Raw genomic sequence first — 108,190 nt, 5'->3', positions numbered from 1 at the left:
GCGGCGGTGGCGTGGCGCCGTCGTAGGCGTAGTACAGCGGGTAGCCCATCCACTCCACCAGGCTTTCCAGCATCGACACGTCAACGCGGCTGCCGACGCCGGTCTTGCCGCGCAGCATCAATGCCGAGAGCACGCCGGTATAGGCGTACATGCCGGCGGCGATATCGGCGATGGAGCAGCCGGCCTTGGCCATCTCCTCCTCGCCCGGCCCGCCGGTGACGGAGAGAAAGCCGCCCTCGCTCTGGATCAGCAGGTCGTAGGCCTTCTTCTGCTCGTACGGGCCGCCCTCGCCGTAGCCGGAGATGTCGCAGACGATCAGCTGGGGAAAGCGCTCGTGCAGCGCCTCGAACGCCAGGCCCATGCGCGCCGCGGCGCCGGGGGCGAGGTTCTGCACCAGCACGTCGGCGCCGGCCAGCAGGCTGTCCAACACCTGCATGGCGTCGTCCTGCTTGAGGTCGAGGGTCAGGCTTTCCTTGGAGCGGTTGGTCCAGACGAAGTGCGAGGCCAGGCCGCTGACCCGCTCGTCGTAGCCGCGGGCGAAGTCGCCGCTGCCGGGGCGCTCGACCTTGATCACCCGCGCACCCAGGTCGGCGAGCTGACGGGTGCAGAACGGCGCGGCGATGGCGTGTTCCAGGCTGACCACGGTGATGCCATCCAGTGGCCGGGGTTGTTGTGCGTTGTTCATGTCCATGTCCTCGGTCAGGCCAACTGGCTCAGGTCGTCGGTTTCGCGCAGGCGCCAGACCCGATCGATCAGCACGCCGGCCTCATCGCTGCTGCGCTGGCCGGCGAAGGCCAGCAGGCGGCGGAACTTGTCTTCCAGCTCGCTGCGGCTGAGGCTGTTGCCCGGGTCGCCCTTGGGCTCGTCGATGGCGCCGCGCAGGGTGCGGCCATCCGTGGTGATCACCTCGATGCGGCCCAGCCAGCGTTGCGGGTAGGCCACATCCACCTCCGGGTCCAGGCGCATCTGCACCTTGTCGCGAAATGCCGCGACGTCGGCGTCGGTCAGTGACAGCTTCTCGAACTCGGTGAGCTGCGCCTTGCCATGCACGGCGATCAGACCGAGCACCGTGCCCATGGAGAACTTGGCCTGGTGCACGGTCTGCGGCACCTGCACACGGCCGAGCACGTCGATGGCGCCCTGGTGCACACGGGCGATGACGCGCTGGATCTGCTCGTGGCGCAGGCCTTCGCGCTGCATCAGGTCGAGCAGCGCGTCAGCCGCCGGATGGGTGTGGCGGCAGGAGGCGTGGAACTTGAACGAGGTTTCCACCAGCGCCCAGCGCCGGCCGAGGCGATCCGACAGCCTGCTCGGGTCGGCGTCGCGGGACATGCCGGCGGCCATGCCCTGCTCGCCTTCGAGGATGTTCTGCGCGCCGGTCAGGCCCTGCTCGGTGAAGTAGGCCGCCAGCAGGCCATCGGCCGCCGCCTTGGCGGTGTGCAGCTGCTTGGAATCGGCGGCGTCGCGCAGGAATTCCCACAGCCCGGCGGCCTGGGTACCGGCATTACCGAGCAGATGGACGAACTGCTGCTGGTCGAAGTCCAGCAGCTTGCCGACCGCCACCGCGGCGGCCAAGGTGCCGACGGTGGCCGTGGTGTGGAAGATGCGGTAATGCGAGCGACCGAGGAATTCGCCGATGCGAATGCCCGCCTCGTAGCCGGCCACCGAGGCCAGCAGCAGTTCGCGGCCGGACTTGCCCAGGTCCTGCGCCGCCGCCAAAGCGGCCGGGAACACCACGGTGGCCGGGTGCAGCACCGAGCTGTTGTGCAGGTCGTCCTGCTCCACCAGGTGCGAGGAGGCGCCGTTGACCAGCGCGGCGAAGTACGCCGAGGTGCCCCGGCCATTGACCAGGATGCGCGCCGGGCCATCGGCCGGCCCCATCTGCTGCGCATAGGCCTCGAACAACGGAATGGGCCGGGCGCCCTCGCTGGCCAGGGCCGAACCCAGCCAGTCGAGGAACAGGTCTTCGCTGCGATCCAGCACGTGTGCGGGAATCTGCTCGTAAGAGAGGTCGGCAAGAAAGGCCGCAAGCTTCTGAGTATCTGTGCTCATGACCGGCTCCTCAGAAGCTGCGCGGCAGCTCGAGCAGGTGCTCGGCCACGTACGACAGGATCAGGTTGGTGGAGATCGGTGCCACCTGGTACAGGCGGGTTTCGCGGAACTTGCGCTCGACGTCGTATTCGTTGGCGAAACCGAAGCCGCCGTGGGTCTGCAGGCAGGCGTTGGCCGCCTCCCAGCTGGCCTTGGCCGCCAGGTACTTGGCCATGTTGGCGGCGGCCCCGGCGTTGCGCCCGGCGTCGTATTCCTCGCAGGCGCGCCAGCGCATCAGGTCGGCAGCCTCGATCTCGATATGCGCCTCGGCGATGGGGAACTGCACGCCCTGGTTCTGGCCGATGGGCCGGCCGAACACCACGCGGTCGCGGGCGTACTGCGCGGACTTCTCGATGAACCAGCGGCCATCGCCGATGCACTCGGCGGCGATCAGTGTGCGCTCGGCGTTGAGCCCGTCGAGGATGTAGCGGAAACCCTTGCCCTCCTCGCCGATCAGGCTGCTGGCGGGAATCTCCAGGTTGTCGAAGAACAGCTCGTTGGTCTCGTGGTTGACCATATTGGCGATCGGCTGCACGGTCAGGCCGTTGCCGATGGCTTCACGCAGGTCGACCAGGAAGATCGACATGCCTTCGGACTTGCGCTGCACCTCGGCCAGCGGCGTGGTGCGCGCCAGCAGGATCATCAGATCGGAATGCTGCACGCGCGAGATCCACACCTTCTGCCCGTTGATCACGTACTTGTCGCCCTGGCGCACGGCGGTGGTCTTGATCTTGGTGGTGTCGGTGCCGGTGGTCGGCTCGGTCACGCCCATCGATTGCAGGCGCAGTTCGCCGCTGGCGAGTTTGGGCAGGTAGTGGCGCTTCTGCTCCTCGCTGCCGTTACGCAGCAGGGTGAACATGTTGTACATCTGCCCGTGGATGGTGCCGGAGTTGCCGCCGCAGTGGTTGACCTCCTCGAGGATCACCGAGGCCTCGGCCAGGCCCAGGCCCGAACCGCCGTACTCTTCCGGGATCATCGCCGACAGCCAGCCGGCTTCGGTCATGGCGCTGACGAAGGCCTCGGGAAAGCCCTTCTCCTCGTCGATCTTGCGCCAGTAGTCGGCGGGGAATTGCGCACAGAGGGCGCGTACGCCTTCACGGATGGCGTTGAGTTCTTCGTTGTGGTTGGGGTTCATCTCAGGTCCTCGGTCAGCCATGGCCCGCTTCGCATTCGGGCCAGACGAAATCAGTCGAATTGCACTTCCGCGCGCTGCGCCAGGCCGGCCTGGTCACCCGCCCACAGCTCGGCCTGGCCGGCCGCGCCGATACGCCCACCGACCTCGAACGGCTGCGGCGAAATCAGCGGGCGCAGGCCGCGGTAGGCGAAGCGGCGCAGACGCGCCTGCGGGTTGGCACGGCAGAAGGCGCGCAGGTTGAGCGTGGCGATCAGCGGGCCGTGCACCACCAGGCCGCCGTAGCCTTCGGTCTCGGTGACATAGGGCCAGTCGTAGTGGATGCGGTGGCCGTTGAAGGTCACCGCGCTGTAACGAAACAGCAGGGTGCTGCTGGGGGTCACCGCCTCGCGCCAATCGCCGGCCACCAGCGGCTCGCCACTGCTGGCCTTGGGCGGGCTGGGCTCGCGGTAGACGATGTCCTGCTCCTCGCGGATGGCCAGCTCACCGTCCTGCAGGTAGTCGTGCTGCACAGTGACGAACAGCAGCGCGCCGGTACGGCCGTGCTTTTCCTCGATGTGCTTGATGGTCGACACCCGGCTGGCTTCGCCACCGACGCGCAGCGGCTGGATGAACTCGACGCGGCCGCCGGCCCACATACGATTGCGGTTGTCGGCCGGCGGCAGAAAGCCGCCGCGCGCCGGATGACCGTCCTCGCCCAGGCCGCTCTCGGCAATGGGCTCCTGGAAGAAGGCCCAGTGCCACAGCGGCGGCAGCGCCTCGCCATGGGCCGGCGTGGCCTCGCCGAGGGTGGCGGCAATGCGCTTGACTAGGTTGCGGCTGAGTTGATCGTGGGCCTCTTCGCTACGGCCGATCCAGGCAGAGAAAGCAGAGTCACTCATGGGGCAGGTTCCAGCTCGGTTCTTGTGTGAGCTGGAGCATGCGACGCCGCCTACGTTCAGAGAATCCGCATTTATTTAAACCAGCGTTCGGATATGCTTAACGCCAATCCTGTAGGAGCCCGCTTGCGGGCGATGCTTTACAGATCGCCAGTGATCGCCCGCAAGCAGGCTCCTACGAATGACCTCAGGAAATGGCCACCATGCATTTCGATCTGCCCGACCTGCGCCTATTCATCCACATCGCCGAGTCGCCCAGCCTGACCCAGGGCGCGCGCAAGGCCTTCCTCTCGCCGGCGGCGGCCAGCGCGCGGATCAAGGCGCTGGAAAGCCAGCTCGGCAGCCGCCTGCTCTATCGTGACAGCCGCGGCGTCGAGCTGACCCCGGCCGGCCAGCGCCTGCTGCAGCATGCACGGCTGATCATGCGCCAGGTGGACTACCTGAAAAGCGAGTTCACCGAATACGGCACCGACGCCGCCGGGCATATCCGCATCTTCGCCAACACCACGGCGGTGACCGAATTCCTCCCCGAGGTACTGGCCGGTTTTCTCGCCGAGCGCCCCGGCGTCACCGTCGACCTGCAGGAGCGCCTGAGCCGCGACATCGTGCGTGGCGTGCTGGATGGCGCGGCGGATCTCGGCATCATCGCCGGCCCCGTGCAGGCGCCGGGGTTGCAGGTGCTGCACTTCAGCACCGACCGCCTGGTGCTGGCGGTGCCGCTGGGCCACCCGCTGGCCGAGCGGCAGACGGTCAACCTCGGCGACACCCTCGCCTACCAGCATATCGGCCTGCACGAGGGCAGCACCCTGTTGAGCTTCCTGCGTGAACAGGTGGAAAGACTCGGCGGCACGCTGGCGCTGCGTATCCAGGTATCGAGCTTCGAGGCGATCTGCCGAATGATCGAGGGCGGCGTCGGCATCGGCATCATCCCCGAGTCGGCAGCGCGGAGGCACAGCCGCACCATGCAACTGGCCATCCTGCAACTGGACGAAGCCTGGGCGGTGCGCGAGCGCAGCATGCTGGTACGCGAGCTGGATGCCCTGCCAGGCAGCGTGCGGGCACTGATCGATCGCCTGAATCAGGGCGTCTAGAACCTGATCAGCGAGCGGATCTGGGATAAAAAAAGGGCGACCCTGAGGTCGCCCGCCCATTCAAGGCATCCCTCGAAAGGAATGCGGAAACGCTTGCACCCAAATCACGCAGGATGATCGGGACGAGCGCAGTGTCGCCGCAGCGGGCAGTGGCGCCTATTGCACCAAGGTCGTAGGGCAGCAGCGACCTTGGGGGCAGCCATAATGTCCGTCGAATTGCGAGGAAAAGCCCCATGAAGCCAGAGCATCTCGCCCTGCTGCAACAGGCGCCAGCCGCTACCCGTGCCGACGATACCTGGGCCAGGCTGTGCTGCGAGCAGGCGCTGCTGGCATTGGAAGAAGGCTGTTACGCGGTCGGCGCAGTGCTGGTCGATGACGCCGGTGAACTGCTGTGCAGCGGCCGCAATCAGGTGTTCGCCGGGCATTACGCCAGCGCCGCGCATGCCGAGATGCAGGTGCTCGATCAGCTCGAAGCCGAGCACCCGCAGCTCGACCGCAGCGGCCTGACCCTCTACGTCAGCCTCGAGCCCTGCCTGATGTGCCATGGCCGCATCCTGCTGGCTGGCATCCGCCGCGTGCGCTACCTGGCGCGCGACCGTGACGGCGGCTTCGCCGCCCATCCACCGCGCCTGCCGCCGGCCTGGGCCAATCTGGCCTCGCGCCTGTCGGCGGCCCAAGCCGAGGTCGATCCCTACTGGAGCGAGCTGGCCAAGCGGGCGGTCGAGCAGTTGCAGGACCGGCAGGCGTTGCGGAATCGAGTGGTCGCGGCCTGGCGCGGCGGCCAGATGGATTGACGCGCCGCGCTGTCGCGACGCAGGGCGCGCGGCACCCCTACGATTAACCCCGCAGACGCTTGACCAGCCGTGCCTGCAGCGCTTCCAGCTCAGCCGGATCGGCCTTGTTCGCCGCATGGATGCCCAGTTGCTCGCCGGGGAAGCGCGGGATCACGTGCATATGGATATGGAACACCGTCTGCCCGGCCGGCGCGCCGTTGAACTGCGCCACCTGCACCCCGGCCGGCTCCAGCTCCTCGACCAGGGCGCGGGTGAGCTTCTGCACCACGGCCATCACCTTGGCCAGGCTGGCCTCGTCGATCTCGAGGATATTGCGCGCGGCGGCGCGCTTGGGAATCACCAGGCTGTGGCCGTAGGACTGCGGGAACAGGTCGAGGAAGGCCAGCACCTCGTCGTCTTCGTAGAGCTTGTAGCAGGGCGCTTCGCCGCGAATGATCTGGGCGAAGATGTTCTGGGGATCGTAGGTACCGTGCAGACTCATGCCGATGGGCTCCGTGCCGGGTGGAGGAAAGCTCGCACCATACCGCCTAGCCCGCTCCCAGGAAACCGGCGCTTCACCGCCGTATGGCTCGCGTCCCCATGTCCCGCCTCGCCGGCGCTTAGGAAACCGGCGGTTGACCGGCGCAACGCTGGCGCCCATACCCGGCCCGAGCATCGGGAACCTGCCGGCATCGCCCGGGTCGATGGGCATTAGCAGCAGGATCGATTTCCCTCGCCCGCACCCTGCGTGTTCTGATCGCCCGCATCCCGTCGCCGTCCCATCCGCCATGGAGTTCACATGACCGACCTCGCCCAGTTCCCCATCACCCGCAAATGGCCCGCCCAGCACCCCGAGCGCCTGCAGCTCTACTCGCTGCCCACGCCCAACGGGGTCAAGGTGTCGATCATGCTGGAGGAAACCGGCCTGGCCTATGAGCCGCATCTGGTCAGCTTCGACAGCAACGACCAGTTCAGCGAAGCGTTTCTCTCGCTCAACCCGAACAACAAGATTCCCGCCATCCTCGACCCCGTTGGCCCGAACGGCGAGCCGCTGGCATTGTTCGAGTCCGGCGCCATCCTGCTCTACCTGGCGGAGAAGACCGGCCAGCTGCTGCCGCAGGCTGCCGGTGCGCGCTATCAGGCGATCCAGTGGCTGATGTGGCAGATGGGCGGCGTCGGCCCGATGTTCGGCCAGCTCGGCTTCTTCCACCGCTTCGCCGGCCGCGACTACGAGGACAAGCGTCCGCGCGACCGCTACGTGGCGGAGAGCAAGCGCCTGCTCGGCGTGCTCGACCAGCACCTCGAAGGCCGCGACTGGATCATGGGCAGCGAATACAGCATCGCCGATATCGCCACCTTTCCCTGGATACGCAACCTGGTGGGCTTCTACGAGGCCGGCGAGCTGGTCGAGTTCGAGCGCTTCGCCAACGTGCGCCGCGTGCTCGAGGCCTTCCTCGCCCGCCCCGCCGTACAGCGCGGCCTGAACATCCCCGCGCGCGGCTGACGCCCCCCGAGTTCGACGAAAGCGCCGATCTAGAGCCATTGCCAATCCCCCGACGCGCTGTCGGGGGCCTATAATGCGCCGGCCGTTTGCCCTCCCCGCCCAAGGTTATTCATGAACGACCACGCCGCCACCGCCGCGACCAACCTGTCGCCTGGCGCGATCCTTCTCATTCAACTCGCCCTGGCCCTCGGCGGCTTCGCCATCGGCACCGGCGAATTCGCCATCATGGGCCTGATGCCCAACGTCGCCGCCGACCTGGGCATCAGCGAGCCGCAGGTCGGCCACGTGATCAGCGCCTACGCCCTCGGTGTGGTGGTCGGCGCGCCGATCCTCGCACTGCTCGGTGCGCGCCTGCCCAGGCGCATCCTGCTGTTGCTGCTGATGGGCTGCTTCGCCCTCGGCAACTTCGCCAGCGCCCTGGCCCCGGACTACCTGTCGCTGATGCTGTTCCGCTTCGTCGCCGGCCTGCCGCATGGCGCCTACTTCGGCATCGCCATGCTGGTGGCGGCGAACATGGCACCGCCGCACAAGCGGGCCAAGGCGGTGAGCCGGGTGCTGGCCGGTCTCACCGTCGCCATCCTGATCGGCAACCCGCTGGCCACCTGGCTCGGCCAGGGCCTGAGCTGGCGTTATGCCTTCGCACTGGTCGGGGTGATCGCCATCACCACCATCGCCATGGTGGCGATCTTCCTGCCGACCGATCGCAACGAGCAACGCTCCAGCCCGATCGGCGAGCTGCGTGCCTTCAACCGCGCGCCGATCTGGCTGGCCATGGCCATCGGTTCGATCGGCTTCGCCGGGATGTTCTGCGTGTTCGCCTACATGGCGCCCACCCTGCTGCAGGTGACCGGCGTGCAACCGGGCTGGATTCCGCTGGCGATGGCGCTCTTCGGCGCCGGCTGCATCGTCGGCAACAGCGCCGGCGGCTGGCTGTTCGACCGCCTGCGCTTCAAGGCGGTGGCCTGGATCCTGCTGTGGAGCGCGCTGGTGCTGCTGTTGATGCCGCTGGCAGCGCAATCGGTGTGGAGCGTGGCCCCGGCGATCTTCGCCCTGGGCACCATGATCGCCCTCGGCCCGGCGCTGCAGACCCACCTGATGGACGTGGCCACCGGCGCGCAGACCCTGGCCGCGGCCTCCAACCACGCCGCCTTCAACATCGCCAACGCCCTCGGCCCCTGGCTCGGCGGCCTGGCCATCGGCGCCGGCCTGGGCTGGACGGTCACCGGCTATATCGGCGCGGCCACCGCCGTGCTCGGCCTCGGCCTGTTCGCCTGGGCCTGGCAAGTGCAGCGGGTCGCGACGGCGCCCGCCGAGCCGGCGGCGAGCTAGCACGGCGCGCCAGCGGCAGGTATCTTCTGTCGCCAACGCCAACCGCCCTTGCCCATCGAGTCGCCCATGAATCCGCGCCTGCTTCGCCCCCTCCTCCTCTGCAGCCTCGCCCTCGCCGCGCTCGGCGCGCAGGCCCGGGTCGAGGTCGCGGCGCGGGACGGCCTGCTGGCGGCGAAGATTTCCGAAGAGATCGCCCCCGGCGACTACGAGAAACTGCTGCAGGGCCTGCGTGCCCATCCGGGCAGCTACAGCCGCAAGATCGTCCTGCTCGACAGCATCGGCGGCAGCGCCCCGGAGGCGATGCGCATGGGCCGCCTGCTGCGCGAGACCGGCTTCGAGGCGCTGGTGCCGTCCGGTGGGGTCTGCCAGGGCAGTTGCGTCTACCTGCTGGCGGCCGGCAAGCGCAAGATCGTCAAGGGTCACGTCGCCCTGCGTCGCCCGCCCTTCGCCGCCGGCGACTCGGCCCAGGCGCAGGCCGCCCACGGCAGTCAGCCGTTCAGCCCGGCCGCTTACTTGCGCGAAATGGGCGTCGATATCGGCCTGGCCGAAGACATCTACCGCGCCGCCCCCGGCCAGTTGCGCCTGCTGAGCAGGGACGACCTGGCGCGCTACAGGTTGCACTGAGGCGCCCAAAACCACTGCCGCCCAGGCAGGGAGACCACTCGCCCCGCTCCAGCAGCGACGGGACAGGCGAGGCGCACTGCCGCATATCGCCACGCCGGGAGCAACGCGCGGACAGCGACTAGGCTGCATGACGGGCCCATGCCCTGTCTCCGTTCCCCCTACAAGGAGGTACCCGCGATGGTTTCAGCCCTGATTCAGAACGTCGCCCTCAACAACCATTCGCCGGCCGGCGGCATGCTGCCCTACCACCAGAACTGCGTGGCCATGGCCTTCTCCCGCACCCTCGGCATCGGCGTCAACGCGGCGGTCAACCTGTTCATCGCCAGGGGTTGGGTGGGCAGCGCCAGCGCACTGCAGTACGACAACGCCATCGCCACCATCGTCGCGCAGCTGCCGCTGGCCAACGTCGCCCTGGACGAGTCCTGGCTGTCGCTCAAGCCACGCCTCAGCACGCTGGCGGATGGCCGCTACTTCGCCGTCAACTCGGGAGCCAACAACTTCGGCGGCACCGGCATCGGCCATGCCTTCGCCATCGTCAAGCACGGCAGCTGGGGCACCGCTGCCAACAACTCGGAGAAAACCGACAGCAACTACGGCAGCAGCATCGCCGGCTCGAGCAAGATCAGCCTGTGGGGGCCGGCCTAGGCTGGACCCGCTACGCCCAGGCCCTGCGCGCCGGGGTCATGGCTGCGACGCAGCGCAGACAACGCACTAGCGTGCTTTCTTCCTACCGGTCTTGCGCGCATGGGCGCCGGCGGCGGCAGCCTTGAGCAGGCGCTGGAAGGTCGGGCACTCGGCGTGGCTCGGCGCCGGGCAGGCCGCGGCATGCCGCAGCCCCCGGCTCATGGCGCGCAGACGCTTGATGCTGGCGTCTATCTCGTCGGCCTTGGCCAGTAGCGCCTGGCGATCGATTTGCGGCTCGCCATGGCTGGTCAGCATGTTGCGGATCTCGTCCAGGCTGAACCCGGCGGACTGGCCGAGGGAGATCAGCGCCAGCTGATCCAATACCTGCGCGGCGAAACGGCGCCGCTCGCCCTGCCGGTTGAGCACCCGCAGCAAGCCCTTTTCCTCGTAGAAACGCAGCGTCGATGCTGGCAGACCGGAACGCCTGGCGACTTCGGCGATATCCATGCACACCCCTTGACTTCAAGTTCACTTGAACTTGTAGCCTCACATCGAAGCCAGCAATGGTCAACCCGAGTGAGGCCCCAAAATGAACCCGTTACTGCACGATCTCTTGCCGATATTCGCCATAGGCGCCGGCGCCACCCTGGTGATGGACGCCTGGTTGCTGCTCCTGCGGCGCCTGGGCATCGCCACCCTGAGTTTCGCCCTGGTCGGTCGCTGGGTCGGCCACCTGCTGCGCGGCCGGGTCCGCCACGCCGCCATCGCCAAGACGGCGCCGGTTCGCGGCGAACTGGCGCTGGGCTGGCTCGTCCACTACGCCACCGGCATCGTCTTCGCCGTCCTGCTGCTGGTTCTCACCGGTCCGGGCTGGGCTGCGCGTCCCTCACTACTGCCGGCCCTGGCGCTGGGCCTGGTCACCGTGGCCGTGCCGCTGCTGCTGATCCAGCCGGCGATGGGCGCCGGCATCGTTTCGCGCCACACGCCGACGCCGCTGAAGAACTGCCTGAAAAGCCTGGCCACCCATGGCGTGTTCGGCCTCGGCCTGTACCTGAGCGCCAGTCTGCTGGCCGCGCTACCGGCCTGAGCCACACCTTCGCCCCAACCCCGCCGAGCCTGCGTGCCGGCACCACCACTGGAGAACGTTCGATGATTTCGCCGAAATACGCCCCCCTGCTGTTCGCCCTGATCCTTTCCGGCCTGATGTCGCTGCTGGTCTCGGGCATCGCCACCCTGCGCGCCACAGGACTGGCGCCGCAGTTCGCAACACTCTGGCTGAGCGCCTGGCTGACGGCCTGGCTGTTCGCCTTCCCTACCGTGCTGCTGGTGGCGCCGCTGACCCAGAGGCTGGTCAGGGTGCTGGTGACCAGCAAATAGCCGGTTGCGCCCGGGAGGGTCGGCGCCAGATGTCGTGATCGCCCTTATCGGGCCATGCCCGACAGGGCAGCGCCGATGGCCGCGCGCACTCAGGGGCCCAGGTAGCGCTGTTCGATGCGGGTGTAGCTGCCGTCCTCCACCAGCCTGCGCAGGACGGCGGCGTAGTTCTGCACGAACTCGGGCTGCACGCTCTTCCTGCTGAAGGCCACCTCCGCCGCGTCGCTGGACACCACCACGGCGGTCGGGCGGATATGCTCGCTCAGCCCCAGGCTCTGCAGTTCGAAACGGCCAGAATGTTCGTCGGCGATCAGGCCGTCGATGCGTCGCCGGGCGACCATCTGCCAGAGGTTCAGACGAGTGGCGTTGAGCACCACGCGGCTGGCGAAGGCCTCGTCGGCCATCAGCGTCTGGTAGTCCGCCCCGTAGGACACGCCGATCTGCGCGCCGAGGCGCAGCGGCGTGTCGCGCAGTTGCAGCAGGTTATCCAGCGGCCAGCGCTGCGCCGCATCGCGGCGCAGGAAGAGGATATTGCGCGACGGCTCGAGAATGACGCCGGAGAAGTGCGCGTAGGCCTCGCGTTCCGGCTTGCGGAAGGCGCCGGGCAGGACGTCGAGGCGGCCCTGCTCCAGCTCCAGCAGCGCCCTGGCCCAGGGCAGGCGTACCAAGCGCGCCTGGCAGCCCAGGCGGGCGAACACCGCGCGATTGAGGTCGATATAGATGCCGCCGACCGAGCCGTCCTCCAGCTCCATGCTGAAGGGCGGGTCGTGATCCCAGCGCAGCGACAGTTCGCAGTTCGCCCCGGCCAGCCCCGGCAACAGCGTAAGCAGCAACAGGAAGCGGCGCAGGGCACCTGGGCGAGCCAGCGGGGGACGAACTGCAGATAGCGTCAAAGGCGACTCTCGGGACTACAGGGGACCGATGCGCCCGAGTCTAGGGAAAGCGCGGGTGGATGGCAAAGCGCCACGGCCACCGCGTGCGGCGACGCCGACGAGACGTCGTCGCGTCAGGCTAGGCCTAGGTTGCGTTCGGCTGACGCCGCTGAAGCCCGCAGCGGCCTCAGCGCGTGGCCGCAAAGCCCTTTACCCGCTCCAGCCAGGCCGGGTCGAGGCGGTTCTGCTCCAGTTCCAGCCCCTGCGCCTGCATGGCTTCGCGGTGCGCGTCGATCTCGCGCACCATCTGGCTCAGCTCGCTGGAGTTGCCGTCGAGCTGGTGCATCTGGGTCAGACCCAGGTGATAGAAGCGCAGCAGCTTCATCGCGCTGGCGTCGCCCTGGGCCACGCCGGCTTTTACATGGTGCATGACATTGGTCACGCGCATCAGGCTGCGCTTGAGCCGCCAGCCGTACACCGCCGCCGCCATCAAGGGCCGCGACCACAGCTGCAGGCGCACCAAGGCGACGGTCAGGCCCAGGCCGGCCAGCACCCCGAGCAGGTTCCAGCGGAAATTGTCGCCGCCGGGCGTGCCGAACAGCTGGGTGCTGGCGGTGGCGCAGAGCATGGCCAGCGTCAGGAAGATGACCGCGATCAGCAGCGTGCTGCGGCGGGTCTGCTGGCGGTAGTGCTCGGGATTGATGGGGGTGATTTCGAACATGACAGACAATTCTCGACTGTGATTGGGCGGGCTCTGCCCTCTCGGCATCAGGCCTCGACCTGACTCCACTGCTTGCTCAGGCGCTTGTCCGACACCGCCATCTTGGTGCCCAGCTGCTGGGCGAACAGCGACACGCGGTATTCCTCCAGCATCCAGCGATACAGCGTCAGCTCGGGGTCGCGCTTGCCTTCCTGGGCGTGCTTGGCCGCACGCGCCTGGTACTGCTGCCAGTAGCCGCTCAGCTCGCCGGTCCATACGCGGTCGCGCTGCACCTGGGCGCCGACCTTGTCCAGGCGCTGTTCGATGGCCTTGAGGTAACGCGGGATTTCCTTGAGCCACTCGCCCGGCGTCTCGCGCACGAAACCGGCATAGACCAGGTTCGCCAGCTGCTGCTTGATGTCGTTGAGCGCCATGGCCTGGGCCAGGTCGATCTTGCCCTTGAAGCGCTTCTGCAGGCCATGGTGCAACTTGAGGATCTCCAGCACCTGGCGGGCGATGCGTTCGGCGTGGGCGGTCCAGTCGCCGCGCTTGCGCTCGGCCAGTTGCGCCAGGGCGGCGCCGTCGCGCGGCAACGTCGCTTCGCCATCGAGGATGCAGGCGTCCAGGCTGGCCAGCAGGATGTCTTCGACCAGCGCCTCGACGCGGCCGATCTCGCGGTAGAGCAGGCCCAGCTCGGTCAGCCCCGGCAGCTTGCCGCGCAGAAACTTGGCCTGCTCGGCCAGTTGCTGCAGCAGCAGGCGTTGCAGGGCGCGGCGATGCTGAAAATCCGCCTCGGCCTGGGTCGGGAAGCGCCCTTCCTTGACCACGCCCGCCTCCTCCACCAGCGCCGGGTAGACGGTCATGGAGAGGCCGGCGATCTTCTGCTGGGCCTTCTCGGCGACCTCGGCGAAGGCCTTGGCCTCCACCGTTTTCGGCTTGTCGCTCTGCTGCGGGATGGCCAGCGCGGCCTGGCTGGCCTCGGCGAAACGTGCGGTCAGCTCGGCCAGGTCGCGGCCTTCGCCGAGGAACTTGCCATGGGCGTCGACCACCTCGATGTTCATCTTCAGGTGGTTTTCCAGCCCGGCGGCGGCCTCCGCCCAGGCCTCATCGGAGACCCGCACGCCGGTCATGCGCAGCAGTTCCTGACCCAGCGCCTGCGGCAGCGAGCCCTGGCCGAACACCAGCTTGTCCAGCGCCGCGCCGACGAAGTCCGGCACCGGCACGAAGTTCTTGCGCAGCGCCTTGGGCAGGCCGCGCACCAGGGCGATGCACTTGGCTTCCAGCAGCCCCGGCACCAGCCATTCGAGGCGCTCGGGTTGCAGTTGCGGCAGCAGCGGCGCCGGCACGCGCAGGGTCACGCCGTCGCGCGGATGGTTGGGCTCGAAGTGGTAGCTCAGCGGCAGTTGCAGCTCGCCGATGCGCAAATTGTCCGGGTACTGCGCGGCGGTGACGTCCTTGGCGTCGCGGGCCAGGGCGTCCTCCTCGCGCATGATCAGCAGCCCGGCGTCGGCGGCGCTGCCCTTCTTGTACCAGGCCTCGAAACTGGCGGTCTGGTAGATGTCCTGTGGGATGCGCGCGTCGTAGTAGCCGAACAAGGTCTCTTCATCGGCGAGGATGTCGCGGCGGCGCGACTTGGCCTCCAGCTCGTCGAGGCGTTCGAGCAACTGGCGGTTGGCGGTCAGGCAGCGCACCCGGCTGTTGATCTCGCCGCGCACCAGGCCCTCGCGGATAAACAGCTCGCGCGAAACCACCGGGTCGATGGGGCCGTAGTGCACCGGGCGGCGAGCGACCACGATCATGCCGTACAAAGTGACCTGCTCGAAGGCCACCACCTGGCCGCGCTTCTTCTCCCAGTGCGGCTCCAGATAGTTCTTCTTCACCAGATGGCCAGCCAGCGGCTCGATCCAGTCCGGCTCGATCCTGGCCACCATGCGGGCGAACAGCTTGGTGGTTTCCACCAGCTCGGCGGCCATCACCCAGTTGGGCTTCTTGCGCCCGATCACGCTGGACGGGTGAATCCAGAAGCGCCGCTGGCGCGCGCCGAGGTAGTCGCCGTCCTCGGTCTTCTGGCCGATCTGGCTGAGCAGGCCGGCGAGAATGGCCTTGTGCACGGCGGCGTAGTTCTTCGCCCGCACCGCCGCCTCGCTGACCTCGGCCTGCTGGCGGGCGATGGCGTTGACGCGGGTGTCCTTGGTCGGTTGCGGGGCCTTGCTGTCCGCCGGCTGTGGTTCGCGGCTGAGGCCGCTCCGACCGATTCCGCGTTCGCCTTCGAGCTTCAGCTCGCGGACGATCAGCACCAGCTGGCGGTGCGCATCGCGCCATTCGCGCAGGCGCATGTAGTTGAGGAAGTTCTTCTTGCACCAGCTGCGCAGCGGGTTGGCCCCCAGCGCCTGGCGCTGCTCCTCGAAGCCGCGCCAGAGGTTAATCAGCGCGGCGAAATCCGAGTCCACGTCCTTCCACTGCGCGTGCGCCTGGTCGGCGGCCTGCTGGCGGTCCATCGGCCGCTCGCGCGGATCCTGCACCGATAGAGCGCTTGCGACTATGAGGATCTCCTCCAGGCTGCCCTGCCTGGCGCCTTCGAGCACCATGCGGCCCAGGCGCGGGTCGATGGGCAGGCGCGCCAGCTGGCGGCCGATGGGCGTCAGCTGGCTTTCGCGATTGACCGCCGACAGCTCCTGCAAGAGGTTGAAGCCGTCGCTGATGGCCTTGCCGTCTGGCGGCTCGATAAAGGGGAAGTCCTCGATGCTGCCCAGGCGCAGGTGCAGCATCTGCAGGATCACCGCCGCCAGGTTGGTGCGGAGGATTTCCGGGTCGGTGAATTCCGGGCGGCCGAGAAAATCCTCCTCGCTGTACAGACGGATGCAGATGCCCGGCTCGACCCGCCCGCAACGGCCCTTGCGCTGGTTGGCGCTGGCCTGCGACACCGGCTCGATGGGCAGGCGCTGCACCTTGGCGCGGTAGCTGTAGCGGCTGATACGCGCGGTGCCGCTGTCGATCACGTAGCGGATGCCCGGCACGGTCAGCGAGGTCTCGGCGACGTTGGTGGCCAGCACTATCTTGCGCCCCGGCATCGGCGCGAAGATCTTCTGCTGCTCGGCCGGGGTCAGCCGCGCGTAGAGCGGCAGCACCTCGGTGTGGCGCAGGTTGGCCTTGCGCAGCACTTCGGCGGCCTCGCGGATCTCGCGCTCGCCGGGCAGGAACACCAGCACGTCGCCGGGACGCTTGCCGACCTCGCGTTCATGGGCGGCGATCTCGTCCAGCGCGGCGAGGATACCCTGGTCGATGGAGAGGTCGTCGAGCAGGCGCTCACCCTCCTCGTCCACCTCGGCGGCCAGCGGCCGGTACCAGGTGTCCACCGGGTAGGTGCGGCCGGACACCTCGATGATCGGCGCGTCGTTGAAATGCTTGGAGAAGCGCTCCAGGTCGATGGTCGCCGAGGTGATGATCAGCTTGAGGTCGGGCCGACGCGGCAGCAGGGTCTTCAGATAGCCGAGGAGGAAGTCGATGTTGAGGCTGCGCTCGTGGGCCTCGTCGACGATGATGGTGTCGTACTTTTCCAGGAAGCGGTCGTGCTGGGTCTCGGCCAGCAGGATGCCGTCGGTCATCAGCTTGATCAGCGTGCTGTCGGTGCTCTGATCCTCGAAGCGCACCTGGTAGCCGACCAGCTCGCCCAGCTTGGTGCCGATCTCCTCGGCCACCCGCGTGGCGACGCTGCGCGCGGCCAGGCGCCGCGGCTGGGTGTGACCGATCAGGCCGTGCACGCCGCGGCCGAGCTCCAGGCAGATCTTCGGCAACTGGGTGGTCTTGCCCGAGCCGGTCTCGCCGGCGATCACCACCACCTGGCTCTTTTCCAGCGCGGCCTTGATCTCGTCGCGCTTGGCGGCAATCGGCAGCGCGTCGTCGTAGCGCATCGGCGGCACGCTCCGCTGGCGCGCCAGCACCTTGGCGCAGGACGCCTGGAAGCGCTCCAGCCACTGCGCTAGCTTGGCCTCGTCCGGTTTTTTCTGCAGCTCGTGCAGTTGCCGGCGCAGGCGATGGCGGTCGGCCTGCAGGGCCTGGTCGAGGTTCTTGTGCAGTTGGTCGAAGCTGGGGCTGGCGTCGGTCATGGGGGCCGTGCTGGGCGAGTCGTCTGGGAGGCAGCCGCGGATTGTCGCAGATTTGCCCCGACCAAGACGACCGCCGTCGACGCCAACGGCAGCCTGGCCAGTCCGACTAGCAAGAGCGGTCGTCCGTGTCGCCAGTTCGATCCTGTGGCTTCGGCTCTTGATCGCGCCGTTCGACGGCCTTGGCCACAAGGTGCCCGGCCAGGTTACAGCTGCAGCGTCTAGCCCCCGTGCGGGATAAAGCTCTTCGCCGCCGAGCAGAGTCCAAAGCACCTTGGCCTGACCGAACCGGCCGACCGGCAGCGCGAAGATCTCGCGTTCCAGCACCAGCAGGTCGGCCTGCTTGCCCTCCGCCAGCGAGCCACTGAGATCTTCCTGGCGCAAGGTGCGGGCCGCCTCCAGGGTGGTAGGCGCGGATCGCCGCATCCAGACTGTGCAGGCCGCCCGCTCCCAGGTTCAGGGCGTTGTGCATGATGCCCAGCGGCGCCAGCAGATTCACGTCCCAGTCCAAACTAAGGAGGGGCTGATCGTCCCTATCGACGGGGGCAAGTCCAGACAGAAGGCTGGATCACTAGCGCGGCATGTTCTTGGTCACGCAGTGGATGCCCCCGCCTCCGATGATCGGGTCGATATTGACCTAGACGATGGCGCGGCCCGAACACAGCCGGGTGAGCAGGTCCTTGCTGTACTTGTCCGCCACCGCGTCGCCGAATTGCGGGGCGATCACCGCGCCGTTGATCGGCAGGTAGTTGATATAGCCGGGAGCAAAACACGGATTGTTGCGTAGGCCGCGGCCGCCCTGGCCGTCGACCACGAAGCAGCCGACATAGTCGCGCACCTAGACGTCGTCCAGCGGCATGGTCAGAAACTGGATGTTGCTGGTGGCGCACTTGCTCCTGGCCTGGGCCAGCTGGGCCGGCCGGCACAGCACGCTGACCGGTTGATACCTGGCGATGGTTCGGCCCAGTCCTGCCAGACCGCTGTGGAGGCGGAGAAGGCGAGCCCCTCTCCTGCACCTCGTTTTCGTCCGGCATTTACCAGCTGCCGGCCAGGGCCGCGCGCGCCCTGGTCAGCGAGCTGCGGCCTCCTCCGCCTGCACCCGGGAGCTGCTGCAGCCCTTGCGCGCGCAGCGGGTACGCGGCCCGCACTGCCTGGCTGGTGCACTGTGACAGCGAGGGCGACCCACTGACCCGGAGCTTCTGCCGCTATTATGGAGCAGCGCCAGCCTAGGGTGCGCCGTATGCACACCGACTCCGGCGAGAACTGCAGGCATTGGAACCGGGTCAGGGGGCGCTACTAAGCCCCTCCCAAGCATCCCCGCCATTGATCGTGAGGTGGTGCGCACGGCCTAGGCGGCCCCGCGACACCCTACGAAAGACGCTGCAACTCGCGACGCACCATATTGGCGAACTCCGGCGGGCTGAGCTGGTACAGCTCCTGCGCCACCCAGGGCAGCCAGCGCCCTTGCAGTTCGGCCTTGCGCGCCAGCAGGCGCTGGGCCTCGGCTTCGGCGCGTCCCTGGTGCTTACGGTGGTAGTCGGCACGGCTCGGTTTTTCTGTGCTCACGGTGTTGCCCTTTTCCTCATGCCGGGCGGAGCAGGCATAATCGCCGCCTGTTCGCCCATTTCGACCGTCATCAATGCGCATCCACGTCAGCTTTATCGACCGCGTCGGCATTACCCAGGAAGTCCTGGCGCTGCTCGGCGGGCGCAATCTGAACCTCGATGCGGTGGAGATGGTACCGCCAAACGTCTATATCGACGCACCGACCCTGAGCGCCGCCGTGCTCGACGAGCTGCGCGACGCGCTGTTGCAGGTGCATGGCGTGCAGAGCGTGCAGGTGGTCGATATCCTCCCCGGCCAGCGCCGCCGCCTGCAGCTCGACGCCCTGCTCGCCGCCATGCCCGACCCGGTGCTGGCGGTGGATGATCGCGCCACCGTGCTGCTGGCCAACCCGGCACTGGTCGAGCTGTGCGGCAGCGCCCCGGCCGGCCAGAGCATCGCCGCGCTGTTCGCCGACGACGAACTGCAGCGGGCGCTGCTCGCCGCCGAGTTCCGTCTGCCGCTGCGCGAAGTCACCCTCGGCGGCCAGCCGCTGCTGCTCGATGCCCAGCCGATCACCGAGGAGCGGCGTCTGGCCGGCGGCCTGCTGACGCTCTATGCGCCGAGCCGGATCGGCGAGCGCCTGGCGGCGCTGCACCACGATCACACCGATGGCTTCGATTCGCTGCTCGGCGACTCGACACCGATTCGCACCCTCAAGGCGCGCGCCCTGCGCGTGGCGGCGCTGGATGCGCCGCTGCTGATCCAGGGCGAGACCGGCACCGGCAAGGAGCTGGTGGCGCGCGCCTGCCACGCGGTCAGCGCGCGACGCAGCGCGCCGTTCCTGGCGCTGAACTGCGCGGCGCTGCCGGAAAACCTGGCCGAGAGCGAGCTGTTCGGCTATGCCCCCGGCGCCTTTACCGGCGCCCAGCGCGGCGGCAAGCCGGGGCTGCTGGAGCTGGCCAACCAGGGCACGGTATTTCTCGACGAGATCGGCGAGATGTCGCCCTACCTGCAGGCCAAGCTGCTGCGCTTTTTGAGCGATGGCAGCTTCCGCCGGGTCGGCGGCGAGCGCGAGGTCAGGGTCAACGTGCGCATCCTCAGCGCCACTCATCGCGACCTGGAACAGATGGTCGCCCAGGGCAGCTTCCGCGAAGACCTGTTCTACCGCCTCAACGTGCTCAATCTGGAAGTGCCGCCGTTGCGCGAGCGCGGCCAGGACATCCTGCTGCTGGCCCAGCACTTCATGGCCCAGGCCTGCGCGCAGATCCAGCGCCTGCCCTGCCGCCTGGCACCGGCCACTTTTCCGGCGCTGCTGGCCAATCGCTGGCCGGGCAACGTGCGCCAGCTGCAGAACGTGATCTTCCGCGCCGCCGCCATCTGCGACAGCAACTGGGTGGAGATCGACGATCTGGATATCGCCGGCACCGAGGTGGCGCCACGCCTGAATGGCGAGATCGGCAGCCTGGAACAGGCCATGGACGACTACGAGAAGGCGCTGCTGGAAAAGCTCTACGCCAGCCATCCTTCCAGCCGCCAGCTGGCCGCGCGCCTGGGCACCTCGCATACCGCCATCGCCAAACGCCTGCGCAAGTACGGAATACCGGACAAGCACTGAGACCAGGGTCAATAAGCGAACCGCGCACCCTGTAGGGTGGCTTAGGCGCCTGTCTTCGTACTGATGCCCCCGCAATTTCTGCCGCGCCGTAACCCACCACTGGCGCCACGCCGAAAGATCGCCTGGAGGGTTACGCGGCGCGCCACGAGCGAGGTGTCAGAACGCTCGGAGCTTGGCGCCGCTAACCTGCGCGGCCCGCCCCCGTTCCCCCGATACCTCGGGCTGCCGCGATAGGCCGCGGCGGGTTATATCGGCTCGGAACTGGTCGGTACCTTGATCACCCCGCAGGCGACCCGCGCACCGCCACCCCCCAGGGACTGCGGATGGTCGGAATGGTTGTCGGCGCCGGCGTGGATCATCAGGGCGCGGTTGTGCAGTTCATCCAGGCGCTTCAAGCGTGGCGCCAATGCCGGTTGACTGGCGCTGCCGTCGGCCGCCACGTGGAGCGCGGGCAGATCGCCGAGGTGGGCGTCGTCCTCCCAGGGGAAACCGTGGCGGCCGGTATTTTTCGGGTCCCAGTGACCACCGGCCGCCGCGGCCGGGGTCAGCTTGCCATCCACCTCGACCGCGTTGCAGTTGGCCAGCATATGCACGTGAAAACCATGGATGCCCGGCTCCAGCCCCTTGAGCTGCGGGGTGAACACCAGGCCGTAGGCGGACTGCCTGATGGCCACGGTGCCCAGCGAGGCGCCGGGGCCCGTCTCGGTCGCCTGCTCCATGACTACGGTGACGGTGTCGCTGGCCTGCGCGGCGACTGCGCCGCCCAGGGCCAATACCAGTGGAATCAGGGGTTTCATGGCAGTTGCTCTCCTTTGCCTTAAGTAGCCCTGTAACCGACCGCTGGTCCGTACGACTGGTTCCACCAACGCACCGTATCGATATCGTTCCTCCGTAACGGTTCAGCAACAGCCCGCCGAACGCCGCGCCGCGACTGGTGCGACCTCGACTTTTCCAGAAACGACACGCACATTCGTAGCGATATCGTTCCACTGGACTGTATACAAGCCTCATAAATACACTTAAGTATTTGTTTTTATTGAATATTTTTATATTGGCACCAGCATTGCTAAGGGTTTACCCAATCTTGCCCGCCAGAGCGTGGGCGCCCCTTATGCCCGCCGCCTAGAAGCGGGCACCCTTGCCCCTTGAGGAGTTGACATGAGCGAGTTGCGTTTCACCGCCGATCACGAATGGCTGCGTCTGGACAACGATGGTCTGGTGACCGTCGGCATCACCCATTACGCCCAGGACGCGCTCGGCGACGTGGTGTACGTACAGCTGCCGGAAGTGAAGGCCTACGCCCAGGGCGAAGAGGTGGCGGTGCTGGAGTCGGTCAAGGCTGCCAGCAACATCGTCATGCCGCTGGACGGCGAGATCGTCGAAATCAACGCCGACCTGGAAGGCAGCCCGGAGCTGGTCAACGAGTCGCCGCTGGACAAGGCCTGGTTCTTCCGCATGCGCCTGGCCGACAACGCCGTGCTCGCCGACCTGCTGGACAAGGCCGGCTATGATCGTCTGTTGAACGCCAATGCCGACGCCTGAGTGACCGCCATGACCAAGCTCGATACCCAGAACGAATTCATCGCCCGCCACATCGGCCCGCGCGATGCCGACACCGCCGCCATGCTCGAACTGCTCGGCTACGACTCGGTGGACGCACTGACCGGTGCCGTGATCCCCGAGAGCATCAAGGGCACCAGCATCCTCGGCGAGCAGCCGGGCCTGTCGGAAGCCGACGCCCTGGCCAAGATCAAGGCCATCGCCGCGAAGAACCAGCAGTTCAAGAACTACATCGGCCAGGGCTACTACGGCACCCACACGCCGAGCCCGATCCTGCGCAACCTGCTGGAAAACCCGGCCTGGTACACCGCCTACACCCCGTACCAGCCGGAGATTTCCCAGGGCCGCCTGGAAGCGCTGCTGAACTTCCAGACCCTGATCAGCGACCTCACCGGCATGCAGATCGCCAACGCCTCCTTGCTCGACGAGGCCACCGCCGCCGCCGAGGCCATGACCTTCTGCAAGCGTCTGTCGAAGAACAAGGCTAGCAACACCTTCTTCGCCTCCCAGCACTGCCACCCGCAGACCCTCGACGTGCTGCGCACCCGTGCCGAGCCGCTGGGCATCGAAGTTGAAGTCGGCGACGAAGCCGCCATCACCGATGCCAGCGCCTACTTCGGCGCGCTGCTGCAGTACCCGGCGAGCAATGGCGACATCTTCGACTACCGCGCCCTGGTCGAGCGCTTCCACGCTGCGGGCGCCCTGGTGGCCGTGGCCGCCGACCTGCTGGCCCTGACCCTGCTCACCCCGCCGGGCGAGTTCGGCGCCGACGTCGCCCTGGGCAGCGCCCAGCGCTTCGGTGTGCCGCTGGGCTTCGGTGGCCCGCACGCTGCCTACTTCGCCACCCGCGACGCGTTCAAGCGCGACATGCCGGGCCGCCTGGTCGGCATGTCGGTGGACCGCTTCGGCAAGCCGGCCCTGCGCCTGGCCATGCAGACCCGCGAGCAGCACATCCGCCGCGAGAAGGCCACCAGTAACATCTGTACCGCCCAGGTGCTGCTGGCCAACATCGCCAGCATGTACGCCGTGTACCACGGCCCGAAAGGCCTGAGCGAGATCGCTCAGCGCGTACACAGCTTCACCGCCATCCTCGCCCTGGGCCTGACCAAGCTGGGCCACGGCGTCGAGCAGCAGCACTTCTTCGACACCCTGAGCATCAAGACCGGCGCCAAGACCGCTGAGCTGCATGCCAAGGCCCGTGCCGCCGGCATCAACCTGCGCGAGATCGACGCCGAGCGTCTGGGTCTGTCGCTGGACGAAACCACCGACCAGGCCGCCGTCGAGGCGCTGCTGGCACTGTTCGCCGGCGATCAGGCCACCCCTGCTGTCGCCGACCTGGCCGCACAGATCGCCAGCCGCCTGCCAGAAGGCCTGCTGCGCCAATCGGCCATCCTGCAGCACGAGGTGTTCAACCGCTACCACAGCGAAACCGAGCTGATGCGCTACCTGCGCAAGCTGGCTGACAAGGACCTGGCCCTGGATCGCAGCATGATCCCGCTGGGCTCCTGCACCATGAAGCTCAACGCCGCCAGCGAGATGATCCCGGTGACCTGGCCGGAGTTCGGCAACCTGCACCCCTTCGCTCCGGTCGAGCAGGCCGCCGGCTATACCCAGCTGACCAACGAACTGGAAGCCATGCTCTGCGCCGCTACCGGCTACGACGCCGTGTCGCTGCAGCCCAACGCCGGCTCCCAGGGCGAGTACGCGGGTCTCTTGGCCATCCGCGCCTACCACCTCAGCCGTGGCGACGATCAGCGCGACATCTGCCTGATCCCGCAATCGGCCCACGGCACCAACCCGGCGACCGCCTCCATGGCCGGCATGCGCGTGGTGGTGACCGCCTGTGATGCGCGCGGCAACGTCGACATCGCCGATCTGAAGGCCAAGGCCGAAGAGCACAAGGATCGCCTGGCGGCGATCATGATCACCTACCCGTCCACCCACGGTGTGTTCGAGGAAGGCATCCGCGAGATCTGCCAGATCATCCACGACAACGGCGGCCAGGTTTACATCGACGGCGCCAACATGAACGCCATGGTCGGCCTTTGCGCCCCGGGCCAGTTCGGCGGCGACGTCTCGCACCTGAACCTGCACAAGACCTTCTGCATCCCGCACGGCGGCGGCGGCCCGGGCGTCGGCCCGATTGGCGTCAAGTCGCACCTGGCGCCGTTCCTGCCGGGCCATGGCCACATGGCACGCAAGGAAGGTGCAGTGAGCGCCGCGCCGTTCGGCAGCGCCAGCATCCTGCCGATCACCTGGATGTACATCACCATGATGGGCGGCAACGGCCTCAAGCGCGCGTCGCAGATGGCCATTCTCAACGCCAACTACATTGCCCGTCGTCTGGAAGAGCACTACCCGGTGCTGTACTCCGGCGAAGGCGGCCTGGTGGCGCACGAGTGCATCCTCGACATCCGTCCGCTCAAGGACAGCAGCGGCATCAGCGTCGACGACGTGGCCAAGCGCCTGATCGACTTCGGCTTCCACGCCCCGACCATGTCCTTCCCGGTGGCCGGCACCCTGATGATCGAGCCGACCGAGAGCGAGTCCAAGGAAGAGCTGGATCGCTTCTGCGACGCCATGATCGCCATCCGCGAGGAAATTCGCGCGGTCGAGCAGGGCCGTCTGGACAAGGACGACAACCCGCTGAAGAACGCCCCGCACACCGCCCTGGAACTGGTCGGCGACTGGCACCACGCCTACAGCCGCGAGCAGGCCGTGTACCCGCTGGCGAGCCTGATCGAGGCCAAGTACTGGCCGCCGGTTGGCCGCGTGGACAACGTCTACGGCGACCGCAACCTGGTCTGCGCCTGCCCGTCCATCGAGGCGTATCAGGACGCGTAAGCGCCCATAACCTTCCCTCTCCCGCCTGCGGGAGAGGGAAGGTTCATCGCTCTACCCAGTTTCTATTCGGCTCCCCTCACCGGGGCGGGCCGACTGCATCCCGAGAAAAACGATAAAGAGGGCCTCACCATGTTCAGCAAGCACGACCAACTGCAGGGCTATGACGATGCCCTGCTCGCGGCGATCCAGGCCGAAGAACAGCGCCAGGAAGACCATATCGAGCTGATCGCCTCGGAGAACTACTGCAGCCAGCGCGTGATGCAGGCGCAAGGCAGCGGCCTGACCAACAAGTACGCCGAAGGCTATCCGGGCAAGCGCTACTACGGTGGCTGCGAGCATGTGGACAAGGTCGAGGCACTGGCCATCGAGCGCGCCAAGCAGCTGTTCGGCGCCGACTACGCCAACGTGCAGCCGCACTCGGGCTCCTCGGCCAACAGCGCCGTGTACCTGGCGCTGCTCAATGCCGGCGATACCATTCTCGGCATGAGCCTGGCCCATGGCGGCCACCTGACCCACGGCGCCAAGGTGTCGTCCTCGGGCAAGCTGTACAACGCGGTGCAGTACGGCATCGACGAGAACGGCCTGATCGATTACGACGAAGTCGAGCGCCTGGCCATCGAGCACAAGCCGAAGATGATCGTCGCCGGTTTCTCGGCCTACTCGCGCGTGCTGGACTTCCCGCGTTTCCGCGCCATCGCCGACAAGGTGGGCGCTCTGCTGTTCGTCGATATGGCCCATGTGGCGGGACTCGTGGCCGCCGGTCTGTACCCCAACCCGGTGCCGTTCGCCGACGTGGTCACCACCACCACGCACAAGACCCTGCGCGGTCCGCGTGGCGGCCTGATCCTGGCGCGGGGCAACGAAGAGATCGAGAAGAAGCTCAACTCCGCCGTGTTCCCCGGTGCCCAGGGCGGCCCGCTGATGCACGTCATCGCGGCCAAGGCGGTGTGCTTCAAGGAGGCGCTGGAGCCGGGCTTCAAGGCCTACCAGCAGCAGGTGATCGACAACGCCCGCGCCATGGCCGAAGTGTTCGTCGAGCGCGGCTATGACGTGGTTTCCGGCGGTACCGACAACCACCTGATGCTGATCAGCCTGGTCAAGCAGGGCCTGACCGGCAAGGCGGCCGACGCGGCGCTGGGCGCAGCCCACATCACGGTGAACAAGAATGCCGTGCCGAACGACCCGCAGAGCCCCTTCGTCACCTCGGGCATCCGTATCGGCACCCCGGCGGTGACCACCCGCGGCTTCAAGGAAGGCGAATGCCGCACCCTGGCCGGCTGGATCTGCGACATCCTCGACGAGCTGGACAACCCGGCGGTGATCGCGCGTGTCCGTGGTCAGGTCGCCGACCTCTGCGCCACCTTCCCGGTCTACGCTGACTGATAAGGCGGACGCCGGCCCTCCCCTCTCTCTGGGGAGGGGCCAACCGGCGCCGCCAGGAGTACGACATGTCACTGAGCGTTTTCGATCTGTTCAAGATAGGTATCGGGCCGTCCAGCTCGCATACCGTCGGCCCCATGCGCGCCGCCGCGCGCTTCGTCGAGGGGCTCAAGCGCGACGGCCTGCTGGCCGCCACCGACTCGGTCAAGGTGGAGCTGTACGGCTCGCTCGGCGCCACCGGCAAGGGCCACGGCAGCGACAAGGCGGTGCTGCTCGGCCTGGAGGGCGAGCAGCCCGACACGGTCGACACCAGCCGCATCGCCGAGCGCCTGGCCGCCATCCGCAGCGCCGGGCAGATCAACCTACTCGGCGAAAAGACCATCGCCTTCGTCGAGAAGCAGCACCTGGCGATGATCCGCAAGCCGCTGGACTTCCACCCCAACGGCATGATCTTCCGCGCCTTCGACGCCGCCGGCCTGCAGCTGCGCGCCCGCGAGTACTACTCGGTGGGCGGCGGCTTCGTGGTCGACGAACAGGCCGCCGGCGCCGACCGCATCGTCGAGGACAGCACCGCCCTGCAGTATCCCTTTACCACCGGCAAGCAGCTGCTGGCGCTGTGCGCCGAACACAAGCTGTCGATCAGCCAGCTGATGCTGGCCAACGAGGCGGCCTGGCGCCCGGAGGCGGAGACCCGCGCCGGCCTGCTGAATATCTGGCAGGTGATGCAGGACTGCGTCACCGCCGGCTGCCGCAACGAGGGCATCATGCCCGGTGGGCTCAAGGTCAAGCGTCGCGCCGCCGCGCTGCACCGCCAGCTCAGCGAACACCCCGAAGCCTGTCTGCGCGACACCCTCAGCGTGCTCGACTGGGTCAACCTCTACGCCCTGGCGGTGAACGAGGAAAACGCCAGCGGCGGCCGCGTGGTCACCGCCCCCACCAACGGCGCGGCCGGCATAGTGCCGGCGGTGCTGCACTACTACGCCCGCTTCGTGCCCGGCGCCAACGAGGACGGCGTGGTGCGCTTCCTGCTCACCGCCGCCGCCATCGGCATCCTCTACAAGGAAAACGCCTCGATTTCCGGCGCCGAAGTCGGCTGCCAGGGCGAGGTCGGCGTGGCCTGCTCGATGGCCGCCGGCGCCCTGTGCGAAGTGCTCGGCGGCAGCGTCAACCAGGTGGAGAACGCCGCCGAGATCGGCATGGAGCACAACCTCGGCCTGACCTGCGATCCCATCGGCGGCCTGGTCCAGGTGCCCTGCATCGAGCGCAACGCCATGGGCTCGGTCAAGGCGATCAACGCCGCGCGCATGGCCCTGCGCGGCGACGGCCAGCACTTCGTCTCGCTGGACAAGGTGATCCGCACCATGCGCCAGACCGGCGCCGACATGAAGAGCAAGTACAAGGAAACCGCTCGCGGCGGTCTGGCCGTCAATATCATCGAATGCTGATTCGTCGGGTGTGCGGGGCCACCCAGGCTGCGCGCAGCAATGATCCCATCCGACACACGCATTGCTCACGACCCGGTGCGCGCGGCGCACCTTACAGGAAATCGAAATGACCTCTGAGACCCTCGCCAAAACCCCGCTACATGCCCTGCACCTGGAACTCGGCGCGCGCATGGTGCCCTTCGCCGGCTTTGAAATGCCCGTGCAGTACCCGCTGGGCGTGATGAAGGAACACCTGCACTGCCGCGACGCCGCCGGCCTGTTCGACGTCTCGCACATGGGCCAGATCCTCCTGCGCGGCGAGCACGCCGCGCGCGCCCTGGAATCCCTGGTGCCGGTGGACATCATCGACCTGCCGGTGGGCCTGCAGCGCTACGCCATGTTCACCGACGAGAACGGCGGCATCCTCGACGACCTGATGGTCGCCAACCTCGGCGACGACACCCTGTACCTGGTGGTCAACGCCGCCTGCAAGGAGCAGGACCTGGCCCACCTCAAGCAGCACATCGGCGAGCAGTGCCAGATCGAGTGCCTGTTCGAGGAACGCGCCCTGCTCGCCCTGCAAGGCCCCAAGGCCGTCGAGGTGCTGGCCCGTCTGGCGCCCGAAGTGAGCAAGATGACCTTCATGCAGGTCGCCCGCGTGCGCCTGCTGGGCAGCGAATGCATCGTCAGCCGCAGCGGCTACACCGGCGAAGACGGTTTCGAGATCTCGGTGCCGGTGGAGCAGGCCGAAGCCCTGGCGCGCAGCCTGCTGGCCGAAGCGGAAGTCGAGGCCATCGGCCTCGGCGCGCGTGACTCGCTGCGCCTGGAAGCCGGCCTGTGCCTGTACGGCCACGACATGAGCAGCGCCACCACGCCGATCGAAGCCAGCCTGCTGTGGGCCATCTCCAAGGTGCGCCGCGAAGGCGGCGAGCGCGCCGGCAACTTCCCCGGCGCCGGACGCATCTTCCAACAGCAGCGCGACGGCGTGGCGGAAAAGCGCGTCGGCCTGCTGCCGCAGGAGCGCGTGCCGGTGCGCGAAGGCGCCGAGATCGTCGACGGCGACGGCCAGGTGATCGGCCGGGTGTGCAGCGGCGGCTTCGGCCCGAGCCTCGGCGCGCCGGTGGCCATGGGCTACCTCAAGGCCAGCCACGCCGCCGCGGACAGCGAAGTCTGGGCCGTCGTGCGCGGCAAGCGCGTGGCGATGAAGGTGGCCAAGACGCCGTTCGTGCCGCAGCGCTACTACCGCGGTTAAGCGTCAGGCGCAGGGTGGATGAGGATGACGCTGTGTTCATCCACCCTGCGCCAGCTCTCGTCGCCCGGCTGCATTGCGGGCTACCTCGTTGTTGCCATCGATCCCGCGCTGCCGGCTGCCGGCTGCCGGCTGCCGTTAGGAGCATCGCCGCCAGCCGGCTCCTACGCAGCGTTCTCAGCTCGGCTCGGTAAAGATCAGGCGATTGCCGAACGGATCGCTCAGCGCCAGATCACGTCCCCAGGGCTGCGCGACGATGGCAGGTCGGGCGAAGTCGTAGTCCTTGCCGCGCAGTTCGTTCAGCAGCCCATCCAGATCGTCGCAGGCGATACGCAGCGCCGCGCCAGGGCAGCAGTCACCATGGTGCTCGGACAGATGCAGCACGCAACGCCCGCGCGACAGCTGCAGGTACAGCGGCAGCTGCGGTTCGAAACGGTGCGCCCAATCCTCGGCAAAACCCAGGTAATCGATATAGAAGGCCCGTGCGCGCAACTCGTCGAAGCTGCGCAGAATGGGAATGGGGGCAGCCAGCTGCATGTTCTTCTCCGGTCAATGGCAACCTGCGCAGCTTCAGCAAATCGCCGCCTGCCCGCAAGCCTCGGTACCTGGCAGGAGCCCCTACCCCCTGACCCGTTCATAGGCCACCCGCTCGCGCCCGGCGCGCAAGGTCTGCGCCCACCAGTTCAGCTGCACCAGCAGGTGCGCCATGGCCGAGTTGGCGTGGCGCGGCTCGCGCAGCCGGCCGCGCTCGTCGAACTGCTCCCAGGCATTGGCGAAACTCACCGAACTGCGCACCGTCATGCCGTGCATTTCCACCAGCACCTGGCGCAGCTGCTCCACCGCGCGCAGGCCGCCGGACACCCCGCCATAGCTGACGAAGCCCACCGGGCGCGCCTCCCAGGAGGCCGGCACCTCGTCGATGAACTGCTTGAGCGCCGCCGGATAGCCATGGTTGTACTCCGGGGTGACGATCAGGAAGGCATCGGCGCGCAGCAACTGCTGCAACGCCTGATGCCGCGCCTCGCCCGCCCCGGGCGCCTCGCCGGGCTGGCGGAACATCGCAGCCGGGTCGACCAGGCTCAGTTCGAACTCGCTGCGCTGGGCGATCTGCTCGCACGCCCAGGCCACCACGCGGTCGCAGAAGCGACCCTCGCGCACGCTGCCGTAGATCAGTACCAGTCGAACTCTGTCCTGCATGGAAATGCCCTCGGGGTTGTCAATCGAGGTGGCCGAGGGTAAAACCTCAACTTAACTTTAGGTCAAGAGGGATTTTTCATGTCGCCCTGCAACCCGCGTTTCGAGCGCCCCCTGAGCGTCGGCCAGGTGGCCGAACGCAGCGGAGTGGCGATCTCCACCCTGCACTTCTACGAGGCCAAGGGCCTGATCCACAGCCAGCGCAATGCCGGCAATCAGCGCCGCTACCCGCGCGAGGTGTTGCGCCGGGTGGCGATCATCAAGGTGGCGCAGCGCCTGGGCATTCCCCTGGCCGACATCGGCGCCGCGCTGGCCAGCCTGCCTGCCGACCACACGCCCACGGCGGCCGACTGGCAGCGCCTGTCCGCGCAGTGGCAACGCGACCTGGACGCGCGCATCGAACAATTGACCCGCTTGCGCGACCTGCTCACCGGCTGCATCGGCTGCGGCTGCCTGTCGATGCAGGACTGCCCGCTGCGCAACCCCCAGGATCAGCTCGGCGAGCAGGGGGCAGGGCCGCGCCTGCTCGAACCCGGCTAATCGTCCAGGCAATTGCGCCGGTTGCCGAAGCTTTCCCGCCGAATGTCGCGCAACCGCCAGCACCAGCGGCGGCGCCCTGGTCAACGACGGCTTCACCAACAGCTACGGCGCCCCCGAAGAGCGTTCCTGGCAGATCCGCCACGACTACAACTTCGCCGGCCTCGGCATCCCCGCCCTGACCCTGATGAACCGCTACGTCAGCGGCTCCAACATCCACGCCGGCGGCCGCACCGACGCCGAGGAGTGGGGCCGCGAGTCCGAACAGGCCTACACCATCCAGGAAGGCAGCCTGAAGAACCTCAGCGTGCGCTGGCGCAACTCCGACGTGCGCCGCGACGTCGGCATGGACCTGCAGGAGAACCGCCTGATCATCAACTACCCGCTGTCGATCCTGTAACGCCCGACGCGCCAGCGCGTCCGCTTGTCTCCATGTGTTTACGGCACTTTGCGCCCGTCCTCGCGACGGGCTTTTTTTGCCTGCAGATCCAACGGCTTGCCGCTGGCCCCTACTCCCCCTTCAGCGCAGCTGGCCCACCATCTGCGCCAGCACCGTCAACACGTCCCGCCCCAGCTGCTTCGAGCGGGCGCCGTTCCAGCCGGTGCGTGGCTGCGGGTTGTCGTCATGGTCCTTGAACGGCATCTCGATGGTGAACGACAGGCAGTCGAAGGCCTGGCCCACGGCGTTGCACGCCAGGGTCAGGTTGGCCTGGCCGGGTTCGTCGCGCGGGTAGCCGAAGCGGGTCTGGAACTCGGCGCCGATGCCCACCAGGCGCCGGCGGAAGTCCTCCTCCAGCGCGGCCAGGCGCGGCGTGTAACCGGGGTTGCCCTCGCAGCCGGCGGTGAACACGTGGGGAATTTCCTCGTCGCCGTGGATATCCAGGAACAGGTCGACGCCGATGCGCTGCATCTGTTGCAGCACGAACAGCACTTCCGGGCTGCGCTCGGCGCTGGCCGACTGCCAGGCGCGGTTGAGGTCCTGCCCCGCATGGTTGGTGCGCAGGTGGCCGCGAAAGGCGCCGTCGGGGTTCATGTTCGGCACCAGGTACAGCTCGGCCCGGGCCAGCAGCGCATTCAACTCGGCATCCTGCGGGTCCTGCAGGCGCTCGATCAGCCCTTCCATGAACCACTCGGCCATGTGCTCGCCGGGATGCTGCTGGGCGATGATCCACAGCTTGCGCGGCGTCTGCGCCTGGCGCGCGATACGCAGCAGCTGGATATCGCGCCCTTCCAGGCTCTTGCCGCAGGCCAGCAGCTCGGCGCCGGCCTGGCTCAGCGCCTGCTCGATCAGCGCATCGTGGCGCGCCCGGCTATAGGGTTCGAAATAGGCGAACCAGGCCTGCGCGCGCTCGGCCTGCAGCTCGAAATGCAACTGGCCGTCCGCGAAGCGGGTGGGCACACGAAACCAGTCTTGCCGGTCGTAGCTGGCCACGGCCTGGTAGCCGTCCCAGGCATTGTTGTAGGCCGACTGTCCGGCATTGGTCAGGCTGAAGGCGTGGCGCTGCCCCGGCTGCAGGCCGTCCACCTGAAAGTGAAACCACTGGAAATGATGACTGTTGAGGTCCGGGCGCATGGCCAGCAGCACCCGCTGCGGGTCGCTGGCGTCGATGACCTGGATATTGCCGCTGTCGAAATCCGCGCTGATCTTCATGAATGCCTCGTGAGCCGAAATCAGCCGTCAGGATTGCAGCTCGCCGCGTCGCTGTGAAGGCAGACAGGTCGCTCCTGGCGAACTAAGGTTGGCAAGGTCGGCCTAACGGCCTGAGCCGACTCAACCAGAGAATACCGCCATGCCCAGCCCCATCCTCCTGCGCCACAGCCTCACCGCCCTGCTCGCCCTGACGCTGCTGGCCGGCTGCGCCGCCCGCGAGCCCAGCCCGGCGAGCCCGCCGGCGCGGCCGCAACCCCAGCAACAGACGCCGCAGGACCCATTGCGCGATCTGCGCCAGCAGGCCCAGCGCGGCGATCTGGAGAGCCAGTTCCAGCTCGGCAGCAGCTACTTCGTCGGCCAGCCGGAGAAGAACCTCAAGCAGGCCGAATACTGGTGGAAGCAGGCCGCCGACAAGGGCCACGCCATGGCCGCGGTGAGCCTGGCCTACCTCTACACCGGGCGCGACGCACCGGAATTCGCCAACCAGCGGGGCATGCTCAAGTACCTCAACCAGTCGGCGGCCGCCGGCAACCCCATGGCCCAGCACATTCTCGGCAACCTCTACCGCCGCGGCGAAGGCGGCGTGCCGCGCGACCCGGACCAGGCGCGGCGCCTGTACCAGAGCGCCTGCCAGCAGCGCTACGAAGCCTCCTGCGCGGCGCTGGGCCAGCAGTAAGCGGGCCGTCAGGCGTCACAGATCACCTCGACGCTGTAGCCGTCCGGGTCGAGCACGCAGGCGGCGTAGCAGCCGGATTCGGCGCGCAGTCCGGGTCGGCCGTCGTCATCGCCGCCGGCCTGCAGCGCCGCGGCATGGAAAGCTCGCACCGCCTCGCGGTTGCCTGCCCGCAGGCGAAAAGGCGGGCACGCCTCGCCGACGGCGCGCCCCGGTACGGCGCTGAGCAGGTAGAGCAAGGCCGGCGCGTCGTCCCGCGGGCCGAAGCCGGCAGCCAGCCCCGCACCGTGCTCGCCCTCGTGTTTCAGCTCGTAGCCCAGGGGCGCCAGGGCCGCCCGATACCAGGCACGGCTGCGGCGGAAGTTGGCCACGGTGATGCACGGACGATCGATCAGCGAATCCTCGAACACCTCTCAGGCCGCCTCCAGACGTTCGCGCACTTGCTGCAGCTCGACATGACCGAGAAAGCCGCCGCTGTGGGCCGTTTCGCCGCGCTCGATGGCGCGGGCGAAGCACGCCGCCGGATCGGCGGCGAGCCGGGCCAGGTGTCGGGCCAGATGCGGATACTCCCGCTGCAGATCGAACAGCTGGTGGTAGTCGACCCAACGGCCGATGCCGGCGAGGTAGGCGTCCGCCAGGCTGCGCCGTTCGCCCAGCAGCCAGTCGCGCTCGCTCAGCAGCCGCTCGAGGTAGCGACAACCCGCCGCCACCTGTTCGGCCCCCAGGCTGCGCAACAGCGCGCGTTGCGACTCGTCCAGCTCGGCCTTCTCGTAGGCCAGCCACAAGGGACTGAAGGCGGCGAAGAAATCGCTCACCAGGTAGGCCAGCATCTGGTTGAGCGCATCGAACTCGGCGCTGCCCTGGCGCGGCGCCAGCGGCGAGCCCTCTGCCCGCGCCGCCAGGTGCAGCAGAATCGCCAGGCTCTCGCTCAGCGACTCGCCGCTTTCCAGCAATAGCGTGGGTGTCTGGTACAGCGGGTTGAGCCGCTCGAACAGCGGGTCCCAGGGTTGCTCGAGCATCTCCACGCGACACAGCCGGTATGGCTGGCCGAGCCACTCGAGGGCGACGATGGCACCGAACGAACAACCTTGCGGCACGCCGTAGAACAGTATCGGTTGCATGAGAAGAACTCCTTGTCTGCCAGCGGTCGACGCGCCCTTCGCGTCACCTGCCGCCAGGCTAAGGGCGAATTAGGCTATATTCGGCCCTAATAAAATCGTTCCCCTGATGTTTATCCCGACGCCCCGCGCGCCCCCGGAGTCCGTCCCCCGTGAACAGTCCCACCACCCGCGTGCTGGCCCTGCTGGAACTGCTGCAGAGCCACGGCCAGCTCAGCGGCCGCGAACTGGCCGAACGCCTGGAAGTGGACGGGCGCACCCTGCGCCGCTATATCCGCCACCTGGAAGACCTGGGCATTCCGCTGACCAGCGAGCGCGGCCGCTACGGTGGCTACCGCCTGGTGGCCGGCTTCAAGCTGCCGCCCCTGATGTTCAACCTCGAGGAAGCCCAGGCCGTGGCCCTGGGCCTCCTGGCCACGACCAAGCTCGGCCTGGCCGAGACCGCGGCGGCGGTGGCCAGCGCCCAGGCCAAGCTGGAACGGGTGATGCCGGCCAAGCTGCAACAGCGGGTGCGCGCCCTGAGCCAGAGCGCCACCCTGGATCTGCCGCGCAGCCACGGCACCGGCGATCAGCTGCTGCTGGCCGAACTCGCCGCCGCCGCCCAGGAGCGTCAGCGCGTGCGCCTGGTTTATTGCAGCGAACAGGGCCAGTGCAGCGAGCGCGAGGTCGATCCCTACGGCCTGGTGTTCCGTCAGGGCCTCTGGTACCTGAGCGGCTACTGCCACCTGCGTCAGGCGCTGCGCTCGTTCCGCCTGGAGCGCCTGCGCGAGGTACGGACGCTGGACAGCCGCTTCGAGCGCCCGCACGACTTCGACGCCGCCACACACCTCAATGCCAGCATCGCCAACCTGCCGCGTGCCTACCCGGTGCGCATCCTGCTGCACACCGACCTGGCCGGCGCCGTCGCCGAACTCGGCGTCAACGCCGGCCTGCTGACGCCCGAGGGCGACGGCGTGCGCCTGAGCACCAGCACCGACAGCCCGACCTGGTTCGCCCGCCTGCTGCTGCGCCTGTCCTTCGATTTCCACATCGAACAGCCGGCGCAGCTGCGTGAAGCCCTGCGGCAGCAGGCGCAGCGCATGTTGCGCCTGGCCGCAGGCTAGTTCGCACGATTTCGCCGGCACTGCTTGCAGGCCTCGCCAACAGCGACGCAGCGACTAGGCTTCTGCCTGCCACGACACAACGAAAGGAGGCACGCCATGTCACAGGCAGAAGCGAATATCCTCGTCATCTGGGGCCGTCATTGGTTCGCCAACATGTGGGTCGGCAACCAGCAGGACAAACGCGACGAACTCATCGCCCACGTCAACAGCGAGCTGGGCGGCCTGGGCTTCAAGCTGGGGCGCGGCTGGCAGAACTACGATCCGGTGATTCGCCGCGCCGGTAGCCGCCCCAGCAGCTATGCACAAATCGCCGCCTGGGCGGCGCGGCAACCGAACCAGGGCCGCGCCGTCGCCCAGCAATTTCTCGACTGGGCGACCGGCGAGACCGTCGGGTTGATGCAACTGCCGGTGGAGTTGCAGGACCTGGCCATCATCACCCACCTGGCCGAGGTCGGACGCGGCTATGTGTCGGCCCTGGAAGGATCGCTCTATCCGCTGATGCAGGACATCGCCAACGGCCAGCGCAACTGGAGCGACTACCGGGACTACGCGCCCGCGCTCAAGTACGCCGAAGACAGCGCCATGGACTGGGCGTCCTGACCGGCGTCAGGGCTGCAGATCGAACAGCGCCTTGCCGCTTTCCATGTCGCTGGGCGCGGAGAAGTGCTCGTGGAAGATCAGCCAGCGCCCGCCCTGGCGACGCAGGCACTGGGTCACGCGCATCCAGCAGGTCTGCAGCTCGCCCTTTTCATTGGTGCCACCGCAGTGCAGCAGGTAGTGGGTCACGCCGAGATCGCCGGCGGCGGTGAAGGTCGGCTCGTGCGGTTCGAACATCCCCGGGCCGCTGCACATCTCCATGCAGGCCTGCCAGTGCGCCTGGTACGTCGGGCGCCCCTGGAAACGCAGCGGGCCGATGGCATCGTAGGCCACCACGTCTTCGGCGTAGTGGCTCATGATGCGCGCCACGTCCTTGCTGCGGCAGGCTTCGGTCCAGCTGTTCAGGGCGTCTTGCAGTTCGTGCTGACTCATGTCGAATCTCCTTGTTGATATTCAGGCCTTGTGGCCACAGCAGTCGTGGGCGGGCGCCGCCTGTTCGTACTCGTCGTGCAGGCGCGTCCAGTTGAGTCCCTTGCCGTCCAGATCGGGCATACCGTCCCAGCCCTCGCTGCGGCCGAAGGGGGTGAGGTCGAGGTAGTGGAAGCTGCTCATCAGCATTTCCAGGCCACGCGCATAGCAGGAGTAGGTGTGGAACACCTGCTCGCCGTCGCGCAGGAACACGCTGACGCCGGGCTGTTCGCCCTGCAGGTGGTAGTCCAGACCCAGGCGCTGCAGCTCGGCCTGGTCGCGGTAGTTGTACTGCACCGGGGCCACCGTCTCGTCGCAGGTGGCCTGGTAGTCGTAGTTGAAACGGCTGCCGTAGGAGCTGTACCAGGGCAGCGTCCAGCCCATGCGTCGCTTGAAGGCGTCGAGATCGGCCAGCGGCGCGCGCGAGACCAGCACCAGGGTGGTGTCGCGCGCGTGCAGGTGGGACTGATGGCCGATGTTGTCGACCAGGCAGGAACAGCCGTCGCAGCCCTCGCCGCGATCCATGTGGTACATGAAGTGGTAGACGATCAATTGGCTGCGCCCCTCGAACAGGTCGAGCAGACGCACCTCGCCCTGCGGGCCCTGGAAGCGGTAATCCTCCTCCACCGCCACCATGGGCAAGGCGCGGCGCGCGCGGTTGAGCGCATCGCGCTGGCGGGTCAGGGCCTTCTCCTGCTCCAGCAGCGCCTTGCGGGCGGCCAGCCACTGCTCGCGCGTGGCGACCTCGGGAATATAGCTGCGGTCCAAAGCGGTTCTCCTGCCGATGGCGGCTCAGTGCCGGCCGGCCTGCAACTGCGCCGGCTGGACATCCAGTTCGCGCACCGGGCGCACCTCCACGCAGCCGACACGGGCGGCGGGGATGTGCCCGGCGAGCTGGATCGCCTCGTTGAGGTCGCGCGCCTCCACCAGATAGAAGCCGGCCAGCTGCTCCTTGGTTTCGGCGAAGGGGCCGTCGGTGATCGCCAGCTTGCCGCCGCGCATGCGCACGGTTGTAGCGCTCTGCACCGACTGCAGCGCCTCGGCGGCGAGCATGCGCCCGCTCTCCTGCACGGCGTTGGCGTAGGCGAGGCACTCGCTGTCATGCGGGCTGTCGGGGGAGCTGTGCAGCTCCTGTTCGTTGGCGTAGACGAGGCAGAGGTATTTCATGACGCGCTCCAGTTCCTTGGCGGGTGGGTACTGGATAGTCGAACGCGCCGGGGACGTTTCGACATTGGTCGGAAAAACATCGCAGAAACCGATGAACGGTAGGGTGCGCCGCGCGCCTCGTTAAACAAGCCGGCGCACGCGGCGCCCCCTACTCCGGCACCTCGACACTGACGTGGATGGCGTCGTGGCGCCAGAACTCCAGGTCGCAGTCGATGATGCGCCCGTGCTGGTCGCGGTTGACCCGGGTGATGCGCAGCGCCGGGCTGCCCGGCGTCACCTTGAGGCTGGCCGCGGCTTCAGCGTGCAGCGCGGTGGGCACCATGTCGAAGCGTACCCGGCCGTAGTGGATGCCGTACTCGCTGGCATAGAGGTCGGTGAGCGAGCGGGTCAGGTCGAACTCGAGAATGCCGGGAAAATAGGCCGGGTTCAGGTAGTGCTCGACGTACAGCACCAGACGCCCGTCGATGCGCCGCGCGCGGCACACCTGGTAGACGCTGGACAGCGCCGGCAGCTCCAGCACCTGGCAGATCTGCGCGCTGGCCGGCATCAGCCGTGCGCTGAGCACTTCGGTGGCCGGCACTCGCCCCTGTTCGGCGACCATGGCGTGGAAGTGCGTCCGCACCAGCGGGTTGTAGGCCACCCGCGCCGGCGAGACGAACCAGCCGCGGCGCTCCTCGCGGTAGACCAGGCCCTGCGCCTCCAACTGGCCGAGCGCCTCGCGCAGGGTGATGCGGGTGGTGTCGAACAGCTCGCTGAGCTTGCGTTCGGCCGGCAGCTTGCTACCCGAGGGCAGCAGGCCGCGGTCGATCTGTTCCTGCAACGCGCGGCAGATGACGGTGACGGCCCGCGGCGCTTCTTCGCGCATCAATTGTTCCCCTTATGGACTAGTCCAGCCCCATCGCAGGGCGAAAGTCGTGTGCTCGGACGGCTTACCAGCCTAGGCATTCTAGATGACCGGCAGATGACAACCCTGCTACAAGCACGCCGCATGCCACCGCCGCCAAGGTCCACAGACCGCGAAATCAGTTACTTACCCATGGTCTACGCTTGTTGAGCGCGCCAGCCGGTCAAGCCTAGACATCTACCCCCGGCGACTCGACATAAAGCTGTCATCGAAGGCGCCTAGATTGGCTCAGGTCTTGCTGATCTAGACCAACACTCTCACTGCAAAGGAGTTTCCGATGAAACAACTGCTGCTGGCTTCATTGATGGGCTCGGCCATCGCCCTGGCGACCTCCGCCATGGCCGAAAGCACCGACTTGCAGGCACTGGAACAGGCTGCACGCGCCGAGGGCGCGGTGAACAGCGTGGGCATGCCGGACAGCTGGGCCAACTGGAAAGACACCTGGGCGGACCTGGCCAGGCTCTACGGCCTCAAGCACCAGGACACCGACATGAGCTCGGCGCAGGAAATCGCCAAGTTCGCCGCCGAGAAGGAAAACGCCACCGCCGATATCGGCGACGTCGGCGCCGCCTTCGGCCCCATCGCCGTGCAGCAGGGCGTGACCCAGCCGTACAAGCCGAGCACCTGGGAGCAGATCCCGACCTGGGCCAAGGACCAGGACGGCCACTGGATGCTGGCCTACACCGGCTCCATCGCCTTTATCGTCAACAAGCAGCTGGTCAAGGACATTCCGCGCTCCTGGGCCGACCTCAAGACCGGCACCTACAAGGTCTCCGCCGGCGACGTCAGCACCGCCGCGCAAGCGGTCAACGGCGTGCTGGCCGCCGCCATCGCCATGGGCGGCAACGAGAGCAACGTGCAGCCGGCGCTGGACTTCTACGGCGAACTGGCCAAGCAGGGCCGCCTGTCGCTGGCCAACCCGACCATCCAGACCCTGGAAAAGGGCGAAGTGGAAGTCGGCATCGTCTGGGACTTCAACGGCCTGTCCTACCGCGACCAGATCGACCCCGAGCGCTTCGAGGTGCTGATCCCGTCCGACGGTTCGGTGATCTCCGGCTACACCACCATCATCAACAAATGGGCGAAGAACCCCAACGCCGCCAAGCTGACCCGCGAGTACATCTTGAGCGATGCCGGGCAGATCAACCTGGCCAAGGGCAACGCCCGGCCGATCCGCGCCGAGCACATCGAGCTGCCGGCCGAGGTGCAGGCCAAGCTGCTGCCGCAAGAGCAGTACGCCAAGGTCCAGCCGATCAAGGATGCCGCTGCCTGGGAAGCCACCTCCAAGGCCCTGCCGCGCCTGTGGCAGGAGCACGTGATCATCAATATGAACTGATGCCGTCGCGCCACCTTTGATACGTAGCCCGGATGCAATCCGGGGCAGGCGTCGAATGCTCCCCGGCTTGCATCCGGGCTACGACCGAACGAGAGAACCCCATGAAGCACAACGTCATCCTGGTAGTACTGGATGGCCTGAGCTATCAGGTGGCCCAGCATGCGCTGGGCCACCTGCTGGCTTACTGCCAGGCCGGGCGCGCTGCGCTGTACAAGCTCGACTGCGCACTGCCGGCACTGTCCCGTCCGCTCTACGAATGCATCCTCACCGGCGTGGCGCCCATCGACAGCGGCATCGTGCACAACGATGTGGTGCGTCTGTCGAATCAGCGCTGCATCTTCCACTACGCCCGTGACGCCGGCCTGAGCACCGCCGCCGCGGCCTATCACTGGGTCAGCGAGCTGTACAACCGTGCGCCCTTCGTCGCCGCCAGAGACCGCCACACCAGCGATGAGTCGCTGCCGATCCAGCACGGCCACTTCTACTACGCCGACCATTACCCGGATTCGCACCTGCTGGCCGATGCCGAAAGCCTGCGCCAGCGCCATAGCCCCAACCTGCTGCTGGTGCACCCGATGAACATCGACGACGCCGGCCACAAACACGGCCTCGACAGCCCGCAGTACCGCAACGCCGCGCGCATGGCCGACGTGCTGCTGGCCGAATACATCCAGACCTGGCTCGACGCCGGCTACCAGATCCTGGTGACCGCCGACCACGGAATGAACGCCGACCGCAGCCACAACGGCCTGCTGGCGGAGGAGCGCGAAGTGCCGCTGATCGTGCTTGGCAGCGCCTTTAGCCTCGACCCTGCAGCCCGCCCGCAGCAGACCGAGCTGTGCGGCACCGTCTGCCAGCTGCTCGGCGCAGCCCACGACAAAGCCTGGTGCAGGGAGCTGCTCGAATGAAGTCACCCATTGCCGGCAAGGGTTGGGCACTGCTGTGCCTGCTGCCCTTCGCCCTGTTCTTCTTCGCCTTCCAGATCGCGCCGCTGGCCTGGGTGGCGAGCAACAGCCTGAACACCGCCGAAGGCTGGGGCCTGGGTAATTTCCAGCAGGCCTTCTCCTCGGCCTTCTACCGCCAGGCCATGCGCCACAGCCTGGAAGTCGCCTTCTGGTCGAGCCTGTTCGGCATCGTCATCGCGATCATCGGCAGCTACTCGCTGCGCCAGGTCAGCAGCCGCCTGCGCGATTTCGTCATGGCGTTTTCCAACATGACCAGCAACTTCTCCGGGGTGCCGCTGGCCTTCGCCTTCATCATCCTCCTCGGTTTCAACGGCGCGCTGACCATCCTGCTCAAGCAGATGGGCCTGATCGAAGACTTCAATCTCTATTCCAAGACCGGCCTGATCGTGCTCTACACCTACTTCCAGATTCCCCTCGGCGTGCTGCTGCTCTACCCGGCCTTCGACGCCCTGCGCGAGGACTGGCGCGAGTCGGCCGAGCTGCTCGGCGCCAGCACCTGGCAGTTCTGGCGGCATATCGGCCTGCCGGTGCTGACCCCGGCGCTGCTCGGCACCTTCGTCATCCTCCTGGCCAATGCCCTCGGCGCCTATGCCACGGTGTATGCGCTGACCACCGGCAACTTCAACATCCTGCCGATCCGTATCGCGGCGATGGTCTCCGGCGACATCTTCCTCGACCCGAACATGGCCAGCGCCCTGGCCATGGTGCTGGTCGGCCTGATGACCCTGATCACCGTCGTCCACCAATGGCTGCTGCGCCGGAGCTACCATGTCGCCCGCTGAAAAACGCTCGCCGCTGTTCCACCAGCTGGTGGTCTACCTGCTGTTTCTGATCCTGCTGCTGCCGCTGCTCGGCACCCTGGTCTATTCGCTGTCCACCAGCTGGTCGGCGACCATCCTGCCCAGCGGTTTCACCTTCAAGTGGTACCTGACGCTGTGGAGCGATGCACGCTTTCTCGCCGCCTTCGGCCGCTCGCTGCTGGTGTGCATCGCTGCCCTGGCACTGGCGCTGCTGCTGATCCTGCCGCTGCTGTTCGTGGTCAACTACCACTTCCCCAAGCTGGACGCCGTGATGAACGTGCTGATCCTGCTGCCCTTCGCTATCCCCCCGGTGGTGTCCTCGGTGGGCCTGATGCAGCTGTTCGCCGCCGGCCCGCTGCCGATTCTTGGCACGCCGTGGATCCTGATCGGCTGCTTCTTCACCATCGCCCTGCCCTTCATGTACCGGGCCATCACCAACAACCTGCAGGCGATCAACCTGCGCGACCTGATGGACGCCGCCCACCTGCTCGGCGCCAGTACCTGGCGCGCGGCCTTCATGGTGGTGCTGCCCAATCTGCGCAAGGGCCTGATGGTCTCGGTGTTTTTGTCCTTCAGCTTCCTGTTCGGCGAATTCGTCTTCGCCAACCTGCTGGTGGGCAGCCGCTACGAAACGCTGCAGGTGTACCTGTACAACATGCGCAACGACAGCGGCCATTTCACCAGCGCCCTGGTGATTTCCTACTTCCTGTTCGTGCTGCTGATGACCTGGGCGGCCAACCGTCTGAACAAGGACAAATCCTAGGCTGGGTTGAGCTTGCGAAACCCAGATAGATTGATAAGGAACGACCGATGAGTTTTCTGAATATCCGCGGCCTGCATAAAAGCTACGGCGCCACGTCCATCTTCACCGACATCAACATCGAGATCGGCCAGGGCCAGTTCATCACCCTGCTCGGCCCGTCCGGCTGCGGCAAGTCCACCCTGCTGCGCTGCATCGCCGGCCTGACCGATGTCGATGGCGGGCAGATCCTGCTGGGCGGCGAGGACCTGGTACCCGTTGCGCCGCAGAAACGCGGCATCGGCATGGTGTTCCAGAGCTACGCCTTGTTCCCCAATATGACCGCGGCGCAGAACGTCGCCTTCGGCCTGCGCATGCAGAAAGTCCAAGCCGCCGAGGCCAGCAAGCGCGTCGCCGAGGTGCTGGAGCTGGTGGAACTCAGCGACTACGCCGGGCGCTACCCGCAGCAGCTGTCCGGCGGCCAGTGCCAGCGCGTGGCCCTGGCCCGCTCGCTGGTCACCCGCCCGCGCCTGCTGCTGCTCGACGAGCCGCTGTCGGCGCTGGACGCGCGCATCCGCAAGCACCTGCGCGAGCAGATCCGCGCCATCCAGCGCGAGCTGGGCCTGACCACCATCTTCGTCACCCACGATCAGGAAGAGGCGCTGGTCCTGTCGGATCGCATCGTGCTGATGAACGGCGGCCAGATCGTCCAGAGCGGCGACGCCGAAACCCTCTACACCGCACCGGCCGATGCCTTCGCCGCCGGTTTTATCGGCAACTACAACCTGCTCGACGCCGACGCCGCCAGCCGCCTGCTCGGCCAGCCGATCGGCAGCCGCGTGGCGATCCGTCCGGAAGCCATCCACTTCGCCGACGGCGGCATCGAGGCGCGGATTCGCAGCCACAGCCTGCTCGGCAACGTCATCCGCTACCGCGTCGAGGCCCGTGGCGTGGAGCTGCTGGTGGACGTGCTCAATCGCTCCGCCGCCGACCTGCACCACGACGGCCAGAGCGTCAGCCTGGCCATAGGCGCCGATGCGATCCGGGAGGTGGCGTGATGGCCCTGGCAATCTTCGATCTCGACGAAACCCTGATCCACGGCGATTGCGCCAGCCTGTGGGCAGTGGAAATGACCAAGCTGGGCTGGGCGGATGGCGAGGCCTTCATCGCCCGCGAACAGGAGCTGATGCACCTGTACGCGGCAGGCAAGCTGGCCATGGAGGACTACATGGCCTTCACCCTGGCGCCGCTGGTAGGGCGCACGGCCGAGGAGGTCGCCCATGTGGTCGAGCCCTTCGTCGAGGACGTGATCGAGCCGATCTTCTACAGCGACGCCAGCCGCACCCTGGCCGCCCACCGCGAGGCCGGCGACCGCCTGCTGGTGATCTCCGCCTCGGCGCACTTTCTGGTCAGCGCCATTGCCGAGCGCTTCGGCATCGACGAGGTGCTGGCCATCGACCTGGAACAGCAGCACGGCTTCTACAGCGGCCGCACCCAGGGCGTGCTGACCTACCGCGAAGGCAAGGTGACACGGCTACACGCCTGGCTCGCCGAGCAGAACGAGAACCTGGCCGGCGCCAGCTTCTACTCCGACTCGCGCAACGACCTGCCGCTGCTGCAACTGGTGGACAGGCCTTTCGCGGTCAACCCCGATCCGACCCTGCGCGCCCATGCCGAGCAGGCCGGCTGGCCGATTCTCAGCTGGCGCTAGGGTGTCGCGCCCCCTAGCGGCTCATGATGCCTTCGCAGGCCTCGATCAACGCCGCCGCCAGCTCCCGCGCATAGCCGGGCAGCTGGTTGCGCGCGTGCAGGGCCACCTCCACCGGCGCCACCGGGGCGAAACCTTCGGCCTCGCCCAGTTCGCGGTGCGCGGCAGTGATCAACCGGCGCGGCAACAGGGTCAGCCCCAGCCCGCCTTCGGCCGCGGCGCTGACCCCGGGCAGGCTGCTGCTGACATAGGCGATGCGCCAGGGTTTGCCCATGGCGTCCAGCGCGTGGGTCATTTCCAGGCGATACAGGCCGTTGGGCGGGAACACCGCCAGCGGCACCGGGTTGCGCGCCAGCACCGGCCGCGCGCGGCTGTCGAGCCAGGCCAGCGGCTCGGCCCAGCTGGCCAGGCCCTTGGCGCTGCCGGCGCGCTGCTTGATCAGCGCCAGATCCAGTTCGCCGGCATTGAACGCGCGCCACACGTCGTGGCTGAGGCCGCTGGTGATCTCCAGGCGGATACCCGGATGGGCATCGGCGAAATCCGCCAGATAAGGCGTCAGGCTGTTGGCGGCGAAATCGTCCGGCACGCCGAGGCGCACCTCGCCCTCCACCGCGCTCTGCCCCAGCGCCAGCATGGCTTCATCCATCAGCGCGACGATGCGGTTGGCGTAACCGAGCAGGCGCTCGCCCTCGGTGGTGGTCACCACGTAGCGGCCGCTGCGGTCAAGCAGCTCGGCGCCGAGCTGCTCCTCCAGGCGCCGCACCTGCTGGCTGACGGTGGACTGGGTCAGGTGCAGGCTGGCGGCCGCGCGGGTGAAACCGCCGGTCTGCACCACGGCGAGAAAACTGCGTAACAGTACGGGATCGAGCATGTCGCCACCCATCATGAAAGCCACTGGCAGGCATTCTACTATTTAATTTCCGAATCCAGCCGCGAATTCCTATAGTGCATGGGAGCCAATTTTCCGCTCGGGGATCGAACCCCGCGCCATTCACCCGCCGAGGCAATCTCTCGATGAGCAAATCGCCCTACTACTACGCACCGCATGGCGGTCACCCAGGTCAGGAGCAACTGCTGACCGACCGCGCCATGTTCACCGAAGCCTACGCCGTGATCCCCAAAGGCGTGATGCGTGACATCGTCACCAGCCACCTGCCGTTCTGGGACAACATGCGCATGTGGGTCATTGCCCGCCCGCTGACCGGCTTCGCCGAGACCTTCTCGCAGTACATAGTCGAAGTCGGCCCGAACGGCGGCAGCAACAAGCCGGAGCTGGACGCCACTGCCGAAGGCGTGATCTTCGTCGTCGAAGGCGAATTCAGCCTGACCCTCAATGGCACCCAGCACGCCATGCGGCCGGGCAGCTACGCCTTCATCCCGCCGCAGAGCGATTGGTCGCTGCGCAACAACAGCAGCCAAGCCGTGCGCTTCCACTGGTTGCGCAAGGCCTATCAACCGGTCGAAGGCGTGCCTTACCCGGAAGCCTTCGTCACCAACGAGCAGGACATCGAGCCGATCGTCATGCCCGGCACCGAAGGCCGCTGGAGCACCACGCGCTTCGTCGAGATCAGCGACATGCGCCATGACATGCACGTCAACATCGTCAACTTCGAGCCGGGCGGCGTGATCCCCTTCGCCGAAACCCACGTCATGGAACACGGCCTGTACGTGCTGGAAGGCAAGGCGGTGTACCGCCTGAACCAGGACTGGGTCGAGGTCGAGGCCGGTGACTTCATGTGGCTGCGCGCCTTCTGCCCGCAGGCCTGCTACGCCGGCGGCCCGAGCCGCTTCCGCTACCTGCTGTACAAGGATGTGAACCGTCAGATGCCGCTGACCCTGGGCGGTCTGAAGCGCTGAGCGATGCCATCCCTGTAGGATGCGCCGTGCGCACCGATGAATAAGGGTCACGCACGGCGTACTACGAAAAAGGCCACCCCTAGGGGTGGCCTTTTTCATTCATGCAACAACCGATCAGCTATGGCGGATCAGGTGATCGAAGGCAGACAACGATGCCTTCGAGCCTTCGCCCATGGCGATGACGATCTGCTTGTACGGCACGGTGGTCACGTCACCGGCGGCGAATACGCCGGGGATATTGGTCGCGCCCTTGCTATCGACGATGATCTCGCCGAAGCGGTTGAGCTCCACGGTGCCCTTGAGCCAGTCGCTGTTGGGCAGCAGGCCGATCTGCACGAAGATGCCTTCCAGCTCGACGCTGTGCAGCTCCTCGGTGGTGCGATCCTTGTACACCAGGCCGGTGACCTTCTGACCGTCGCCCTTGACCTCTGTGGTCTGCGCGCTCTTGATCACGGTCACGTTGGGCAGGCTGCCCAGCTTCTTCTGCAGCACGGCGTCGGCACGCAGGCTGTCGGCGAATTCCAGCAGGGTGACGTGGGCGACGATGCCGGCCAGGTCGATGGCCGCTTCGACGCCGGAGTTACCGCCGCCGATCACCGCCACACGCTTGCCCTTGAACAGCGGGCCGTCGCAGTGCGGGCAGAAGCACACGCCCTTGGCCTTGTATTGCTGCTCGCCGGGCACACCCATCTCGCGCCAGCGTGCGCCGGTCGACAGAATCACGGTCTTGGCTTTGAGCGAAGCGCCGTTCTCGAATTTGACTTCGTGCAGGCCGCCTTCGCTGCTGGCCGGTACCAGAGCCGAAGCACGCTGCAGGTTCATCACGTCGACTTCATATTCCTTGACGTGCTCTTCCAGGGCGCGCACCAGTTTCGGCCCTTCGGTTTCCTTGACCGAGATAAAGTTCTCGATGGACATGGTGTCCAGCACCTGACCGCCGAAACGCTCGGCGGCAATGGCAGTGCGAATGCCCTTGCGCGCCGCATAGATAGCCGCCGCAGCACCGGCCGGGCCACCGCCGATCACCAGCACGTCAAAGGCCTCTTTGGCGCTCATCTTCTCGGCATCGCGATTGGCGGCGCCGGTGTCGATCTTGGCGAGGATTTCCTTCACCTCCATGCGGCCGGAAGCGAACACCTCACCGTTCAGGTAGATGCTCGGCACGGCCATAACCTGGCGGCGCTCGACCTCTTCCTGGAACAGCGCGCCGTCAATCGACACGTTACGGATATTGGGGTTAAGCACGGCCATCAGGTTCAGCGCCTGGACCACATCCGGGCAGTTCTGGCAGGAGAGCGAGAAATAGGTCTCGAACTCGAACTTGCCTTCGATGCTCTTGATCTGCGCGATGGTGTCGGCATCCAGCTTCGATGGATGACCACCCACTTGCAGCAGCGCCAGCACCAGCGAGGTGAACTCGTGGCCCATGGGGATACCGGCGAAGGCCACGCCGGTGTCTTCGCCCGGACGATTCAGGGCGAAAGACGGACGGCGGGCATCGCTGCCGTCGGTCTTCAGGGTGATCTTGTCGGTCAGGCCGACGATGTCCTGGAGCAGGCCCAGCAGCTCCTGGGATTTCGCGCTGTCATCGAGGGACGCGACGATCTCGAACGGCTGGGTGACCTTTTCCAGATAGGCCTTCAACTGGGTTTTCAGATTGGCGTCCAACATGGTGGAGAGTCCTCAATGACAAGAATTCGGGGCGATTAAAAGATTGTCGGGAACAATTTTTAACGTCGCGCTGCGACAGCCCGCTGGGTGGCCTGCCCTGAATGGCAGGCAATAAAATGCCCGGACGGATCGCGCCCGGGCATCGGGCACCACAAGGGCCGGTTGATGGCCCAAACAGCGCAGAGTTGGTCCTTTCCGGCCTGTGACAGACCGGAAAGGGAGCTGGCAGATTTAGATCTTGCCAACCAGGTCCAGCGATGGCGCCAGAGTGGCTTCGCCTTCTTTCCACTTCGCCGGGCAAACCTGGCCCGGGTTGGCGGCGGTGTACTGAGCGGCCTTCAGCTTGCGCAGGGTCTCGGAGACGTCGCGAGCGATTTCGTTGGAGTGGATCTCAACGGTCTTGATAACGCCTTCCGGGTTGATCACGAAGGTGCCGCGCAGGGCCAGACCTTCTTCGGCGATGTGCACGCCGAAAGCGTTGGTCAGGGCGTGGGTCGGGTCGCCGATCAGCGGGAACTGCGCCTTGCCAACGGCCGGCGAGGTTTCGTGCCAGACCTTGTGCGAGAAGTGGGTGTCGGTGGTCACGATGTAGACCTCGGCACCGGCCTTCTGGAACTCGGCGTAGTTGTTGGCGGCGTCTTCGATCTCGGTCGGGCAGTTGAAGGTGAAGGCGGCCGGCATGAAGATCAGCACGGACCACTTGCCCTTCAGGCTCTGCTCGGTGACTTCGACGAACTCGCCAGCGTGGAAAGCGTTGGCCTTGAACGGCTGTACCTGAGTGTTGATGAGGGACATCTCTGACTCCTTCTGAGGTTTCTGTGAGGGTTGAAAATTTACAGGGCGTATCTTAGCGGCCTAACGAAAAAAAGCTTATTGATTACGGCCATGATATTGATTGAATCAGCCAATCGCTGGCCGAGCCCGCGCCAGACGCGGGCTAGAGCTCTTGCTCAGACAAGATCGGGATCGATAAGCAGCGCGATTTTACCTGCAACCTGATTACCGGCGAGTGTCTCGAACGCCGCTTCGCTGTCTTTGAGCGCAAAACTGCGCTCCAGTTGCGGCTTCAACCGGCCCTCGACGAACAGCGGCCAGACCTGCTGCTGCAGGTCGCGCAACAGGTCGGCCTTGAACTGGTCGTCGCGGTTGCGCAGGGTCGAGCCGATCAGCTGAATGCGTTTGCCCAGCACCTGTGCCAGGTCCAGCTTGGCTTCGCGCCCGCCCATCAGGCCGATGTTGATCCAGCGCCCGTCGCGCGCCAGCAGTTCCAGGTTGAGCGTCGCGTACTGACCGCCGACCGGGTCGAGAATCACATCGAAGGGGCCGAAATCGCGCAGGCCCTGCAGGTCGTCGCCGCGCAGCACGCCCCCCTGGGCGCCGAGCCCCTCGCAATAGGCCAGCCGCTCGGGCGAACCGACGCTGACCCAGCAGGGGCTGCCGAATGCCTTGCACAGCTGGATGGCTGCCGACCCCACGCCGCTGGCGCCGGCATGCAGCAGCACCTTCTCGCCCGGCTTCAGGGCGCCGAGCTGGAACAGGTTGAGCCAGGCCGTGGCATAGACCTCCGGCAACACCGCCGCCTCGACCAGACTCAGCCCCTCGGGCACCGGCAGGGCGTGACGGGCATCGACCACCACCTCCTCGGCCATGCCGCCGCCGGCCAGCAGGCAGCAGACGCGGTCGCCCACCTGCCAGGCGCTACCCGGCCCCACCTCGCTGATGACCCCGGCGCATTCCAGGCCCAGCGCCTCGCTGGCGCCGGGCGGCGGCGGATAGAGACCGGCGCGCTGCAGCAGGTCGGCGCGGTTGAGACCGGCGGCGGCCACCCTGACCCGAATCTGCCCCGCGTCGCACGCCTGCGCCGGCTGTTCCAGCCACTGTGCCCGCCCCTCGACGCCTTGCAATGCCTTCATGCTGCCCCCATAGTGGAAGTGAAATCGGGCCCGACGTCGACCGTCGGCCTCCCGCCTGGCGCCAACGGAACCTGGCGCGCTCAATTACGGCCTAATATGCGTTATCACCTGCCACTACGTCGAATCAGCATGAAGCGCTCTCTCGCAAGCACCGCCCTCGCCCTCGTCCTCGGCCTCAGTGCCCTGCCGTTGGCGGCCAAGACCACCAGTGCCGCCGACTGGGACTACCTGCAGCCGGATCGCGAGCAGGTGATTGCCAGCCTCAACGTGGTGGAACTGCTCAGGCGCCATCACTACAACAAGCCGCCGCTGAACGACGAGCGTTCGCTGCAGATCTACGACAACTACCTCAAGTTGCTCGACCCGGCGCGCAGCTACTTCACCGCCGCCGATATCGCCGAGTTCAACCAGTGGCGCACCAAGTTCGACGACCTGCTGAAAAGCGGCGACCTCGAACCCGGCTTCGTCATCTACCGCCGCCACCTGGTGCGCCTGCAGGAGCGCCTGGAATTCGCCCTGGCCGAGCTGGCCAAGGGCGTCGACAAGATCGACTTCGGCGTCGACGAGAGCCTCGAAGTGGACCGCGAGAAGGCGCCCTGGGCGGCGAACCGCGCCGAGCTCGACGAGCTGTGGCGCAAGCGGGTCAAGGACGAGGTGCTGCGCCTGAAGATCGCCGGCAAGGACACCAAGGACATCCAGGAACTGCTGACCAAGCGCTACAACAACCAGTTGGCGCGGCTCAAGCAGACCCGCGGCGAGGACGTGTTCCAGGCCTATATCAATGCCTTCGCCACCACCTACGACCCGCACACCACCTACCTGTCGCCGGACAACGCGGAAAACTTCGACATCAACATGAGCCTGTCGCTGGAAGGCATCGGTGCGGTGCTGCAGAGCGACAACGAGCACGTCAAGGTGGTGCGCCTGGTGCCGGCCGGCCCGGCGGAGAAGAGCAAGCAGATCGCCCCGGCGGACAAGATCGTTGGCGTAGCCCAGGGCAACGGCGAGATGGTCGACGTGATCGGCTGGCGCCTGGACGAAGTGGTCAAGCTGATCCGCGGGCCGAAGGGCTCCACCGTACGTCTGGAGGTGATCCCGGCGAGCAACGCGCCCAGCGACCAGACCAGCAAGGTGGTCACCATCACTCGCGAGGCGGTCAAGCTCGAGGAGCAGGCGGCGAAGAAGAAGGTCCTTGAACTGGCCCACGAGGGGCGCAACTACAAGCTCGGGGTCATCGAGATTCCGGCCTTCTACCTGGACTTCAAGGCCTTCCGCGCCGGAGACCCGAACTACAAGAGCACCACCCGCGACGTCAAACGCCTGCTCAGCGAGCTGAAGGCGGAGAAGGTCGACGGCGTGGTCATCGACCTGCGCAACAACGGCGGCGGCTCGCTGCAGGAAGCCACCGAACTGACCGGCCTGTTCATCGAACAGGGCCCCACCGTGCTGGTACGCAACGCCGACGGCCGCGTCGATGTGCTCGCCGACGAGAACACCGGCACCTACTACACCGGCCCGCTGGCCGTGCTGGTCAACCGCCTGTCCGCCTCGGCCTCGGAAATCTTCGCCGGCGCCATGCAGGACTACCACCGCGCGCTGATCCTCGGTGGCCAGACCTTCGGCAAGGGCACGGTGCAGACCATCCAGCCGCTCAACCACGGCGAGCTGAAGCTGACCCTGGCCAAGTTCTACCGCGTCTCCGGGCAGAGCACCCAGCACCAGGGGGTGATTCCCGACATCCTCTACCCGGACGTGATGGACACCAAGGACATCGGCGAGAGCGCCCTGCCCGCCGCCCTGCCGTGGGACAGCATCCGCCCGGCGATCAAACCCGAGCTGGATCCGATCAAGCCCTTCCTCGCCGAGCTGACCACCCGGCATGACCGGCGCACCGCCAACGACCCGGACTTCGTCTTTACCCGCGACCGCCTGACCCTGGCCAAGCAGCTGATGGCCGAGACCCGCGTCAGCCTCAACGAACACACCCGTCGCGCGCGCCAGGCCGAAGTCGAGGCCAAGCAGTTGAAGCTGGAGAACAACCGCCGCCAGGCCAAGGGCGAGGAACTGCTCAAGGAACTGCAGAAGGAAGACGAGGACGCCCTGCCGCCGGAAGACGACAAGAGCACCCCGGAAGACGACGCCTACCTGGCCGAGTCCGGGCGCATCCTGCTCGACTACCTGGGGCTGAATCCCTCCCTGGCGCTGCACTGAGAACCTGCTTTACGATCTCGCGAGCTAGAGCCATGCAAGGCAAAAACAGGCGAGGAAGCGGAGTTTACGAGCTGTAAATGAGCATCCGAGCCTGTTTTTAACGCAGCTGGGACGAAGCGCAGCAGATCGTAAACAGGTTCTGAGACAAATCGTCGGACGTCATCATAACGTCACCGAACTGTCGTGAAATGCGAGGGTCGGCCACAAGCCGGCCCTTTCGTTTTTTCGCCAGATCGAGACCACCATGACCGTCACCGAGCAGTTGAGCGCACTGGGGATCATCCTCGCTCACGGCGACCTCAACAGCCTGTTCCAGCCCATCGTCTCGCTGTCCGAGCAGCGCATCCTCGGCTACGAGGCGCTGACCCGCGGCCCCTCCAACAGCCCGCTGCACTCGCCGCTGACGCTGTTCGCCGTGGCCCGCCACGCCGGCCGCCTGAGCGAGCTGGAGATGGCCTGCCGCAAGAGCGCCTGCCGGCGCTTCAGCGCCCAGGGCCTGGAGGGCAAGCTGTTTCTCAACGTCTCGCCAGAATCGCTGCTCGATCCCAGTCACCAGCCGGGGCGTACCCTGCAACTGCTGCAGGCGTTCGGCATTCCGCCGAGCCAGGTGGTGATCGAACTCACCGAACAGTCACCCACCGAAGACTTCGCCCTGCTCGACAACGCCCTGCACCACTACCGCGCCATGGGCTTTTCCATCGCCCTCGACGACCTCGGCGCCGGCTACTCCAGCCTGCGCCTGTGGTCGGAACTGCGCCCGGACTACGTGAAGATCGACCGCCATTTCATCGACGGCATCCACCTGGACACGGTCAAGCGCGAGTTCGTCGGCTCCATCCTGAAAATGGCCGAAGCCTCGCGCGCCCAGGTGATCGCCGAAGGCATCGAACTGGCCGAGGAACTGGCCGTGCTAGCCGAGATGGGCGTCGACCTGGTGCAGGGCTACCTGCTCAGCCGCCCGCAGGAAAAGCCGCCGCGCGATGTCCGCCAGCTGCTGCCGCGCCTGCAGGGCGGCCAGGTCGGCCTGGGCGACGAAGGTCGCGACCTCGGCGCACTGCTGAACGAACAGCCGGCGGTCGACCAGCACACCGCCATCGCCGAAGTGCTGGAAGCCTTCCGCGCCCAGGCCAACCTCAACTCCCTGGCAGTGCTCGACGAGCAGCGCCAACCGGTCGGCATCGTCCATCGCCATTCGCTCTCCGAAGCGCTGCTCAAGCCCTTCGCCACCGACCTGTTCGCGCGCAAGCCGATCAGTCGGCTGATGAGCCAGGACTTTCTCGCCGTGGAACTGGCGCAATCGCTGCAGAAGGTCAGCCGCCTGCTCACCAGCCGCGCGCGCCAGCGCATCGAGGAAGACTTCATCATCACCCAGAACGGCCGCTACCTCGGCCTGGGCCGGGTGATCGACGTGCTCAAGCTGATCACCGAACAGAAGCTGCAGCAGGCGCGCCACGCCAACCCGCTGACCCTGCTGCCGGGCAACGTGCCGATCCAGCAGTGCCTGACCCGCCTGCTGCAACAAGGGCGCACGGCGGCGATCTGCTACGTCGATATCGACAGCTTCAAGCCCTTCAACGACCTCTACGGCTACGCCAGGGGCGACGAGGTGCTGCTGTGCCTGGCGCAGTGCCTGAGCGAGCGGGTCGACCCGGCGCGCGACTTCGTCGGCCACATCGGCGGCGACGACTTTCTCCTGGTGCTCGGCTCGGCCGACTGGCGCGACAGGCTCGGCCGCCTGATCGAGGATTTCCAGAGCCAGTGCCGGCGCTTCTACCGCGAAGAACACCTGCAGGCCGGCTGCTTCAGCGCGCACAATCGCCAGGGCCAACGCCAGGAATTCGCCCTGCTGTCGCTCTCCATCGGCGTGGTATGCCTGCAGGCCGAGGACTGCCCGAACCTGGACGCCGCGCAGTTGGCCGAACTGGCCTCGGAGGCCAAACGCCAGGCCAAGGCGGTGCCCGGCTACAGCCTGCATATCCTCGAGCGGCTATCGGCCTGAGTCGCTCGCCTCGTCGGGCGCCGCATAGCGCTCGGCCAGCTCGGGATCGGCCGCCAACCCGGGCGCGCCGTCGCGGTACAGGCGGTGCAGACGAGCGGCAGCCAGCGGATGGCCGGCGGCGAATGCCAGCTCCCACCAGTGGGCCGCGGCCTGGCCGTCCGGAGCCTGGCGGGCATCGCCCTGCAGCGCCTGCACGCCCAACTGGTAAGCGGCCTTGCCGTCGCCGCCTTCGGCCGCCAGGCGCAGCAGGCGTAGCCCCTCCTCGCGCGCGCCGAGGCCCTGACCGCGAAACAGCAGGATATGCCCGTAGAAACTCTGCGCCGGCACGTCGCCCAGCTTGGCCTGGCGCGCGTACTGCCCCTGCAGCCACTGCCAGGCCCGCGGCTGGCGCAGCAGCCAGGGCCAGTGGAACAGGCGCCGGGCCAGCCAGTAGCCCAGGCCTGCACGCAACCGCCAGAGCAGCCTAGACATCCGCGGGATAATCGAACTCGAACACCCGCACCACTTCGGCGGCATGCCAGGAAGCCGCGGCGACGCCGTCGGGGGCACCGCTGAAGCGCCCCAGGCGGGTGACGCAGTCGAAGAAACCGGTACGCGGCAGGCGACTGGCGCCCTGGCTGATCACCAGGGCGCTGCGCAGCGGGCGCTCGGCGCGGGCATCCAGCGCGGCCAGATGCTCCAGCGCGGCGGTGAGGGTCTGCATGGCCGGCGTGGGCAGCTCCAGGCGCTCGATCAGCGCCCGGTAGGTCAGCAGGTGGCGCTGACGGCGGGCGTCGTCCAGTTCGTCGAGCAGGGCCTGCCAGTGCTGGCGGCTGATGCGTACGCTCAAGACCAGCCCTCCAGCTCCAGCGCCCAGGCCAGCGCGCGCAGGATGGCGGCGTCGGGCTGACGCTCGCCGCGCTCGATCATGGCCAGGTAATGCGTGCTGATGCCCACGCTGCGCGCCAGCGCCTCGGCGCTCAGGCCCTTGGCCTCGCGCAGGGCCTGCAACTGCGCCAGCGCCGGCCGCGCGCCCTGGCTCGGCGCGACCACCTGAACCGGCTCGGCCTCGCCCTGACGCCCGGCCGCCTGCAGCAGCGCCTGATAGTCGGCCCAGGGCAGCACGGCGTACTCCGGCTCGCCGTCGCGGGCAATGATTTGCACTGTCATGACTCTCTCCGTTGGAAAGCAGCACCGACGACCTCGGCGCCTTCCTTGCGAGCGGCCATCTTAACAGGCGGCCGCCGCCAGGGGCGTGATCTATACTGCTTTGGCATTAGAGCCCACTGGGCGGGGGAGTTTCTTTTGCGCAGACTCTACGCATTGCTTTGCGGCCTGCTGGCCCTGCCCTGCGCTGCCGACAACCTGCGCTGGGGTTATGGCCCGGCCGACGCCATGCCCTATGTGGGCGTGGAGCAGCAGCGCCTGCAGCGTGGCCTGGCCCACCGCCTCGGCCTGGAACTGGCGCTGCGCCTGGATCTGCCGGTGGAATTCATCGAGACGCCGAACAACCGCCTGGAAACCTACCTGCAGCAGGGCCGCCTGCACCTGATCTGCAACGCGAACCCCGAGTGGGTCGGCGAGCCGCAACGCCTGCACTGGTCGCCGCCGCTGTACGAGGAGGAAGACGTGCTGTTGCAGCACCGCGACACGGCGCCCTTGACCAGCCTGCAAAGCCTGCATGGCAAGGTGCTCGGCACCAGCCTCGGCTACATCTACAGCGCGCCACTGATGGCAGCCTTCGCCGACCAGCGCATCCTGCGTCAGGACGTGCGCGACCTCGACACCAGCCTGCAGATGCTCGACAAGCAGCGCCTGGATGCGGTGATCGACATGCGCCGCAACCTGGCCTACAAGCTCGCCCAGCACCCGCAACTGCGCCTGGATTTCAGTCCCTGGGTGGTACAGCGCTATCAGGTGCACTGCGCCTACGGGCCGCACCTGCCGGTGGCGGCCGAACGCCTGGACGCGCTGCTGGTGGAGCTGCGCGACCAGGGCCGGATCGAGCAATGGCTGGAGGAGGCGCTCAGGAGCGCTGCGGACTCGCCGGAGGTAAGCGCTCGATAAGCGCCAGCTGCTCGGGCGTCTGCGCTGCCCGCCAGGCCTTGAAGGCGTCCAGCTCGCCGCGCCAGGTACGCAGCACCCAGGCCAACACGGCCAGGTCGTCGATGAAACCCAGCCCCACCAGCCAATCGGGTATGGCATCCAGCGGGGAGAGGAAATACAGCAAGGCAGCCACCACCATCAGCAGCGCCTGGCTGCTGATCTGCCGGTAATCGCCCTTCAGCCAGGCCAGGCACAGCGCGCGCAACAGCCGCAGATCCTCGCGCAGCCCGGCGAAGCGGGCACCCTGCGGCGTGCGCTTGTCGCCCAGGGCGCGGAGCAGTTCCGGCAGGCGTCCCTCGCGCAGGAAACGCGCCGCCATGGGCAGGTAACGCGCCAGTTTCCACGGAGTTTTCATCGGTCCTCCTCGTAACCCAGGCGCCGCCTGGGCTTGCTCGGCTTATCCACCGAAGCTGTGGATAAACCTGTTAACAGGCGTTCGACAAGCTTATCAAAGCCCCGTGGCATGCGGCCTGCGGACAGATCGGGTATTTTTTGCCCACCCCACAAAATCCAATAAAATCAATCACTTGAAAATTGACTTGATGAGCCTGTCGGTGTAACGGGGTCTTGTTAGGAATGCTTCCCATAATGTGCATAAGCGTAACACCTGCGACCGAACACAAGCCCCACAGGTCAATTTCTCGACCGTCAGAAACGGCAACGCCCCGTCGAGACGGGGCGCTGCGTCGAACTGCCGGGTGTTACTCCGCGGCAGCCTGTTCCTTGATGCCGATCAGCTCCAGATCGAACACCAGCACCGAGTTGGCCGGGATCGCCGGCGACGGGCTCTGCTCGCCGTAAGCCAGTTCGCTGGGGATGTACAGCTTGTATTTCTCGCCGACGTGCATCAGCTGCAGGCCTTCGACCCAACCCGGAATCACCCCGCCCACCGGCAGGTCGATGGGGCTGCCGCGCGCGACCGAGCTGTCGAACACGCTGCCGTCGGTCAGCTTGCCTTCGTAGTGCACGGTCACCACGTCGGTTGCCTTGGGCTGGGCACCGTCGGTCTTCTTCACCACTTCGTACTGCAGACCGGATTCGGTGGTGACCACGCCTTCGCGCTTGCCATTTTCCTCGAGGAACTTCTTGCCGGCTTCGGCCGCTTCCTTGTTCAGCGCCGCCATGCGCTCTTCGGCACGGGTCTGCAGGAAGGAGAAGGCCTCGATCATGTCCTCGTCCTTGATGCGCGGCTCTTTCTTCGCCAGCGCATCCTCGATGCCCTGGGCGACGGCGTTGGAGTCCAGATCGTCCATGCCTTCCTCGGACAGGCTGCGGCCCATGTTCAGGCCGATGCCGTAGGAAGCTTTCTGCGCCGGGGTCTTGAGTTCGACTTCGCTGGTTTGCGAATCGCAACCGGCGAGCACCAGGCCCACCAGGGCTACCGCCGCCGCCAAACGATGCTGTTTCATGCTTGTTCCTTGTAGATGCGCCCAAAGGCCGTCGTGTGAAAGCGCGAGCTTAGCAGTCCGCCGCGATCACTGGCTACGGCATAGGAGCCGAGCGATGCGCATAAGTTCAAGCAAACAAAGGAATTTTCTGAGGTTTTCGGCGAATGCCGAAGAGGCGTCACAGGAGGGGATGGAGCGAGGAGAAGAATGGCGCAGCGGACGGGACTCGAACCCGCGACCCCCGGCGTGACAGGCCGGTATTCTAACCGACTGAACTACCGCTGCGCGTAACTGCGAGATTGGTGGGTGATGACGGGATCGAACCGCCGACCCTCTGCTTGTAAGGCAGATGCTCTCCCGGCTGAGCTAATCACCCTTCACTCTCGAAGTGGGGCGCATTCTAGAGAGCGATCTGCACCTTGGCAAGCCCCGATGCAAAAAATTTCTATCGCTCCAGCAAGAACTTAGGCGAGACCCAGGAATTTTCCCGCTGGCCCGATGCCAGGGTTGGCCTGAGCCCGCGAGGGGAGAATAATGCGCGCTTTGCGCTGGCGGCCAGGCCGCGATCTCGCGACCACCCGCCCCCCTTCCCGTCGCGGCGCGCCACCTGCAGCCCGAGCGCCGCCCCGCGACCATCACGCCAATGGAGAGTCACCCGCTCATGTGGTTTCGTAACCTGCTGGTCTATCGCCTCACCCAGGACATCCCCTTCGATGCCGACGCGCTGGAAAGCGCGCTGGCGAGCAAGCCGGCGCGTCCCTGCGCCAGCCAGGAGCTGACCACCTACGGCTTCAGCGCGCCCTTCGGCAAGGGCGCCGACGCGCCGCTGGTGCATGTCAGCGGCGACTTCCTGCTGATCGGCACGCGCAAGGAAGAACGCATCCTGCCCGGTTCGGTGGTGCGCGACGCGCTGAAGGAGAAGGTCGACGAGATCGAGAACAGCCAGATGCGCAAGGTGTACAAGAAGGAGCGCGATCAGTTGAAAGACGAGATCGTCCAGACCTTCCTGCCGCGCGCCTTTATCCGCAAGTCCGGCACCTTCGCCGCCATCGCGCCGAAGCAGGGCCTGATCCTGGTCGACAGCGCCAGCGCCAAGAAGGCCGAAGACCTGCTCTCCACCCTGCGTGAGGCCATCGGCTCGCTGCCGGTGCGCCCGCTGTCGGTGAAGGTCGCGCCCACCGCCACCCTCACCGACTGGCTGAAGACGCAGAAGGCAGCCGAAGGCTTCTACGTGCTCGACGAGTGCGAGCTGCGCGACACCCACGAGGACGGCGGCGTAGTGCGCTGCAAGCGCCAGGACCTGACCAGCGAGGAAATCCAGCTGCACCTGTCCACCGGCAAGCAGGTCACCCAGCTGTCGCTGGCCTGGCAGGACAAGCTGTCGTTCGTGCTCGACGACAAGCTGGTGATCAAGCGCCTGCGCTTCGAGGACATCCTCCAGGAGCAGGCCGAACAGGACGGCGGCGAAGACGCCCTGGCGCAGCAGGACGCCAGCTTTACCCTGATGATGATGACCCTGGTGGAGTTCCTCCCCGAGCTGTTCAGCGCCCTCGGCGGCGAAGAGATTCCCCAGGGGATCTGAGCCGCGGCGTCTGCGGCTGAAGCCGCTCCCACAGGGCGGATCGCGGGGCGCACCCTACCTGGGCAAACTCAGGGTCACTCGCAGGCCGCCCTCGCGCAGGTTGCGCAGGCTCAGCTCACCGCCGTGGCTGTGGGCGATATTGCGCGCGATGCCCAGGCCCAGGCCGTAGCCCTGCTGCTGCCCGGCCAGACGGAAATGCGGCTCGAACACCTGCTCCAGGCGCTGTTCCGGCACCCCCGGGCCTTCGTCGTCGACGTGCAGGACGAAGGCCTGGCCGTCGTCCTCGATCTGCAGGTGGGCGCGCTCGCCGTATTTCAGTGCGTTGTCCACCAGGTTGCCAATGCAGCGCTTGAGCGCCAGCGGCTTGCCCGGATAGGGCGCCAGCGCACTGCCGGCGAGCGTGACCCGACCGTTACCCAGGTAGGGCTCGACCACCCCGTGCAGCAGGTGATTGAGGTCGACCGGCTCGATGTTCTCGTGGATGTCGGTGTCCTTGACGCACTGCAGCGCGCCCTTGACCAGCATCTCCAGCTCGTCCAGGTCGCGGCCGAACTTGGCCTGCAGCACCTCGTCGTCGAGCAGCTCGACGCGCAGGCGCAGGCGGGTGATCGGCGTGCGCAAATCGTGGGAGATGGCGCTGAACAGCTGGCTGCGCTCGTTGAGGTAACGGCCGATGCGCTCGCGCATGGCGTTGAAGGCGCGGCTGACCTCGACCACCTCGCTGCCGCCAGCCTCGGCCAGCGGCTCGACCTCGCTGCCCAGCGACATTTCCCGCGCCGCCCGCGCCAGGCGTTTGAGCGGACGGCTCTGCCAGTGCACCAGGATGCCGATGAACAGCAGCAAAAAACTGCTGGTGAGGATGATGAACCACAGCTGCTGCGCCGGCAGGCCCTGCTGCTCCAGGCCGACATAGGGCTCGGGCAGCAAGGACGCCAGGTACAGCCATTCGCCCTCGGCGATCCGGATCTGCGTCACCAGTACCGGCGGATTGAGCGGCTCCAGGCTCAGCGCGTAGTGCGCCCAGGAACGCGGCAGCTCGTCGAGTTTCAGGCCGCTGTTGAAGATACGCAGGTCCTCCGGGCTGACGAACTGCAGGGAGATGTCCAGGCCGCTGCCCAGACGCTCGCGCAGGGTGGCCTCGACCGCCTCGAGTACCGCGCGCTTGCGCGGCGTCGGCGGCAGCACCTGCATCTGCAGCGGCTTGTCGTTGAGCGAGACGAAGAAGCGCGTGCCGCCCATGTTGCGCAACTGGTCGAGCACCAGCGGCCGGTAGCCGATCGGCAGCGAGCGGAAGTAGCTGACGCTGGCAGCCATCGACTGCGCCAGGCTGCGCGCGCTGGTGAGCAGGCCCTCCATCTGGCTGGCGCGCAGCTGCGAGACCCAGATGAAACTGGACAGCGCCTGCGCCAGCAGCACCACCAGCAGGGTCAGCAGCAGCATGCGCCCGAGCAGCGAGCGCGGCACCGGCAACCAGCGCCGCCAGCTAGCCATGCTGCGCCGTCACCTGGGCCGCCAGCAGGTAGCCGCTGCCGCGCACGGTGCGGATCAGCCGCGGCGGCTTGTCGGTGTCGCGCAGGCGCTGGCGCAGACGGCTGACCGCCATGTCGACGATGCGCTCGAGCGGCATCACCTCGCGGCCGCGGGTGGCGTTGCCGATGGTGTCGCGATCGAGGATCTGCTGCGGGTGATCGAGAAACAGCTTGAGCAGGGCGAAGTCGGCGCCAGAGAGGATCACCTCCTCGCCATCGGCATGGAACAGGCGGTGGCTGACCATGTCCAGGCGCCACTGGTCGAAGGCCAGCACCTCGCCGCCCGCCACCTGGCTGAACTGCGCGCGACGCAGCAGCGCCTTGATCCGCGCCTGCAGCTCGCGCGGGCTGAACGGCTTGCCCAGGTAGTCGTCGGCGCCCAGCTCCAGGCCGATCACCCGGTCGGCCTCGTCGGAGCTGGCGGTGAGCATGATGATCGGCACCAGGGCGAAGCGCTGGTGTTCGCGCACCCAGCGGCACAGGCTGAAGCCGTCCTCGTCGGGCAGCATCACGTCGAGAATCACCAGGTCGGCCGGTTCGGCGCACAGCGCCTGGCGAAAGCCGGCACCGTCGCAGGCGGCGCGCACGGCGAAGCCGGCGCGGCTCAGGTAGGTCTGTAGCAGGTCGCGAATCTCCGCGTCGTCATCGACCAGGAGAATGGATTTTCCGGGCTGGCTCATGGTCCGCCACCTTTCTTGTTATGCCTCTATAGCGCGGATGAAATCCGGGCTACGGGACTGGCTCATCTCGCCACTTTGGTTGTTCTGCACGGATCTTGGTAAGCATGGCCTAGGCGGCCCCGCACACCCTACCCCGCTGCCTGCTGCAGCGCCACGCCGGCGCCCATCAGGCCGGGGTATTCGGCGGTCACCAGCCAGGCCGGGATGCCGTCGAAGTAATGGCTCATGCAGCCCTTGTCGCGTAGCGCCGCGGCGAAGCCGCTGGCCAGAAACAGCTCGGCGAAACGCGGCACCACGCCGCCGACCACATAGACCCCGCCGCGCGCGCCGAGGCTGAGCACCAGATTGCCGGCGGCGCGACCGAGCCAGACGCTGAACTGCTCGATCACCGCGCCGGCCAGCGCATCGCCGGCCAGCGCCGCCGCCGTCACCTCGGCCGGCGAGGCCAGGCGCGGCTCGGCGCCGTCCAGCTGGCATAGCGCCCGGTACAGCAGCAGCAGACCGCCGCCGCTGAGCACGTCTTCGGCGCGCACATGGCCGAGCTGGCGATACAGCAGCTGCCACAGCTCGGCCTCGCGCGGCGTGGCGATGGGCAGGTCGACGTGCCCACCCTCCCCCGGCAGCGCCTGCCAGCCGCCGCCGGCCGTGGCCAGCAGGGTGCCGACGCCGAGGCCGGTGCCGGGGCCGATCACCACGCAGGGGCGCCCGGCCTGCGCCTGGCCGGGGCAGATCGGCCGACGCTCGTCCTCGCGCAGGCGGGTCATGCCCAGGGCCATGGCGGAGAAGTCGTTGATCAGCAGCAGCTCGCGCACCTGCAAGTCGCGGCAGAACGCGCTGCGGCTGAGGCGCCAGTGGTTGTTGGTGAAGCGGAACTCGTCGCCGCCGACCGGCCCGGCGCAGGCCAGGCACACCGAGTCCACCGCGCCCAGCGGCAGCTCCAGGCCCTGCAGGTAGGCGCGAATGGCCGCCTCGGGGGTCGGATAATCGGCGGTGGCCAGCACCCGCACGCTATCGAGCTGCGCGTCGCGCCACAGGGCGAAGCGCGCGTTGGTGCCGCCGATATCGCCTACCAGCGCCAGCTTCACGTCAGCGACTCCAGGCTGGCGGTGAAGGCGCTGGCGCCCTGCTCGGCGCTGCTGAAGTTGTGCCGCATAAAGGCGAACAGCTCGCGCCCGCAGCCCGCTGCCGGCGCCGGCGCAGCGGCCAGTTCGCGCGCCGCCAGCTCGGCCGCGTCGACCTTCAGCAGCAGCTCGCCGCTGTGGCCGTCGAGGCGAATGAGGTCGCCGTCGCGCACCCGCGCCAGCGGGCCGCCGTCGAAGGCCTCGGGACAGACATGGATGGCCGCCGGGATCTTGCCCGAGGCGCCGGACATTCGCCCGTCGGTGACCAGCGCCACCTTGAAGCCGCGGTCCTGCAGCACGCCGAGATAGGGGGTCATCTTGTGCAGCTCGGGCATGCCGTTGCTGCGCGGGCCCTGGAAACGCACCACGGCGACGAAATCGCGTTCCAGCTGGCCGGCCTTGAACGCCTCGACCAGCTCCAGCTGATCCTCGAACACCAGCGCCGGCGCCTCCACCAGCTGATGCTCGGGGGCCACCGCGGAGACCTTCATCACCCCGCGGCCGAGGTTGCCCTGCATCAGGCGCAAGCCGCCCTCCGGCGAGAAGGGCCGCGCCACCGGGCGCAGCACGCTCTCCTCCAGGCTCTTGCTGGGGCCGTCGCGCCAGACCAGCTGGCCGTCGTCGAGGAAGGGCTCGCGGGTGTAGCGCGACAGGCCGCGGCCGGCCACGGTGTTGACCTCCTCGTGCAGCAGGCCGGCCGCGAGCAGCTCGCGAATCAGCAGGGCCATGCCGCCAGCGGCCTGGAAGTGGTTGATGTCGGCCTTGCCGTTGGGATAGACGTGGGCCAGGGTCGGCACCACCTCGGAGAGCTCGGCCATGTCCTGCCAGGTCAGCAGGATGCCGGCGGCGCGGGCGATGGCCGGCATATGCAAGGTATGGTTGGTCGAACCGCCGGTGGCGTGCAGGGCGACGATGGAGTTGACCAGGCAGCGCTCGTCGACGATCTCGCCGATGGGCATGAACTGGCCGCTCTGCTTGGTCAGGCGGGTGACCTGGCGCGCCGCCTCGCGGGTCAGCGCCTCGCGCAGCGGCGTACCGGGGTTGATGAAGGAGGCGCCCGGCAGGTGCAGGCCCATCACCTCCATCAGCAGCTGGTTGGTGTTGGCGGTGCCGTAGAAGGTGCAGGTGCCCGGGCCGTGGTAGGCGGCCATCTCCGCCGCCAGCAGCTCGTCGCGGCTGGCCTTGCCCTCGGCGTAGCGCTGGCGCACGTCGGCCTTTTCCTTGTTGGACAGGCCCGAAGTCATGGGGCCGGCCGGCACGAACAGCGACGGCAGGTGGCCGAAGCGCAGCGCCCCCATCAGCAGGCCGGGGACGATCTTGTCGCACACGCCCAGGTACAGCGCGGCGTCGAACATGTTGTGCGACAGCGCCACGGCGGTGGACATGGCGATCACCTCGCGGCTGGCGATGCCCAGCTCCATGCCCGGCTCGCCCTGGGTGACGCCGTCGCACATGGCCGGCACGCCGCCGGCGAACTGGCCCACCGAGCCGAGCTCGCGCAGGGCCTGCTTGATTTGCTCGGGGAACTGCTCGTAGGGCTGGTGCGCCGAAAGCATGTCGTTGTAAGCAGAAACTATGGCCACGTTGGCCGCGTCCATCAGGCGCAGGGTCTGCTTGTCGTGGCCGCTGCAACCGGCCACGCCATGGGCGAAATTGGCGCACTGCAGCTTGCCGCGCTGCGGCCCTTCGCTGGCAGCCGCGCGGATCATCGCCAGGTAACGCTGGCGGGTGGCGCGGCTGCGCTCGATCAGGCGGTCGGTGACTTCAACAACGCGGGGATGCATGGGGTTCTCCAGGCTAGCAGCTAGCGTCTGTTTGTAGTTTTAACAAAATACTGCCACTAAAAAGGCTTGATTTCTAGTCTCACGCGAATAATCTTGTAATTCCAACAACAAAATTACGAGAACCCTCACCATGACCCTGCGAATCGCCATCAATGGTTTTGGCCGTATCGGCCGCAACGTACTGCGCGCACTCTATACCCAGGATTATCGCCAGCATTTGCAGGTGGTGGCGATCAACGATCTGGGCGACAGCGCCATGAACGCCCACCTGCTGCGCCACGACAGCGTACACGGCCCCTTCGCCGGCGAGGTGGTGGCCGATGGCGAAAGCCTGTGGGTCAACGGCGACCGCATCGCCGTCAGCGCCATCCGCAACCCGGCCGAACTGCCCTGGAAAGCCCACCAGGTGGACGTGGTGTTCGAGTGCACCGGACTGTTCACCGAGCGCGACAAGGCCGCCGCCCATCTCGCCGCCGGTGCGCGCAAGGTGCTGATCTCGGCGCCGGCCAAGGGCGCCGATGCCACCCTGGTGTACGGGGTCAACGAAGGCGTGCTGACGCCGGCCATGCAGATCCTCTCCAACGCCTCCTGCACCACCAACTGCCTGGCGCCGGTGGCCCAGGTGCTGCACCGCGAGCTGGGCATCGAGCAGGGGCTGATGACCACCATCCACGCCTACACCAACGACCAGAACCTCTCCGACGTCTACCACAGCGACCCCTACCGCGCCCGCTCGGCCACCCAGTCGATGATCCCGACCAAGACTGGCGCCGCCGAAGCGGTCGGCCTGGTGCTGCCGGAGCTGGCCGGCAAGCTCACCGGCATGGCCGTCAGGGTGCCGGTGATCAACGTGTCGCTGGTCGACCTGACTCTGCAGCTCAAGCGCGAGACCAGCGCCGAGGAGGTCAACGCCCTGCTCAAGGCCGCCAGCGAACAGTCGCCGGTCTTGGGCTACAACAGCCTGCCGCTGGTGTCCTGCGACTTCAACCACAACCCGCTGTCGTCGATCTTCGACGCCAACCACACCAAGGCCAGCGGCAAGCTGCTCAAGGTGATGGCCTGGTACGACAACGAATGGGGCTTCTCCAACCGCATGCTGGACAACTGCCGGGCCCTGGCGCGGCTGATGTGACCGAGGAATGCCGATGAGCCGTATCAGCTTCACCAGCGCCAGCCTGCCGGCGCGCAAACGCATCGCTCTGGTGGCCCACGACCACTGCAAGGGCTTTCTCCTCGACTGGTGCGAACGCCAGCGCGACAAGCTGGCGCATCACGAGCTGCTCGCCACCGGCACCACCGGCCTGCTGCTGAGCAAGCGCCTGGGGCTGCCGGTGGAAAGCATGATCAGCGGCCCGCTGGGCGGCGACCAGCAGCTCGGCGCGCGCATCGCCGAGCAGCGCGTGGACATCCTGGTGTTCTTCTGGGACCCCTTCGAGCCGCAGCCGCACGACCCGGACATCAAGGCGCTGCTGCGGGTCGCCGCGGTGTGGAACATCCCGGTGGCGTGCAACGAGAGCAGCGCCGACTACCTGCTCAGCAGCAGCCTGCTAGAGCAGCAGCACGAGTACCGCATTCCCGACTACCAGGCCTATCTGGCCGGGCGCGGTTGAAGCAAGCGCGCACCACGACGGACTAGAAATCCACCCGCCCCCGCCCCGCCTTGATCGCCCCGCGCTTGCTCTTGCCGTCCAGGCGGCGCTGCTTCGAGCCCAGGGTCGGCTTGGTCGGGCGGCGCTTCTTCTCGGTCTTGCCGGCGCTGCGGATCAGCTCAGCCAGGCGCTCGAGGGCATCGGCGCGGTTCTGCTCCTGGGTGCGGTACTGCTGCGCCTTGATGATCACCACCCCGTCCGCGGTGATGCGGCTGTCGGCCAGCGCCATCAGGCGCTCCTTGTAGAACGGCGGCAAGGACGAGGCCTGGCTGTCGAAGCGCAGGTGCACGGCGCTGGACACCTTGTTGACGTTCTGCCCGCCGGCGCCCTGGGCGCGAATGGCGCTCAGCTCGATTTCCTCGAGCGGCAGGTGGACGGCGTTGGAGACGATGAGCATGGCTTGGATCCGCGAGATTCAGGCCGTCAGGATAGCCGCTGACGCTGTAACCTTTGCTTGAAATTTCTCCGCGGCATTCGGCCACGGCCTCGGCTAACGTAGCGACCTGCCCTCACGCGAGCTCAACTGATGGATTCGATCACCCAAGCCGTACTCGGCGCCAGCATCCAGGGCGCCCTGCTCGGCCGCTGGCAGGGGCGCAAGGCGCTGCTGTACGGCGCCATGCTCGGCACCCTGCCAGATCTCGACGTGGTCATCGACTACGGCGATGCGGTGGCCAACATGACCTACCACCGCGGTTTCAGCCATTCGCTGTTCGTCCTCAGCGGCCTGGCCCTGCTGTTGACCTGGCTGGTCAGACGTTTTCGGCCTCACCCCGGCTATTCGGGGCGGCGCCTGCTGCTCACCGTTTGGCTGATTCTGTTCACCCACCCCGTGCTGGACGCCTTCACCAGCTACGGCACCCAGCTGTTCTGGCCGCTGATGCCGATTCCCACCGCCTGGTCCAGCCTGTTCATCATCGACCCGCTGTATACCCTGCCACTGCTGGTTGCGGTCGTGGTCGGCCTGTTCAACGGCTTGCGCGAACAGGCCTGGCGGGTGCCGGCCGTGGCCCTGGCGCTGTCCACGCTCTATATCGGGTTCAGCCTGGCCGGCAAATACATGGCCGAGCAGCGGGTGGAGGCCGAACTGGCGCGCCAGGGCATCGTCGCCGAGCAGCTGTTCATCACCCCGACGCCGCTCAACAGCCTGCTGTGGCGGGTCATAGTGCTGGACGGCGAGCACTACCACGAAGCCCTGGTCGGCTGGTTCGACGACGCTCCGCCGCAGCTGCAGCGCCTGCCGCGCGGCACACAGCTGCGCGAGCAGTTGCTCGACTCGCCCGCGCACCGGCGCCTGGCCTGGTTCACCGACGGCGTGCTGCGCTACGACCAGATCGGCGACCGCCTGATCGTCACCGACCTGCGCCTGGGCATGACCGGCTTCCACCCCTTCCGCTTCGACTTCGCCCGCCTGCAGGACGGCCAGTGGCAGGTGCACCGGCACATCGAGCGGCTGCCCTTCGAGCGCGGCGAACCCGAGCACCTGCTGGTGCTGCTCAAGCGCATCTGGCAGCCGCAGCTGCCCGTTCCGCTACTGGCCTGGGCCGGCGAACTGGAGAAACCCCTGCTAAGTGAGACGGGCTCGCGCTAACATCGAGCCCTCTTCATCAAGGCGGGATGCCTGCGATGCTGTTCCGCCGTTTCGAGTCGCTGATCGACGCCTTCAGACCCAGCCCGGACGTGCAGCCGCCCGCCGGGCTGCTGCGCTTCTACCTGCACTACCTGCGCCAGGTCTGGCCGCTGATGCTGGCCCTGCTGGTGATGGGCTTCTTCGCCGCGGTGATCGAGGTGGCGCTGTTCGAGTTCCTCGGCCGCCTGATCGACATGGCACAGCGCACGCCGAGCGCCGAGTTCTTCCAGCAGTACCGCGGCGAGCCGCTGTGGATGCTGCTGGTGGCGCTGCTCCTGCGCCCGCTGGTGTTCGGCCTGCACGATCTGCTGGCCAACCAGGCGGTCAATCCGGGACTGACCAACCTGATCCGCTGGCAGAACCACCGCTACGTGCTCAAGCAGAGCCTGAGCTTCTTCCAGAACGACTTCGCCGGGCGCATCGCCCAACGCATCATGCAGACCGGGCCGAGCCTGCGCGAGTCGGCCATGCAGCTGGTCGACGCGCTGTGGTTCGTGGTGGTCTACGCCGGCAGCGCGCTGTACCTGTTCGCCGCCGCGGATGTGCGTCTGATCCTGCCGCTGCTGGCCTGGATCGTCGGCTACTGCCTGCTGCTGCGCCATTTCGTGCCGCGCATCAAGCAGCGCTCGGCAGCCGCCTCGGCGGCGCGCTCGAAGGTCATGGGCCGGGTGGTGGACGGCTACAGCAACGTGATGACGCTCAAGCTGTTCGCCCACACCCGCGAGGAGGAAGGCTACGCCCGCGAGGCCATGCAGGAGCTGCTGGACAAGGTGCACCAGCAGACCCGCACCGTGACCCTGCTCGACGTCAGCATCACCAGCCTCAACGGCGTGCTGATCGTCGCCACCGGCGCCCTGGCGCTGTGGCTGTGGAGCCTGGGGTCGATCAGCACCGGCGCCATCGCCCTGGCGCTGGGCCTGGTGCTGCGCATCAACAACATGGCCGAGTGGGTGATGTGGGTGGTCAACGGCATCTTCGAGAACGTCGGCACGGTGCAGGACGGCATGCACACCATCGTCCAGCCGCGCCAGGTGCTCGACCGGGAGGGCGCCCAGCCGCTGCGGGTGGAGCGCGGCGAGGTGCGTTTCGAGGACATCCACTTCCACTACGGCAAGGCCGGCGGGGTGATCGCCGGGCTCAGCCTGAACGTGCGCGCCGGCGAAAAGATCGGCCTGGTCGGGCCGTCCGGCGCCGGCAAGTCGACCCTGGTCAACCTGCTGCTGCGCCTGTACGACCTGGAGAGCGGACGCATCCTGGTCGATGGCCAGGACATCGCCCAGGTCAGCCAGGAGAGCCTGCGCGCGCAGATCGGCATGGTCACCCAGGACACCGCCCTGCTGCACCGCTCGATCCGCGACAACCTGCGCTACGGTCGCCCGGACGCCAGCGAGGCGCAGTTGCTGGAGGCGGCGCGCAAGGCCCGCGCCGACGCCTTCATTCCGCTGCTGGACGACGGCCAGGGCGGCCGCGGCATGGACGCCCAGGTCGGCGAGCGCGGGGTCAAGCTGTCCGGCGGTCAGCGCCAGCGCATCGCCATCGCCCGCGTGCTGCTCAAGGACGCGCCGATCCTGGTGCTGGACGAAGCCACCTCGGCGCTGGATTCGGAAGTCGAGGCGGCGATCCAGGACAGCCTGGACGAGCTGATGCAGGGCAAGACGGTGATCGCCATCGCCCATCGCCTGTCGACCATCGCGCGCATGGATCGCCTGGTGGTGATCGACCAGGGGCGCATCGTCGAGAGCGGCAGCCACGCCGAGCTGGTCGCCCGCGGCGGCCTGTATGCGCGCCTGTGGCAGCACCAGACCGGCGGCTTCGTCGGGGTGGATTGACCCCGTGGGAGGGGCTTGAGCCGCGACTCGCCGCTAAAGCGCAGCCCACAGCATGGCATTCCTGCCCGGTTACTCCGCCGCCGGCTTCTTGCGCTTGAGCGGCGCCAGGCCGTCCTCGCTGACCAGCGCCGAGGGCTTGCCGGCCGGGCGCGGGCCGGACTTGCGCTTGGGCGCGGCCTTCTTGGCGTCCTTGTCGGTCTTTTTCTTCTTGCTGCCGGCGGCCTTGCCCGAGGCCTTGAGGTTCTTCGGCCCCTGGTAGCTGCCCTTGAGCTCCTTGACGGTGCGCCGCTCGAAACGCTGCTTGAGGTAGCGCTCGATGCTCGACATCAGGTTCCAGTCGCCGTGGCAGATCAGCGAAATCGCCAGCCCTTCGCCGCCGGCGCGGCCGGTGCGGCCGATGCGGTGCACGTACTCGTCGCCGGAGCGCGGCATGTCGAAGTTGATCACCAGGTCCAGGCCGTCGACGTCCAGGCCGCGGGCGGCCACGTCGGTGGCCACCAGCACCTTGACCGCGCCCTGGCGCAGGCGGTCGATGGCCAGCTTGCGGTCCTTCTGGTCCTTCTCGCCGTGCAGCACGAAGGCCTTGACCCCGGCCGCCACCAGCTTGCCGTAGAGGCGGTCGGCCTGCACCCGGGTGTTGGTGAAGACGATGGCCTTGTCATAGGTCTCGTTGGCCAGCAGCCAGTCGACCAGCTGTTCCTTGTGATGGTTGTGGTCGGCGGTGATGATCTGCTGGCGGGTGCCCTCGTTGAGCTGACTGACGCTGTTGAGCATCAGGTGCTGCGGCGCCTTGAGCACCTTGGCGACCATCTCGCGCAGGCCGTTGCCGCCGGTGGTGGCGGAAAACAGCAGGGTCTGGTGCGGCCCGCAGGCTTCGGCCAGGCGCTGGGCGTCCTCGGCGAAGCCCATGTCGAGCATGCGGTCGGCCTCGTCGAACACCAGCACCTCGACCTCGTTCAGCGGCAGGTTGCCGGCGTTGGCGTGTTCGATCAGGCGCCCCGGCGTGCCGATCAGGATGTCGATCTTGCGCATCATCGCGGCTTGCACCTTGAAGTCCTCGCCGCCGGTCACCAGGCCGGCCTTGAGGAAGGTGAACTGGGCGAAGCGCTCGACTTCCTTCAGCGTCTGCTGGGCCAGCTCGCGGGTCGGCAGCAGGATCAGCGCCCGGATGCTCACGCGCTGCTGCGAGTTGCCATCACCGAGCAGGCGGTTGAGCAACGGCAGGACGAAGGCGGCGGTCTTGCCGCTGCCGGTCTGGGCGATCACCCGCAGGTCCTTGCCCTCCAGCGCAGGCGGAATCGCTGCCGCCTGCACCGGGGTGGGCTCGACGAAATTAAGCTCGGCCACGGCTTTCAGCAGGCGTTCATGCAGGGCGAATTGGGCAAACACGGGGGCACTACCTCGAAGAATCGACAAAACGGTGCATAGCCTAACGGTTTCCGCCGCCGCGGCCGAATTTCTTTGCAACGCGGCGCCGCCGAGGTTGCGAACCCATGCCATGGGGATGGTCTAATTGGCCCCTTCCCGAGCATCGACAGGTAGTTTTCGCCCATGGATACGGATCAGCTGCTGAGCCAGGCCGAGCAACTCTGGAACCACTTCGACCAGTACCCCTGGCTGGGCGCCATCACCGGCCTGCTGGTGCTGCTGCTGGTGGCGCTGCTGGCCGGACGCCTGGCGCGCTTTCTGATCCTGCATGCGAGCAAGCTGCTGGCACGCCAGCCGGCGCTGTTCTGGCTGGAGGACCTGCGCCACAACAAGGTGTTCAACCGCCTGGCGCAGATGGTGCCGTCGCTGCTGGTGCAGTTCGGCCTGGTGCTGGTGCCGGAGCTGAGCGACAAGGCCGAGCACTTCCTGCGCAACCTGGCCCTGGCCTTCACCCTGCTGTCGCTGACCCTGGCCCTCAGCGCCCTGCTCAACGCCCTGCTCGACCTCTACGCACGCACCCCGCACGCGCGCACCCGCTCGATCAAGGGTTACGTGCAGCTGGCCAAGATGCTGCTGTACGTGTTCGCCGCCATCGTCATAGTCGCCACCCTGATCGACCGCTCGCCGCTGCTGCTGCTGTCCGGCCTCGGCGCGATGTCGGCGGTGATCCTGCTGGTGTACAAGGACACCCTGCTGTCCTTCGTCGCTGGCGTGCAGCTGACCAGCAACGACTCGCTGCGCGTCGGCGACTGGATCGAGATGCCCCAGGTCGGCGCCGACGGCGACGTGGTGGACATCAGCCTGCACACGGTCAAGGTGCAGAACTTCGACAAGACCATCGTCTCCATCCCCACCTGGCGGCTGATGGCCGAGTCGTTCAAGAACTGGCGCGGCATGACCCAGGCCGGCGGCCGACGGATCAAGCGCAGCCTGCACCTGGACGCCGGCCTGGTGCGCTTTCTCGACGCCGCCGAGGAGCAGCGCCTGGCCGGCGTGCGCCTGCTCACCGATTATCTCGGCCACAAGCAGGCCGAGCTGCGCCAGTGGAACGCCGAGCACAAGGCCGAGAACGGCCCCTCGGCCAACCGCCGGCGCATGACCAATATCGGTACCTTCCGCGCCTACGCCGAGGCCTACCTGAAGAGTCACCCGCAGATCCGCCAGGACATGACCTGCATGGTGCGCCAGCTGCAACCCGGCGCCGAAGGCATCCCGCTGGAGATCTACTGCTTCACCGGCACCACCAACTGGCTGGAATACGAACGCATCCAGAGCGACATCTTCGACTACCTGCTGGCCCTGCTGCCGGAGTTCGACCTGGCGCTGTACCAGCAGCCGGCCGGCAACGACCTGCGCCAGGGCCTGCAGGCGCTGAGTCAAAGACTGCCGTCACAATCGCCGGCGGCGCCGACGCCGGAGGCTTGAACCGCCCCGGCCGCGGCGTTCTAATCGGCACACCCCTTCGCTGGAGCTCTGCCCATGCCTGCCATAACCCGAACTCCCCTCGCGCTCGGCCTCAGTCTGCTGCTGTTCGCCTCGCCACTGCTGGCCAGCCCGCCGCCGGGCAAGGGCAAGCATGGCGGCGGCCACGACGAGGTGCAGATCGACCTGCGCGGTCCGACCGTGGATATCGGCCAGGTGCGCATCGTGCTCGGCGACAACCGCCAGCTGATCGGCCCGACCTCCGCTCTGCCGCCCGGCATCGCCAAGAACCTGGCCCGCGGCAAGCCGCTGCCGCCGGGCATCGCCAAGAACTTCGACAGCCGTCTGTCGGCGCGCCTGCCCTATTACGAGGGTTACGAGTGGAAACAGGTGGGCCGCGACGTGGTGCTGGTGGCAATCGCCACCGGGATCGTCTATGAGGTATTGAGGAACGTGCTGGACTAAACCAGAGCCCCGGGCGCCGCCGACCAGCGGTCGCGGCGCCCGCCGAACTTGTCGCCTACGCATCGCTCCAACGCTAAGACGCTTTGTTGCGGAGGCATGATGAACCCCTCGCTGATCTACCACGTCACCTCAAGCCTCGATGGCTATATCGCCCGCCCCGATGGTCGCCTCGACTGGTTCGAAGCCCAGCGCCAACCGGACGAGGAATACAGCTTTCAGTACTTCTACTCCAGCATCGACGCCCTGCTGATGGGCCGCGGCACCTACGAGGCGCTGCTCAAGCGCGGTGGGCCCTGGCCCTATCCGGGCAAGCCCTGCGTGGTGCTCACCCGCTCCCAGTTGCCGCGCGCGGCGACCGAGGTGCAGCTGACCCACTGCACGCCGGGGCAGGCCGTGGCGGCGCTGAAGGAAGCCAAGTTCCAGCGCATCTGGCTGGTCGGCGGCAGCTCCCTGGCGGGCACCTGCTACACCGCCGGCCTGCTCGACGAGGTGGTGATCAACCTGGTACCGCACCTGCTCGGCGCCGGCATTCCGCTGCTGGCCAGCGGCATGGAGCGCAGCCTGGTGCTGAGCGACCAGCGGCGCTTCAACAGCGGCACGGTGCAGCTGCACTACCAGGTGAAGAAGCAGGCCAGCCAGCCGACGCAGATTCCCATGCCGCGCAGCAGCGCCGCCTGATCAGTGCCCGCGCTGCTGCTTGCGCAGCAGCCGGGCGCTGTCCCAACCAACCAGCAGCACCGCCAGCCAGATCGGCAGGTAGGTCAGCCATTGCCCGGCATCGAAGGACTCGCCGAGCACCAGCAGGGCCACGCCGAACAGCAGCACCGGCTCGACGTAATTGAGAATGCCGAACAGCCCCAGCGGCAGCAGGCGGCTGGAAGCCATCATCGCGGCGAAGGCCAGGGTGCCGATCAGCGCCATGCCGGGCACCAGCAGCCAGAGCGCGGCCCGCTCCTCGAAGGCGCCCACCGGGGCGTAAGCGACGATCAGCCAGATCGCCAAGGGCGCCAGCATCAGCATCTCCAGCACGAAGCCCGACAATGCGTCCAGGCGCATCCAGCGGCGCAGCATGAAATACGGCGGGTAACCCAGCGCGGTGACCAGGGTCAGCCAGGAGAACGCCTGGCTGCGCCACAGTTCGTGCAGCACGCCGAGCACGGCGCAGGCCACCGCCAGTTGCTGCAGCGGGCGCAGGCGTTCGTCGTAGAACAGCCGCCCGGCCAGGACCATGGCCAACGGCAGGAGGAAGTAGCCCAGCGACACCTCAAGCATGCGCCCGGCCAATGGCGCCCAGAGAAACAGCCCCCACTGCACGCCGATCAGCACCGCCGCCAGCGGCCAGGCGGCCAGCAGCAACGGCTCGCGGCGCAGGCGGGCGAAGGTCTCGCGCAGCAGCGCCCCCTGGCGGGTCAGCAGCACCAGCAACAGCACCAGCGGAATCGACCAGAGCACGCGCTGGGCGAAGATCTGGATGCCGTCCAGCGGCGCCAGCAGTTGCACGTAGCCGGGCAGCACGGCGAACAGCAGCGAGGCGCCCACCGACAGCGCCACCCCACGCCCGGACAGGTGCATCAGGCCACCCTGCCCTGCAGTAGCCGCGCCCGGCCGAGGCCGGCCAGCGGCAGCGAGGCGACGATCACCGCACCGCCCAGGGCCAGGCGCAGCAGATCGGCGTCATGGTTCCAGATCAGCAGATTGACCAGCAAGCCGGCCGGCACCAGCGCATTGTTCATCACCGCCAGGGTGCCGCCGTCGACCAGGCTGGCGCCCTGGTTCCACCAGTACAGCCCCAGGCCCGAGGCCACCACGCCGAGCCAGGCGAGCACACTCCACTGCAGCAGCGTGCTCGGCAGGCGCTCGGCATTGCCCAGCAGCAGGAAGGCCGGCAACGCCACCAGCAGCGCACCCAGGTAGAAGAAGCCGAAACGCCGGTACTGCGGCTCGCTCGAGGGGTGACGCAACAGCAGGTGCTTGTACAGCACCTGGCCGGCAGCGAAGGTGAAGTTGGCCAGTTGCAGCAGCAGGAAGCCGAGCAGGAACCCCTGGCTGACGCCGTCGTAGCGGATGATCCCGGCGCCCAGCACCGCCACCAGCGCGGCGAGCAGTGCCCAGGGGTTGAAGCGGCGATTAAGGGCGTCCTCGATCAGGGTCACGTGCAGCGGCGTGAGGATGGTGAACAGCAGCACCTCGGGCACCGTCAGCAGGTTGAAGCTCAGGTACAGGCAGACATAGGTGACGCCGAACTGCAACGCGCCGATCAGCAGCATGCCGCGCACGAAGGCCGGCGCCTGGCCGCGCCAGCGGGTCAGCGGCACGAACAGCAGCCCGGCGATGAGGATGCGGCTGAGCACGGCGAAGTAGCTGTCGACCGCCCCGGCCAGGTACTCGCCGATCAGGCTGAAGGAGAAGGCCCACAGCAGGGTCACAATCAGCAGGTAGCGCACGGCGAGCTCCAGACAACTAAGGCGGCGACCTTAGCGCGTTCGCCCGTGCCGGACAATCCGTCGCAGCGGCCTGGGCCGCGAACAGGGTGGACTGCGGTCGCAATCCGGGAGGATCCGCGTGAATGTCTCCGGTTTTGCCCCGGATCAGACGAAAAAGCCGGCCCGCACCCTCGGGCACCGGCCGGCGAACGCGCCCGGATGCGGGCGCTCAGGAGAGTGGAGTCGCGATCAGGCCACGGCCGCCAGCTTGGCCTTGGCCTGGGCCAGCCCCTTGGCACTGAACTCGCTGCCCAGGTTCAGGCCTTCGGCATGGATGAACTGCACCTCGTGGATGCCGATGAAGGCCAGCGCCTGGCGCAGGTAGGGTTCCTGGTGATCCAGGCCGCTGCCGGCGTAGATGCCGCCGCGGGCGGTGAGGACGAAGGCGCGCTTGCCACTGAGCAGGCCCTGCGGGCCGGTTTCGCTGTACTTGAAGGTGACCCCGGCGCGCAGCACGTGGTCCAGCCAGGCTTTCAGGGTGCTGGGGATGGCGAAGTTGTACATGGGCGCGGCCAGCACCAGCACGTCGGCGGCCAGCAGCTCGTCGGTGAGCTGGTTGGAGCGTGCCAGCGCGGCCTTCTCCGCCTCGCTCTGCTGCTCGGTCGGGGTCATCCAGCCGCCCAGTAGGGTGGCATCCAGGTGCGGCACCGGCTCGGCGGCCAGGTCGCGTACCTGGATCTGGTCGGCGGGATGGGCGGCCTGCCAGTTGGCGATGAACTGCTGGGTCAGCTCGCGGGACACCGAGCCTTGTTGACGGGCGCTGCTTTCGATAACCAGAACACGGGACATGTTTGAGACTCCATCGAGGTGGGTAGAGATCGATGGAGCAGAGATTAGAGTCGCAACTATCGATTAAAAAGCGCAAATATCCGCTTACATATATCGACAAAGTTGATTTATCTATGCCCCGGCACTAGGCTCTGCTTACTTGAGGCCACAGGTCAGGCTGACCCGCAGGCGAATCACGCTGCGGGTGAACTTGACCGTCAGATTGGTGTTCGCCCCCGGCGCCAGCGCGGCCCGACGGGTCCGCGGCGCTTCGGGGCCGTTGCGGAACACCGCGGTGCATTCGGCCTCGCTCTGACCATAGTTGTAGAGCATCAGCGCCGCCATGTTGTGGTCGATCTCCTGGGTGCTGGCGGACACCTCGGCACCGTTGAGCTGCTTGTCCAGCTCGATGGGGTAGGCATGGGCGCCCAGCGGCAACAGGACGAACAGCAGGCAGCAGAGTTTTTTCATCGACGCTCTCCAACGGGGAAGCGCCAGTGTAGGTGGATATCGCCGGCGATAGAACCCGTTTGCCGGCACAGACAGGATGATGCAATGAAGGCTCCCCGTGTAACCCTGGATCAATGGCGCACCCTGCAGGCGGTGGTCGACCAGGGCGGCTTCGCCCAGGCCGCCGAGGTGCTGCACCGCTCGCAATCCTCGGTCAGCTACACCGTGGCGCGCATGCAGGAGCAGCTCGGCGTGCCGCTGCTGCGCATCGACGGGCGCAAGGCGGTGCTCACCGAGGCCGGCGACGTGCTGCTGCGCCGTTCGCGGCAACTGGTCAAGCAGGCCAGCCAGCTGGAAGACCTGGCCCACCATATGGAGCAGGGCTGGGAAGCCGAGGTGCGCCTGGTGGTGGACGCCGCCTACCCCACCGCCAATATCGTCCGCGCGCTGTCGGCCTTCATGCCGCAGAGCCGCGGCTGCCGCGTGCGCCTGCGCGAGGAGGTGCTGTCCGGTGTCGAGGAGGTGCTGCTCGAAGGCTCCGCCGACCTGGCCATCAGCGCCCTCAACATCACCGGCTACCTGCCGCAGGAACTGGGCGAGGTGGAATTTATCGCCGTGGCCCATCCGGAACATGCCCTGCACCGCCTGCAACGCGAGCTGAGCTTCCAGGACCTGGAAACCCAGATGCAGGTAGTGGTCCGCGACAGCGGCCGGGTGCAGCCGCGCGACAGCGGCTGGCTCGGTGCCGAACAACGCTGGACCGTCGGCAGCCTGCCCACCGCGCGCACCTTCGTCGGCAGCGGCCTGGGCTTCGCCTGGCTGCCGCGCCACCTGATCGCCCGCGAGCTGGACGAGGGCCTGCTCAAGCCGCTGCCGCTGGCCCAGGGCGGCACGCGCAAGCCGCGCTTCTTCCTCTATAGCAACAAGGAACGGGTGCTCGGCCCGGCCACGCAGATTCTCATCGAGCTGATCAAGAACTTCGACGCCGCCCCCTTGGATGCCGCCTTCGCCGCCCCACAGTCGCCCAACTGAGACCCCGGCCATGCCCTACTTCGACAACGACGGTTGCCAGCTGCACTACGAGGACTACGGCCACGGCGCGCCGCTGCTGCTGGTGCACGGCCTGGGCTCGAGCACCCGCGACTGGGAGTACCAGATTCCCGTGCTCAGCCAGCACTACCGCGTGCTGGCGCTCGACGTGCGCGGCCATGGCCGCTCGGACAAACCGCGCGAGGCCTATCGCATCGCCGATTTCGCCGATGACGTGGCCGCGCTGATCGAGCACCTGCAACTGCCGCCGGTGCACCTGGTGGGCATTTCCATGGGCGGCATGATCGGCTTCCAGCTCGGCGTCGACCGCCCGGAGCTGCTGCGCAGCCTGACCATAGTCAACAGCGGCCCGGAGGTGAAGGCGAAAAGCCCGCGCGACTGGCTGGAAATCGGCAAGCGCTGGACGCTGTCGCGCCTGCTCAGCCTGGAGACCATCGCCAAGGCCCTGGGCAAGCTGCTGTTCCCCAGGCCGGAGCAGGCCGAACTGCGACGCAAGATCGAAGAGCGCTGGCCGCAGAACGACAAGCGCGCCTACCTGGCCAGCCTCGACGCCATCATCGGCTGGGGCGTGCGGGAACGCCTGAGCCGCATCACCTGTCCTACCCTGGTGATCAGCGCCGACCGCGACTACACCCCGGTCGAACGCAAGCGCGAGTACGTCGCCGAACTGCCCGACGCGCGCCTGCTGGTGATCGAAAATTCGCGCCACGCCACCCCGCTGGATCAACCCGAACGCTTCAACAGCGCCCTGCTCGCCTTTCTCGAAGAAACCGCCAACAAGGAAAACTGACCATCATGCTCAAGCAACTCGCCTTCGCCGCCTGTTCCCTGCTGCTCTCCACCAGCCTGCTGGCGGCGGACAATCCCAAGGTGCTGCTGACCACCAGCCTCGGTGAGATCGAGGTGGAGCTGGCCGCCGACAAGGCGCCGATCAGCACCGCCAACTTCCTCAAGTACGTCGACAGTGGCTTCTACGCCGGCACCCAGTTCCACCGGGTGATCCCCGGCTTCATGGTCCAGGGCGGCGGCTTCGATGCGCAGATGCAGCAGAAGGACACCGACACGCCGATCAAGAACGAAGCCGACAACGGCCTGCACAACGTGCGCGGCACCCTGGCCATGGCCCGTACCCAGGTACGCGACTCGGCCACCAGCCAGTTCTTCATCAACCACAAGGACAACGCCTTCCTCGACCACGGCTCGCGCGACTTCGGCTACGCGGTGTTCGGCAAGGTGACCCGCGGCATGGAAGTGGTGGACAAGATCGCCCAGGTGCCCACCGCCAACCGCGGCATGCACCAGAACGTGCCGCGCGAGCCGGTGCTGATCCTCGAGGCCAAGCGTCTGTAACGCCGCCGGGGGCCATCCCCGGGCTTCCATGAAGGGTTGGTGCGCACGACGCACCCTACGGCCCTACAACGACAAAGCCGCCCAGTGGGCGGCTTTGTCGTTTTCGCTGCGGTCTTACTTCTCGACGAAGGCGCGCTCGATCAGGTAGTCGCCCGGCTCACCCATGCGCGGGGAGATCTTCAGGCCGAAGCCGTCGAGCACTTCGCTGGTCTCGTCGAGCATGCTCGGGCTGCCGCAGATCATCGCGCGGTCGTCCTGCGGGTTGATCGGCGGCAGGCCGATGTCGGCGAACAGCTTGCCGCTGCGCATCAGGTCGGTCAGGCGGCCCTGGTTCTCGAACGGCTCGCGGGTCACGGTCGGGTAGTAGATCAGCTTGCCCTTGAGCGCCTCGCCGAAGAACTCGTTCTGCGGCAGGTGCTCGGTGATGAACTCGCGGTAGGCCACCTCGTTCACGTAACGCACGCCGTGCACCAGGATCACCTTGTCGAAACGCTCGTAGGTTTCCGGGTCCTGGATCACGCTCATGAACGGCGCCAGGCCGGTGCCGGTGGACAGCAGGTAGAGGTGCTTGCCCGGCAGCAGGTCGTCGAGCACCAGGGTGCCGGTGGGCTTCTTGCTGATGACGATCTCGTCGCCTTCCTTGAGGTGCTGCAGCTGCGAGGTCAGCGGGCCGTCCGGCACCTTGATGCTGAAGAACTCCAGGTGCTCCTCGTAGTTCGGGCTGGCGATGGAGTAGGCGCGCATCAGCGGACGACCGTTGGGCTGCTGCAGGCCGATCATGACGAACTGGCCGTTCTCGAAGCGCAGGCCCGGGTCTCGGGTGCACTTGAAGCTGAACAGGGTGTCGTTCCAGTGGTGGACGCTGAGCACACGCTCGACGTTCATATTGCTCATGCGGACTTCCTCGCGCGGACGGGAACCAAAAAAGACGAATTGCGCGGCATTCTAGGCGGGCGCAGAATATCTGTTAAGTGGATTATCAAGATATAGGTTATCGGTTATATCGATATGCGATTTACTCTCAGACAACTCCAGGTCTTCGTCGCCGTGGCCCAGCAGGAAAGCGTCTCGCGCGCGGCCGAGTCGCTGGCGCTGTCGCAATCGGCCACCAGCACCTCGCTGACCGAGCTGGAGCGCCACTCCGACTGCCAGCTGTTCGACCGCGCCGGCAAGCGCCTAGCGCTCAACGCCCTGGGTCGCCAGTTGCTGCCGCAGGCGGTGGCGCTGCTCGACCAGGCGCGCGAGATCGAACGCCTGCTCGGCGGCAAGAGCGGCTTCGGCTCGCTCAACGTCGGCGCCACCCTCACCGTGGGCAACTACCTGGCCACCCTGCTGATCGGCAGTTTCATGCAGCGCCACCCCGAATGCCGGGTGAAACTGCAGGTGCACAACACCGCCCACGTGGTGCAGCAGATCGCCCACTACGAGCTGGACCTGGGCCTGATCGAAGGCGACTGCCAACACCCGGACATCGAGGTGCAGCCCTGGGTGGAGGACGAACTGGTGGTGTTCTGCGCGCCGCAGCATGCCCTCGCCGCGCGCGGCACGGCGACGCTGGAGGAGCTCACGCACGAGGCCTGGATTCTCCGCGAGCAGGGCTCGGGCACCCGCCTGACGTTCGACCAGGCCATGCGCCATCACCCGCGCAGCCTGAATATCCGCCTGGAGCTGGAACACACCGAGGCGATCAAACGCGCGGTGGAGTCGGGCCTGGGCATAGGCTGCATCTCGCGCCTGGCGCTGCGCGACGCCTTCCGTCGCGGCAGCCTGGTGCCGGTGGAGACGCCGCAGCTGGACCTGCGCCGGCAGTTCTACTTCATCTGGCACAAGCAGAAGTACCAGACCGCGGCCATGCGCGAGTTTCTCGAACAGTGCCGCGCGCTCACCGTCGGGGTGGCGCGCAGCGATCAGATCGTCCTGCCGTCGATTGCCTAGGGTGGACATGCCGCAGGCTTGTCCACCGTCTTACACGGCGAACGCTTGCGTCCGCCCGGGCCATTAACCCGGAATCGACTCCATCTGCTGCAGCAGCAGCGCCGCCTGGGTGCGGGTGCGCACCCCGAGCTTGCGGAAGATGGCGGTGACGTGGGCCTTGACCGTGGCCTCGGAGACGCTCAGCTCGTAGGCGATCTGCTTGTTCAGCAGGCCTTCGCAGACCATGGTCAGCACGCGGAACTGCTGCGGCGTCAGGCTGGCCAGGCCGGCGCTGGCGGCCTTGGCCTCGGCCGACACCGGCGCGCCCTCCTCGGCCAGCGGCGGCCACCAGGTATCGCCGTCGAGCACCTGGCGCACGGCCTGCTGGATGGTTTCCAGCGGGCTGGACTTGGGGATGAAGCCGCTGGCGCCGAACTCGCGGGAGCGGTTGACCACCGAGGCCTCCTCCTGCGCGGAGATCATCACCACGGGAATCTGCGGGTATTGCCCGCGCAGCAGCACCAGACCGGAGAAGCCGTAGGCACCGGGCATGTTGAGGTCGAGCAGAACCAGGTCCCAGTCGCTCTTGGCGGCCAGGTGGCCTTCCAGCTCGGCGATGCTGGCGGCTTCCACCAGCCGCACCTCGGGCCCCAGGCCCAGGGTCAGGGCTTGCTGCAGGGCGCTGCGAAACAACGGATGGTCGTCGGCAATCAGGATTTCGTAGGCGGCCATTGGCAGGTCCTGTTCTTGTTATGAGTGCACTGCATTGATTATGGCAGCGCCTGGCGCCGGACGACCCGCTCAAGCCTGCGCACTCGACGCGGCAGGCTCCCCACACGGAGCGACGGCGGCGCCCAGCATGCCGAGCCGTGACGGGGTGGTCAAGCGCCGCGCTTTGCGGCACGATTCGCCGCTTTGCCCGCCGAGACACCGCCATGCCAAGCCAAGCCCTGCGCGCCGACCTGTTGATGCTGATCACCGCGATGATCTGGGGCAGCGCCTTCGTCGCCCAGCGCCTGGGCATGGACAGCATCGGCCCCTTCCTCTACACCGGCCTGCGTTTCGCCCTGGCCTGCCTGGTGCTGCTGCCGCTGCTGGCCCTGCTGCAACGGCGCAGCCGACGCCCGGCGGCGCCGCTGAGCCGCGGCCTGCTGCTCGGCGGCGTGGTGATGGGCCTGGCGCTGTCGCTGGGGATCAACCTGCAGCAGGTCGGCCTGCTGTTCACCACGGTGACCAACTCCGGCTTCATCACCGGGCTGTACGTCATAGTCGTGCCGATCCTCGGCCTGCTGATCGGCCAGCGCAGCGGCCTGGGCATCTGGCTGGGCGCCAGCCTGGCGGTGCTCGGCATGTTCCTGCTCAGCGTCGGCGAAGGCTTTACCGTCGCCTCCGGCGACTGGCTGCAGCTGGCCGGCGCCTTCGTCTGGGGCGTGCACGTGCTGCTGGTGGGCTTCTTCGCCAGCCGCCACGACCCGCTGCGCCTGGCATTCATCCAGTTCGCCACCTGCGCCGCGATCAGCCTGCTGCTGGCGCTGGTCTTCGAGACGGCAACCCTGGACGGCATTATCAAAGCCGGCCCGGCGATCCTCTATGGCGGCCTGTTCGGCGTGGCCGTCGGTTTTACCCTGCAGGTGGTGGCGCAGCAGCACGCCATCGCCTCGCACGCGGCGATCATCCTCTCGCTGGAGGCGGTGTTCGCCGCCATCGCCGGCGCCCTGCTGCTCGGCGAAGTGCTGGCGCTGCGTGGCTACCTGGGCTGCGCGCTGATGTTCGCCGGCATGCTGCTGGCCCAGCTGTGGCCCAAGCCGCTGCCGGCCGCGCTCAGCGAAAACGCGCCAGGCGCTGATGCAGCTCGTCGTCCAGATCCAGCGGCAGGCGCCGCTTTGCCGCCAGGTAATGCTGACTGAAGGCATCCAGGTAGCAGTCCAGCGCCTCGCTGGCCTGCGCGTCGCCGGCCAGTTCCAGGCACATGGCCGCCACCTCGGCGGTGCACAGGTGCTCGCCGCGGGTGGAGCGGCGCAGGCGGTAGCGCGACAGCTGCGCCGGGGTCAGGCTGAGCACCGGCAGCGCGTCCAGATAGGGGCTCTTGCGAAACATCTTGCGCGCCTCGGTCCAGGTCGCATCCAGCAGCACGAACAGCGGCCGCTTGCCCGGCGCCAGATGCACCTCGTCCACCACCCGCTCGGGAGCGGCGTACTCGCCGGGAAACACCAGGTAGGGCTGCCACTGCGGCTCGGCGAGCAGCGCCGGCAGCGCCGGATCGACCGCGGTGCGCGTCCAGCCGAAGGCGTGGGTGTCAGCCACCACGTCGGCGATCAGCCAGCCGGTGTTGCTCGGCTTGAGCGCCTCGATGTCGTGCATCACCAGGCACATGCCGGCATGCGCCTCCACCCGCGGGCGCCAGGCGCACAGGCAGTAATCCGGCTGCACCCGGCAAGCCGGGCAGCGCTCGGCTCGCGAGCCACGGGCGACGAAGGGTTTCACGCTGCGCGCCAGGCGCTCGGCGCGTAGCCGGGCGACGGCATGCGGGGGATGGGACTGGTCCACGAACAGGGCTCGACAGAAAAAACGCGGCAGTTTAACAAAGCCGGGCAGGCTATGATGCGCCAGGTGCTGAACCCGGCCGCGCCTGGCGGGTCAAAACCCGCACTCGTTCAGGAGAATCCGCATGTCCCGCGTTACCGCCCTCGTCCTCGCCCTGGCCCTGCCCGTCGCCGCCCAGGCCGCCTCGCTCAAGGAGCTCGAACTGACCCGCGCCCTCGAGCAGGTCGCCCGGCAAAGCAGCGAGGGCACGCCGCGGGCGATCAACGAGGACATCCTCGATCAGGGCTACACGGTCGAAGGCCACACCCTGATCAACCACCTCAGCGTCCGGCCGGCCCACGCCGCGCAGATGCGCGGCAATCCGGACACGGTGCGCGCCCAGCTGGCCGCCAGCGTGTGCCGCAACCCGGGCTATCGCCAGCTGCTGGCCCAGGGCGCGCAGTTGCGCTACCAGTTCAGCGAATACCGCAGCAACCGCCCGGTAACCACCGAGCAGTTCGACAGGGCCGACTGCGGCCTGTAAGCCTTCAGCCCTTCTCGGCCCGACGCTGCGCGTCGTCGGCGCGCAGTTCGGCGAGCAGCGCCTCCATATAGCGCGAGCGGCGCACACCACCCTCCAAGCGACGCAGGCATTCGTCTTCCAGGCTCAACTGATTGGTGCGCGCCGCCTGCTGCAGCAGGCGGTACAAATCCACATCTATCTCCAGGATCAACTTGGGCATGCCTGCCCCTCCCTTTCCTCGCCGTGCATCTGCGCCAGACGACGCGCCCTCACCTCTCCAGTAAATCAGACGACGCGCCATGGCCGGCTCGCCCGGACGAACGGCGCGCCAGCGACCATACTGACCTGCATCAACGGCATCGTCCGCGCGGCTCGGCAAGATGGGCCGTCGCCTACTGGAGATGAGGATCATGGCATTACTGAGCTTTCTCGGCGCCATTCGCCAAGTCACCGGCTCCTGCTACCTGGTGGAGAGCCGCGACGGCGCCAAGGTGCTGCTCGAATGCGGCATGCACCAGGGCCGCCGCGAGGAGGAGGACCGCAACCGCAGCGCCTTCCCTTTCGACCCGCGCGGCCTGGATGCGGTGGTGGTGTCCCACGCCCACCTCGACCACAGCGGCCTGCTGCCGCGCCTGGTGGCCGAGGGTTACCGCGGCGCCATCCATGTCACCGAGGCCAGCGGCGAGCTGCTCGAACTGATGCTGCTGGATGCCGCCTTTCTCCAGGAGAAGGACGCCGAGTGGGAGAACCGCTGGCGGGCGCGCCAGGGCAAGCCGGCGATCGTGCCGCTGTACACCCTGGCCAACGCCGAGCAGGCGCTCGGCCAGCGCCGCACCCACGCCTTCGGCACGCCGGTGGAGGTGGCCAAAGGGGTGCAGGTGACCTTCCATAACGCCGGGCATATCCTCGGCGCGGCGATAGTCGAGATGAAGATCGAGGACCACCACCTGCACCGCCATCTGGTGTTTTCCGGCGACCTGGGCAATACCTGCTCGCCGCTGATGCAGGCGCCGACCACGCTGAGCGAGGCCGACGTGCTGCTGATGGAGTCGACCTACGGCGACCGCGACCACCGCCGTAGCGAGGACACCCTGGAGGAGCTGGCGGCGATCCTGCAGCAGGCCCACCGCGAGGGCGGCAACGTGCTGATTCCCTCCTTCGCCGTCGGCCGCACCCAGGACCTGATCTACTACCTGGGGCGCTTCTACCAGGAGGGCCGCCTGCCGCAACAGGCGGTGTTCCTCGACAGCCCCATGGCGATCCACGCCAACGCCATCTACAGCCGCTTCCACGACCAGTTCGCCGCCGAGGATCGTGCCGCGCTGGCCGGGTCAAGCGAGTCGAGGACTGGCTGCCGATCCTGCGCTGTACGCCCAGCGCCGAGGAGTCGATGGCGATCAACCGGATCAACAGCGGCGCGATCATCATCGCCGGCGCCGGCATGTGCAACGGCGGGCGCATCGTCCATCACTTCAAGCACAACCTCTGGCGCGAGAACTGCCACCTGGTGTTCCCCGGCTTCCAGGCCAAGGGCACCCTCGGCCGCCTGATAGTCGACGGCGCCAGTACGGTGAAGGTGCTGCACCAGCGCATCGCGGTGAAGGCCAAGGTGCATACCCTGGGCGGCTTCTCGGCGCATGCCGGGCAATCGCAGCTGCTCGACTGGGCCAGCCATTTCGAGCACCACCCCGAACTGTACCTGGTGCATGGCGAGCTGGAGAAGATGCAGGCGCTGCAGCAGGCCCTGCACCAGCGGCTGAACTGGATCGCCAACATCCCCGAACCGGGCGAGCAGATCGCCATCTGACCGGCGCCGCCAGCGGCGCTCGCGCCCGATGCGCCTTCCGCCATCGTCCGCAGACGTCCATACTCTGAAAAGGCTCGGGCTTTCAGGGACTTGGAGGTGCCGAGCGGATTCGATCAAGGAGACGCTGCATGCCCTACGAACCGGACGATTACCTGTCACGCCACTTCCAGACCAGTGGCATCGACCTGGCCAGCAAAGTGGACGAGCTGCTCGCCCTCTCCGCCCCCGGCAACAGCCCGAACCTGCCGCTGTACCGCGACATGCTCACCACCGTGATCCGCATGGCCCAGGCCGACCGCAACCGCTGGGACGCCAAGATCATGCTGCAGACTCTGCGCGAGATGGAGCACGCCTTCAGCACCCTGGAACAGTTCAAGCGCCGGCGCAAGGTCACGGTCTTCGGCTCGGCGCGCACGCCGGCCGAGCACCCGGTCTACACCCTGGCCCGCGAGCTGGGCGCGACCCTGGCGCGCTACGACCTGATGGTGATCACCGGCGCCGGCGGCGGCATCATGGCTGCCGCCCACGAGGGCGCCGGGCGCGAGAACAGCCTGGGCTTCAACATCACCCTGCCGTTCGAGCAGAACGCCAACGCCACCATGCAGGGCAGCGAGCATCTGCTGTCGTTTCACTTCTTCTTCCTGCGCAAGCTGTTCTTCGTCAAGGAGGCCGACGCCCTGGTGCTCTGCCCCGGCGGTTTCGGCACCCTGGACGAGGCGCTGGAAGTGCTCACCCTGATCCAGACCGGCAAGAGCCCACTGGTGCCGGTGGTGCTGCTGGATCAGCCGGGCGGCAGCTACTGGCAGCGCGCCATCGAATTTCTCCAGCAGGAACTGGCGGACAAGGGCTATATCCTGCCCAGCGACCTCAACCTAATGCGCCTGGTGCACAGCGCCGAAGACGCCGCCGAGGAAATCGCCCAGTTCTACCGCAACTTCCACTCCAGCCGCTGGCTCAAGGACAGCTTCGTCCTGCGCCTCAACCACCCGCTCAGCGACGCCGCGCTCAAGCAGTTGCAGGGGGAATTCGCCGGCCTATGCAAACAGGGCGGTTTCAGCCAGCAGCCCTACTGCGAGCAGGAACGCGACGAACCCGAACTGTGCCACCTGACCCGCCTGGCCTTCGCCTTCAACGGCCGCGACCACGGCCGGCTGCGCGAACTGCTGAATTTCGTCAACCTGCCGGGCAACTGGGCGGCCTGAGCGTAGACCCGGATTGCATCCAGGCTACTGAAAACACAAAGCCCGGCATGTGCCGGGCCTTGTGGGGTTGCGCGGGCGTATCAGGCGTTGCCCGCCACCTTCAGCCTGGCGGCCTGGGTGAAATCGAGCATGCGCTTGAGCGGCTTGACCGCCTTGGGAATCAGCGCCGGGTCGACATGAATCTCGCCACTGCCTTCGCGCAGGCCGGTGAGCACCCGCTCCAGGGTGTTCATCGCCATCCACGGGCAGTGCGCGCAGCTGCGGCAGGCCGCGCCGTTGCCGGCAGTGGGCGCCTCGATAAAGGTCTTGTCCGGGCACAGCTGCTGCATCTTGTAGAAGATGCCGCGGTCGGTGGCGACGATAAAGGTGGAATTGGGCAGGGTCTGCGCCGCCTTGATCAACTGGCTGGTGGAGCCCACCGCATCGGCCAGCTCGACCACGTTCTGCGGCGACTCCGGGTGCACCAGGATGGCGGCGTCGGGGTAGAGCGCCTTCATGTCCAGCAGCTGCTTGGACTTGAACTCCTCGTGCACGATGCAGGCGCCGTCCCACAGCAGCATGTCGGCGCCGGTCTCGCGCTGGATGTAGTTGCCCAGGTGCTTGTCCGGCGCCCAGATGATGGTTTCGCCGTTGTCCATCAGGCTCTCGACGATTTCCAGGGCGCAGCTGGAGGTCACCACCCAGTCAGCACGCGCCTTGACCGCCGCCGAGGTGTTGGCGTAGACCACCACGGTGCGCTCGGGATGCTGGTCGCAGAAGGCCGAGAACTCGTCCACCGGGCAACCCAGATCGAGCGAACAGGTCGCCTCCAGAGTCGGCATCAGCACGCGCTTTTCCGGGTTGAGGATCTTCGCCGTCTCGCCCATGAACTTGACCCCGGCCACCACCACGGTCTGCGCCGGGTGCTGGTTGCCGAAACGGGCCATTTCCAGGGAGTCGGAAACGCAGCCGCCGGTTTCCTCGGCCAGCGCCTGGATCACCGGGTCGCAGTAATAGTGCGCCACCAGCACCGCGTTCTGCTTCTTCAGCTCGGCGGCGATTTCACGGCGATAGAAGGCCTCTTCCTCGGCGGTCAGCGGCTTGGGCTGTTTGGCATCGAGGTGGGCTTGAACCAGAAGGCGTTCGGAAATCTGCGTCATATCATCGAACCTGCGGCGCTCTTGAGCGAGCTGCGAGTATACCCCCTGGCTGCCCATCGCCACAGGCGGGGCAGCATCGGCCAAGGGGCTTTTCCGAGAGCAAAAAAAAGCCAGTCTTGCGACTGGCTTTTGCGATCTGGTGGGTCGTGTAGGATTCGAACCTACGACCAATTGGTTAAAAGCCAACTGCTCTACCAACTGAGCTAACGACCCAACGCGAGGCGCATGATACTGATTTAATTCAGGAAATCAACACTTCGCGAAAACTTTTTCAAACGTAGCGGGTAGCATCGGGTACGCCAGCGGCGACGAAACCGGCGGCGCGCAGGCGGCAGCTGTCGCACTTGCCACAGGCGCGACCGTCGTCGTCGGCCTGGTAGCAGGACACGGTCAGCGTGTAATCCACGCCCAGGCGCATGCCGGCCTGGATGATTTCGCCCTTGCTCAGCTGCTGCAGCGGCGCGCGAATGCGAAAGCCCTGCCCTTCCACCCCGGCCTTGGTCGCCAGGTTGGCCATGCGCTCGAAGGCCTCGATAAATTCCGGCCGGCAGTCGGGATAGCCCGAATAGTCCACCGCGTTGACCCCGATAAAGATATCGCGTGCGCCCAGCACTTCCGCCCAGCCCAGGGCCAGCGACAGGAACACCGTGTTGCGCGCCGGCACGTAGGTCACCGGAATGCCCTCGCCGGGGGTTTCCGGCACGGCGATGGATGCATCGGTCAACGCCGAGCCGCCGATGCCGTTGAGGTTGAGACCGATCACCTTATGCTCGACCACCCCCAGTTGCCGGGCAACGCGCTCGGCGGCCTGCAACTCGGCGCGATGACGCTGACCGTAGTCGAAGCTCATGCTGAAGCAGGCGTAGCCCTCGGCCTTGGCCATGGCCACCACGGTGGCCGAGTCCAGGCCGCCGGAGAGAAGAATCAGCGCTTTCTTGTCGTTCATCCTCAGTGTCCCGGCTCGTCGTTCCAGAGAATCTTGTGCAGCTGCAGTTGCAGGCGTACCGGCAGGTTGTCCGCCACTATCCAGTCGGCCAGCGCGCGCGCGTCCAGCTGCTGGTGGCTGGGCGAGAACAGCACCTCGCCGGCGCGCGCCTCGAGGCGATACTGGATCAGCTTGGACACCGCCCAGTCGTAGTCCTCGCGCGAGCAGATGACGAACTTGACCTGATCCTTGGCGGTCAGCCAGTCGATGTTCTCGTAGCGATTGCGCTGCACCTCGGCCGAGCCCGGGGTCTTCAGGTCGAGCACCTTGCTCACCCGCGGATCGACGGCCGATACGTCGAGCGCGCCACTGGTCTCCAGCGACACCTCGTAGCCGGCGTCGCACAAGCGCTCGAGCAGCGCAATGCAATTGGGCTGGGCCAGCGGCTCGCCGCCGGTGATGCAGACGTAGCGCGGCTTGTAGGCCGCCACTTGGTCGAGGATGGCGTCCAGCGCAACGAGCTCGCCGCCGCTAAAGGCGTAAGCAGTGTCGCAGTACTGGCAGCGCAGGGGGCAGCCGGTCAGGCGCACGAATACCGTCGGCAAGCCGGCGGTACGCGTCTCGCCCTGCAGCGAGTAGAAGATCTCGGTGATGCGCAGGGTTGTTTGCATAGTGGCCACGGGCGTGATGACGAAACAGGCCATCCGCCTCCGTTGCGTTGAATCGGGATGCTTGCCGCACGTAGCGGCAGCGATCAGTTACCCCGCACGGCGAAGGCATCAGCCGAGCTGAAACTTCGCAGCCGTTGCGGGGCTGGCGATTCTAAACGAAAAACGCCGCGGCCGATATTTCACCCCGCCATCGCCCATTGGAGTGCGCCGGCACAGCCTACAGCACGACAGCCGAGCATAAAAAAACCCGCGCCTGGCGCGGGTTCTTGAAAGGTCGTGGCCGTTACGGCAGGCGCTGCAGATCGCGCTGGGCCAGCTGCGCGGCCGAGCTGCCGGGAAACTGGGCGATGACCTGCTGGAGAATGCCGCGGGCCTTGTCGTTGTTGCCCAGGCGCTTCTCCACGTCGGCCAGCTTGAACAGCGAATCCGGCACCTTGGCATGGCTCGGGTACGCCTGGCTGACCTTGGCGAAGGCCTGACCGGCGCCCTGCAGGTCGCCCTTGGCCAGATTGACCTCGCCCAGCCAGTACTGTGCATTGCCGGCGTACTGGCTGTTGGGATAGCGGTTGAGGAAGGCGGTGAAAGCTTGCGACGCCTTGTCGAAATCCTTGGCCTTGATCAGGTCGAAGGCGGCGTCGTAATAGAGCTTTTCCTTGGCCGGATCACCCGGCTCGGCGCTGGCCTGCTGCTGGGTGGCAGGCGGCGTCGGGGTACCGTTGGCGTTGATCGCGCCAGCGGCGGAATTCTGTGCGGGAGCAGCGGAGCCAGCACCGGAAGACAGGCGTTGGTCCAGATCCTGATAGCGCTCGAGGCTCTCCTGCTTGAGGCGCTGGATTTCGTTCTGCTGTTCTTCGAGCATGCCGCGCAGCTGGGCAATTTCTTGCTGCATCTGCTCGAGCTGGTTGAACAGCATACCCTGCGCCGAGGCCGGGGCTTGCGCCCCGCCCCCGGCGTAGGAGCCGGCCGTACCATAACCCGCCGGTGGATAGCTGCTGCCTTGCGGCATGGAGCTGCTTTCCAGTACGGGAACTTCCGCCATCGCCGCAAGCGGCAGGGCGAGCGTCAGAAGGGTCAGGATACGGCGGCAATTACGCATGGCAGCTTACTTGCGCAGCTCTACGCGACGGTTCTGAGCCCAGGACTGCTCGTCGTTGCCAGTGGCAACCGGACGCTCTTCGCCGTAGGAAACCAGTTCCAGCTGAGCCGGGGAAACGCCCTGCAGTACCAGGTAGCGCTGAACGGCCTTGGCACGACGCTCGCCCAGAGCCATGTTGTACTCACGGGTACCGCGCTCGTCGGCGTGGCCTTCCAGAACGACGCGAGCGCCGTTGCCTTTCAGGTCCTTGGCGTGTACGTCCAGAGCGCGCATGGCTTCGGCCTTCAGGTCGGAGCTGTCGTACTCGAAGTAGAAGGTGGTGATAGCGCGCAGGGCGGCTTCTTCGCTCAGGCTGCCGTCGACGGCACCGGTGTTGGCACCGTAACCGGCGTTCGGGTCGACTGCGCCTTCACCAGCAGCGTCACCGCCTTTGGAAGAGCAACCAACAGCGACGGCGAGAGCCAGGGACAGTGCAGCAAACTTACCGAATTTCAGCATTTCCATCATGTAACTCCTAATGAACCCCAGTTGTGTTAAGCAATAAAGGTGTAGCGCCGCATCAGTTCAGGTAAGGGGACCAAGAAGGCTCTCGAACTTCGCCTTGAGCGGTAGGAAGAGGGAGCCTCACGCGTCCATTGGTGGACGCCAACATCAAGACTCCCCGGCCCTGCTGGCGGGTGGCGTAGATTAGCATGGCGCCATTGGGCGCAACAGTGGGCGACTCGTCCAAACTTGTGTCGGAAAGTATGCGCAGGCGCTTGGTTTCCAGGTCCTGCGCGGCCACCTTGAACACGGTGAAACCATCCTGGCGATGGATCATCACCAGGGTCTTCTCGTCGGCCGACAACTTCGGGTTGGCGTTGTAGTTACCGACGAAGGTTACCCGCTCCACCGCCCCGTTGTTGATGTTGGTCTTGTAGATCTGCGGTTTGCCGGCACGATCCGAGGTGAAGTACAGGGTCTGCCCGTCCTTGCCCCAGAACGGCTCGGTGTCGATGGCGTAATGGTTGGTGATGCGGCGCATCTGCCGGCTGCCCATGTCCATCACGTAGATTTCCGGGTTGCCGTCGCGCGACAGCACGAAGGCCAGGCGATTGCCATCCGGCGACCAGGCCGGTGCGCCGTTGAGACCTTCGAAGTTGGTGATCTGCTCGCGGCGGCCGGTGTCGATATGCTGGACGAAGATGCGCGGGCGGCGCTGCTCGAACGACACGTAGGCGATACGCCGGCCATCGGGCGCGAAGGACGGCGACAGGATCGGCTCGCGCGACTGCAGCAGGGTCACCGCGCGGGCACCGTCGTAGTCGGAACGCTGCAGGGTGTAACGGGTGTTGTTGGCACCGAAGCGCTCGGCGGTGACGTACAGCAGGCGGGTGGAGAACGCGCCCTTGACCCCGGTGAGCTTCTCGAACGACTGATCGGCGATATGGTGGGCCATGTCGCGCAGCTGGTCGGTACCGCCGCCGACGCTGCCGGTCATCACCTGCTGTTCGGTGCTGACGTTGAACAGCGCGTACTGCACCTGCAGGCGACCGGCGTTCGGCACCAGGCTGCCGACCAGCACGTACTGGGCGCCGAGGGCCTTCCAGTCGCGGTAGATGACTTCGCTGGCCTGGGTCGGCAGGCTGATCATGTTCTGCCGCGGAATCGGCTCGAAGTAGCCGGAGTTGCGCAGGTCGTTGCCGATGATCTCGGCCATGTCCTCGGGCAGCACCGAGCCCCCCTGCCAGCCGAAGGGCACCACGGCGATCGGCGTGGCACGGTCGGCGCCATGGGAGATCACCAGCGGATCGGCCGCCTGCACGCTGCCGACCAGCATGATCAGACCCAACAGGGCCATACGAATCAGGGTATTCACAGCGCTCAATCCTCCGGTTTGAAAATAACGCGACGCTGCCTGTACAGGGAGTCAAAGGTAGCGCGATCCAATTGTTGCATTTCGGGAATACGGCCGACGTTACGCACCGCAGCCACGGCGGAGCTGTCGAACGGCGCATCGCCGCTGGAGCGCGACACGCTGGCGTTGGCGATGGTGCCATCGGGCAGCATCTGAATCAGCAGTTCGACGCTCATGCCGCGGCGCGCCGACATCGGCCGCTGCCAGTTCTCGGTGATCAGTTTGATGATCAGGTCGTCGAGGTTGCCCGCCACCTGGTCGCCATGGGTCTCGGCCAGCGCCTGCTGGTTCTGCACGTTGTCCGACAGCAGCTCGGCCAGTGCCGCCGCTTTCTGATCCTCGGCCGCCTTGCGCCGCGCCTCTTCGGCCTTGCGCTTGGCGTCCTCGGCCGCTTTCTTCTTGGCCGCCTCGGCGGCTGCCTTCTTCTTCGCTTCTTCGGCCGCGGCCTTCTTCTTGGCCTCTTCGGCGGCTTTCTTCTTCGCCTCTTCCTCGGCGCGTTTCTTGGCGATGTCGGCCTGGCGTTTCTGCTCGGCGGCCTTCTTCTCGGCTTCGGCCTTCTTCGCCGCCTCGGCTTTGGCTGCCTCGGCCTTTCGAGCCTCTTCGGCTTTCTTTTGTTCCGCTGCCTTGGCCTGGACCAGCTTCTGCTCTTCGGCCTTCTTCTGCTCCAGACGCTCGGTCTCGAACTGCGGCGCCGAGGTCTTCTGCGCCTCGCCCGCCACCTTCTGGGTGGTCTGGGTGGTGGCCTGGCTCTGCGATTTCAATTGATACAGGGTGGCCTGCACCACCGGGCGTGCCGGCGGCAGCTCGGGGCTGAAGGCGAAGCTGACGAACAGCATGGCAAACATCAGGACGTGCAGACCCACGGCCCAGACCACGGGCCAGAAGTAGCTTTCCGAGGGCGAACGCTCGCTGTGCTGCATCAGGGCGCCTCGGTAATCAATCCGACGTTGCCCACGTCGGCCTGCTGCAGACCGCCCATGGCGGCCATCACCGTGCCGTAGTCGACCGACTTGTCGCCGCGCACGAACACCTGAACCGGCTTACCCTGACGACGGTTCTCGGCAATGATCGCCGACACCGCCTGGGTCATCTGTTCCAGGGTCGAGGCACGCTCCTGCTCGGTGTCGACGTCCACCTCGCTACCCATGTTCCAGTAGTAGGTCTTGTCGGCCTTGATGGAAATGGTCAGCACCTGGGCGTTGTTGTCCTGCGGCAGCGCCTCGCTGCTGACCTTGGGCAGATCGACCTTGACCCCCTGGTTGAGCATGGGCGCGGTGACCATGAAGATGACCAGCAGCACCAGCATCACGTCGATGTAGGGCACCACGTTCATCTCGGCGACCGGTTTGCGTCTGTTGCGAATTCTCGCCATGGCTAACACCTATCCTATGCGCGCGTCTTAGTCGTCCGAGGTGTGCACCTTGCGGTGCAGGATGGCCTGGAACTCGTCGGCGAAGGTGTAGTAACGACCGATCAGCATTTCGCCGCGGGCGGCGAAGCGGTTGTAGGCGATCACCGCGGGAATCGCGGCGAACAGGCCGATGGCGGTGGCGATCAGCGCCTCGGCGATGCCCGGGGCGACGGTGGCCAGGGTGGCCTGCTGCACCTGGGCCAGGCCGCGGAAGGAGTTCATGATGCCCCATACGGTGCCGAACAGGCCGATGTAGGGGCTGGTGGAGCCGACGGTGGCGAGGAACGGCAGCGCGGTTTCCAGCTTCTCTTCTTCGCGCGAGATGGCCACGCGCATGGCACGCGACACCCCATCCATCACCGCATCCGGGTCGACGCCCTGCTGCTGGCGCAGGCGGGAAAATTCCTTGAAGCCGGCGCGGAAGATCTGCTCCAGACCGGAATCCGGGTCGGGGTTGCTGCCGGCCTGGCGATACAGCTTGGACAGGTCGATACCGGACCAGAAGCGATCCTCGAAGGCATCCAGCGCGCGCTTGGCGGCGCGAATGGCATTGCTGCGCTGGAAGATCATCACCCAGGAAATGACCGAGGCGGCCACCAGGGTGAGCATCACCAACTGCACCACCAGACTGGCGTTACTGATCAGACTCCACATCGACATATGGTCAACGGCGTTGGCGTTGGCTTCCACGCTTACTCTCCTGCTGCAATTAGGCCCGGCGCCTGCACCCCGGCGAACGCATGGCGCAGGGATTCGGGGATGGCCCGGGGTTTCAAGTTGTCGGCGCGCACACAGGCCACCAGGAACTGCCCTTCGCAGAGCAGCACAGCATCCGCGGCCCGCCTGACCTGTTGACGAAAACGCAGGCTGGCACGGTTCAATTCGATTACCTCGGCGCTGATGGTCAGCTCGTCGTCCAGCCGCGCCGGCGCGTGATAGCGCGCCTCGGCCGAATGCACGACGAACAACAGGCCCTCACCGGCCAGCGCCGACTGGGCATAACCCAGTTCACGCAGACGCTCGGTGCGAGCCCGCTCCATGAATTTGAGGTAGTTGACGTAGTAGACGATACCGCCGGCGTCGGTGTCCTCGTAGTAGACCCGGCAACGGTGGCTGAACGGCTGGACTCCGTTTTGCGCGCGCATACTCTAGTCCTCGCCCTGCTGCTTGCCAATCCGGCTTGGTAACAATTTTTTCGTCATTCGTCGCTCACCGCGAAGAGATCCGCGCCCGGCTGCTCACCGAGGCGCTTGGGAAGGTTCAGGCCGAAATGCAGATAGGCATGACGGGTCACCACGCGCCCGCGCGGCGTGCGCATCATGTAGCCCTGCTGGATCAGGTAGGGCTCGAGCACGTCCTCGATGGTGTGGCGCTCCTCGCTGATGGCCGCGGCCAGGCTGTCGACGCCCACCGGGCCGCCGTCGAACTTCTCGATCATGGCCAGCAGCAGACGGCGGTCGGAGTGGTCGAAGCCGCGTTCGTCGACGTCCAGCAGGTTCAGCGCCTGATCGGCGATGTCGCGGGTGATATGGCCACGCCCGCGCACCTCGGCGAAGTCGCGCACTCGGCGCAGCAGGCGATTGGCGATACGCGGCGTACCACGGGCGCGGCGGGCGATTTCGTAGGCGCCCCGCTCTTCGATGGGCAGACCGAGGATGCCGGCCGAACGCGTGACGATGGTCGCCAGGTCGTCGATGCCGTAGAACTCCAGGCGCTGGACGATGCCGAAGCGGTCGCGCAGCGGGTTGGTCAGCATGCCGGCGCGGGTGGTGGCGCCGACCAGGGTGAAGGGCGGCAGGTCCAGCTTGATCGAGCGCGCGGCCGGGCCTTCGCCGATCATGATGTCGAGCTGGAAGTCCTCCATGGCCGGGTACAGCACCTCCTCGACTATGGGCGAGAGGCGGTGGATCTCGTCGACGAACAGCACGTCGCCGGCTTCCAGGTTGGTCAGCAGCGCGGCCAGGTCGCCCGGGCGCTCCAGCACCGGGCCGGAGGTGCTCTTGATCGACACGCCCATTTCCTGGGCGATGATATTGGCCAGGGTGGTCTTGCCCAGGCCCGGCGGACCGAAGATCAGGGTGTGGTCGAGGGATTCGGCCCTGCCCCTGGCGGCCTGGATAAACAGCTCCATCTGCTCGCGCACGCCGGGCTGGCCGATGTATTCGGCCAGCCTCAGCGGACGGATGGCGCGATCCTGCTGCTCGTCGCGCTCGCGCGGGCTGGCGGTAATCAGGCGATCGGCTTCGATCATCGATAGAGTTCCACTAAGCCATGCCGCGCAAGGCGCGACGGATCAAATCTTCGCTGGTCAAACCATCCTCCTTGACGGCCGCCACGGCCCGGCTGGCCTCCTGCGGCTTGTAGCCCAGGGATATCAGGGCACTCACCGCGTCATTCTCCGCGCTTGAGACTGCCCCCCCGGCGCGAGGTTCAACCACCAGGGTGGCGATGGCCGGCATGCTTTCCCAGGCCTTGAAGCGGTCCTTGAGTTCCACCAGCAGGCGCTCGGCGGTCTTCTTGCCGACGCCCGGCACCTTGGTCAGCGCCGCGGTGTCTTGGGCCTGCACGCAGCGTACCAGCTCGTCCACCTCCAGCCCGGACATCAGCGCCAGGGCCAGCTTGGGGCCGACGCCGTTGAGCCGGATCAGCTCGCGGAACAGCTCGCGCTCGCGCTTCTCGAAGAAGCCGTAGAGCAGATGGGCATCCTCGCGCACCACCTGGTGGGTGTGCAGGCACAGCGGCTCGCCCACCGAGGGCAGACGATAAAGGGTGGTCATCGGCACTTCCAGCTCATAACCGACGCCATTTACATCCAGAAGCAAATGCGGCGGCTGCTTTTCCGCCAGGGTGCCGCGCAAACGTCCGATCACCACTGCTGTCCTTTAATCAGATTACAAACGAAGGCGCCCGCCGCGCCGCTTGGCGCCGGCCAGGCCGTGGGGAATCAGGCTCTGCCGATGGTGGGCGTGGCACAGGGCGATGCCGAGGGCGTCGGAGGCGTCGATCTGCGGCTTCTGCGTCAGCTTGAGCAGGTGCATGACCATCATCTGCACCTGCTGCTTGTCCGCCGCGCCGGTGCCGACCACCGCCTGCTTGACCTGGGTGGCGGTGTACTCGGCCACCTCCAGCCCCGCCTCCACCGCCGCGACTATGGCGGCGCCGCGCGCCTGGCCGAGCTTGAGCGCCGAATCGGCGTTGCGCGCCATGAACACCTGTTCGATGCCCATGGTCACCGGCCCATAGCTGCGGATCACCTCGCCGACGCCACGAAAGACGATCTGCAGACGCTCGGCCAGGGGCCCGTCACCGGTGCGAATGCAGCCGCTGGCGACGTATTCGCAGCCGCGGCCGGTATCGCGCACCACGCCGTAGCCGGTGATGCGCGAGCCGGGATCTATCCCCAGAATCAGCGTCATGCCTGTTATCCATCGATGACGCGCCAGGCGTCACACTGTCTATTTATCCAGGGCGCGAGTATAGGGGCGCCGACGGGCCGCCGTCACCCAGTAGCGGATGCCCGGCGGGCAGATATGAAAAAGCCGGAAGTACCCGCGGCGACTTCCGGCTCACGGCCTGCCCTATGGCTCAGCCCAACTGATCCATGATTTCGTCGGGGATTTCCGCGTTGTGGTAGACGTTCTGCACGTCGTCGAGGTCTTCCAGCATGTCGATCAGCTTGATCACCTTCTGCGCGGTTTCCAGATCGGCAATCGGCGCGCTGATCGAGGGGATCATGGCGATTTCCGCCTCGTCGGCCTTGAAGCCGGCGGCCGCCAGCGCCTCGTTGACCGCGTGGAACTCGGTGAAGCTGGTGGACACCAGCGCCGAGCCGTCCTCGCCCATCTCCACGTCGTCGGCGCCGGCGTCCAGCGCCGCTTCCATCAGGGCGTCCTCATCCACGCCGGGAGCGAAGCTGAGCTGACCCTTGCGCTCGAACATGTAGGCCACCGAACCGTCGGTGCCGAGGTTGCCGCCGCACTTGCTGAAGGCATGGCGCACTTCGGCGGCGGTACGGTTGCGGTTGTCGGTCATCACTTCGACGATGATCGCCACGCCGCTAGGCGCGTAGCCTTCGTAGCTGAACTCGACGACGTTGTCGGCTTCGTTGTTGCCGGCGCCGCGGGCGATGGCGCGATCGATCACCTCGCGCGACATGTTGGCGGTCAGCGCCTTGTCCACCGCCAGGCGCAGGCGCGGGTTGTCCGCCGGGATCGGCCCGCCATGCTTGGCCGCCACCGTCAGCTCACGGATCAGCTTGGTGAAGATCTTGCCGCGCTTGGCGTCCTGACGACCCTTGCGGTGCTTGATATTGGCCCATTTGGAATGACCAGCCATAACTCACTCCGTTTCTTTCATTGAACAATTGCCGGGGGCGCCCCCAAAACGAAGAAGCCTGGCAATCCAGGCTTCTTGTACAGGCTTATTCGGCCTTGGCCTGCTCGCGCAGGCGGATATGCAGCTCGCGCAGCGATTTGTTGTCGACGATTCCCGGCGCCTGGGTCATGACGCAGGCGGCGCTCTGGGTTTTCGGGAAGGCGATCACTTCGCGAATCGAGCTGGCGCCGGTCATCAGCATCACCAGGCGGTCCAGACCGAAGGCCAGGCCGCCGTGGGGCGGCGCGCCGTATTTGAGCGCATCGAGGAGGAAGCCGAACTTCTCCTGTTGCTCCTCTTCGCTGATGCCGAGCACGCGGAACACGGTCTGCTGCATGGCCTTGTCGTGGATACGGATCGAACCGCCACCCAGCTCGGTGCCGTTGAGTACCATGTCGTAGGCGCGCGACAGGGCGGCGGCCGGGTTGGCCTCCAGCTCCTCGGGGCTGCAGCTCGGCGAGGTGAAGGGGTGGTGCATGGCGGTCAGGCTGCCGTCGTCGTTTTCCTCGAACATCGGGAAGTCGACGACCCACAGCGGCGCCCACTCGCAGGTCAGCAGATTGAGGTCGTGGCCCAGCTTGATGCGCAGCGCGCCGAGGGCCTCGCTGACGATCTTGGCCTTGTCGGCGCCGAAGAACACGATGTCGCCATCGACTGCACCGACGCGGTCGAGGATGACATTGATGTTGTCCAGCGGGATGTTCTTGACGATCGGCGACTGCAGGCCGTCGACCCCGGCGGCACGCTCGTTGACCTTGATATAGGCCAGACCCTTGGCGCCGTAGATGCCGACGAACTTGGTGTAGTCGTCGATCTGCTTGCGCGGCATGCTCGCCCCGCCCGGTACGCGCAGCGCGGCGACGCGGCACTTGGGATCGTTGGCCGGGCCGGCGAACACCTTGAATTCGACGTCCTTGAGCTGGTCTTCCACGTCCACCAGCTCCAGCGGGATGCGCAGGTCCGGCTTGTCCGAACCGAAGCGGCGCATGGCTTCGGCCAGGGTCATGTGCGGCAGTTCGCCGAACTCGACGTCCAGCACTTCCTTGAACAGGTTGCGCACCATGGTCTCGGTGATGGCCATGATGTCGCTTTCATCGAGGAAGCTGGTCTCGATGTCGATCTGGGTGAATTCCGGCTGACGGTCGGCGCGCAGGTCCTCATCGCGGAAGCACTTGGCGATCTGGTAGTAGCGGTCGAAGCCGGCCACCATCAGCAGCTGCTTGAACAGCTGCGGCGACTGCGGCAGGGCGAAGAAGCTGCCGGGGTGGGTACGGCTCGGCACCAGGTAGTCGCGCGCGCCTTCCGGGGTGGCGCGGGTCAGGATCGGCGTCTCGACGTCAAGGAAACCGTTGTCGTCCAGGTAGCGGCGGATGCTCGAGGTGATGCGCGAACGCAGCTTGAGCTTCTCGGCCATCTCCGGACGGCGCAGGTCGATGAAGCGGTAACGCAGGCGGGTTTCCTCACCGACGTCGGTGTATTCGTTGAGCGGGAACGGCGGGGTCTCGGCCTCGTTCAATACGTCCAGCTCGTAGCCCAGCACCTCGATGGCGCCGCTGGCCATGTTCGGGTTGACCGCACCGGCCGGACGCAGGCGCACCTTGCCGGTGATCTTGACCACGTATTCGCTGCGCACGCGGTCGGCCTTGGCGAAGGTTTCGGCGCGGTCCGGGTCGAACACCACCTGGGCCAGGCCTTCACGATCGCGGATGTCGAGGAAGATCACCCCGCCGTGGTCGCGGCGACGGTGCACCCAGCCGCAAAGGGTGATTTCCTGGCCATCCAGGCTCTCGTTCAGTTGGCCGCAATAGTGGCTGCGCATCATGATCGTGGTTCGCTTCTCTAAAGGTCTTGGATTGGTCAGGCGGCGCCCTGCGCACTGGACAGAGGCCACGCCGCGGCGAGCGTCCAGCCGCGCGCCGCGTCTTGAAAAGAGCGGGATTATATAGGGTAAATCGCCGGGGCGCAGCCGCCCGGCGGATGGCTTCTATAATGAAGGGCGCCTTGGCCGCGGAGAACCGCCATGCCCCTGCCCCGCCTCGCCGACCTCTCCAGCGACCTGCTGGATGACTTTCGCCTGGACGCCGCCGAGCAGTTCCCGCGCTGCGAACAACTGCTGATCGAACTGGAGCGCGCACCCAGCAGCGGCGAGCGGCTGCGCGAGCTGTTTCGCCTGGTGCACACGCTCAAGGGCAACCTCGGCTACGTCGGCCTCAATGCGTTGATGCCGCTGCCGCAGGCCATGGAAGACGTGCTCGGCACCCTGCGCGAGGAACGCCTGGCGTTCGACAGCCTGCTCGGCGACATCCTGCTGCTGACCCTCGACCACCTGCGCGCCCTGATCGACCAGGCCCTCGGCGGCCCGAACGCACGCCTCGGCGCCGCCCAGCTCGACCAGCTGTGCCAGGCCCTGCAGGCATTGGCCATGGCGCCGGCGAGCCAGCAGGGGGGAAATCCGCCGCCAGCTGCTGCAGCGACTGGACCCCAGCACCCACCTGCAAGCCCCGCCCGCGCCGCTGCAGAGCCAGACCGACGCCCTGCTGGCCCACCACGGCATCGCCGCACACCCTGACCTGCAGTTCTTCGCTGCCCTGACCCAGGCCGCCGAGCAGCGCTCGCGCTACTGGCAAGGACGCAACCTGCGCCTGCTCGACCTGAGCCTGAGCATCAACGCCCAGGGCGGCCTGGCCGAGCGCCCGGAACAGCTGGCGGCGGCGGTCTGCCTGCACGATCTGGGCATGGCCTTCCTGTCGCTGCAGCTGCTGCACAAGCAGGCCGACCTGAGCCGCGAGGAACGCCGCCTGATGCAGGGCCATCCGCGCCTGGCCGGCGACCTGCTCAGGCGCATGCCGGACTGGGCGCCGGCCATGGAGATCGTCCTGCAGCACCAGGAGCACGCCGACGGCAGCGGTTATCCCAAGGGCCTGCGCGAGGCGGAGATCAGCCCCGGCGCGCTGATCCTGCACATCGCCGACGCCTTCGACGCGCGCACCCACGAACGCGCCCACCAGACCCTGAGCAAGCGCCCGCTGCTGCGCGCCATCCTGGAGATCAACAACCTCGCCGGCCAGCAGTTCAGCGCGCACTGGGTCGAGGTGTTCAACCGCACCCTGCAGCAGAACCCCAACCTGGCCCACGGCTGAAACGGTTGTGCCGGCCCGCCCCGAGTGGCTAAGCTCCGGCCTCCATGGACAACCATCGCGCGCAAGGAGCCACCATGCACTCTCTCTCCGGCAAGGTCGCCGTGATCACCGGCGCCGCCTCCGGCATCGGCCAGGCCCTGGCCACCCGCCTGGCCGCCGAAGGCTGCCAACTGGCCCTGGCCGACATCGACCTGGCGCAGCTCGAACGCAACGCCGAGGCCCTGCGCGGCAGCGGCGCGCGCGTCAGCTGCCACGCCCTGGACGTCGCCGAGCGCGCGGCGGTCTACGCCTTCGCCGACCGCGTGCTGGCCGAACATGGCGGCGCCGACCTGATCGTCAACAACGCCGGCGTCGCCGTGTCGCAGACCATCGAGGCGCTCGACTACGACGACTTCGAGTGGCTGATGAACATCAACTTCTGGGGCGTGGTGCACGGCAGCAAGGCCTTCCTGCCGCACCTGCTCAAGCAAGGCAGCGGGCATATCGTCAACCTGTCGAGCATCTTCGGCATCATCAGCCTGCCGACCCAGGGCGCCTACAACGCCAGCAAGTTCGCCGTGCGCGGCTTCACCGAGGCCCTGCGCCAGGAGGTCGCCTGCCGCGGCGTGGCGGTCAGTTGCGTGCATCCCGGCGGGATCAAGACCAATATCGCCCGTTCCGCGCGCTTCTACCGTGGCATCGATGGCTCGCAGGACGCCGAGCGCGCCGCCCACAATTTCGACAAGCTCGCGCGCACCAGCGCCGCGCAGGCGGCCGAGGCGATAGTCGCCGGGATCAAGGCCAGCCAGCCGCGCATCCTGATCGGCAGCGATGCGCGCTTTCTCGACCGCGTCCAACGCCTGCTACCGGCGGCCTACCCCAGGCTGCTGGCCAAGCTTCTGCATAAAAAGTGAACCGCAAGTTATCGATAGCTTCTAAACATGGCTTTCATTGACATAAGCCAAGATTGCCCCGAGTGGTCCCGTGTTAGGCTCCGCCCAACACTGAGAACCTATCCACGATCTGCTGCGCGTCGGCCCTACGGCGTTAAAAACAAGCTCGGAATGCTCATGTACAAAAGTACACTCCGCTTCCTCGCCTGTTTTTGCCTTGTAGGGCTCTAGCTCGCTAGATCGTGAACAGGCTCTAAGGGATCGACACCCCGGGCTCACCTGAGAGGAGAAAACCCTATGGAAATCAATATCGGAATCGCCGAACAGGATCGCGCCGCCATCGCCGAAGGCCTGTCGCGCCTGCTGGCCGACACCTACACCCTGTACCTGAAGACCCACAACTTCCACTGGAACGTCACCGGCCCGATGTTCAACACCCTGCACCTGATGTTCGAGGGGCAGTACAACGAGCTGGCCCTGGCGGTCGACGCCATCGCCGAGCGGATCCGTGCCCTGGGTTTCCCGGCGCCGGGCACCTACGCCGCCTACGCCCGCCTGTCGTCGATCAAGGAAGAGGAGGGCGTGCCCAGCGCCGAGGACATGATCAAGCAACTGGTGCAGGGCCAGGAGGCCGTGGTGCGCACCGCACGCGGCATCTTCCCGCTGCTGGACAAGGTCAGCGACGAACCCACCGCCGACCTGCTGACCCAGCGCATGCAGGTGCATGAGAAGACCGCCTGGATGCTGCGCAGCCTGCTCGCCGCATGACTCGCCCCGAGGCCCGGAGATCCGGGCCTTTTCATTAGGCAGTCGCCCCCCGCCTGTTCTATGCTCTGGCCATTCGCCACCGAGTTTCGTGACGCATATGAGTCAGCCGCCCAAATCCCCCAGCATTCTCGAGCTCTACCCGGAAGACACCCGCGAAGCGGCGACCCTGCTGAAACAGGCGGTGCCGCTGATGATGCGCCACGCCATCGCCCCCAACCCGGTGCATTACGCCCTCTGGTACACCTACAGCAAGGGTAGCGAGCCGGAACTCAACCGCCGCCTGGACAAGGCCGTGGAAGATTTCGACGTCTTCCCGCCGGATACCGCGGTCAAGCTGTTTCGCGACTACATCATCCGCGCCGAACTGGACGAGGCGCGCGCCGGTCAGCAACAAGTGATCGAGCTGGTCGACGACATCGAAGGCGACGTCTCGCGCAGCGTGATCGGCAGCCAGAACTACCAGCACAGTCTCAATCACGGACTCAGCGCCCTGCAGGAGCCGATCATCGACGACCTGCCCAGCGTGCTCAGCGAGCTGCAGGAAAGCACCCAGCTGATGCAGGATCAGCAGGAAAAATTCCTCTATCGCCTGCGCGCCGCCCAGGAGGAGATCAAGCACCTGCGCAGCCAGCTGGAGCGCGCGCACCTGGCCGCGACCCTCGACAGCCTGACCCGCGTATTCAACCGCCACGCCTTCACCCGCCTGCTGGAGCAGGCACTGAACGAATCGCACGAGGGCCTGGCCCTGGTGATTCTCGATATCGACCACTTCAAGCAGTTCAACGACCAGTACGGCCACCCTCTGGGCGACCGCGTGCTGCAGCACGTCGGCCAGCTGATGCGCGAGCTGTTGCCGCCGCGCGCCTTCGCCGCCCGCTACGGTGGCGAGGAGTTCTGCGTGGTGCTGCGCGGCTGCACCGACCTCGCCGGCGTGCGCAACTTCGCCGAGCAGCTGCGCCACAAGATCCAGGCCCTGCGGGTCAAGGTGCGCCGCACCGACCAGGTGCTCGACAGCATCACCGCCTCCTTCGGTTTCGCCCTGGCCGAAGCCGGCGACACCCTCGAGGCCCTGCTCACCCGCGCCGACGACGCGCTCTATCAGGCCAAGCGCAGTGGCCGCAACCAGGTTCACCCCGCCGCCGGCGAAAGCATGCTAAGCGCTTGATTTGAGAAGCCCCTGCCTTTGCTGTTAAATACGCCCCGCGCGCCGCGCTCTTGTCCTGCGGCGCGCGCGACGCAATACATCGGCGCGCGCCCTGGCCGTCCAGCTGGCCACGGCGAACTTGCCGCCTCCGCAGCACCCTAAGTCGTCATTCAATCAGTGAGTTCATCGAAGATGTTGAAGATTGCCCATCTTGTGACAGGGTTTGCCGCCCTGCTGCTGTCTGCCGTTCCCAGTTTTTCCGGCACATTCCTCGCCACCCCCGACGCGCCCTACCTGGCTCTGATCGGCCTGCTCAACCTGCTGCTCGCGCCGCAGCAAGCGCTCAACCTCGGCGCAGCCCGCCAGCAGCTGCAGGGTCTGGCATCGGCCCTGCTGATCCTCGCCGCCGTGGTCCAGGGCCTGATCCTGTTCGCGCCGCTGCCGAATATCGGCGGTCAGCCGGCCATCTGGCTGAGCCTGCTGATCGCCGCCGCTGCCACCCTGCTGCACCTGATCAGCCAACTGCGCCCGCAACCGCGCCAGAGCAGTCAGCCCAGCCCGCGCGCGCAACCCAGTCAGCACGCCGCGAGCAGCGAGCAGGACGACCGCGAAACCGGCACGGTCAAGTGGTTCAACACATCCAAGGGATTCGGCTTTATCTCCCGCGACTCGGGCGAAGACATCTTCGTGCACTTTCGCGCCATCCGCGGCGAAGGCCACCGCGTACTGGTCGAAGGTCAGCGCGTAGAGTTCTCGGTGATGCAGCGCGACAAGGGCCTGCAGGCCGAAGACGTGATCGCCGCCGCCCCCGCACGGCGCTGAAGCTCGCAGCAACAAAAAAGCCCGCGATCATCGCGGGCTTTTTTGTGGCCTTAAGGAAATTCTGAAAAAGCCATCTATCGTCACTCCCGCGAAGGCGGGAGCCCAGGGACTACGCAGGTTCTGGATTCCCGCCTGCGCGGGAATGACGGCTATTCAGAGTTTCTTTAATAGTGCGGCGGAGGCGCCTCGTCCTCGGCGACACCCGCCTGCCCGTGCAGCTCTTCCTGACGCCGCGCCAGGGCCGCCACCTGCAGTTGCAGGCGCTCGATACGCTTGTGCTGCTCGACCAGCTCGTCGCTCAGCGCCTGAATGGTGTCGTCCTGGAAGGCCAGGCGGCTCTCCAGCTCCATGACCCGCGCCTCGAGGCTCATGCCGCCTCTCCGGCGAACTGGAAATCCTCGGTCAGCACCAGGCGCAGCTTGTCCTTGAGTTGCTGCACCTGGTCCTCGGCGTAGGGCTGCGCCGGCTGCCGCCCCCAGACGGGCGCCGGCCAGGCGGCATCCTCTCGACGCCGTACGATCACGTGCATGTGCAGCTGGCTGACCAGGTTGCCCAGGGTCGCCACGTTCATCTTGTCCGCGGCGAAGGTGTCCTTGAGCTTCTCGGCCAGCAGGGTGGTTTCCTGCCAGAGCCGGGTCTGGTCGGCGGCATCCAGCTGGAACAACTCGCTGACCTCCTCACGCCGCGGCACCAGGATGAACCAGGGGTAGTGGGCATCGTTCATCAGCAACAGACGACACAGGGGGAAGTCCCCGATCAGCAGGCAGTCCTGCTGCAAACGCGAATCCAGGACGAACATGGCGACTCTCCTCGCATCAAGCCATCAACCAAGCTTAGCGCCGGACCAGCTCGGCGCACTGGGCGCGCAGCATACGCGGCCGGCGGCGACAATTCACCCCGCCGCCACGCACCAGCGCAAGGCGGTTCGTCGCGACGCGCACCGCAGGCGTGCACCATTTTGTTTCCTACCGTAATAATCGCCGCCGCACGTTACCGCACGCGGCTTCCGATGCGGCCGCCAAGGGCCTCAAGGCGCCTCCCCCGCCTTCGCCGCAAAGCGTCGACGCGGCCACGGCGAACCCGCGGCGGAGCCGGCTCGGCCTGGACCAAAGCGCCCCTGGCAGCCGGCAAAAGCGAGCTTTTAACGCCGAACTGGGGTTTTGAGCACGACTTTTGCTATCGGTTTGGGCAATGCTCGGCACGCCGCGCAGCGGGTCAATAACAGCGGTATCCGGCACCTCAAACCGCGAAACCAGTCGGCGCCACGGGACGCAAGTGCAGAACTACAGATTTGCGACATCCTTCATAAGCCTTTGCGACACTGCTGTGAAGAAATCGCAACGAATAGATTGCAACTATCGCCAACATTGGCTGCGTGCTATAAGTTAGCGCCGACACAAAAAGAAAGAGCCGCCCATACAATAATTAGATGGGCAGCGCAACTCTTCTAAACCAAAGGAGCAATCACGATGCAAGTGATGAAGTGGAGCGTAATCGCCCTGGCAGTAGCCGCGGGTACCAGCCAACTGGCCATGGCCAGCGCACAATCCGAATCAAATGGCTTTGTCGAAGACAGCAGCCTCAATATCCTGAGCCGCAACCTGTACTTCTACCGCGACTTCCGCAACGACCCCACCCGTAATGACGATCCGCAAGAGTGGGGCCAAGGCTTTATCGCCACCTATGAATCCGGCTTCACTCAGGGCACCGTTGGTTTTGGCGTCGATGCCATCGGCCTGCTGGGCCTGAAGCTCGACAGCGGCAAGGGCCGTAGCGGTTCCGGCCTGTTCCCCACTGACTCCGACGGCCGCTCCCAGGACGACTACTCCGAAGCCGGCGGCGCCGTCAAACTGCGTCTGTCCAACACCGTAGTGAAGTATGGCGATCAATTCACCGCACTTCCGGTTCTGAGCACCGACGACAGCCGCCTGCTGCCGGAAGTTGCCGATGGCTTCCTGGTCACCAGCAACGAAATCGAAGGCCTGGAACTGCATGCCGGTCACTTCACCGCCATCAATGCTCAGAGTGAGACCAATCACGACAGCCTCGGCCTGAAGGGCGCCGATGTAGTCGGTGGTCGCTACAGCTTCACCGACAACTTCTCCGCGGCGCTGTACTACTCCGACGTAGAAGATTCCTTCGAGAAGAAGTACGGCAACCTGAACTACACCCTGGGCCTGAGCGATGACCAGTCGCTGAACTTCGACTTCAACATCTACAAGACCGACTACGACAAAGAGTACACCGACACCGGCAAAGAAGAAGACAACACCATCTGGAGTCTTGCCGCCGCGTACAACATGGGTGCTCACACCTTCACCGCGGCCTACCAGAAGTCCCATGGCGGTTTCGACGGCATTGGTTACGACTACGGCGTCGACGGCGGCGGTACCGTATGGCTGGCCAACTCCATTCAGCGATCCGACTTCAACGCCGAAGACGAGAAGTCCTGGCAACTGCGCTACGACCTGAACTTCGCCGAGTACGGCGTGCCGGGTCTGGCGTTCATGGCTCGCTATGTCAGCGGCTCCGACGCCAAAACCGCTACCACCGATGACGGTAAAGAGTGGGAACGTAACATCCAGGTGGGCTACACCATCCAGGGCGGCCCGGCCAAGGACCTCAACGTACGAGTACGCCAGGCCACCTACCGCAGCAGCGATGGCGTTTACTACGGCGCTCCGTCTAGCGACGAAGTGCGCGTAATCATCGAGTACCCGCTGAGCATCCTGTAATCTCAGGCATCAGTTACTACTCGAAATAAGAAAGGCCCGGGAAACCGGGCCTTTTCTTTTCGATACAGCGGTACATTACAACGGCAGCGCATAGGTCCCCGTTACATGCGCCACCAACTCATCCTCATTGCCCGCCGAATAGAGCGAGACCTCGCACACCGCCTGGCGGCGGCTCAGGCGCAGGATGCGCGCTTCGGCGAGCAGGTCCACCGGCCCGGGCTTGACCAGGAAGTTGATATTGAGGTTCGAGGTCACCGCCATTTCCACCCGCCCCAGGCGGCCCAGCACCATGGCGTACATGGCCGCATCGCCCAGGGCCATGATGGTCGGCCCGGACAGGGTGCCGCCCGGACGCACCAGTTTGGCCTGAAAGGGCACCCGCGCCAGCACGCTCTCGCCGTCCAGCCGGTCGATGTGCAGATCGATATCCTCGGCCATCGGCAGCCCCGCGCGAATCAGCGCCTGAACCTCCCCCGCAGTCAATCCCGCCACCTCGACCTCCCGCTTATCGCCGTCGTTGCGCAGGCACGCGGCCGGTCTGCCGGCGCCCCGTCCTGTACGCCACTGTACAGGCACCGTACAATGCCGCCCTATTCCAAGCCCTAGCAACCGACAGAACGGCCAAACATGCGTACCAGTCAGTTCCTGCTCTCGACCCTGAAAGAAACCCCCTCCGATGCCGTGGTGATCAGCCACCAGCTGATGCTGCGTGCCGGCATGATCCGCAAGCTGGCCTCCGGCCTGTACACCTGGCTGCCGATGGGCCTGCGCGTGCTGCGCAAGGTGGAGAAGGTGGTGCGCGAGGAAATGAACGCCGCCGGCGCCCTGGAAGTGCTGATGCCGGCCATCCAGCCGGCCGAGCTGTGGCAGGAGTCCGGCCGCTGGGTGCAGTACGGCCCCGAGCTGCTGCGCCTGAAGGATCGCCACGAGCGCGACTTCTGCGTCGGCCCGACCCATGAGGAAGTGATCACCGATCTGGCGCGCAACGAGCTGAACAGCTACAAGCAGCTGCCGATCAACATGTACCAGATCCAGACCAAGTTCCGCGACGAGATCCGCCCGCGCTTCGGCCTGATGCGTGGCCGCGAGTTCATCATGAAGGACGCCTACTCCTTCCATGCCGACCAGGCCTCGCTGCAGGAAACCTACGACCGCATGCACCAGGCCTACTGCAACGTGTTCAGCCGCCTGGGCCTGAATTTCCGCCCGGT

General features: G+C 66.7%; 112 protein-coding genes, 3 tRNA genes and 4 pseudogenes (2 of these 119 only partly in view). 54 read left to right on the top strand and 65 right to left on the bottom strand.

The window, feature by feature from the left end; translation table 11 throughout:
* The 4 genes in view from ACIGFL_RS05320 to ACIGFL_RS05305 are tightly spaced (at most 50 nt apart) and all read right to left on the bottom strand, a layout consistent with a single transcriptional unit that may run on beyond the window.
* Positions 1 to 685: the 5' portion of a CaiB/BaiF CoA transferase family protein gene (locus tag ACIGFL_RS05320; RefSeq protein ID WP_397496367.1), read on the bottom strand. The gene continues 518 nt to the left of window position 1, outside the view; the window shows 685 of its 1,203 coding nt (coding positions 1-685); its start codon is at positions 683 to 685; its stop codon lies beyond the left edge, outside the window.
* A 14-nt stretch (positions 686 to 699) separates the two neighbouring features.
* The gene (locus ACIGFL_RS05315) at positions 700 to 2,052 is read right to left on the bottom strand and encodes an MmgE/PrpD family protein (RefSeq protein WP_397496366.1); all 1,353 of its coding nucleotides are present in this window, start codon (positions 2,050 to 2,052) and stop codon (positions 700 to 702) included.
* A gap of 10 nt (positions 2,053 to 2,062) precedes the next feature.
* Positions 2,063 to 3,226 carry an acyl-CoA dehydrogenase family protein gene (locus ACIGFL_RS05310; RefSeq protein ID WP_397496365.1) on the bottom strand — a complete coding sequence of 388 codons (1,164 nt, stop codon included), beginning with the start codon at positions 3,224 to 3,226 and terminating at the stop codon, positions 2,063 to 2,065.
* Between the two features lie 50 nt (positions 3,227 to 3,276).
* Entirely contained in the window at positions 3,277 to 4,104 is an 828-nt protein-coding gene (locus ACIGFL_RS05305) for a MaoC family dehydratase N-terminal domain-containing protein (protein ID WP_397496364.1), read from the bottom strand.
* A 200-nt stretch (positions 4,105 to 4,304) separates the two neighbouring features.
* Here ACIGFL_RS05305 and ACIGFL_RS05300 point away from each other — a divergent pair, with 200 nt between their 5' ends.
* Together ACIGFL_RS05300 and ACIGFL_RS05295 are read left to right on the top strand one after the other, a co-directional pair.
* On the top strand, positions 4,305 to 5,192 hold the full coding sequence (locus ACIGFL_RS05300; protein ID WP_397496363.1) for a LysR family transcriptional regulator: 888 nt from the start codon (positions 4,305 to 4,307) through the stop codon (positions 5,190 to 5,192).
* Positions 5,193 to 5,425: 233 nt separating this feature from the next.
* Positions 5,426 to 5,986 carry a nucleoside deaminase gene (locus tag ACIGFL_RS05295; protein WP_397496362.1) on the top strand — a complete coding sequence of 187 codons (561 nt, stop codon included), beginning with the start codon at positions 5,426 to 5,428 and terminating at the stop codon, positions 5,984 to 5,986.
* A gap of 43 nt (positions 5,987 to 6,029) precedes the next feature.
* On the opposite strand, the gene ACIGFL_RS05290 is transcribed toward ACIGFL_RS05295, so the two are convergent.
* Positions 6,030 to 6,467 carry an HIT family protein gene (locus ACIGFL_RS05290; protein ID WP_021441945.1) on the bottom strand — a complete coding sequence of 146 codons (438 nt, stop codon included), beginning with the start codon at positions 6,465 to 6,467 and terminating at the stop codon, positions 6,030 to 6,032.
* A 297-nt stretch (positions 6,468 to 6,764) separates the two neighbouring features.
* Here ACIGFL_RS05290 and ACIGFL_RS05285 point away from each other — a divergent pair, with 297 nt between their 5' ends.
* The 4 genes from ACIGFL_RS05285 to ACIGFL_RS05270 all read left to right on the top strand — a co-directional run bounded on the left by ACIGFL_RS05285 (position 6,765) and on the right by ACIGFL_RS05270 (position 10,067).
* Entirely contained in the window at positions 6,765 to 7,469 is a 705-nt protein-coding gene (locus tag ACIGFL_RS05285) for a glutathione S-transferase N-terminal domain-containing protein (protein ID WP_021441944.1), read from the top strand.
* Positions 7,470 to 7,580: 111 nt separating this feature from the next.
* Positions 7,581 to 8,798: an MFS transporter gene (locus tag ACIGFL_RS05280; RefSeq protein WP_397496361.1), complete on the top strand. Its 1,218-nt coding sequence runs from the start codon at positions 7,581 to 7,583 to the stop codon at positions 8,796 to 8,798.
* 66 nt (positions 8,799 to 8,864) lie between these two features.
* Entirely contained in the window at positions 8,865 to 9,422 is a 558-nt protein-coding gene (locus ACIGFL_RS05275; protein WP_397496360.1) for a hypothetical protein, read from the top strand.
* Between the two features lie 177 nt (positions 9,423 to 9,599).
* The gene (locus tag ACIGFL_RS05270) at positions 9,600 to 10,067 is read left to right on the top strand and encodes a hypothetical protein (protein WP_397496359.1); all 468 of its coding nucleotides are present in this window, start codon (positions 9,600 to 9,602) and stop codon (positions 10,065 to 10,067) included.
* Between the two features lie 66 nt (positions 10,068 to 10,133).
* Here ACIGFL_RS05270 and ACIGFL_RS05265 read toward each other — a convergent pair whose 3' ends face one another.
* Entirely contained in the window at positions 10,134 to 10,553 is a 420-nt protein-coding gene (locus ACIGFL_RS05265) for a helix-turn-helix domain-containing protein (RefSeq protein WP_021444440.1), read from the bottom strand.
* Positions 10,554 to 10,635: 82 nt separating this feature from the next.
* Here ACIGFL_RS05265 and ACIGFL_RS05260 point away from each other — a divergent pair, with 82 nt between their 5' ends.
* Positions 10,636 to 11,133, top strand: a complete 498-nt coding sequence (locus tag ACIGFL_RS05260) for a DUF2938 domain-containing protein (protein ID WP_397496358.1) — start codon at positions 10,636 to 10,638, stop codon at positions 11,131 to 11,133.
* A gap of 62 nt (positions 11,134 to 11,195) precedes the next feature.
* Entirely contained in the window at positions 11,196 to 11,423 is a 228-nt protein-coding gene (locus ACIGFL_RS05255) for a DUF2798 domain-containing protein (protein ID WP_021444438.1), read from the top strand.
* Positions 11,424 to 11,512: 89 nt separating this feature from the next.
* Here ACIGFL_RS05255 and ACIGFL_RS05250 read toward each other — a convergent pair whose 3' ends face one another.
* The 5 genes from ACIGFL_RS05250 to ACIGFL_RS05230 form a co-directional block, all read right to left on the bottom strand.
* Positions 11,513 to 12,253 (bottom strand): ABC transporter substrate-binding protein, encoded by a 741-nt coding sequence (locus tag ACIGFL_RS05250; RefSeq protein ID WP_021444437.1) that lies wholly within the window; start codon positions 12,251 to 12,253, stop codon positions 11,513 to 11,515.
* 226 nt (positions 12,254 to 12,479) lie between these two features.
* Positions 12,480 to 13,013 (bottom strand): DUF3087 domain-containing protein, encoded by a 534-nt coding sequence (locus tag ACIGFL_RS05245; protein WP_397496357.1) that lies wholly within the window; start codon positions 13,011 to 13,013, stop codon positions 12,480 to 12,482.
* 47 nt (positions 13,014 to 13,060) lie between these two features.
* Positions 13,061 to 17,098 (bottom strand): ATP-dependent RNA helicase HrpA, encoded by a 4,038-nt coding sequence (gene hrpA / locus ACIGFL_RS05240; RefSeq protein ID WP_397496356.1) that lies wholly within the window; start codon positions 17,096 to 17,098, stop codon positions 13,061 to 13,063.
* Positions 17,099 to 17,732: 634 nt separating this feature from the next.
* Positions 17,733 to 17,933, bottom strand: a complete 201-nt coding sequence (locus ACIGFL_RS05235) for an agmatine deiminase family protein (protein WP_397496355.1) — start codon at positions 17,931 to 17,933, stop codon at positions 17,733 to 17,735.
* Between the two features lie 530 nt (positions 17,934 to 18,463).
* A complete protein-coding gene (locus ACIGFL_RS05230; RefSeq protein ID WP_397496354.1) occupies positions 18,464 to 18,661 on the bottom strand; it encodes a hypothetical protein in 198 nt (65 codons plus the stop codon).
* 73 nt (positions 18,662 to 18,734) lie between these two features.
* On the opposite strand from ACIGFL_RS05230, the gene ACIGFL_RS05225 reads away from it, so the two are divergent.
* Complete coding sequence (locus tag ACIGFL_RS05225) at positions 18,735 to 20,255, top strand: sigma-54-dependent transcriptional regulator (protein WP_397496353.1); 1,521 nt, start codon at positions 18,735 to 18,737, stop codon at positions 20,253 to 20,255.
* A gap of 245 nt (positions 20,256 to 20,500) precedes the next feature.
* Here the strand turns inward: ACIGFL_RS05225 and sodC are convergent, their stop codons facing one another.
* On the bottom strand, positions 20,501 to 21,052 hold the full coding sequence (gene sodC / locus ACIGFL_RS05220; RefSeq protein ID WP_397496352.1) for a superoxide dismutase [Cu-Zn] SodC: 552 nt from the start codon (positions 21,050 to 21,052) through the stop codon (positions 20,501 to 20,503).
* 361 nt (positions 21,053 to 21,413) lie between these two features.
* Here sodC and gcvH point away from each other — a divergent pair, with 361 nt between their 5' ends.
* The 5 genes from gcvH (at position 21,414) to gcvT (ending at position 28,715) form a co-directional block, all read left to right on the top strand.
* Positions 21,414 to 21,797 (top strand): glycine cleavage system protein GcvH, encoded by a 384-nt coding sequence (gene gcvH, locus ACIGFL_RS05215; RefSeq protein ID WP_003245719.1) that lies wholly within the window; start codon positions 21,414 to 21,416, stop codon positions 21,795 to 21,797.
* A 9-nt stretch (positions 21,798 to 21,806) separates the two neighbouring features.
* The gene (gene gcvP, locus ACIGFL_RS05210; RefSeq protein ID WP_397496351.1) at positions 21,807 to 24,659 is read left to right on the top strand and encodes an aminomethyl-transferring glycine dehydrogenase; all 2,853 of its coding nucleotides are present in this window, start codon (positions 21,807 to 21,809) and stop codon (positions 24,657 to 24,659) included.
* Between the two features lie 129 nt (positions 24,660 to 24,788).
* Positions 24,789 to 26,042, top strand: a complete 1,254-nt coding sequence (gene glyA / locus ACIGFL_RS05205; RefSeq protein WP_397496350.1) for a serine hydroxymethyltransferase — start codon at positions 24,789 to 24,791, stop codon at positions 26,040 to 26,042.
* A gap of 65 nt (positions 26,043 to 26,107) precedes the next feature.
* Complete coding sequence (locus tag ACIGFL_RS05200; protein WP_397496349.1) at positions 26,108 to 27,484, top strand: L-serine ammonia-lyase; 1,377 nt, start codon at positions 26,108 to 26,110, stop codon at positions 27,482 to 27,484.
* Between the two features lie 106 nt (positions 27,485 to 27,590).
* Positions 27,591 to 28,715, top strand: coding sequence for a glycine cleavage system aminomethyltransferase GcvT (gene gcvT, locus ACIGFL_RS05195; protein WP_397496348.1), 1,125 nt, complete (start codon positions 27,591 to 27,593; stop codon positions 28,713 to 28,715).
* A 174-nt stretch (positions 28,716 to 28,889) separates the two neighbouring features.
* Here gcvT and ACIGFL_RS05190 read toward each other — a convergent pair whose 3' ends face one another.
* Both ACIGFL_RS05190 and ACIGFL_RS05185 read right to left on the bottom strand, forming a co-directional pair.
* Entirely contained in the window at positions 28,890 to 29,249 is a 360-nt protein-coding gene (locus tag ACIGFL_RS05190) for a glyoxalase superfamily protein (RefSeq protein ID WP_397496347.1), read from the bottom strand.
* Positions 29,250 to 29,330: 81 nt separating this feature from the next.
* Positions 29,331 to 29,909 carry an NADPH-dependent FMN reductase gene (locus ACIGFL_RS05185; RefSeq protein ID WP_021443042.1) on the bottom strand — a complete coding sequence of 193 codons (579 nt, stop codon included), beginning with the start codon at positions 29,907 to 29,909 and terminating at the stop codon, positions 29,331 to 29,333.
* A 78-nt stretch (positions 29,910 to 29,987) separates the two neighbouring features.
* Here ACIGFL_RS05185 and soxR point away from each other — a divergent pair, with 78 nt between their 5' ends.
* Positions 29,988 to 30,446, top strand: coding sequence for a redox-sensitive transcriptional activator SoxR (gene soxR / locus ACIGFL_RS05180; RefSeq protein WP_397496346.1), 459 nt, complete (start codon positions 29,988 to 29,990; stop codon positions 30,444 to 30,446).
* A gap of 61 nt (positions 30,447 to 30,507) precedes the next feature.
* Positions 30,508 to 30,843, top strand: a pseudogene (locus ACIGFL_RS05175) (OprD family outer membrane porin); the annotation flags it as partial.
* Positions 30,844 to 30,963: 120 nt separating this feature from the next.
* On the opposite strand, the gene ACIGFL_RS05170 reads toward ACIGFL_RS05175, so the two are convergent.
* Complete coding sequence (locus ACIGFL_RS05170; RefSeq protein ID WP_397496345.1) at positions 30,964 to 32,094, bottom strand: M14-type cytosolic carboxypeptidase; 1,131 nt, start codon at positions 32,092 to 32,094, stop codon at positions 30,964 to 30,966.
* 139 nt (positions 32,095 to 32,233) lie between these two features.
* Here ACIGFL_RS05170 and ACIGFL_RS05165 point away from each other — a divergent pair, with 139 nt between their 5' ends.
* A complete protein-coding gene (locus ACIGFL_RS05165) occupies positions 32,234 to 32,770 on the top strand; it encodes a tetratricopeptide repeat protein (protein ID WP_397496344.1) in 537 nt (178 codons plus the stop codon).
* An 8-nt stretch (positions 32,771 to 32,778) separates the two neighbouring features.
* Here ACIGFL_RS05165 and ACIGFL_RS05160 read toward each other — a convergent pair whose 3' ends face one another.
* Together ACIGFL_RS05160 and ACIGFL_RS05155 are read right to left on the bottom strand one after the other, a co-directional pair.
* A complete protein-coding gene (locus tag ACIGFL_RS05160) occupies positions 32,779 to 33,177 on the bottom strand; it encodes a VOC family protein (protein WP_397496343.1) in 399 nt (132 codons plus the stop codon).
* Positions 33,178 to 33,180: 3 nt separating this feature from the next.
* Positions 33,181 to 33,888 carry a glutathione S-transferase family protein gene (locus ACIGFL_RS05155; RefSeq protein WP_397496341.1) on the bottom strand — a complete coding sequence of 236 codons (708 nt, stop codon included), beginning with the start codon at positions 33,886 to 33,888 and terminating at the stop codon, positions 33,181 to 33,183.
* 149 nt (positions 33,889 to 34,037) lie between these two features.
* Between ACIGFL_RS05155 and ACIGFL_RS05150 the strand changes: the two genes are divergently transcribed.
* Positions 34,038 to 34,988: a helix-turn-helix transcriptional regulator gene (locus ACIGFL_RS05150; RefSeq protein ID WP_397496340.1), complete on the top strand. Its 951-nt coding sequence runs from the start codon at positions 34,038 to 34,040 to the stop codon at positions 34,986 to 34,988.
* Between the two features lie 96 nt (positions 34,989 to 35,084).
* Positions 35,085 to 35,588 (top strand): hypothetical protein, encoded by a 504-nt coding sequence (locus tag ACIGFL_RS05145; protein ID WP_397496339.1) that lies wholly within the window; start codon positions 35,085 to 35,087, stop codon positions 35,586 to 35,588.
* A 6-nt stretch (positions 35,589 to 35,594) separates the two neighbouring features.
* On the opposite strand, the gene ACIGFL_RS05140 is transcribed toward ACIGFL_RS05145, so the two are convergent.
* From ACIGFL_RS05140 to ACIGFL_RS05125, 4 genes are all read right to left on the bottom strand, one after another.
* Entirely contained in the window at positions 35,595 to 36,017 is a 423-nt protein-coding gene (locus tag ACIGFL_RS05140; RefSeq protein ID WP_397496338.1) for a YybH family protein, read from the bottom strand.
* A gap of 21 nt (positions 36,018 to 36,038) precedes the next feature.
* Complete coding sequence (locus ACIGFL_RS05135; RefSeq protein ID WP_397496337.1) at positions 36,039 to 36,821, bottom strand: DUF899 domain-containing protein; 783 nt, start codon at positions 36,819 to 36,821, stop codon at positions 36,039 to 36,041.
* 24 nt (positions 36,822 to 36,845) lie between these two features.
* Positions 36,846 to 37,220: a YciI family protein gene (locus ACIGFL_RS05130; protein WP_397496336.1), complete on the bottom strand. Its 375-nt coding sequence runs from the start codon at positions 37,218 to 37,220 to the stop codon at positions 36,846 to 36,848.
* A 148-nt stretch (positions 37,221 to 37,368) separates the two neighbouring features.
* Positions 37,369 to 38,085, bottom strand: coding sequence for a UTRA domain-containing protein (locus tag ACIGFL_RS05125; protein WP_397496335.1), 717 nt, complete (start codon positions 38,083 to 38,085; stop codon positions 37,369 to 37,371).
* Positions 38,086 to 38,401: 316 nt separating this feature from the next.
* On the opposite strand from ACIGFL_RS05125, the gene ACIGFL_RS05120 reads away from it, so the two are divergent.
* The 6 genes from ACIGFL_RS05120 to ACIGFL_RS05095 all read left to right on the top strand — a co-directional run bounded on the left by ACIGFL_RS05120 (position 38,402) and on the right by ACIGFL_RS05095 (position 43,675).
* Entirely contained in the window at positions 38,402 to 39,460 is a 1,059-nt protein-coding gene (locus ACIGFL_RS05120; RefSeq protein WP_397496334.1) for an ABC transporter substrate-binding protein, read from the top strand.
* 101 nt (positions 39,461 to 39,561) lie between these two features.
* Positions 39,562 to 40,368 (top strand): alkaline phosphatase family protein, encoded by an 807-nt coding sequence (locus ACIGFL_RS05115; protein ID WP_397496333.1) that lies wholly within the window; start codon positions 39,562 to 39,564, stop codon positions 40,366 to 40,368.
* A complete protein-coding gene (locus ACIGFL_RS05110) occupies positions 40,365 to 41,207 on the top strand; it encodes an ABC transporter permease subunit (RefSeq protein ID WP_021445681.1) in 843 nt (280 codons plus the stop codon). The genes ACIGFL_RS05115 and ACIGFL_RS05110 overlap by 4 nt, the downstream gene beginning before the upstream one ends.
* Positions 41,194 to 41,988, top strand: a complete 795-nt coding sequence (locus tag ACIGFL_RS05105; protein ID WP_021445680.1) for an ABC transporter permease — start codon at positions 41,194 to 41,196, stop codon at positions 41,986 to 41,988. Before ACIGFL_RS05110 ends, ACIGFL_RS05105 begins: the two co-directional genes overlap by 14 nt.
* 47 nt (positions 41,989 to 42,035) lie before the next feature.
* Entirely contained in the window at positions 42,036 to 43,022 is a 987-nt protein-coding gene (locus ACIGFL_RS05100) for an ABC transporter ATP-binding protein (protein WP_397496332.1), read from the top strand.
* Entirely contained in the window at positions 43,022 to 43,675 is a 654-nt protein-coding gene (locus ACIGFL_RS05095; protein WP_122107519.1) for an HAD family phosphatase, read from the top strand. Before ACIGFL_RS05100 ends, ACIGFL_RS05095 begins: the two co-directional genes overlap by 1 nt.
* Positions 43,676 to 43,688: 13 nt before the next feature.
* Here ACIGFL_RS05095 and ACIGFL_RS05090 read toward each other — a convergent pair whose 3' ends face one another.
* Positions 43,689 to 44,543, bottom strand: a complete 855-nt coding sequence (locus ACIGFL_RS05090) for a LysR substrate-binding domain-containing protein (protein ID WP_129483531.1) — start codon at positions 44,541 to 44,543, stop codon at positions 43,689 to 43,691.
* Between the two features lie 143 nt (positions 44,544 to 44,686).
* Here ACIGFL_RS05090 and ACIGFL_RS05085 point away from each other — a divergent pair, with 143 nt between their 5' ends.
* Complete coding sequence (locus ACIGFL_RS05085) at positions 44,687 to 45,529, top strand: bifunctional allantoicase/(S)-ureidoglycine aminohydrolase (protein ID WP_206417406.1); 843 nt, start codon at positions 44,687 to 44,689, stop codon at positions 45,527 to 45,529.
* Positions 45,530 to 45,643: 114 nt separating this feature from the next.
* Here the strand turns inward: ACIGFL_RS05085 and ahpF are convergent, their stop codons facing one another.
* From ahpF to ACIGFL_RS05070, 3 genes are all read right to left on the bottom strand, one after another.
* Positions 45,644 to 47,200 carry an alkyl hydroperoxide reductase subunit F gene (gene ahpF / locus ACIGFL_RS05080; RefSeq protein WP_397496331.1) on the bottom strand — a complete coding sequence of 519 codons (1,557 nt, stop codon included), beginning with the start codon at positions 47,198 to 47,200 and terminating at the stop codon, positions 45,644 to 45,646.
* Between the two features lie 231 nt (positions 47,201 to 47,431).
* On the bottom strand, positions 47,432 to 47,995 hold the full coding sequence (gene ahpC, locus ACIGFL_RS05075; RefSeq protein WP_021442365.1) for an alkyl hydroperoxide reductase subunit C: 564 nt from the start codon (positions 47,993 to 47,995) through the stop codon (positions 47,432 to 47,434).
* A 155-nt stretch (positions 47,996 to 48,150) separates the two neighbouring features.
* Positions 48,151 to 49,113, bottom strand: coding sequence for a zinc-binding dehydrogenase (locus tag ACIGFL_RS05070; protein WP_397496330.1), 963 nt, complete (start codon positions 49,111 to 49,113; stop codon positions 48,151 to 48,153).
* Between the two features lie 129 nt (positions 49,114 to 49,242).
* Here ACIGFL_RS05070 and ACIGFL_RS05065 point away from each other — a divergent pair, with 129 nt between their 5' ends.
* The gene (locus tag ACIGFL_RS05065) at positions 49,243 to 51,324 is read left to right on the top strand and encodes a carboxy terminal-processing peptidase (RefSeq protein WP_021442367.1); all 2,082 of its coding nucleotides are present in this window, start codon (positions 49,243 to 49,245) and stop codon (positions 51,322 to 51,324) included.
* Between the two features lie 244 nt (positions 51,325 to 51,568).
* Positions 51,569 to 53,323 carry a bifunctional diguanylate cyclase/phosphodiesterase gene (locus ACIGFL_RS05060; protein ID WP_397496329.1) on the top strand — a complete coding sequence of 585 codons (1,755 nt, stop codon included), beginning with the start codon at positions 51,569 to 51,571 and terminating at the stop codon, positions 53,321 to 53,323.
* On the opposite strand, the gene ACIGFL_RS05055 is transcribed toward ACIGFL_RS05060, so the two are convergent.
* From ACIGFL_RS05055 to ACIGFL_RS05045, 3 genes are read right to left on the bottom strand one after another with little or no spacing between them, the layout of a single operon-like run.
* On the bottom strand, positions 53,312 to 53,794 hold the full coding sequence (locus ACIGFL_RS05055) for a sel1 repeat family protein (RefSeq protein WP_397496328.1): 483 nt from the start codon (positions 53,792 to 53,794) through the stop codon (positions 53,312 to 53,314). The two genes, ACIGFL_RS05060 and ACIGFL_RS05055, sit on opposite strands and share 12 nt — an antisense overlap.
* Entirely contained in the window at positions 53,787 to 54,152 is a 366-nt protein-coding gene (locus tag ACIGFL_RS05050; protein ID WP_122107526.1) for a hypothetical protein, read from the bottom strand. Before ACIGFL_RS05050 ends, ACIGFL_RS05055 begins: the two co-directional genes overlap by 8 nt.
* A complete protein-coding gene (locus ACIGFL_RS05045; RefSeq protein WP_397496327.1) occupies positions 54,149 to 54,472 on the bottom strand; it encodes a helix-turn-helix domain-containing protein in 324 nt (107 codons plus the stop codon). Before ACIGFL_RS05045 ends, ACIGFL_RS05050 begins: the two co-directional genes overlap by 4 nt.
* A 135-nt stretch (positions 54,473 to 54,607) precedes the next feature.
* Between ACIGFL_RS05045 and ACIGFL_RS05040 the strand changes: the two genes are divergently transcribed.
* Complete coding sequence (locus ACIGFL_RS05040) at positions 54,608 to 55,369, top strand: substrate-binding periplasmic protein (protein ID WP_397496326.1); 762 nt, start codon at positions 54,608 to 54,610, stop codon at positions 55,367 to 55,369.
* Here the strand turns inward: ACIGFL_RS05040 and ACIGFL_RS05035 are convergent.
* The 4 genes from ACIGFL_RS05035 to ACIGFL_RS05020 all read right to left on the bottom strand — a co-directional run bounded on the left by ACIGFL_RS05035 (position 55,329) and on the right by ACIGFL_RS05020 (position 57,172).
* Positions 55,329 to 55,763: a YkvA family protein gene (locus ACIGFL_RS05035; protein WP_021443524.1), complete on the bottom strand. Its 435-nt coding sequence runs from the start codon at positions 55,761 to 55,763 to the stop codon at positions 55,329 to 55,331. The two genes, ACIGFL_RS05040 and ACIGFL_RS05035, sit on opposite strands and share 41 nt — an antisense overlap.
* A 346-nt stretch (positions 55,764 to 56,109) precedes the next feature.
* Complete coding sequence (locus tag ACIGFL_RS05030; RefSeq protein WP_021443525.1) at positions 56,110 to 56,817, bottom strand: FKBP-type peptidyl-prolyl cis-trans isomerase; 708 nt, start codon at positions 56,815 to 56,817, stop codon at positions 56,110 to 56,112.
* Between the two features lie 187 nt (positions 56,818 to 57,004).
* A tRNA-Asp gene (locus ACIGFL_RS05025) sits at positions 57,005 to 57,081 on the bottom strand.
* 15 nt (positions 57,082 to 57,096) lie between these two features.
* A tRNA-Val gene (locus ACIGFL_RS05020) sits at positions 57,097 to 57,172 on the bottom strand.
* A 285-nt stretch (positions 57,173 to 57,457) separates the two neighbouring features.
* On the opposite strand from ACIGFL_RS05020, the gene rdgC reads away from it, so the two are divergent.
* Positions 57,458 to 58,378, top strand: a complete 921-nt coding sequence (rdgC, locus tag ACIGFL_RS05015) for a recombination-associated protein RdgC (RefSeq protein WP_397496325.1) — start codon at positions 57,458 to 57,460, stop codon at positions 58,376 to 58,378.
* Between the two features lie 54 nt (positions 58,379 to 58,432).
* Here rdgC and ACIGFL_RS05010 read toward each other — a convergent pair whose 3' ends face one another.
* From ACIGFL_RS05010 to edd, 4 genes are all read right to left on the bottom strand, one after another.
* Positions 58,433 to 59,842, bottom strand: a complete 1,410-nt coding sequence (locus ACIGFL_RS05010) for an ATP-binding protein (RefSeq protein WP_218567624.1) — start codon at positions 59,840 to 59,842, stop codon at positions 58,433 to 58,435.
* Between the two features lie 19 nt (positions 59,843 to 59,861).
* Positions 59,862 to 60,587, bottom strand: coding sequence for a response regulator (locus ACIGFL_RS05005; protein ID WP_021443528.1), 726 nt, complete (start codon positions 60,585 to 60,587; stop codon positions 59,862 to 59,864).
* Between the two features lie 128 nt (positions 60,588 to 60,715).
* Entirely contained in the window at positions 60,716 to 61,672 is a 957-nt protein-coding gene (locus tag ACIGFL_RS05000) for a glucokinase (protein WP_122107531.1), read from the bottom strand.
* Positions 61,669 to 63,492, bottom strand: a complete 1,824-nt coding sequence (gene edd, locus ACIGFL_RS04995) for a phosphogluconate dehydratase (protein WP_397496324.1) — start codon at positions 63,490 to 63,492, stop codon at positions 61,669 to 61,671. Before edd ends, ACIGFL_RS05000 begins: the two co-directional genes overlap by 4 nt.
* Before the next feature lie 130 nt (positions 63,493 to 63,622).
* Between edd and gap the strand changes: the two genes are divergently transcribed.
* Complete coding sequence (gene gap / locus ACIGFL_RS04990) at positions 63,623 to 64,624, top strand: type I glyceraldehyde-3-phosphate dehydrogenase (RefSeq protein WP_021445453.1); 1,002 nt, start codon at positions 63,623 to 63,625, stop codon at positions 64,622 to 64,624.
* A 13-nt stretch (positions 64,625 to 64,637) separates the two neighbouring features.
* Positions 64,638 to 65,102, top strand: coding sequence for a methylglyoxal synthase (locus ACIGFL_RS04985; RefSeq protein ID WP_397496323.1), 465 nt, complete (start codon positions 64,638 to 64,640; stop codon positions 65,100 to 65,102).
* Between the two features lie 22 nt (positions 65,103 to 65,124).
* On the opposite strand, the gene arfB is transcribed toward ACIGFL_RS04985, so the two are convergent.
* Positions 65,125 to 65,538, bottom strand: coding sequence for an alternative ribosome rescue aminoacyl-tRNA hydrolase ArfB (arfB, locus tag ACIGFL_RS04980; RefSeq protein WP_397496322.1), 414 nt, complete (start codon positions 65,536 to 65,538; stop codon positions 65,125 to 65,127).
* 129 nt (positions 65,539 to 65,667) lie between these two features.
* On the opposite strand from arfB, the gene ACIGFL_RS04975 reads away from it, so the two are divergent.
* Both ACIGFL_RS04975 and ACIGFL_RS04970 read left to right on the top strand, forming a co-directional pair.
* The gene (locus tag ACIGFL_RS04975) at positions 65,668 to 66,732 is read left to right on the top strand and encodes a metal-dependent hydrolase (RefSeq protein WP_397496321.1); all 1,065 of its coding nucleotides are present in this window, start codon (positions 65,668 to 65,670) and stop codon (positions 66,730 to 66,732) included.
* Between the two features lie 35 nt (positions 66,733 to 66,767).
* Positions 66,768 to 68,600: an ABC transporter ATP-binding protein gene (locus tag ACIGFL_RS04970; protein ID WP_397496320.1), complete on the top strand. Its 1,833-nt coding sequence runs from the start codon at positions 66,768 to 66,770 to the stop codon at positions 68,598 to 68,600.
* A gap of 69 nt (positions 68,601 to 68,669) precedes the next feature.
* Here the strand turns inward: ACIGFL_RS04970 and ACIGFL_RS04965 are convergent, their stop codons facing one another.
* The gene (locus tag ACIGFL_RS04965; RefSeq protein WP_397496319.1) at positions 68,670 to 69,989 is read right to left on the bottom strand and encodes a DEAD/DEAH box helicase; all 1,320 of its coding nucleotides are present in this window, start codon (positions 69,987 to 69,989) and stop codon (positions 68,670 to 68,672) included.
* 162 nt (positions 69,990 to 70,151) lie between these two features.
* Between ACIGFL_RS04965 and ACIGFL_RS04960 the strand changes: the two genes are divergently transcribed.
* The 3 genes from ACIGFL_RS04960 (at position 70,152) to ACIGFL_RS04950 (ending at position 72,593) form a co-directional block, all read left to right on the top strand.
* The gene (locus ACIGFL_RS04960; protein ID WP_397496318.1) at positions 70,152 to 71,453 is read left to right on the top strand and encodes a mechanosensitive ion channel family protein; all 1,302 of its coding nucleotides are present in this window, start codon (positions 70,152 to 70,154) and stop codon (positions 71,451 to 71,453) included.
* Positions 71,454 to 71,507: 54 nt separating this feature from the next.
* Positions 71,508 to 71,915, top strand: a complete 408-nt coding sequence (locus ACIGFL_RS04955) for an anti-virulence regulator CigR family protein (protein ID WP_397496317.1) — start codon at positions 71,508 to 71,510, stop codon at positions 71,913 to 71,915.
* 99 nt (positions 71,916 to 72,014) lie between these two features.
* On the top strand, positions 72,015 to 72,593 hold the full coding sequence (locus tag ACIGFL_RS04950) for a dihydrofolate reductase family protein (protein WP_021445461.1): 579 nt from the start codon (positions 72,015 to 72,017) through the stop codon (positions 72,591 to 72,593).
* Here the strand turns inward: ACIGFL_RS04950 and rarD are convergent, their stop codons facing one another.
* The 4 genes from rarD to ACIGFL_RS04930 all read right to left on the bottom strand — a co-directional run bounded on the left by rarD (position 72,594) and on the right by ACIGFL_RS04930 (position 75,637).
* Positions 72,594 to 73,487, bottom strand: coding sequence for an EamA family transporter RarD (gene rarD, locus ACIGFL_RS04945; RefSeq protein ID WP_397496316.1), 894 nt, complete (start codon positions 73,485 to 73,487; stop codon positions 72,594 to 72,596). It abuts the gene before it with no gap.
* On the bottom strand, positions 73,487 to 74,359 hold the full coding sequence (locus ACIGFL_RS04940) for a carboxylate/amino acid/amine transporter (protein WP_397496315.1): 873 nt from the start codon (positions 74,357 to 74,359) through the stop codon (positions 73,487 to 73,489). The genes rarD and ACIGFL_RS04940 overlap by 1 nt, the downstream gene beginning before the upstream one ends.
* Positions 74,360 to 74,587: 228 nt before the next feature.
* On the bottom strand, positions 74,588 to 75,187 hold the full coding sequence (locus tag ACIGFL_RS04935) for an FMN-dependent NADH-azoreductase (protein WP_122107540.1): 600 nt from the start codon (positions 75,185 to 75,187) through the stop codon (positions 74,588 to 74,590).
* A gap of 135 nt (positions 75,188 to 75,322) precedes the next feature.
* Positions 75,323 to 75,637: a hypothetical protein gene (locus tag ACIGFL_RS04930; RefSeq protein ID WP_021445465.1), complete on the bottom strand. Its 315-nt coding sequence runs from the start codon at positions 75,635 to 75,637 to the stop codon at positions 75,323 to 75,325.
* An 84-nt stretch (positions 75,638 to 75,721) separates the two neighbouring features.
* Here ACIGFL_RS04930 and ACIGFL_RS04925 point away from each other — a divergent pair, with 84 nt between their 5' ends.
* From ACIGFL_RS04925 to ACIGFL_RS04915, 3 genes are read left to right on the top strand one after another with little or no spacing between them, the layout of a single operon-like run.
* Positions 75,722 to 76,648, top strand: a complete 927-nt coding sequence (locus ACIGFL_RS04925) for a LysR family transcriptional regulator (RefSeq protein WP_397496314.1) — start codon at positions 75,722 to 75,724, stop codon at positions 76,646 to 76,648.
* Positions 76,649 to 76,658: 10 nt separating this feature from the next.
* Positions 76,659 to 77,456 (top strand): alpha/beta fold hydrolase, encoded by a 798-nt coding sequence (locus ACIGFL_RS04920; RefSeq protein WP_397496313.1) that lies wholly within the window; start codon positions 76,659 to 76,661, stop codon positions 77,454 to 77,456.
* 5 nt (positions 77,457 to 77,461) lie between these two features.
* A complete protein-coding gene (locus ACIGFL_RS04915; RefSeq protein ID WP_021445468.1) occupies positions 77,462 to 78,016 on the top strand; it encodes a peptidylprolyl isomerase in 555 nt (184 codons plus the stop codon).
* 114 nt (positions 78,017 to 78,130) lie between these two features.
* On the opposite strand, the gene fpr is transcribed toward ACIGFL_RS04915, so the two are convergent.
* Positions 78,131 to 78,910 carry a ferredoxin-NADP reductase gene (fpr, locus tag ACIGFL_RS04910; protein ID WP_021445469.1) on the bottom strand — a complete coding sequence of 260 codons (780 nt, stop codon included), beginning with the start codon at positions 78,908 to 78,910 and terminating at the stop codon, positions 78,131 to 78,133.
* Positions 78,911 to 79,024: 114 nt separating this feature from the next.
* Between fpr and ACIGFL_RS04905 the strand changes: the two genes are divergently transcribed.
* Complete coding sequence (locus ACIGFL_RS04905; RefSeq protein ID WP_031303633.1) at positions 79,025 to 79,951, top strand: LysR family transcriptional regulator; 927 nt, start codon at positions 79,025 to 79,027, stop codon at positions 79,949 to 79,951.
* A 63-nt stretch (positions 79,952 to 80,014) separates the two neighbouring features.
* Here ACIGFL_RS04905 and erdR read toward each other — a convergent pair whose 3' ends face one another.
* The gene (gene erdR / locus ACIGFL_RS04900) at positions 80,015 to 80,662 is read right to left on the bottom strand and encodes a response regulator transcription factor ErdR (protein WP_021445471.1); all 648 of its coding nucleotides are present in this window, start codon (positions 80,660 to 80,662) and stop codon (positions 80,015 to 80,017) included.
* A 203-nt stretch (positions 80,663 to 80,865) separates the two neighbouring features.
* On the opposite strand from erdR, the gene ACIGFL_RS04895 reads away from it, so the two are divergent.
* Positions 80,866 to 81,837: a DMT family transporter gene (locus ACIGFL_RS04895; RefSeq protein WP_397496312.1), complete on the top strand. Its 972-nt coding sequence runs from the start codon at positions 80,866 to 80,868 to the stop codon at positions 81,835 to 81,837.
* Here the strand turns inward: ACIGFL_RS04895 and ACIGFL_RS04890 are convergent.
* Positions 81,752 to 82,477 carry a tRNA-uridine aminocarboxypropyltransferase gene (locus ACIGFL_RS04890; RefSeq protein WP_397496311.1) on the bottom strand — a complete coding sequence of 242 codons (726 nt, stop codon included), beginning with the start codon at positions 82,475 to 82,477 and terminating at the stop codon, positions 81,752 to 81,754. The genes ACIGFL_RS04895 and ACIGFL_RS04890 overlap by 86 nt on opposite strands.
* Positions 82,478 to 82,598: 121 nt before the next feature.
* Here ACIGFL_RS04890 and ACIGFL_RS04885 point away from each other — a divergent pair, with 121 nt between their 5' ends.
* Positions 82,599 to 82,997: a quorum-sensing-regulated virulence factor family protein gene (locus ACIGFL_RS04885; RefSeq protein WP_021445474.1), complete on the top strand. Its 399-nt coding sequence runs from the start codon at positions 82,599 to 82,601 to the stop codon at positions 82,995 to 82,997.
* 4 nt (positions 82,998 to 83,001) lie between these two features.
* Here the strand turns inward: ACIGFL_RS04885 and ACIGFL_RS04880 are convergent, their stop codons facing one another.
* Positions 83,002 to 83,196, bottom strand: coding sequence for a hypothetical protein (locus ACIGFL_RS04880; RefSeq protein ID WP_021445475.1), 195 nt, complete (start codon positions 83,194 to 83,196; stop codon positions 83,002 to 83,004).
* A gap of 190 nt (positions 83,197 to 83,386) precedes the next feature.
* Here ACIGFL_RS04880 and ACIGFL_RS04875 point away from each other — a divergent pair.
* Both ACIGFL_RS04875 and ACIGFL_RS04870 read left to right on the top strand, forming a co-directional pair.
* Positions 83,387 to 84,783 (top strand): annotated as a pseudogene (locus ACIGFL_RS04875) (MBL fold metallo-hydrolase RNA specificity domain-containing protein).
* Between the two features lie 128 nt (positions 84,784 to 84,911).
* Entirely contained in the window at positions 84,912 to 85,985 is a 1,074-nt protein-coding gene (locus ACIGFL_RS04870) for an LOG family protein (RefSeq protein ID WP_021445477.1), read from the top strand.
* Between the two features lie 80 nt (positions 85,986 to 86,065).
* Here ACIGFL_RS04870 and nadA read toward each other — a convergent pair whose 3' ends face one another.
* The 16 genes from nadA to aspS all read right to left on the bottom strand — a co-directional run bounded on the left by nadA (position 86,066) and on the right by aspS (position 99,320).
* The gene (gene nadA / locus ACIGFL_RS04865; RefSeq protein WP_021445478.1) at positions 86,066 to 87,124 is read right to left on the bottom strand and encodes a quinolinate synthase NadA; all 1,059 of its coding nucleotides are present in this window, start codon (positions 87,122 to 87,124) and stop codon (positions 86,066 to 86,068) included.
* Positions 87,125 to 87,261: 137 nt separating this feature from the next.
* A tRNA-Lys gene (locus ACIGFL_RS04860) sits at positions 87,262 to 87,337 on the bottom strand.
* 58 nt (positions 87,338 to 87,395) lie between these two features.
* On the bottom strand, positions 87,396 to 88,070 hold the full coding sequence (gene queC / locus ACIGFL_RS04855) for a 7-cyano-7-deazaguanine synthase QueC (RefSeq protein WP_122107545.1): 675 nt from the start codon (positions 88,068 to 88,070) through the stop codon (positions 87,396 to 87,398).
* A gap of 2 nt (positions 88,071 to 88,072) precedes the next feature.
* On the bottom strand, positions 88,073 to 88,720 hold the full coding sequence (gene queE, locus ACIGFL_RS04850) for a 7-carboxy-7-deazaguanine synthase QueE (RefSeq protein ID WP_397496310.1): 648 nt from the start codon (positions 88,718 to 88,720) through the stop codon (positions 88,073 to 88,075).
* A gap of 283 nt (positions 88,721 to 89,003) precedes the next feature.
* Positions 89,004 to 89,816 carry a tol-pal system protein YbgF gene (ybgF, locus tag ACIGFL_RS04845; RefSeq protein ID WP_397496309.1) on the bottom strand — a complete coding sequence of 271 codons (813 nt, stop codon included), beginning with the start codon at positions 89,814 to 89,816 and terminating at the stop codon, positions 89,004 to 89,006.
* A gap of 6 nt (positions 89,817 to 89,822) precedes the next feature.
* Positions 89,823 to 90,320 carry a peptidoglycan-associated lipoprotein Pal gene (gene pal / locus ACIGFL_RS04840; RefSeq protein WP_003241687.1) on the bottom strand — a complete coding sequence of 166 codons (498 nt, stop codon included), beginning with the start codon at positions 90,318 to 90,320 and terminating at the stop codon, positions 89,823 to 89,825.
* Between the two features lie 55 nt (positions 90,321 to 90,375).
* A complete protein-coding gene (tolB, locus tag ACIGFL_RS04835; protein WP_021445482.1) occupies positions 90,376 to 91,674 on the bottom strand; it encodes a Tol-Pal system beta propeller repeat protein TolB in 1,299 nt (432 codons plus the stop codon).
* 5 nt (positions 91,675 to 91,679) lie between these two features.
* Positions 91,680 to 92,636, bottom strand: a complete 957-nt coding sequence (gene tolA, locus ACIGFL_RS04830) for a cell envelope integrity protein TolA (RefSeq protein ID WP_122107547.1) — start codon at positions 92,634 to 92,636, stop codon at positions 91,680 to 91,682.
* Positions 92,633 to 93,085, bottom strand: a complete 453-nt coding sequence (gene tolR / locus ACIGFL_RS04825) for a protein TolR (RefSeq protein WP_021445484.1) — start codon at positions 93,083 to 93,085, stop codon at positions 92,633 to 92,635. Before tolR ends, tolA begins: the two co-directional genes overlap by 4 nt.
* A gap of 27 nt (positions 93,086 to 93,112) precedes the next feature.
* Positions 93,113 to 93,784, bottom strand: coding sequence for a protein TolQ (gene tolQ, locus ACIGFL_RS04820; RefSeq protein ID WP_031303639.1), 672 nt, complete (start codon positions 93,782 to 93,784; stop codon positions 93,113 to 93,115).
* A 32-nt stretch (positions 93,785 to 93,816) separates the two neighbouring features.
* Positions 93,817 to 94,269, bottom strand: a complete 453-nt coding sequence (gene ybgC, locus ACIGFL_RS04815; RefSeq protein WP_021445486.1) for a tol-pal system-associated acyl-CoA thioesterase — start codon at positions 94,267 to 94,269, stop codon at positions 93,817 to 93,819.
* Positions 94,270 to 94,322: 53 nt separating this feature from the next.
* Positions 94,323 to 95,375: a Holliday junction branch migration DNA helicase RuvB gene (gene ruvB, locus ACIGFL_RS04810; RefSeq protein WP_122107549.1), complete on the bottom strand. Its 1,053-nt coding sequence runs from the start codon at positions 95,373 to 95,375 to the stop codon at positions 94,323 to 94,325.
* 13 nt (positions 95,376 to 95,388) lie between these two features.
* Entirely contained in the window at positions 95,389 to 95,994 is a 606-nt protein-coding gene (gene ruvA, locus ACIGFL_RS04805) for a Holliday junction branch migration protein RuvA (RefSeq protein WP_397496308.1), read from the bottom strand.
* A gap of 21 nt (positions 95,995 to 96,015) precedes the next feature.
* Positions 96,016 to 96,540 carry a crossover junction endodeoxyribonuclease RuvC gene (gene ruvC / locus ACIGFL_RS04800; protein ID WP_021445489.1) on the bottom strand — a complete coding sequence of 175 codons (525 nt, stop codon included), beginning with the start codon at positions 96,538 to 96,540 and terminating at the stop codon, positions 96,016 to 96,018.
* Between the two features lie 169 nt (positions 96,541 to 96,709).
* Positions 96,710 to 97,459 carry a YebC/PmpR family DNA-binding transcriptional regulator gene (locus ACIGFL_RS04795; RefSeq protein WP_021445490.1) on the bottom strand — a complete coding sequence of 250 codons (750 nt, stop codon included), beginning with the start codon at positions 97,457 to 97,459 and terminating at the stop codon, positions 96,710 to 96,712.
* An 85-nt stretch (positions 97,460 to 97,544) separates the two neighbouring features.
* The gene (gene aspS, locus ACIGFL_RS04790) at positions 97,545 to 99,320 is read right to left on the bottom strand and encodes an aspartate--tRNA ligase (protein WP_397496307.1); all 1,776 of its coding nucleotides are present in this window, start codon (positions 99,318 to 99,320) and stop codon (positions 97,545 to 97,547) included.
* 198 nt (positions 99,321 to 99,518) lie between these two features.
* Between aspS and ACIGFL_RS04785 the strand changes: the two genes are divergently transcribed.
* The 7 genes and pseudogenes from ACIGFL_RS04785 to ACIGFL_RS04755 all read left to right on the top strand — a co-directional run.
* Positions 99,519 to 100,067, top strand: a complete 549-nt coding sequence (locus tag ACIGFL_RS04785; RefSeq protein WP_397496306.1) for an Hpt domain-containing protein — start codon at positions 99,519 to 99,521, stop codon at positions 100,065 to 100,067.
* Positions 99,949 to 100,638 carry an HD-GYP domain-containing protein gene (locus tag ACIGFL_RS04780; RefSeq protein ID WP_397496625.1) on the top strand — a complete coding sequence of 230 codons (690 nt, stop codon included), beginning with the start codon at positions 99,949 to 99,951 and terminating at the stop codon, positions 100,636 to 100,638. The genes ACIGFL_RS04785 and ACIGFL_RS04780 overlap by 119 nt, the downstream gene beginning before the upstream one ends.
* Positions 100,639 to 100,712: 74 nt before the next feature.
* Entirely contained in the window at positions 100,713 to 101,531 is an 819-nt protein-coding gene (locus ACIGFL_RS04775) for an SDR family NAD(P)-dependent oxidoreductase (RefSeq protein ID WP_397496305.1), read from the top strand.
* A gap of 276 nt (positions 101,532 to 101,807) precedes the next feature.
* Positions 101,808 to 102,278, top strand: a complete 471-nt coding sequence (locus tag ACIGFL_RS04770; RefSeq protein ID WP_021445044.1) for a Dps family protein — start codon at positions 101,808 to 101,810, stop codon at positions 102,276 to 102,278.
* 97 nt (positions 102,279 to 102,375) lie between these two features.
* Positions 102,376 to 103,443 carry a GGDEF domain-containing protein gene (locus tag ACIGFL_RS04765; protein ID WP_021445045.1) on the top strand — a complete coding sequence of 356 codons (1,068 nt, stop codon included), beginning with the start codon at positions 102,376 to 102,378 and terminating at the stop codon, positions 103,441 to 103,443.
* Between the two features lie 171 nt (positions 103,444 to 103,614).
* Positions 103,615 to 103,926, top strand: a pseudogene (locus tag ACIGFL_RS04760) (cold shock domain-containing protein membrane protein); the annotation flags it as partial.
* Positions 103,927 to 104,025: 99 nt separating this feature from the next.
* Positions 104,026 to 104,244: pseudogene (locus tag ACIGFL_RS04755) on the top strand (cold-shock protein); the annotation flags it as partial.
* 164 nt (positions 104,245 to 104,408) lie between these two features.
* Here the strand turns inward: ACIGFL_RS04755 and ACIGFL_RS04750 are convergent.
* Positions 104,409 to 104,615 (bottom strand): SlyX family protein, encoded by a 207-nt coding sequence (locus ACIGFL_RS04750; protein ID WP_397496304.1) that lies wholly within the window; start codon positions 104,613 to 104,615, stop codon positions 104,409 to 104,411.
* A complete protein-coding gene (locus ACIGFL_RS04745) occupies positions 104,612 to 105,043 on the bottom strand; it encodes an HIT domain-containing protein (protein WP_122107556.1) in 432 nt (143 codons plus the stop codon). The genes ACIGFL_RS04750 and ACIGFL_RS04745 overlap by 4 nt, the downstream gene beginning before the upstream one ends.
* Positions 105,044 to 105,713: 670 nt before the next feature.
* Here ACIGFL_RS04745 and ACIGFL_RS04740 point away from each other — a divergent pair.
* Positions 105,714 to 106,979, top strand: a complete 1,266-nt coding sequence (locus tag ACIGFL_RS04740) for an OprD family porin (RefSeq protein ID WP_397496303.1) — start codon at positions 105,714 to 105,716, stop codon at positions 106,977 to 106,979.
* 75 nt (positions 106,980 to 107,054) lie between these two features.
* On the opposite strand, the gene ACIGFL_RS04735 is transcribed toward ACIGFL_RS04740, so the two are convergent.
* Positions 107,055 to 107,462 (bottom strand): PaaI family thioesterase, encoded by a 408-nt coding sequence (locus ACIGFL_RS04735; protein WP_397496624.1) that lies wholly within the window; start codon positions 107,460 to 107,462, stop codon positions 107,055 to 107,057.
* A 144-nt stretch (positions 107,463 to 107,606) separates the two neighbouring features.
* On the opposite strand from ACIGFL_RS04735, the gene ACIGFL_RS04730 reads away from it, so the two are divergent.
* Positions 107,607 to 108,190, top strand: the start of a protein-coding gene (locus ACIGFL_RS04730) for a proline--tRNA ligase (protein WP_021445051.1). Its footprint extends 1,132 nt past the window's final position; the window shows 584 of its 1,716 coding nt (coding positions 1-584); its start codon is at positions 107,607 to 107,609; its stop codon lies off the right edge, out of view.

This window comes from Pseudomonas sp. NPDC077649, from assembly GCF_044542855.1.
Taxonomy (GTDB): domain Bacteria; phylum Pseudomonadota; class Gammaproteobacteria; order Pseudomonadales; family Pseudomonadaceae; genus Aquipseudomonas.
This window is presented reverse-complemented; position numbering and strand designations above follow the sequence as displayed.

What these genes read in the sequence shown, in the direction of transcription:
- ACIGFL_RS05120 (WP_397496334.1), top strand. Translation starts at nt 38,402, where the DNA reads ATGAAACAACTGCTGCTGGCTTCATTGATGGGCTCGGCCATCGCCCTG.
- ACIGFL_RS05035 (WP_021443524.1), bottom strand. Translation starts at nt 55,763, where the DNA reads ATGAAAACTCCGTGGAAACTGGCGCGTTACCTGCCCATGGCGGCGCGT.
- ACIGFL_RS05270 (WP_397496359.1), top strand. Translation starts at nt 9,600, where the DNA reads ATGGTTTCAGCCCTGATTCAGAACGTCGCCCTCAACAACCATTCGCCG.
- ybgF (WP_397496309.1), bottom strand. Translation starts at nt 89,816, where the DNA reads ATGCGTAATTGCCGCCGTATCCTGACCCTTCTGACGCTCGCCCTGCCG.
- ACIGFL_RS05170 (WP_397496345.1), bottom strand. Translation starts at nt 32,094, where the DNA reads ATGAAGATCAGCGCGGATTTCGACAGCGGCAATATCCAGGTCATCGAC.
- ACIGFL_RS05255 (WP_021444438.1), top strand. Translation starts at nt 11,196, where the DNA reads ATGATTTCGCCGAAATACGCCCCCCTGCTGTTCGCCCTGATCCTTTCC.
- ACIGFL_RS05045 (WP_397496327.1), bottom strand. Translation starts at nt 54,472, where the DNA reads ATGACAGTGCAAATCATTGCCCGCGACGGCGAGCCGGAGTACGCCGTG.
- gap (WP_021445453.1), top strand. Translation starts at nt 63,623, where the DNA reads ATGACCCTGCGAATCGCCATCAATGGTTTTGGCCGTATCGGCCGCAAC.
- ACIGFL_RS05060 (WP_397496329.1), top strand. Translation starts at nt 51,569, where the DNA reads ATGACCGTCACCGAGCAGTTGAGCGCACTGGGGATCATCCTCGCTCAC.
- ACIGFL_RS04765 (WP_021445045.1), top strand. Translation starts at nt 102,376, where the DNA reads ATGAGTCAGCCGCCCAAATCCCCCAGCATTCTCGAGCTCTACCCGGAA.
- ruvB (WP_122107549.1), bottom strand. Translation starts at nt 95,375, where the DNA reads ATGATCGAAGCCGATCGCCTGATTACCGCCAGCCCGCGCGAGCGCGAC.
- arfB (WP_397496322.1), bottom strand. Translation starts at nt 65,538, where the DNA reads ATGCTCATCGTCTCCAACGCCGTCCACCTGCCGCTCGAGGAAATCGAG.
- ACIGFL_RS05310 (WP_397496365.1), bottom strand. Translation starts at nt 3,226, where the DNA reads ATGAACCCCAACCACAACGAAGAACTCAACGCCATCCGTGAAGGCGTA.
- ACIGFL_RS05110 (WP_021445681.1), top strand. Translation starts at nt 40,365, where the DNA reads ATGAAGTCACCCATTGCCGGCAAGGGTTGGGCACTGCTGTGCCTGCTG.
- rarD (WP_397496316.1), bottom strand. Translation starts at nt 73,487, where the DNA reads ATGCACCTGTCCGGGCGTGGGGTGGCGCTGTCGGTGGGCGCCTCGCTG.
- ACIGFL_RS04775 (WP_397496305.1), top strand. Translation starts at nt 100,713, where the DNA reads ATGCACTCTCTCTCCGGCAAGGTCGCCGTGATCACCGGCGCCGCCTCC.
- ACIGFL_RS05070 (WP_397496330.1), bottom strand. Translation starts at nt 49,113, where the DNA reads ATGAAGGCATTGCAAGGCGTCGAGGGGCGGGCACAGTGGCTGGAACAG.
- rdgC (WP_397496325.1), top strand. Translation starts at nt 57,458, where the DNA reads ATGTGGTTTCGTAACCTGCTGGTCTATCGCCTCACCCAGGACATCCCC.
- sodC (WP_397496352.1), bottom strand. Translation starts at nt 21,052, where the DNA reads ATGAAACCCCTGATTCCACTGGTATTGGCCCTGGGCGGCGCAGTCGCC.
- ACIGFL_RS05275 (WP_397496360.1), top strand. Translation starts at nt 8,865, where the DNA reads ATGAATCCGCGCCTGCTTCGCCCCCTCCTCCTCTGCAGCCTCGCCCTC.
- ACIGFL_RS04895 (WP_397496312.1), top strand. Translation starts at nt 80,866, where the DNA reads ATGCCAAGCCAAGCCCTGCGCGCCGACCTGTTGATGCTGATCACCGCG.
- fpr (WP_021445469.1), bottom strand. Translation starts at nt 78,910, where the DNA reads ATGAGCAATATGAACGTCGAGCGTGTGCTCAGCGTCCACCACTGGAAC.
- ACIGFL_RS05185 (WP_021443042.1), bottom strand. Translation starts at nt 29,909, where the DNA reads ATGCAGGACAGAGTTCGACTGGTACTGATCTACGGCAGCGTGCGCGAG.
- pal (WP_003241687.1), bottom strand. Translation starts at nt 90,320, where the DNA reads ATGGAAATGCTGAAATTCGGTAAGTTTGCTGCACTGTCCCTGGCTCTC.
- ACIGFL_RS05245 (WP_397496357.1), bottom strand. Translation starts at nt 13,013, where the DNA reads ATGTTCGAAATCACCCCCATCAATCCCGAGCACTACCGCCAGCAGACC.
- ACIGFL_RS04930 (WP_021445465.1), bottom strand. Translation starts at nt 75,637, where the DNA reads ATGAAAAAACTCTGCTGCCTGCTGTTCGTCCTGTTGCCGCTGGGCGCC.
- ACIGFL_RS05140 (WP_397496338.1), bottom strand. Translation starts at nt 36,017, where the DNA reads ATGAGTCAGCACGAACTGCAAGACGCCCTGAACAGCTGGACCGAAGCC.
- ACIGFL_RS05315 (WP_397496366.1), bottom strand. Translation starts at nt 2,052, where the DNA reads ATGAGCACAGATACTCAGAAGCTTGCGGCCTTTCTTGCCGACCTCTCT.
- ACIGFL_RS05265 (WP_021444440.1), bottom strand. Translation starts at nt 10,553, where the DNA reads ATGGATATCGCCGAAGTCGCCAGGCGTTCCGGTCTGCCAGCATCGACG.
- ACIGFL_RS05165 (WP_397496344.1), top strand. Translation starts at nt 32,234, where the DNA reads ATGCCCAGCCCCATCCTCCTGCGCCACAGCCTCACCGCCCTGCTCGCC.
- ACIGFL_RS05300 (WP_397496363.1), top strand. Translation starts at nt 4,305, where the DNA reads ATGCATTTCGATCTGCCCGACCTGCGCCTATTCATCCACATCGCCGAG.
- ahpF (WP_397496331.1), bottom strand. Translation starts at nt 47,200, where the DNA reads ATGTTGGACGCCAATCTGAAAACCCAGTTGAAGGCCTATCTGGAAAAG.
- ybgC (WP_021445486.1), bottom strand. Translation starts at nt 94,269, where the DNA reads ATGCGCGCGCAAAACGGAGTCCAGCCGTTCAGCCACCGTTGCCGGGTC.
- ACIGFL_RS04920 (WP_397496313.1), top strand. Translation starts at nt 76,659, where the DNA reads ATGCCCTACTTCGACAACGACGGTTGCCAGCTGCACTACGAGGACTAC.
- ACIGFL_RS05005 (WP_021443528.1), bottom strand. Translation starts at nt 60,587, where the DNA reads ATGAGCCAGCCCGGAAAATCCATTCTCCTGGTCGATGACGACGCGGAG.
- queC (WP_122107545.1), bottom strand. Translation starts at nt 88,070, where the DNA reads ATGAACGACAAGAAAGCGCTGATTCTTCTCTCCGGCGGCCTGGACTCG.
- erdR (WP_021445471.1), bottom strand. Translation starts at nt 80,662, where the DNA reads ATGGCCGCCTACGAAATCCTGATTGCCGACGACCATCCGTTGTTTCGC.
- ACIGFL_RS04795 (WP_021445490.1), bottom strand. Translation starts at nt 97,459, where the DNA reads ATGGCTGGTCATTCCAAATGGGCCAATATCAAGCACCGCAAGGGTCGT.
- ACIGFL_RS05095 (WP_122107519.1), top strand. Translation starts at nt 43,022, where the DNA reads ATGGCCCTGGCAATCTTCGATCTCGACGAAACCCTGATCCACGGCGAT.
- ACIGFL_RS04770 (WP_021445044.1), top strand. Translation starts at nt 101,808, where the DNA reads ATGGAAATCAATATCGGAATCGCCGAACAGGATCGCGCCGCCATCGCC.
- ACIGFL_RS05155 (WP_397496341.1), bottom strand. Translation starts at nt 33,888, where the DNA reads ATGCAACCGATACTGTTCTACGGCGTGCCGCAAGGTTGTTCGTTCGGT.
- nadA (WP_021445478.1), bottom strand. Translation starts at nt 87,124, where the DNA reads ATGACGCAGATTTCCGAACGCCTTCTGGTTCAAGCCCACCTCGATGCC.
- ACIGFL_RS05225 (WP_397496353.1), top strand. Translation starts at nt 18,735, where the DNA reads ATGCGCATCCACGTCAGCTTTATCGACCGCGTCGGCATTACCCAGGAA.
- ACIGFL_RS05100 (WP_397496332.1), top strand. Translation starts at nt 42,036, where the DNA reads ATGAGTTTTCTGAATATCCGCGGCCTGCATAAAAGCTACGGCGCCACG.
- ACIGFL_RS04985 (WP_397496323.1), top strand. Translation starts at nt 64,638, where the DNA reads ATGAGCCGTATCAGCTTCACCAGCGCCAGCCTGCCGGCGCGCAAACGC.
- ACIGFL_RS04925 (WP_397496314.1), top strand. Translation starts at nt 75,722, where the DNA reads ATGAAGGCTCCCCGTGTAACCCTGGATCAATGGCGCACCCTGCAGGCG.
- ACIGFL_RS05125 (WP_397496335.1), bottom strand. Translation starts at nt 38,085, where the DNA reads ATGCGCGAAGAAGCGCCGCGGGCCGTCACCGTCATCTGCCGCGCGTTG.
- gcvP (WP_397496351.1), top strand. Translation starts at nt 21,807, where the DNA reads ATGACCAAGCTCGATACCCAGAACGAATTCATCGCCCGCCACATCGGC.
- ACIGFL_RS04880 (WP_021445475.1), bottom strand. Translation starts at nt 83,196, where the DNA reads ATGCCCAAGTTGATCCTGGAGATAGATGTGGATTTGTACCGCCTGCTG.
- ACIGFL_RS04740 (WP_397496303.1), top strand. Translation starts at nt 105,714, where the DNA reads ATGCAAGTGATGAAGTGGAGCGTAATCGCCCTGGCAGTAGCCGCGGGT.
- ACIGFL_RS05290 (WP_021441945.1), bottom strand. Translation starts at nt 6,467, where the DNA reads ATGAGTCTGCACGGTACCTACGATCCCCAGAACATCTTCGCCCAGATC.
- ACIGFL_RS05190 (WP_397496347.1), bottom strand. Translation starts at nt 29,249, where the DNA reads ATGCAGCTGGCTGCCCCCATTCCCATTCTGCGCAGCTTCGACGAGTTG.
- ACIGFL_RS04915 (WP_021445468.1), top strand. Translation starts at nt 77,462, where the DNA reads ATGCTCAAGCAACTCGCCTTCGCCGCCTGTTCCCTGCTGCTCTCCACC.
- ACIGFL_RS04750 (WP_397496304.1), bottom strand. Translation starts at nt 104,615, where the DNA reads ATGAGCCTCGAGGCGCGGGTCATGGAGCTGGAGAGCCGCCTGGCCTTC.
- ACIGFL_RS04785 (WP_397496306.1), top strand. Translation starts at nt 99,519, where the DNA reads ATGCCCCTGCCCCGCCTCGCCGACCTCTCCAGCGACCTGCTGGATGAC.
- edd (WP_397496324.1), bottom strand. Translation starts at nt 63,492, where the DNA reads ATGCATCCCCGCGTTGTTGAAGTCACCGACCGCCTGATCGAGCGCAGC.
- ACIGFL_RS04870 (WP_021445477.1), top strand. Translation starts at nt 84,912, where the DNA reads ATGCCCTACGAACCGGACGATTACCTGTCACGCCACTTCCAGACCAGT.
- gcvT (WP_397496348.1), top strand. Translation starts at nt 27,591, where the DNA reads ATGACCTCTGAGACCCTCGCCAAAACCCCGCTACATGCCCTGCACCTG.
- ACIGFL_RS05280 (WP_397496361.1), top strand. Translation starts at nt 7,581, where the DNA reads ATGAACGACCACGCCGCCACCGCCGCGACCAACCTGTCGCCTGGCGCG.
- ACIGFL_RS05085 (WP_206417406.1), top strand. Translation starts at nt 44,687, where the DNA reads ATGAGCAAATCGCCCTACTACTACGCACCGCATGGCGGTCACCCAGGT.
- ACIGFL_RS04975 (WP_397496321.1), top strand. Translation starts at nt 65,668, where the DNA reads ATGGATTCGATCACCCAAGCCGTACTCGGCGCCAGCATCCAGGGCGCC.
- ACIGFL_RS05260 (WP_397496358.1), top strand. Translation starts at nt 10,636, where the DNA reads ATGAACCCGTTACTGCACGATCTCTTGCCGATATTCGCCATAGGCGCC.
- glyA (WP_397496350.1), top strand. Translation starts at nt 24,789, where the DNA reads ATGTTCAGCAAGCACGACCAACTGCAGGGCTATGACGATGCCCTGCTC.
- aspS (WP_397496307.1), bottom strand. Translation starts at nt 99,320, where the DNA reads ATGATGCGCAGCCACTATTGCGGCCAACTGAACGAGAGCCTGGATGGC.
- ahpC (WP_021442365.1), bottom strand. Translation starts at nt 47,995, where the DNA reads ATGTCCCTCATCAACACTCAGGTACAGCCGTTCAAGGCCAACGCTTTC.
- ACIGFL_RS04960 (WP_397496318.1), top strand. Translation starts at nt 70,152, where the DNA reads ATGGATACGGATCAGCTGCTGAGCCAGGCCGAGCAACTCTGGAACCAC.
- queE (WP_397496310.1), bottom strand. Translation starts at nt 88,720, where the DNA reads ATGCAAACAACCCTGCGCATCACCGAGATCTTCTACTCGCTGCAGGGC.
- tolR (WP_021445484.1), bottom strand. Translation starts at nt 93,085, where the DNA reads ATGGCGAGAATTCGCAACAGACGCAAACCGGTCGCCGAGATGAACGTG.
- ACIGFL_RS05305 (WP_397496364.1), bottom strand. Translation starts at nt 4,104, where the DNA reads ATGAGTGACTCTGCTTTCTCTGCCTGGATCGGCCGTAGCGAAGAGGCC.
- ACIGFL_RS05285 (WP_021441944.1), top strand. Translation starts at nt 6,765, where the DNA reads ATGACCGACCTCGCCCAGTTCCCCATCACCCGCAAATGGCCCGCCCAG.
- ACIGFL_RS05145 (WP_397496339.1), top strand. Translation starts at nt 35,085, where the DNA reads ATGTCACAGGCAGAAGCGAATATCCTCGTCATCTGGGGCCGTCATTGG.
- ACIGFL_RS04955 (WP_397496317.1), top strand. Translation starts at nt 71,508, where the DNA reads ATGCCTGCCATAACCCGAACTCCCCTCGCGCTCGGCCTCAGTCTGCTG.
- ruvC (WP_021445489.1), bottom strand. Translation starts at nt 96,540, where the DNA reads ATGACGCTGATTCTGGGGATAGATCCCGGCTCGCGCATCACCGGCTAC.
- ACIGFL_RS04970 (WP_397496320.1), top strand. Translation starts at nt 66,768, where the DNA reads ATGCTGTTCCGCCGTTTCGAGTCGCTGATCGACGCCTTCAGACCCAGC.
- soxR (WP_397496346.1), top strand. Translation starts at nt 29,988, where the DNA reads ATGTCGCCCTGCAACCCGCGTTTCGAGCGCCCCCTGAGCGTCGGCCAG.
- ACIGFL_RS04885 (WP_021445474.1), top strand. Translation starts at nt 82,599, where the DNA reads ATGTCCCGCGTTACCGCCCTCGTCCTCGCCCTGGCCCTGCCCGTCGCC.
- hrpA (WP_397496356.1), bottom strand. Translation starts at nt 17,098, where the DNA reads ATGACCGACGCCAGCCCCAGCTTCGACCAACTGCACAAGAACCTCGAC.
- ACIGFL_RS05200 (WP_397496349.1), top strand. Translation starts at nt 26,108, where the DNA reads ATGTCACTGAGCGTTTTCGATCTGTTCAAGATAGGTATCGGGCCGTCC.
- ACIGFL_RS05130 (WP_397496336.1), bottom strand. Translation starts at nt 37,220, where the DNA reads ATGAAATACCTCTGCCTCGTCTACGCCAACGAACAGGAGCTGCACAGC.
- gcvH (WP_003245719.1), top strand. Translation starts at nt 21,414, where the DNA reads ATGAGCGAGTTGCGTTTCACCGCCGATCACGAATGGCTGCGTCTGGAC.
- ACIGFL_RS05030 (WP_021443525.1), bottom strand. Translation starts at nt 56,817, where the DNA reads ATGAAACAGCATCGTTTGGCGGCGGCGGTAGCCCTGGTGGGCCTGGTG.
- ACIGFL_RS04905 (WP_031303633.1), top strand. Translation starts at nt 79,025, where the DNA reads ATGCGATTTACTCTCAGACAACTCCAGGTCTTCGTCGCCGTGGCCCAG.
- ACIGFL_RS05105 (WP_021445680.1), top strand. Translation starts at nt 41,194, where the DNA reads ATGTCGCCCGCTGAAAAACGCTCGCCGCTGTTCCACCAGCTGGTGGTC.
- ACIGFL_RS05115 (WP_397496333.1), top strand. Translation starts at nt 39,562, where the DNA reads ATGAAGCACAACGTCATCCTGGTAGTACTGGATGGCCTGAGCTATCAG.
- ACIGFL_RS05090 (WP_129483531.1), bottom strand. Translation starts at nt 44,543, where the DNA reads ATGCTCGATCCCGTACTGTTACGCAGTTTTCTCGCCGTGGTGCAGACC.
- ACIGFL_RS04950 (WP_021445461.1), top strand. Translation starts at nt 72,015, where the DNA reads ATGAACCCCTCGCTGATCTACCACGTCACCTCAAGCCTCGATGGCTAT.
- ACIGFL_RS04935 (WP_122107540.1), bottom strand. Translation starts at nt 75,187, where the DNA reads ATGTCCCGTGTTCTGGTTATCGAAAGCAGCGCCCGTCAACAAGGCTCG.
- ACIGFL_RS05065 (WP_021442367.1), top strand. Translation starts at nt 49,243, where the DNA reads ATGAAGCGCTCTCTCGCAAGCACCGCCCTCGCCCTCGTCCTCGGCCTC.
- ACIGFL_RS05055 (WP_397496328.1), bottom strand. Translation starts at nt 53,794, where the DNA reads ATGTCTAGGCTGCTCTGGCGGTTGCGTGCAGGCCTGGGCTACTGGCTG.
- tolQ (WP_031303639.1), bottom strand. Translation starts at nt 93,784, where the DNA reads ATGTCGATGTGGAGTCTGATCAGTAACGCCAGTCTGGTGGTGCAGTTG.
- ACIGFL_RS04745 (WP_122107556.1), bottom strand. Translation starts at nt 105,043, where the DNA reads ATGTTCGTCCTGGATTCGCGTTTGCAGCAGGACTGCCTGCTGATCGGG.
- ACIGFL_RS05295 (WP_397496362.1), top strand. Translation starts at nt 5,426, where the DNA reads ATGAAGCCAGAGCATCTCGCCCTGCTGCAACAGGCGCCAGCCGCTACC.